Origin of the sequence: Paenibacillus xanthanilyticus (assembly GCF_042682185.1) — a bacterium.
In the GTDB taxonomy this organism is placed as follows: Bacteria; Bacillota; Bacilli; order Paenibacillales; family Paenibacillaceae; genus Paenibacillus_Z; species Paenibacillus_Z xanthanilyticus.
Map to the genome: position 1 here is coordinate 2,187,926 of NZ_JBHUHA010000001.1, position 115,343 is coordinate 2,303,268.

At 58.7% G+C, this 115,343-nt stretch carries 102 protein-coding genes, 1 other RNA gene and 1 other annotated feature (2 of these 104 running past the window's edge); of the genes, 13 read left to right on the plus strand and 90 right to left on the minus strand.

All coding sequences use genetic code 11. The features are described 5' to 3' along the window. The 7 genes from ACFSKT_RS09325 to mraZ all read right to left on the minus strand — a co-directional run. Nucleotides 1-1,391, minus strand: the 5' portion of a protein-coding gene (locus ACFSKT_RS09325) for a UDP-N-acetylmuramoyl-tripeptide--D-alanyl-D-alanine ligase (protein WP_377722468.1). It extends 10 nt beyond the left edge of the window; the window shows 1,391 of its 1,401 coding nt (coding positions 1-1,391); its start codon is at nt 1,389-1,391; the stop codon falls past the left edge of the window. Continuing rightward, a complete protein-coding gene (locus ACFSKT_RS09330) occupies nt 1,391-2,875 on the minus strand; it encodes a UDP-N-acetylmuramoyl-L-alanyl-D-glutamate--2,6-diaminopimelate ligase (RefSeq protein ID WP_377722469.1) in 1,485 nt (494 codons plus the stop codon). The genes ACFSKT_RS09325 and ACFSKT_RS09330 overlap by 1 nt, the downstream gene beginning before the upstream one ends. Before the next feature lie 132 nt (nt 2,876-3,007). Next, nucleotides 3,008-4,936 carry a stage V sporulation protein D gene (locus ACFSKT_RS09335; protein WP_377722470.1) on the minus strand — a complete coding sequence of 643 codons (1,929 nt, stop codon included), beginning with the start codon at nt 4,934-4,936 and terminating at the stop codon, nt 3,008-3,010. A gap of 109 nt (nt 4,937-5,045) precedes the next feature. After that, nucleotides 5,046-7,262: a penicillin-binding transpeptidase domain-containing protein gene (locus ACFSKT_RS09340; protein WP_377722471.1), complete on the minus strand. Its 2,217-nt coding sequence runs from the start codon at nt 7,260-7,262 to the stop codon at nt 5,046-5,048. Between the two features lie 8 nt (nt 7,263-7,270). Next, nucleotides 7,271-7,660, minus strand: coding sequence for a cell division initiation protein (locus tag ACFSKT_RS09345; RefSeq protein WP_377722472.1), 390 nt, complete (start codon nt 7,658-7,660; stop codon nt 7,271-7,273). A gap of 61 nt (nt 7,661-7,721) precedes the next feature. Then, a complete protein-coding gene (gene rsmH / locus ACFSKT_RS09350) occupies nt 7,722-8,654 on the minus strand; it encodes a 16S rRNA (cytosine(1402)-N(4))-methyltransferase RsmH (RefSeq protein ID WP_377722473.1) in 933 nt (310 codons plus the stop codon). 60 nt (nt 8,655-8,714) lie between these two features. Next, complete coding sequence (gene mraZ, locus ACFSKT_RS09355; protein WP_148928438.1) at nt 8,715-9,152, minus strand: division/cell wall cluster transcriptional repressor MraZ; 438 nt, start codon at nt 9,150-9,152, stop codon at nt 8,715-8,717. Between the two features lie 226 nt (nt 9,153-9,378). On the opposite strand from mraZ, the gene ACFSKT_RS09360 reads away from it, so the two are divergent. Beyond that, nucleotides 9,379-9,693 (plus strand): hypothetical protein, encoded by a 315-nt coding sequence (locus ACFSKT_RS09360; protein ID WP_377722474.1) that lies wholly within the window; start codon nt 9,379-9,381, stop codon nt 9,691-9,693. Between the two features lie 47 nt (nt 9,694-9,740). Here ACFSKT_RS09360 and ACFSKT_RS09365 read toward each other — a convergent pair whose 3' ends face one another. From ACFSKT_RS09365 to ACFSKT_RS09390, 6 genes are all read right to left on the minus strand, one after another. Further along, a complete protein-coding gene (locus ACFSKT_RS09365) occupies nt 9,741-10,847 on the minus strand; it encodes a DUF4349 domain-containing protein (RefSeq protein ID WP_377722475.1) in 1,107 nt (368 codons plus the stop codon). 179 nt (nt 10,848-11,026) lie between these two features. Then, the gene (locus tag ACFSKT_RS09370) at nt 11,027-12,283 is read right to left on the minus strand and encodes an adenosylhomocysteinase (RefSeq protein ID WP_377722476.1); all 1,257 of its coding nucleotides are present in this window, start codon (nt 12,281-12,283) and stop codon (nt 11,027-11,029) included. Nucleotides 12,284-12,329: 46 nt separating this feature from the next. Further along, nucleotides 12,330-13,973 (minus strand): bacillithiol biosynthesis cysteine-adding enzyme BshC, encoded by a 1,644-nt coding sequence (bshC, locus tag ACFSKT_RS09375; protein WP_377722477.1) that lies wholly within the window; start codon nt 13,971-13,973, stop codon nt 12,330-12,332. 142 nt (nt 13,974-14,115) lie between these two features. Next, a complete protein-coding gene (locus ACFSKT_RS09380; protein WP_377722478.1) occupies nt 14,116-14,511 on the minus strand; it encodes a DUF3397 domain-containing protein in 396 nt (131 codons plus the stop codon). Between the two features lie 29 nt (nt 14,512-14,540). After that, nucleotides 14,541-15,416, minus strand: a complete 876-nt coding sequence (locus ACFSKT_RS09385; RefSeq protein WP_377776331.1) for a ketopantoate reductase family protein — start codon at nt 15,414-15,416, stop codon at nt 14,541-14,543. Nucleotides 15,417-15,632: 216 nt separating this feature from the next. Next, on the minus strand, nt 15,633-16,280 hold the full coding sequence (locus ACFSKT_RS09390) for an RsfA family transcriptional regulator (RefSeq protein ID WP_377722480.1): 648 nt from the start codon (nt 16,278-16,280) through the stop codon (nt 15,633-15,635). Between the two features lie 290 nt (nt 16,281-16,570). On the opposite strand from ACFSKT_RS09390, the gene ACFSKT_RS09395 reads away from it, so the two are divergent. Continuing rightward, nucleotides 16,571-16,807, plus strand: coding sequence for a DUF2626 domain-containing protein (locus ACFSKT_RS09395; RefSeq protein WP_377491257.1), 237 nt, complete (start codon nt 16,571-16,573; stop codon nt 16,805-16,807). Between the two features lie 58 nt (nt 16,808-16,865). Here the strand turns inward: ACFSKT_RS09395 and ACFSKT_RS09400 are convergent, their stop codons facing one another. After that, nucleotides 16,866-17,987 (minus strand): class I SAM-dependent methyltransferase, encoded by a 1,122-nt coding sequence (locus ACFSKT_RS09400; RefSeq protein ID WP_377722481.1) that lies wholly within the window; start codon nt 17,985-17,987, stop codon nt 16,866-16,868. Between the two features lie 132 nt (nt 17,988-18,119). On the opposite strand from ACFSKT_RS09400, the gene ACFSKT_RS09405 reads away from it, so the two are divergent. Then, entirely contained in the window at nt 18,120-19,208 is a 1,089-nt protein-coding gene (locus ACFSKT_RS09405) for a coiled-coil domain-containing protein (RefSeq protein ID WP_377722482.1), read from the plus strand. 4 nt (nt 19,209-19,212) lie between these two features. On the opposite strand, the gene ACFSKT_RS09410 is transcribed toward ACFSKT_RS09405, so the two are convergent. Together ACFSKT_RS09410 and ACFSKT_RS09415 are read right to left on the minus strand one after the other, a co-directional pair. Further along, the gene (locus ACFSKT_RS09410; RefSeq protein WP_377722483.1) at nt 19,213-20,481 is read right to left on the minus strand and encodes an ABC transporter substrate-binding protein; all 1,269 of its coding nucleotides are present in this window, start codon (nt 20,479-20,481) and stop codon (nt 19,213-19,215) included. A gap of 265 nt (nt 20,482-20,746) precedes the next feature. Continuing rightward, nucleotides 20,747-22,078: a PhoH family protein gene (locus ACFSKT_RS09415; protein ID WP_377722484.1), complete on the minus strand. Its 1,332-nt coding sequence runs from the start codon at nt 22,076-22,078 to the stop codon at nt 20,747-20,749. A 114-nt stretch (nt 22,079-22,192) separates the two neighbouring features. Between ACFSKT_RS09415 and ACFSKT_RS09420 the strand changes: the two genes are divergently transcribed. Further along, entirely contained in the window at nt 22,193-22,738 is a 546-nt protein-coding gene (locus ACFSKT_RS09420) for a YhcN/YlaJ family sporulation lipoprotein (protein WP_377722485.1), read from the plus strand. Nucleotides 22,739-22,769: 31 nt separating this feature from the next. Here ACFSKT_RS09420 and ACFSKT_RS09425 read toward each other — a convergent pair whose 3' ends face one another. The 7 genes from ACFSKT_RS09425 to ACFSKT_RS09455 form a co-directional block, all read right to left on the minus strand. Continuing rightward, the gene (locus ACFSKT_RS09425) at nt 22,770-23,093 is read right to left on the minus strand and encodes a hypothetical protein (RefSeq protein WP_377722486.1); all 324 of its coding nucleotides are present in this window, start codon (nt 23,091-23,093) and stop codon (nt 22,770-22,772) included. Nucleotides 23,094-23,173: 80 nt separating this feature from the next. Further along, nucleotides 23,174-24,205: an LCP family protein gene (locus ACFSKT_RS09430; RefSeq protein ID WP_377722487.1), complete on the minus strand. Its 1,032-nt coding sequence runs from the start codon at nt 24,203-24,205 to the stop codon at nt 23,174-23,176. 15 nt (nt 24,206-24,220) lie between these two features. Further along, a complete protein-coding gene (locus ACFSKT_RS09435; RefSeq protein ID WP_377722488.1) occupies nt 24,221-24,493 on the minus strand; it encodes a hypothetical protein in 273 nt (90 codons plus the stop codon). 59 nt (nt 24,494-24,552) lie between these two features. Continuing rightward, a complete protein-coding gene (locus ACFSKT_RS09440; protein ID WP_377722489.1) occupies nt 24,553-24,882 on the minus strand; it encodes a YlaH-like family protein in 330 nt (109 codons plus the stop codon). A gap of 113 nt (nt 24,883-24,995) precedes the next feature. Beyond that, nucleotides 24,996-26,837 (minus strand): translational GTPase TypA, encoded by a 1,842-nt coding sequence (typA, locus tag ACFSKT_RS09445; RefSeq protein WP_377722490.1) that lies wholly within the window; start codon nt 26,835-26,837, stop codon nt 24,996-24,998. 50 nt (nt 26,838-26,887) lie between these two features. Continuing rightward, nucleotides 26,888-27,370 carry a hypothetical protein gene (locus ACFSKT_RS09450; RefSeq protein WP_377722491.1) on the minus strand — a complete coding sequence of 161 codons (483 nt, stop codon included), beginning with the start codon at nt 27,368-27,370 and terminating at the stop codon, nt 26,888-26,890. Nucleotides 27,371-27,588: 218 nt separating this feature from the next. Continuing rightward, complete coding sequence (locus ACFSKT_RS09455; RefSeq protein WP_377722492.1) at nt 27,589-28,251, minus strand: TerC family protein; 663 nt, start codon at nt 28,249-28,251, stop codon at nt 27,589-27,591. Nucleotides 28,252-28,396: 145 nt separating this feature from the next. Here ACFSKT_RS09455 and ACFSKT_RS09460 point away from each other — a divergent pair, with 145 nt between their 5' ends. Continuing rightward, the gene (locus tag ACFSKT_RS09460; RefSeq protein WP_377722493.1) at nt 28,397-29,098 is read left to right on the plus strand and encodes a TerC family protein; all 702 of its coding nucleotides are present in this window, start codon (nt 28,397-28,399) and stop codon (nt 29,096-29,098) included. 45 nt (nt 29,099-29,143) lie between these two features. Here the strand turns inward: ACFSKT_RS09460 and thiI are convergent, their stop codons facing one another. From thiI to ACFSKT_RS09490, 6 genes are all read right to left on the minus strand, one after another. Then, on the minus strand, nt 29,144-30,352 hold the full coding sequence (gene thiI / locus ACFSKT_RS09465) for a tRNA uracil 4-sulfurtransferase ThiI (RefSeq protein WP_377722494.1): 1,209 nt from the start codon (nt 30,350-30,352) through the stop codon (nt 29,144-29,146). An 11-nt stretch (nt 30,353-30,363) separates the two neighbouring features. Beyond that, a complete protein-coding gene (locus ACFSKT_RS09470; RefSeq protein ID WP_377722495.1) occupies nt 30,364-31,554 on the minus strand; it encodes a cysteine desulfurase family protein in 1,191 nt (396 codons plus the stop codon). Nucleotides 31,555-31,677: 123 nt separating this feature from the next. Then, nucleotides 31,678-32,415 carry a lytic transglycosylase domain-containing protein gene (locus tag ACFSKT_RS09475; protein WP_377722496.1) on the minus strand — a complete coding sequence of 246 codons (738 nt, stop codon included), beginning with the start codon at nt 32,413-32,415 and terminating at the stop codon, nt 31,678-31,680. A 144-nt stretch (nt 32,416-32,559) separates the two neighbouring features. Further along, nucleotides 32,560-32,958 (minus strand): hypothetical protein, encoded by a 399-nt coding sequence (locus ACFSKT_RS09480; RefSeq protein ID WP_377722497.1) that lies wholly within the window; start codon nt 32,956-32,958, stop codon nt 32,560-32,562. Between the two features lie 3 nt (nt 32,959-32,961). Further along, complete coding sequence (locus ACFSKT_RS09485; protein WP_377722498.1) at nt 32,962-33,171, minus strand: DUF1540 domain-containing protein; 210 nt, start codon at nt 33,169-33,171, stop codon at nt 32,962-32,964. A gap of 55 nt (nt 33,172-33,226) precedes the next feature. After that, nucleotides 33,227-33,727 (minus strand): YpuI family protein, encoded by a 501-nt coding sequence (locus ACFSKT_RS09490; RefSeq protein WP_377722499.1) that lies wholly within the window; start codon nt 33,725-33,727, stop codon nt 33,227-33,229. A gap of 204 nt (nt 33,728-33,931) precedes the next feature. On the opposite strand from ACFSKT_RS09490, the gene ACFSKT_RS09495 reads away from it, so the two are divergent. Further along, nucleotides 33,932-35,827 carry a S8 family peptidase gene (locus tag ACFSKT_RS09495; RefSeq protein ID WP_377722500.1) on the plus strand — a complete coding sequence of 632 codons (1,896 nt, stop codon included), beginning with the start codon at nt 33,932-33,934 and terminating at the stop codon, nt 35,825-35,827. Between the two features lie 146 nt (nt 35,828-35,973). On the opposite strand, the gene rnpB is transcribed toward ACFSKT_RS09495, so the two are convergent. The 27 genes from rnpB to ACFSKT_RS09630 form a co-directional block, all read right to left on the minus strand. Next, nucleotides 35,974-36,376: RNase P RNA component class A (gene rnpB / locus ACFSKT_RS09500), an RNA gene on the minus strand. A gap of 86 nt (nt 36,377-36,462) precedes the next feature. Then, nucleotides 36,463-37,584: a Nif3-like dinuclear metal center hexameric protein gene (locus tag ACFSKT_RS09505; protein ID WP_377722501.1), complete on the minus strand. Its 1,122-nt coding sequence runs from the start codon at nt 37,582-37,584 to the stop codon at nt 36,463-36,465. Beyond that, entirely contained in the window at nt 37,551-38,336 is a 786-nt protein-coding gene (locus tag ACFSKT_RS09510; RefSeq protein WP_377722502.1) for a tRNA (adenine(22)-N(1))-methyltransferase, read from the minus strand. The genes ACFSKT_RS09505 and ACFSKT_RS09510 overlap by 34 nt, the downstream gene beginning before the upstream one ends. Before the next feature lies 1 nt (nt 38,337). Then, on the minus strand, nt 38,338-39,165 hold the full coding sequence (locus tag ACFSKT_RS09515; protein ID WP_377722503.1) for a hypothetical protein: 828 nt from the start codon (nt 39,163-39,165) through the stop codon (nt 38,338-38,340). 79 nt (nt 39,166-39,244) lie between these two features. Beyond that, nucleotides 39,245-40,375 carry an RNA polymerase sigma factor RpoD gene (gene rpoD, locus ACFSKT_RS09520; protein ID WP_148928466.1) on the minus strand — a complete coding sequence of 377 codons (1,131 nt, stop codon included), beginning with the start codon at nt 40,373-40,375 and terminating at the stop codon, nt 39,245-39,247. A gap of 32 nt (nt 40,376-40,407) precedes the next feature. Next, nucleotides 40,408-42,258 carry a DNA primase gene (gene dnaG, locus ACFSKT_RS09525; RefSeq protein WP_377722504.1) on the minus strand — a complete coding sequence of 617 codons (1,851 nt, stop codon included), beginning with the start codon at nt 42,256-42,258 and terminating at the stop codon, nt 40,408-40,410. 41 nt (nt 42,259-42,299) lie between these two features. Further along, the gene (locus ACFSKT_RS09530) at nt 42,300-42,773 is read right to left on the minus strand and encodes a YaiI/YqxD family protein (RefSeq protein WP_377722505.1); all 474 of its coding nucleotides are present in this window, start codon (nt 42,771-42,773) and stop codon (nt 42,300-42,302) included. Nucleotides 42,774-42,880: 107 nt separating this feature from the next. After that, a complete protein-coding gene (locus ACFSKT_RS09535; RefSeq protein ID WP_377722506.1) occupies nt 42,881-43,702 on the minus strand; it encodes a pyruvate, water dikinase regulatory protein in 822 nt (273 codons plus the stop codon). 11 nt (nt 43,703-43,713) lie between these two features. Further along, nucleotides 43,714-45,795 carry a glycine--tRNA ligase subunit beta gene (gene glyS / locus ACFSKT_RS09540; RefSeq protein WP_377722507.1) on the minus strand — a complete coding sequence of 694 codons (2,082 nt, stop codon included), beginning with the start codon at nt 45,793-45,795 and terminating at the stop codon, nt 43,714-43,716. Next, nucleotides 45,788-46,675, minus strand: coding sequence for a glycine--tRNA ligase subunit alpha (gene glyQ / locus ACFSKT_RS09545; RefSeq protein ID WP_377722508.1), 888 nt, complete (start codon nt 46,673-46,675; stop codon nt 45,788-45,790). The genes glyS and glyQ overlap by 8 nt, the downstream gene beginning before the upstream one ends. Before the next feature lie 367 nt (nt 46,676-47,042). After that, on the minus strand, nt 47,043-47,792 hold the full coding sequence (recO, locus tag ACFSKT_RS09550) for a DNA repair protein RecO (protein WP_377722509.1): 750 nt from the start codon (nt 47,790-47,792) through the stop codon (nt 47,043-47,045). Between the two features lie 56 nt (nt 47,793-47,848). After that, a complete protein-coding gene (locus ACFSKT_RS09555) occupies nt 47,849-48,004 on the minus strand; it encodes a YqzL family protein (RefSeq protein ID WP_377722510.1) in 156 nt (51 codons plus the stop codon). Between the two features lie 113 nt (nt 48,005-48,117). Continuing rightward, nucleotides 48,118-49,029 carry a GTPase Era gene (gene era, locus ACFSKT_RS09560; RefSeq protein WP_377722511.1) on the minus strand — a complete coding sequence of 304 codons (912 nt, stop codon included), beginning with the start codon at nt 49,027-49,029 and terminating at the stop codon, nt 48,118-48,120. After that, nucleotides 49,026-49,481, minus strand: coding sequence for a cytidine deaminase (cdd, locus tag ACFSKT_RS09565; protein WP_377722512.1), 456 nt, complete (start codon nt 49,479-49,481; stop codon nt 49,026-49,028). Before cdd ends, era begins: the two co-directional genes overlap by 4 nt. Nucleotides 49,482-49,505: 24 nt before the next feature. After that, nucleotides 49,506-49,868 (minus strand): diacylglycerol kinase, encoded by a 363-nt coding sequence (locus ACFSKT_RS09570; RefSeq protein WP_377722513.1) that lies wholly within the window; start codon nt 49,866-49,868, stop codon nt 49,506-49,508. Continuing rightward, a complete protein-coding gene (gene ybeY, locus ACFSKT_RS09575) occupies nt 49,868-50,365 on the minus strand; it encodes an rRNA maturation RNase YbeY (protein WP_377722514.1) in 498 nt (165 codons plus the stop codon). Before ybeY ends, ACFSKT_RS09570 begins: the two co-directional genes overlap by 1 nt. Continuing rightward, a complete protein-coding gene (locus tag ACFSKT_RS09580; protein WP_377722515.1) occupies nt 50,362-52,557 on the minus strand; it encodes an HD family phosphohydrolase in 2,196 nt (731 codons plus the stop codon). Before ACFSKT_RS09580 ends, ybeY begins: the two co-directional genes overlap by 4 nt. A 179-nt stretch (nt 52,558-52,736) precedes the next feature. Then, nucleotides 52,737-53,705, minus strand: a complete 969-nt coding sequence (locus ACFSKT_RS09585; protein ID WP_377722516.1) for a PhoH family protein — start codon at nt 53,703-53,705, stop codon at nt 52,737-52,739. Between the two features lie 6 nt (nt 53,706-53,711). Beyond that, nucleotides 53,712-54,905 carry a sporulation protein YqfD gene (yqfD, locus tag ACFSKT_RS09590; protein ID WP_377722517.1) on the minus strand — a complete coding sequence of 398 codons (1,194 nt, stop codon included), beginning with the start codon at nt 54,903-54,905 and terminating at the stop codon, nt 53,712-53,714. Between the two features lie 48 nt (nt 54,906-54,953). Further along, entirely contained in the window at nt 54,954-55,232 is a 279-nt protein-coding gene (gene yqfC, locus ACFSKT_RS09595; RefSeq protein ID WP_148928759.1) for a sporulation protein YqfC, read from the minus strand. A gap of 251 nt (nt 55,233-55,483) precedes the next feature. Beyond that, nucleotides 55,484-55,975, minus strand: a complete 492-nt coding sequence (locus tag ACFSKT_RS09600) for a hypothetical protein (RefSeq protein WP_377722518.1) — start codon at nt 55,973-55,975, stop codon at nt 55,484-55,486. A gap of 33 nt (nt 55,976-56,008) precedes the next feature. Continuing rightward, nucleotides 56,009-56,998 carry a flotillin-like protein FloA gene (gene floA / locus ACFSKT_RS09605; protein ID WP_377491597.1) on the minus strand — a complete coding sequence of 330 codons (990 nt, stop codon included), beginning with the start codon at nt 56,996-56,998 and terminating at the stop codon, nt 56,009-56,011. 50 nt (nt 56,999-57,048) lie between these two features. Further along, nucleotides 57,049-58,419, minus strand: a complete 1,371-nt coding sequence (locus ACFSKT_RS09610) for an NfeD family protein (RefSeq protein WP_377722519.1) — start codon at nt 58,417-58,419, stop codon at nt 57,049-57,051. Between the two features lie 165 nt (nt 58,420-58,584). Further along, entirely contained in the window at nt 58,585-59,028 is a 444-nt protein-coding gene (locus ACFSKT_RS09615; protein ID WP_377722520.1) for a GatB/YqeY domain-containing protein, read from the minus strand. Between the two features lie 15 nt (nt 59,029-59,043). Continuing rightward, nucleotides 59,044-59,217: a 30S ribosomal protein S21 gene (rpsU, locus tag ACFSKT_RS09620; protein WP_005547957.1), complete on the minus strand. Its 174-nt coding sequence runs from the start codon at nt 59,215-59,217 to the stop codon at nt 59,044-59,046. Nucleotides 59,218-59,339: 122 nt separating this feature from the next. After that, nucleotides 59,340-59,684 carry a histidine triad nucleotide-binding protein gene (locus ACFSKT_RS09625; protein WP_377722521.1) on the minus strand — a complete coding sequence of 115 codons (345 nt, stop codon included), beginning with the start codon at nt 59,682-59,684 and terminating at the stop codon, nt 59,340-59,342. 139 nt (nt 59,685-59,823) lie between these two features. Beyond that, nucleotides 59,824-60,297: a hypothetical protein gene (locus ACFSKT_RS09630; protein ID WP_377722522.1), complete on the minus strand. Its 474-nt coding sequence runs from the start codon at nt 60,295-60,297 to the stop codon at nt 59,824-59,826. 367 nt (nt 60,298-60,664) lie between these two features. On the opposite strand from ACFSKT_RS09630, the gene ACFSKT_RS09635 reads away from it, so the two are divergent. Continuing rightward, nucleotides 60,665-61,144, plus strand: coding sequence for a C40 family peptidase (locus ACFSKT_RS09635; RefSeq protein WP_377722523.1), 480 nt, complete (start codon nt 60,665-60,667; stop codon nt 61,142-61,144). A gap of 55 nt (nt 61,145-61,199) precedes the next feature. Here the strand turns inward: ACFSKT_RS09635 and yicI are convergent, their stop codons facing one another. Further along, nucleotides 61,200-63,527 carry an alpha-xylosidase gene (gene yicI / locus ACFSKT_RS09640; RefSeq protein WP_377722524.1) on the minus strand — a complete coding sequence of 776 codons (2,328 nt, stop codon included), beginning with the start codon at nt 63,525-63,527 and terminating at the stop codon, nt 61,200-61,202. 117 nt (nt 63,528-63,644) lie between these two features. Here yicI and ACFSKT_RS09645 point away from each other — a divergent pair, with 117 nt between their 5' ends. Continuing rightward, nucleotides 63,645-64,547 (plus strand): AraC family transcriptional regulator, encoded by a 903-nt coding sequence (locus ACFSKT_RS09645; RefSeq protein WP_377722525.1) that lies wholly within the window; start codon nt 63,645-63,647, stop codon nt 64,545-64,547. Nucleotides 64,548-64,631: 84 nt separating this feature from the next. Here ACFSKT_RS09645 and ACFSKT_RS09650 read toward each other — a convergent pair whose 3' ends face one another. The 5 genes from ACFSKT_RS09650 to addB all read right to left on the minus strand — a co-directional run bounded on the left by ACFSKT_RS09650 (nt 64,632) and on the right by addB (nt 77,979). Continuing rightward, complete coding sequence (locus ACFSKT_RS09650) at nt 64,632-65,252, minus strand: hypothetical protein (RefSeq protein WP_377722526.1); 621 nt, start codon at nt 65,250-65,252, stop codon at nt 64,632-64,634. A 125-nt stretch (nt 65,253-65,377) separates the two neighbouring features. After that, nucleotides 65,378-68,830: an AAA family ATPase gene (locus tag ACFSKT_RS09655; protein ID WP_377722527.1), complete on the minus strand. Its 3,453-nt coding sequence runs from the start codon at nt 68,828-68,830 to the stop codon at nt 65,378-65,380. After that, nucleotides 68,827-70,032: an exonuclease SbcCD subunit D gene (locus ACFSKT_RS09660; protein ID WP_377722528.1), complete on the minus strand. Its 1,206-nt coding sequence runs from the start codon at nt 70,030-70,032 to the stop codon at nt 68,827-68,829. Before ACFSKT_RS09660 ends, ACFSKT_RS09655 begins: the two co-directional genes overlap by 4 nt. 55 nt (nt 70,033-70,087) lie before the next feature. After that, nucleotides 70,088-74,437, minus strand: coding sequence for a UvrD-helicase domain-containing protein (locus ACFSKT_RS09665; RefSeq protein WP_377722529.1), 4,350 nt, complete (start codon nt 74,435-74,437; stop codon nt 70,088-70,090). Beyond that, nucleotides 74,434-77,979 carry a helicase-exonuclease AddAB subunit AddB gene (gene addB, locus ACFSKT_RS09670; protein WP_377722530.1) on the minus strand — a complete coding sequence of 1,182 codons (3,546 nt, stop codon included), beginning with the start codon at nt 77,977-77,979 and terminating at the stop codon, nt 74,434-74,436. The genes ACFSKT_RS09665 and addB overlap by 4 nt, the downstream gene beginning before the upstream one ends. A 528-nt stretch (nt 77,980-78,507) precedes the next feature. Between addB and ACFSKT_RS09675 the strand changes: the two genes are divergently transcribed. Then, on the plus strand, nt 78,508-78,816 hold the full coding sequence (locus ACFSKT_RS09675; protein WP_377722531.1) for a CD3324 family protein: 309 nt from the start codon (nt 78,508-78,510) through the stop codon (nt 78,814-78,816). Between the two features lie 55 nt (nt 78,817-78,871). Here the strand turns inward: ACFSKT_RS09675 and ACFSKT_RS09680 are convergent, their stop codons facing one another. Beyond that, nucleotides 78,872-80,332: a class I SAM-dependent rRNA methyltransferase gene (locus ACFSKT_RS09680; protein WP_377722868.1), complete on the minus strand. Its 1,461-nt coding sequence runs from the start codon at nt 80,330-80,332 to the stop codon at nt 78,872-78,874. A 139-nt stretch (nt 80,333-80,471) separates the two neighbouring features. On the opposite strand from ACFSKT_RS09680, the gene ACFSKT_RS09685 reads away from it, so the two are divergent. Further along, nucleotides 80,472-81,497, plus strand: coding sequence for a Na/Pi cotransporter family protein (locus tag ACFSKT_RS09685; RefSeq protein WP_377722532.1), 1,026 nt, complete (start codon nt 80,472-80,474; stop codon nt 81,495-81,497). Here ACFSKT_RS09685 and deoC read toward each other — a convergent pair. The 13 genes from deoC to ACFSKT_RS09750 all read right to left on the minus strand — a co-directional run bounded on the left by deoC (nt 81,424) and on the right by ACFSKT_RS09750 (nt 92,982). After that, the gene (gene deoC / locus ACFSKT_RS09690) at nt 81,424-82,155 is read right to left on the minus strand and encodes a deoxyribose-phosphate aldolase (RefSeq protein WP_377722533.1); all 732 of its coding nucleotides are present in this window, start codon (nt 82,153-82,155) and stop codon (nt 81,424-81,426) included. The two genes, ACFSKT_RS09685 and deoC, sit on opposite strands and share 74 nt — an antisense overlap. 6 nt (nt 82,156-82,161) lie before the next feature. After that, nucleotides 82,162-82,587, minus strand: a complete 426-nt coding sequence (locus ACFSKT_RS09695) for an NUDIX hydrolase (RefSeq protein WP_377722534.1) — start codon at nt 82,585-82,587, stop codon at nt 82,162-82,164. A gap of 141 nt (nt 82,588-82,728) precedes the next feature. Then, the gene (mtaB, locus tag ACFSKT_RS09700) at nt 82,729-84,087 is read right to left on the minus strand and encodes a tRNA (N(6)-L-threonylcarbamoyladenosine(37)-C(2))-methylthiotransferase MtaB (RefSeq protein ID WP_377722535.1); all 1,359 of its coding nucleotides are present in this window, start codon (nt 84,085-84,087) and stop codon (nt 82,729-82,731) included. A gap of 5 nt (nt 84,088-84,092) precedes the next feature. Further along, the gene (locus ACFSKT_RS09705) at nt 84,093-84,866 is read right to left on the minus strand and encodes a 16S rRNA (uracil(1498)-N(3))-methyltransferase (protein WP_377722536.1); all 774 of its coding nucleotides are present in this window, start codon (nt 84,864-84,866) and stop codon (nt 84,093-84,095) included. A 141-nt stretch (nt 84,867-85,007) separates the two neighbouring features. Continuing rightward, on the minus strand, nt 85,008-85,730 hold the full coding sequence (locus ACFSKT_RS09710) for a site-2 protease family protein (protein WP_377722537.1): 723 nt from the start codon (nt 85,728-85,730) through the stop codon (nt 85,008-85,010). A 64-nt stretch (nt 85,731-85,794) separates the two neighbouring features. After that, complete coding sequence (gene prmA / locus ACFSKT_RS09715; protein ID WP_377722538.1) at nt 85,795-86,766, minus strand: 50S ribosomal protein L11 methyltransferase; 972 nt, start codon at nt 86,764-86,766, stop codon at nt 85,795-85,797. Between the two features lie 191 nt (nt 86,767-86,957). Beyond that, a complete protein-coding gene (locus ACFSKT_RS09720) occupies nt 86,958-87,152 on the minus strand; it encodes a hypothetical protein (protein ID WP_377722539.1) in 195 nt (64 codons plus the stop codon). A gap of 15 nt (nt 87,153-87,167) precedes the next feature. Beyond that, on the minus strand, nt 87,168-87,320 hold the full coding sequence (locus ACFSKT_RS09725; protein WP_377722540.1) for a YfhD family protein: 153 nt from the start codon (nt 87,318-87,320) through the stop codon (nt 87,168-87,170). An 83-nt stretch (nt 87,321-87,403) separates the two neighbouring features. Then, on the minus strand, nt 87,404-88,525 hold the full coding sequence (gene dnaJ / locus ACFSKT_RS09730) for a molecular chaperone DnaJ (protein WP_377722541.1): 1,122 nt from the start codon (nt 88,523-88,525) through the stop codon (nt 87,404-87,406). 214 nt (nt 88,526-88,739) lie between these two features. Next, the gene (gene dnaK, locus ACFSKT_RS09735; protein WP_377722542.1) at nt 88,740-90,578 is read right to left on the minus strand and encodes a molecular chaperone DnaK; all 1,839 of its coding nucleotides are present in this window, start codon (nt 90,576-90,578) and stop codon (nt 88,740-88,742) included. Between the two features lie 64 nt (nt 90,579-90,642). Continuing rightward, nucleotides 90,643-91,209 (minus strand): nucleotide exchange factor GrpE, encoded by a 567-nt coding sequence (gene grpE / locus ACFSKT_RS09740; protein ID WP_377722543.1) that lies wholly within the window; start codon nt 91,207-91,209, stop codon nt 90,643-90,645. A 32-nt stretch (nt 91,210-91,241) separates the two neighbouring features. Then, entirely contained in the window at nt 91,242-92,267 is a 1,026-nt protein-coding gene (hrcA, locus tag ACFSKT_RS09745) for a heat-inducible transcriptional repressor HrcA (protein WP_377722544.1), read from the minus strand. A 247-nt stretch (nt 92,268-92,514) separates the two neighbouring features. Then, nucleotides 92,515-92,982 carry an N-acetyltransferase gene (locus ACFSKT_RS09750; protein ID WP_377722545.1) on the minus strand — a complete coding sequence of 156 codons (468 nt, stop codon included), beginning with the start codon at nt 92,980-92,982 and terminating at the stop codon, nt 92,515-92,517. 204 nt (nt 92,983-93,186) lie between these two features. On the opposite strand from ACFSKT_RS09750, the gene ACFSKT_RS09755 reads away from it, so the two are divergent. Next, entirely contained in the window at nt 93,187-93,753 is a 567-nt protein-coding gene (locus tag ACFSKT_RS09755) for a DUF1572 family protein (RefSeq protein ID WP_377722546.1), read from the plus strand. A 100-nt stretch (nt 93,754-93,853) separates the two neighbouring features. Here ACFSKT_RS09755 and hemW read toward each other — a convergent pair whose 3' ends face one another. The 6 genes from hemW to gpr all read right to left on the minus strand — a co-directional run bounded on the left by hemW (nt 93,854) and on the right by gpr (nt 102,420). Continuing rightward, nucleotides 93,854-95,014, minus strand: coding sequence for a radical SAM family heme chaperone HemW (gene hemW, locus ACFSKT_RS09760; protein ID WP_377722547.1), 1,161 nt, complete (start codon nt 95,012-95,014; stop codon nt 93,854-93,856). A 91-nt stretch (nt 95,015-95,105) separates the two neighbouring features. Then, nucleotides 95,106-96,920: a translation elongation factor 4 gene (gene lepA, locus ACFSKT_RS09765; RefSeq protein WP_377722548.1), complete on the minus strand. Its 1,815-nt coding sequence runs from the start codon at nt 96,918-96,920 to the stop codon at nt 95,106-95,108. A gap of 67 nt (nt 96,921-96,987) precedes the next feature. After that, complete coding sequence (locus tag ACFSKT_RS09770; RefSeq protein ID WP_377722549.1) at nt 96,988-97,446, minus strand: hypothetical protein; 459 nt, start codon at nt 97,444-97,446, stop codon at nt 96,988-96,990. 47 nt (nt 97,447-97,493) lie between these two features. Then, the gene (locus ACFSKT_RS09775) at nt 97,494-98,804 is read right to left on the minus strand and encodes a stage II sporulation protein P (RefSeq protein ID WP_377722550.1); all 1,311 of its coding nucleotides are present in this window, start codon (nt 98,802-98,804) and stop codon (nt 97,494-97,496) included. Nucleotides 98,805-98,951: 147 nt separating this feature from the next. Next, nucleotides 98,952-101,015 (minus strand): methyl-accepting chemotaxis protein, encoded by a 2,064-nt coding sequence (locus ACFSKT_RS09780; RefSeq protein ID WP_377722551.1) that lies wholly within the window; start codon nt 101,013-101,015, stop codon nt 98,952-98,954. Nucleotides 101,016-101,418: 403 nt separating this feature from the next. After that, entirely contained in the window at nt 101,419-102,420 is a 1,002-nt protein-coding gene (gene gpr / locus ACFSKT_RS09785) for a GPR endopeptidase (RefSeq protein WP_377722552.1), read from the minus strand. A 219-nt stretch (nt 102,421-102,639) separates the two neighbouring features. Between gpr and rpsT the strand changes: the two genes are divergently transcribed. Next, a complete protein-coding gene (rpsT, locus tag ACFSKT_RS09790; protein WP_377722553.1) occupies nt 102,640-102,912 on the plus strand; it encodes a 30S ribosomal protein S20 in 273 nt (90 codons plus the stop codon). 78 nt (nt 102,913-102,990) lie between these two features. Here the strand turns inward: rpsT and holA are convergent, their stop codons facing one another. From holA to ACFSKT_RS09825, 7 genes are all read right to left on the minus strand, one after another. Continuing rightward, a complete protein-coding gene (gene holA, locus ACFSKT_RS09795; RefSeq protein ID WP_377722869.1) occupies nt 102,991-104,013 on the minus strand; it encodes a DNA polymerase III subunit delta in 1,023 nt (340 codons plus the stop codon). 289 nt (nt 104,014-104,302) lie between these two features. Further along, complete coding sequence (locus tag ACFSKT_RS09800) at nt 104,303-105,454, minus strand: anti-sigma factor (protein ID WP_377722554.1); 1,152 nt, start codon at nt 105,452-105,454, stop codon at nt 104,303-104,305. Continuing rightward, nucleotides 105,451-105,999, minus strand: coding sequence for an RNA polymerase sigma factor (locus ACFSKT_RS09805; protein ID WP_148928516.1), 549 nt, complete (start codon nt 105,997-105,999; stop codon nt 105,451-105,453). The genes ACFSKT_RS09800 and ACFSKT_RS09805 overlap by 4 nt, the downstream gene beginning before the upstream one ends. A 212-nt stretch (nt 106,000-106,211) precedes the next feature. Then, on the minus strand, nt 106,212-107,174 hold the full coding sequence (locus tag ACFSKT_RS09810) for a D-2-hydroxyacid dehydrogenase (RefSeq protein ID WP_377722555.1): 963 nt from the start codon (nt 107,172-107,174) through the stop codon (nt 106,212-106,214). A gap of 177 nt (nt 107,175-107,351) precedes the next feature. Next, nucleotides 107,352-110,075, minus strand: coding sequence for a ComEC/Rec2 family competence protein (locus ACFSKT_RS09815; RefSeq protein ID WP_377722556.1), 2,724 nt, complete (start codon nt 110,073-110,075; stop codon nt 107,352-107,354). 121 nt (nt 110,076-110,196) lie between these two features. Beyond that, a complete protein-coding gene (locus ACFSKT_RS09820) occupies nt 110,197-110,727 on the minus strand; it encodes a deoxycytidylate deaminase (RefSeq protein ID WP_377722557.1) in 531 nt (176 codons plus the stop codon). A 133-nt stretch (nt 110,728-110,860) separates the two neighbouring features. After that, entirely contained in the window at nt 110,861-111,526 is a 666-nt protein-coding gene (locus ACFSKT_RS09825) for a ComEA family DNA-binding protein (RefSeq protein ID WP_377722558.1), read from the minus strand. Nucleotides 111,527-111,757: 231 nt separating this feature from the next. Here ACFSKT_RS09825 and comER point away from each other — a divergent pair, with 231 nt between their 5' ends. Then, nucleotides 111,758-112,642 (plus strand): late competence protein ComER, encoded by an 885-nt coding sequence (comER, locus tag ACFSKT_RS09830; protein WP_377722559.1) that lies wholly within the window; start codon nt 111,758-111,760, stop codon nt 112,640-112,642. Nucleotides 112,643-112,694: 52 nt separating this feature from the next. On the opposite strand, the gene leuS is transcribed toward comER, so the two are convergent. Next, nucleotides 112,695-115,136: a leucine--tRNA ligase gene (gene leuS / locus ACFSKT_RS09835; protein WP_377722560.1), complete on the minus strand. Its 2,442-nt coding sequence runs from the start codon at nt 115,134-115,136 to the stop codon at nt 112,695-112,697. Nucleotides 115,137-115,186: 50 nt separating this feature from the next. Further along, nucleotides 115,187-115,343 (minus strand) — a binding site (T-box leader); it runs 90 nt beyond the window's last position.

Sequence of the window (115,343 nt, forward strand, 5' to 3'; positions counted from 1 at the left end):
TGCAGCGCATGTACGACTTCTTCCATGCGCATGCCGCGCGACCCTTTCACTAGTACGAGATCTTCCGGCTCCAGCCTGTCGAGCAGCCATCCGATCAGTTCGTCCTTCGCTTCGAACGCGCGCACGGCGCCGTCCTGCCCGAGGTTGCGCGAAGCGGCCGCGGCCGTGTGCTTCGACAATGGACCGAACGTCAGCACCCGATCGGCTTTGGACGCGGTGATGTAGTCGCCGATGCCGGCATGCAGCGCCTCTTCCTCCGGCCCAAGCTCGAGCATATCGCCCAGCACGAGCCATTTCCGGCGGTACCCCGATAATTGAGCTACCAGATCGATCGCCGCGCGGACCGCCGTCGGGTTCGCATTGTATGCGTCGCTTAGCACAAGCGCGTTGTTATAGGCGCGAACCGGCTCGATTCGCATGCCCGTTAGCGACAGCGCCGCTAAACTGCCCGAAATCCGCTCGGCGGGCACGCCTAGATGGAGACCAGCGGCGATAGCGGCCAGCGCGTTCGACACGTTATGCCGGCCCGGCACCGGGATGGTTATGCCCGGGATATTCACGCCGTTCTTGCCGGCAACATCGAACGCGGAGGTGACGGCTTCCACCTGCACGCCGTCCGCCCGCCATTCGTTCGCCTCGCCGAGTCCGAACGTTTCTTTCCGGATCGTCGTTGGCAAGGCGGCGGCTCCCGCATGCAGCAGCGGCTCATCTCCATTGAACAGAAGCAGTCCGCCCTCGCGCAGGCCGGCCGCGATCTCAAGCTTGGCCTTCGCGATGCCCTCGCGGGATCCCAGCTGAAGCAAGTGGGCATCCCCAATATTCGTAATGATGGCCACGTCAGGCCGGCCGATACGGGTGAGCAGCTCGATCTCGCCGAAACCGCTCATTCCCATCTCGAGCACCGCGGCCTCGACGTCCTCGTCCATCGCGAGCACTGTCAGCGGCAAGCCGATATGGTTGTTGAAGTTGCCGGCCGTCTTATGTACCCGGAACGTGCTCCCGAGCACGGCCGCGATCATATCTTTGGTCGTCGTTTTGCCGTTGCTGCCCGTCACGCCCACGACCCGCACGTTCAACTGCTCGCGGTAGGCGGACGCGAGGCGCTGCAGCGCTTCGAGCGTATCCTCGACCAGCACGAGCGGTGCGTCCGCAAGCTCGGCGGGCACCGGTCTGGATGCTTGCCAGAAGGCGGCACTCGCACCTGCGGCAAGCGCGCCGCGGACGTAATCATGACCGTCGAAATTCTCGCCGGCAAGCGGCACGAACAGCTGACCCGCGCCGACCTTTCGAGAATCCGTGGTCACGCCGGCGATCCTCTCGCCTTGACGACTCTCATGCCGCAGCGTTCCGCCGCTCATGGCCGCTATATCGGCTAACGTTCGTTTTATCACTATGCAAGACTCCTTATCGCTTCTTTGGCCACTTCCCGGTCGTCAAAGTCGTAATTGACGCTGCCGATCGTTTGGTAGGTCTCATGGCCTTTCCCCGCAATCAATACTACATCGTCGGGGCTGGCCATTTCAACCGCTTTTTGGATCGCCGCGCGGCGGTCTTCGATCAGCTCATAGCGCTCGGTTGACACGGAATCGGCTTGCAAACCCGCCTCGATGTCAGCCAAAATCCGCTGCGGATCTTCCGTTCTCGGGTTATCCGAAGTGACCAGGGAGTAGTCCGCGTAGCGAGCCGAAATTTGCCCCATGATCGGCCGCTTCGTCCGATCCCGGTCGCCCCCGCAGCCAAACACGCAAATGACTTTGCCTACGGCGAATTCCTTCACCGCCTTCAGCACGTTCTCCAAGCCGTCCGGCGTATGCGCGTAATCGACGATTACCGCGAACGGCTGGCCCGCCTGCACCGCCTCGACTCGTCCGGGAACGCCCGGCAGCGCTTCGAGACTTGCTTGGATCTGCGCAAGCCCGACGTTCTCGAGCAGCGCGGCCGCAATCGCCGCAAGCGCGTTGTATACGTTGAATTTGCCGGCCATTTTCAGCGTGATATCGATCGAACCCTGGAACGTCTCCACATGAAAGGACGTGCCGTGGGCGGTGATGCGGATGTTGGACGCCCGCACGTCGGCAGGCGCATCGACGCCGTATGTAATCACTTCCGCGGCCGTCATTCTCGCGAACGTCTCGGACGCCGCGTCGTCGGCATTGAGGACCGCGTACGTGCGCTCGCCTTCTTCCGCGCCGTACTCGTTGCCCAGCCGGCTGAACAACAGTCCCTTCGCTTGCGCGTAGCGCTCCATCGACTCATGGTAGTCAAGATGATCCTGGGTCAGGTTCGTGAACACCGCGGTGCGGAATCTGCAGCCCTTCACGCGGCCTTGCTCCAGCGCATGGGACGACACTTCCATCGCGCAGTAATCCGTGCCGGCATCCCGCATCTCGGCCAAATAGCGCTGGAGCTCCAGCGCTTCCGGCGTCGTCCGCGCCATCGGATGGGATTGTCCGGCGAACCGCCGCTCCACGGTGCCAATGACGCCCGGCGCATGACCGGCGTCCTGCAGGATGCGTTCGATCAAATACGTCGTCGTCGTCTTGCCGTTCGTGCCGGTAATGCCGATCAGCTTGACCGATTGGCTCGGCCGGCCGAAGAACGCGTCGGCCAGCACCGCCATCGCAAGGCGCGAGCTCTTCACGACCAATTGCGGCACCGCCAGCTCGAGCTGCCGCTCCACGACGAGCGCCGCCGCTCCCTTCTCCACCGCCTGCGGCGCATAGAGATGACCGTCCTGCGTATGACCGGGCAGACAGATGAAGAGATCCCCCGCTTTCACCGCGCGGGAATCCGTCTGAATGTCCGTAATATCGATATCGGCGCCGCCGGTCAGCCTTGCCGTCCGAAGCAAGCCCGCCAATTGTTCCAATTTCATGCTGCGTTTCCTCCTAAGCTTGGATGAGCCTGGCGCCCGGCGGCCTTCTGCGAAGGCGGCCAGGCGCCGCGCGGCTGCTCCTGTTCCATGCTAATGTTCGTTACCATTATACGCTAATTCGGGATCAATCCTTTAGTCCCCGTCTTGTGCCAAATATATCCGGATCGTCGAGCCTTGTTCCACGCGCGTCCCCGCCGCAGGGGCCTGCCGAATGACGGTATTGCCCGTGCCGGCCGAGGCGAGCGTGAAATTCATGTTCAAGTCCTCGTAAATCTCGCTGACCGTCTTGCCGACCAAATTCGGCACGGTCACAATTGGAGGCGTCAAGTCACCGTACTTATATGTCTTCGGTATTTGCTCCGAACGCGGCTTCACGCCCATGTATGGAAGCACGTCCTCCAAGATGTTATGCACGATCGGCGCGGCAACCACGCCGCCGAACTGAATGCCCTGCGGATTATCGACCGCGACGTACACGACGATCTCCGGGTCGTCCGCCGGCGCGAAGCCCACGAATGATACGATATGCTCGTTCGGTGAATAACGGCCGTTCACGACCTTCTGCGCGGTCCCCGTCTTGCCGCCGACGCGATAGCCGTCTAGGAACGCATTGCGTCCGGAACCAAGGGCGACGACGCTCTCGAGCGCTTCGCGCACTTGCGCGCTCGTCTGCTCGGAGATGACTTTGCGCACGACTTCCGGCTTAACGGTCTCCACCGTCTCGCCCGTCTCCGAGTTTATCCATGCCTTCGCCACATGCGGTTTGTAAAGCGTGCCGCCGTTAATGGCCGCCGATACGGCCGTAATCTGCTGGATCGGCGTGACCGAGACGCCTTGTCCGAAGGCGGTCGTCGCCAGCTCCACCGGTCCGACCTGGTTCAATTTGAACATGATGCCGTTCTCTTCGCCGCCCAAATCGATGCCGGTTTTCTTGCCGAAGCCGAATTCCCGAATGTATTGGAACAGCGTCTCTTTGCCTAGCCGATTGCCGAGCTCGACGAACCCCGGGTTGCAGGAGTTCTGCACGACCTCCATGAACGTCTGGCTGCCATGACCGCCGCGCTTCCAGCAGCGAAGCCGCGCGCCGCCGACCATGACCGCGCCCTTATCGAAGAAGGTCTCCTTCTTCAGATCGACCTTGCCCTCCTCGAGCGCCGCCGCGAGCGTAATAATCTTGAAAGTCGAACCAGGCTCGTACGTTTTCCAAATCGGCAGTATCCGGTTATAAACCGATGCGTCCACGTCCCGGAACTTGTCGGGTTCGAATGCCGGGCGGCTTGCCATGCCCAGAATCTCGCCGTTGTCGGGATCCATGGCGATCGCGATAATATTGTCGGCCTGCGTCTTGACCATCGCCTGGTCGAGCTCGCGCTCCATGATCGTCTGGATATGCTTGTCGATCGTCAGCTCCATGTTGAGCCCGTCCTTCGGCTTCTCGTACGTATCCGAAGAGCCTGGCATCGTCCGACCAGCCGCATCCGACAGGAACGCCACGTGGCCGTTCATGCCGGCCAAATATTTGTTGTACTTGGCTTCAACCCCTGTCAAACCGCCGTCATAGCCGACGATGCCCAAGATGTGGGAGGCCAAATCTTCATAGGGATAATACCGTTTGTTGTCTTCCGCCACGACGATGCCGTCCAAATTCATGTTCTTGATGAGCTGCGCCTTCTCCGTCGTGATCTGGCGGCCCCCTGGTTGAATATTGACGATCATCGCCTTCTTCTTCAGCAGCGCGTATACCTTCTCCTGCGTCATGCCGAGCACGCCCGCCAGCTTGGCCGCCGTTCCCTTCGCGTCCTTAATCTGCACGGGCAGCGCCATAATCGTCGGCGAGCTTATATTGTACGCAAGCCTGACGCCGTTTCGGTCCCAAATTTCGCCGCGCTTGGCGGTGAACGGAATTTCGCGCCGCCACGACTCTTCCGCCTTGGCCGCCAGCTCCTCGCCTTTCACCAGCTGAACGTAGCTTAACCTTGCAATGAGCGCCGAGAAAGCCAATATGGATATGATCAGCGCGACAAACAACCGCCTGCGGACCGTGACATTCGAAACTTTCACCCGTTACTCCCCTCCGATCGGCTCTACAAAATCAGGCAGCATCACATGCTTATCCTAATCCAAGCCTATTCGGAGCGTGTAATAGTTAGAACAAGCCTACCCGCCCGCGCTATTCGTTGGTCTCCGGTGAGTCTTCGGTTGCTTCCTCTCCCGCTTCCCCGGTCTGGGCGCCTTCCGCGGCTTCTTCCGTATCCGGCGGTGCCAGCGTCAATTTGAGAACCCGCTTCCCGTTCAGCTTCGCCAGCGTCTGATCGGTCACGAATCCTTCGCCCTCCGCCACGGCCTGAATGCCGAGCAGCGAACAGATCTCGAGCGCTTCGCGCAGCGAGCTGCCCCTCATATTCGGAACCGCCAACTCGGAACGTTCCTCCGTCAGCAAGTATACCGTTTGGTTCAGCGTAAGCTTCGTGCCCGAAGCCGGGATTTGCTGCTTGACGGTTTTGCCTTTGCCGACGATCTCGGCTTTGAGCGCTCTCGATTGCAGCTTCGACTTCGCCTGTTCGAGCGAGCTGCCGTTCAAGTCGGGCACGCTGACCATCGGGTCCTTCTGCTTCGCGCCGTTCCCCTCGTCCGTCTCGGGCAGCTGCGGCGCGACGCCCATATGGCGCAGGCTGTTCTGCACGATGTTCTTAAACACAGGCGCTGCGACCGCGCCGCCGCCCAACTCCTTGTCGTTCGGGCTGTCCACGACGACGTAGACGATGATCTTCGGATTGTCCGCCGGCGCGTAGCCGATGAAGGAGACGACGAATTCGTCTTCGGAATATTTGCCGTTGACGACCTTCTGCGCCGTACCGGTCTTGCCCGCCACCCGGTAACCCGGGATATAGGCATTCTTGCCCGTACCGTCGGAGACGACCTGCTCCAAATATTCGCTGACCTTCTTCGAAGCTTCCTTGGAGATGACCTGGCGGATCTCCTTCGGCTGCTTAACGACCGTCTTGTTCGTCACCGGATCTTCGATTTCCTTCACAATATGAGGCTCGAGCAAACGTCCGCCGTTGGCCGCTGCCGCGATGGCGGCTACCTGCTGAATCGGGCTGACGGCCACGTTCTGTCCGAACGTCACGGTTGCGACGTCACGCGGTATGGTCCGGTCAATGTTCATGCGTCCTTTGATTTCGCCTGGCAGTTCGATGCCCGTCTTGACGCCGAAACCGAAGTCCTGGATATACTGCAGCAGCTTATCGGTCTTCAACATCTCGTAACCAAGCTTGACGAACGCAACGTTGGAGGATTTCTTGAGTCCTTCCAAATAGGTGATTTCGCCCCAGCCTCCGCGCTTAATATCTCGGATTTGCTCCCCGGCTACGGTGATACTGCCGGACATGTACTCGGCATTCGGATTAAAGTATCCTTCCTCAACCGCGCCGGACAGCGTTACGATTTTAAATGTCGAGCCCGGTTCGTATTGCGACTGCACGATGTGATTTTTAAAACCGTCCTGGGTGGATTTCCAGTACTCGTTCGGGTTGTATGTCGGCAGATTCGCCATGCCCAAAATTTCCATCGTCTGCGGGTCGGCCGCGATCGCCGAAATACTGAGCGGCTGGTATTTGTCGTACGCTTCCTGAATCGCTTCTTCCACATAATGTTGGATGTCGGCGTCAATCGTCAGCTTGACGTTGCTCCCATCCTTCGACGGAACGAACTCGACGGTGCCATCCTCCAGAATGATGCCGTTGCCATCGCGCTCGTATTTGATTTTGCCTTCCGTGCCGCTTAATTCCTTGTTCAAATACGACTCGATGCCGCCGACCGCCTTGCCATCCTTGTTGATGTAGCCGAGCACGTGCGCGGCCGACATGTCTTTCGGATAATAGCGCTTCGTCTCCGGGAGCAAATAAATGCCCACATCGTTCGCCTTCGGTTTCATTTTCTTCAGCTCTTCGGTCAAGGCAACGACCCGGTCATGGGTAGCCTTGTCGATCTTGAACCCCTCCGGCCGCACCTCGCGCTGGGTATAATACTTGCCGTCATCCTTCTTGGCCGTAATAATCTCGCGCAGCTCCGACTCCGGCTTGCCCAGAATCAGATGCAGCTTGCTGACCACGAAATCTACGGTGCCGAGCTTGTTGATCAGCTCCGGATTGACCGCGACGATATATGCGGCCGAATCCATGGCCAATACGGTGCCGTCGCGGTCGGTGATCGTGCCGCGCACCGCCTTGAGCGTCTGCGAGCTCGACCATACTTGGCGCGCCTTGTCGGACCAGAAGTCGGCTTCGACCACCTGGACCCAGTAGATCTTCGAGAACAGGACAGCAAAAAGGAGGGTGATTACCCCTCCGACCAGTAACGTCCGTAATTTGATTCGCTTTGTCATAAGCTCACCTATTCTTTCGTTCCGGCTGCCGAGTTGCCCACGATAATATCGTTGCCGGGCGATGGAATCATGCCTTGCTCCCTGGCTTTCTGCGCGATACGCTCCGGACTGCTCTCGGTCTCGACGACTTTGCGCAGCTCGCCGATTTCCACTTCGAGCTTGCTAAGCGACCTCGTCGCTTCCTTGGCCTTGTAATTCATCGCATAGATTTGATTATACCGATAATTAATAAAAGCTAGCGTAGAGAAGACAAGCACGATCGTCATGAGGATGATCAGCTTGTCCCGCGTTGGCAACGGCTTGCGCTTCGTGACTTTCGTCTTCTTCTCCCGGTAAGACGGCAGCTGCTCCGGTTTGCGTTTGGGCTGAAGCGCCAGGTTGCCATTCGTATAAGCCAATTCGTGTCCCCTCCTAAAAAAGTTATGATGGTTGGTTCAAGGTATGGATAAAGTTGATTCGTTATAGTTTCTCGGCAACGCGCAGCTTCGCGGAACGGGAGCGCGGATTCATCGCAAGCTCCTCCTCGCTAGGCGAGATCGGCTTACGGTTGACCAGCTTCAACAGGCCGGTCCCGCCGCAGACGCACATTGGAAAATCCGGCGGACACGTGCAGCGCTCGACATACTTGGCGAACAACTGCTTGCAAATCCGGTCCTCCAGCGAGTGAAACGTAATGACCGACGCGCGTCCGCCCGCATTAAGCACGCGCACCGTCTGCTCCAGCGCCGTCTCCTCCGCGCCGAGCTCGTCGTTCACCGCGATGCGCAGCGCCTGGAACGTGCGTTTGGCCGGATGCGGCCCCGTTCTTCTCGCCGCGGCCGGAATGCCGGACTTAATGAGCTCCACCAGCTCGCCGGTCGTCTCAATCGGTTTCTCCGCCCGGGCATTCACGATTTTGCGCGCGATCTGGCGGGCGAACTTCTCTTCGCCGTAATCGGCGATGATCCGCGAGATCTCCCGTTCTTCCCATTCGTTCACGATCATCTCCGCGGTCAGCATGCCATGCTGATCCATTCGCATATCGAGCGGCGCGTCGTGGTTGTAGCTGAACCCCCGATCGGCCTCGTCCAGCTGCGGACTCGAGACGCCCAGATCGAACAGTACGCCGTCGACGCCGTCAATGCCGAGCTTCCCCAGTTCTTCTTCCAAGTGGCGGAAGTTCCTCCGCACGAGCGTAACCCGGTCCATGTAGGGCGCGAGTCTTACGCGCGCGTTGTCGTGCGCCCAATCATCTTGGTCGAACGCGATCAATCGGCCTTGCGGACCAAGACGCGACGCGATCAATTCGCTGTGACCCGCCCCTCCGAGCGTACAATCCACGTAAATGCCATCCTGCTTTATGGCGAGGCCATCGACCGCCTCTTCCTTGAGCACCGTTATATGTTGAAACAAGCTGCAGCCCTCCCGGCTCTAAGGATCGGCCTGCCGATCCGGTTGCCCGGCGGCCGCCTCCTAAAAATTAAAATCGAAATCGACCAGCTTCTCGGCGATTTCGTTGAACGTCTCTTCCGATTGCTGGAAATACCCTTCCCAAATCGGCTTGCTCCACACTTCCACCCGATTCGAAACGCCCAGCACGACGCATTCCTTGTCCAGCTTGGCGTATTCACATAGTATGTTCGGTAAATTTACCCTTCCCTGTTTGTCCAACTCGCATTCCGTCGCCCCCGAAAAGAAGAAGCGCGAGAACGCGCGGGCGTCGGATTTCATGAGCGGCAGCGACTTCAGCTTCTGCTCCAGCAATCCCCACTCGCTCATCGGATAAACGAACAAGCAGTTGTCTAAGCCCCGGGTGACGACGAAGCGTTCCCCGAGCCCCTCGCGGAATTTGGCGGGAATGATGAGACGGCCCTTATCGTCGATGCTGTGCTGATACTCCCCCATAAACATGCGGCCGCTCCACTCCTTCCCCCAAAACCTCCACTTGCCACCACTTTTCACCACTTGGTTTGTTCTATTCGCCACCCCTTTAGCAATTCCTGCTTGTAAGAAATCATTTTAAAAATATTTTATGTACTTAAACATGTAAAAACTTTGTTACGGTTTTGAAACCTTTTGGACGTCTCTTTCGTGTAAGCTAGAACCTGACGCTAGCGAAGGAGAAGAGAGAACGCGCATGAACAACGTGATGATCGGCGCCTCCGGCGGGGATTGCTCCGCGCCGAACGAAGAGGCATCCTGCAAACGAATCGAGCTGCTCCGTCCCGTCGAGCGGCTGTGCTACGAAATCGCCCATTATTTGCTCGGCAACGCGAAGGACGCGGCGGCCGCCAGCGAAGAAGCGCTGCTAGCCCTCTACCAGCAGCCCCTGTTCGTGCGGACGTCGGATGAAGAGAGAAGACGCATGGCGCGCGAGGAAGCAATCCGCTGTTCGCTGGCGCTGTCCTGCTGCCTCCAACATAAAGAGCCGGTATCGCCCACCCTCGTCTGAAGGCGCGATCCGGCTCTTATTATTTTGTATTAGAGAGCAATAACCCGTTAGTCGTCCAATCTATCGGAGTCTAGCTTGGTTGCGGCCGGCGCGGATTCCGCAGAATCAGTCGGCAATGCTGCTGACGCTGGAATCCCTTCCTCGCGCGGCTGCTGCTTAGGGCGGCGTCTCTTGCTCCGATAGAGCATATAAGCCGGTACGGCAATGACCGCCAATACGACGGCAACCGGCAGCAGCGCGGTCAAGGCGATGACGATCACCTGCGCGGCTTCCGCGAGAAACGACAAGCTTCCGCTCCATGCGCCGCTAATTTTGTCCCCGAAGCTCTTCTCTTCCGCTAGCGCTTGGATCGGTACAGCCGACTTCTGATAGATGCGCAGCTCGATCGTGGAATACGCAACATTTTGATCCAGATACCGCATCCGCCCTTTAATCCGTTCAATCTCCGTCTGCACCTCGCCGAGCTCCTTCGAGAATTGCAGCAGCGCCGTCGCGGACTCGGCCTTCTCCATGAATGCCAGCAATCTCGCTTCGACGACGCCCCGCGCTTTCAACCGCGATTCCAGATCGACGTATTCCTCCGTCACGTCCGTCCCCTGCATACTCTTCTCGAACGCGAGATGCGGCAGCTTCTCCATCCCGGCCAGAAAAGACATGAATCCGTTCGCCGGCACTTTAATCGTATAGGTGCCGCCAAGCTCGGTCGACGTCTGCTGATCGGTAAATTGCAAAATGTAGCCGCCCGACGCTGTAATCGCGGCGCTGACCGACCGTTGGGCCGCCGCGTAATCCTCCACTTCCATAGAAACGCTGCCTCGGTAGACGATTTTTCGATTGAATCCGTCCGGATCAGCGATCGCCCCAAGCGACGACGCTCCCCCCTGCCCATCAGTGCCATCAGCTTCGCCAGCGGATGAACCAGCGTTTGCCGGCGCAGCTCCCGTCGCAGCCGCCTGATCTGCCCCTCCATCCGAATTGGCTGCGCTTTCCGATGCAACGCTATCCTCGGAATACTTCAGCGAGTTTGCGGCCTTCTGATTCGTGCTGCCTCCGCTATCCGAATTTTCCGCGCTGCTGCAACCGGCCACGAACGCCAAGAGCATGACGAACAAGCCGGCATAACTCGCTACCTTGAACCACTTATTTTGCCGCATTCGAAAAGCACCCCTTTTTTTATCTAATGGCTATCATCATCATAGACGCCTGCGCCTGGAAAATGTTTCAATCGCTTCAAAAAATGACTTCAACACAAAAAAGACTGCCCGCAAGGCGGCATGCTTCCCGTAGGAAACACGCCGCCCGCAGACAGCCTCGTAGGAATCAAGCCGGTGCTTTACGTCCAGCTCTCCTGGTATTTCTTCTGTTCGTCCGTCAGCGTATCGATCGAGATGCCGAGCGATTCGAGCTTGTAGCGGGCGACCTGATCATCCAGCTCGTACGGCACGTTGATGACTTTGGCGCCGATCGATTGATAGTTGTCGTTGACGTACTTCAGCGACAGCGCTTGAAGCGCGAAGGTCGTATCCATGATTTCCGCCGGGTGTCCGTCGCCCGCGGCCAAATTGACCAGACGACCTTCCGCCAGCAGATAGATGCTGCGTCCGTCCTCCAGACGATACTCCTCGATGTTCTTGCGTACCGTGCGCTTCTCCACCGCGCGCGCCGCCAGCTCCGGCTTGTTGCACTCGACGTCGAAATGGCCGGCGTTGCACAGAATCGCGCCGCTGCGCATCACGTCGTAATGCTCGCCGCGAATGACGTCCTTCACGCCGGTGACCGTAATGAACAGCTCGCCCACTTTAGCCGCTTCGATCATCGGCAGCACGGTGAACCCGTCCATATGCGCTTCGACTGCTTTGATCGCATCCACCTCAGTGACGATGACGTTCGCCCCGAGCCCTCTGGCGCGCATCGCCACGCCTTTGCCGCACCAGCCGTAACCGACGACGACGACGTTTTTACCCGAGATGATCAGGTTGGTCGTGCGCATAATGCCGTCGAACGCGGATTGGCCCGTACCGTAGCGATTGTCGAACAAATATTTGCAATACGCGTCATTGACCGCAACCATCGGCAGCTGTAGCGTGCCTTCCTTCTCCAGCGCCTTCAGCCGCGTAATGCCGGTCGTCGTCTCCTCCGCGCCGCCGCGGATTTGCGGCAGCAGGTCTTGGCGTTCGCCGTGCAGAATCGTCGCGAAATCGCCGCCGTCGTCAATGATGAGATCCGGCTTCGACTCGAGCGCCCGCACGATGAGCGACTTGAACTCCTCGGGATCCGGATTGTATTTGGCGAAGACGGTAATGCCGTCTTCCACTAGAGCCGCGCAGACGTCGTCCTGCGTCGACAGCGGGTTGCTGCCCGTAATCGTCACTTCCGCGCCGCCGGCCTGCACGACTTTCGCCAAGTAAGCCGTTTTCGCTTCCAAGTGCAGGCAGATCGATACCTTCAGCCCTTTGAACGGCTGCTCTTTCTCGAATTGCGCGCGAATCCGGTTCAGCACCGGCATATGGGCCGACGCCCAATCGATTTTCAGATGACCTTCGTGCGCTAACGCCATATCGGCGACAATGCTGTTCTCTCTTGCACTCACGATTTACATTCCTCCTAATTATAGATGCCAATGAGAGACAACGATTCTAAAGATACACAAGGCGGTGTCTGCCGTCCGATTCGAACGGCGCCGCCAACAGTTGCTTCACCCAATCGATTCCATACTGATTGCAGAATTGCATCGCGTTCAACACGCGCTCCTGCGGTTTGCCCCCCGGCCAGAGCGAATGCGCCACGCGGTCCATCTGGCCCAGCGCGGCATCGAACCGTCTGGCATGCGCTTCCTTCGCCCGCTGTTCCAAATACGCGATCTCCCGTAAAATGCGCTCGCGATTCGTGTCGCCTAACCGGCCAAGACCCGCCTCCAGGGACGAGACCAGTTCAATTAACGGCGCATACAGCTCTTCGAACCGCGCTCTAGTCTCACCGAACCTCTCGCCGATGGCCCATTCTTCCCGCTCGTCCAGCCAAGCCTGACGCTTGACGGCGTAACGCTCGACGACTTCGCCAAAGTTAAGGCCGTATTTGTCCATTTGCTTCGGAAGGTGCGGCTCGACGATCGTGAAGGACATCCGCGGCACGATGATCGGCATCTCCATGCCAAGCAGCCGGAACGCCTCGGACGTCTGCGCCCAGTAGGCGATCTCGCCTTGACCCAGTACCGTCGCCAATACGGGCAGCACAAAATCTTGCATGAGCGGACGAGTCAACACGTTATTGCTTAACCGCTCCGGCTCATGGTCCGCGATGTCGAGAAGCTCGTCCTCGGTCATCCGCACCGTACCCCGCCGATTCACAAATTCACCCGCCCGCCGGAAGAGCAGCGTTCTTTCTTGCCCCCCGCCCGTCGGTTCCTCATGAAACAGAAATACATTCGCGCAGCCTTCCGCCGCTTCCGCCTGCTCCTTGAAGCCAAGCGACCGAATCGCCTCGCCCGCTTGGCGATATGCGCGTTCGAGTTCGCCGCCCCGCTTGATCAGCATCCGGAACATGTCCGATTCCAGCTTGCGAAGCGCCGGGTCGTCGGCATCGAGCAGGACAAGTCCGTGTTCGCGGAACAGATGCGTCAAGACGTGGGCGAACCAGTCCGTCAGCGTCGCCGACTCGTCCGCGGCGGCTTCCAGCATGGCAAGCAGCGGCTGCTTGTGCGGCGTGTCGGGCAATGCGGAGGCAAGTTCCCGAAGGGTGTCCTTCAGCTTCGCTGCCGAAAGCCGCGTCCGGCTGATGGACGTTTTCGCGCCGCCCGGATGCAATATCGCGATTTTGCGCGGCGCATGCTCTTGGATGTAAGCATGATTGGCTTCTTCCCAATCGTGATCTTCGCCGGCGATCCAGAATACCGGCACCACCGGCCGGCCAAGTCGAGACTCCGCTTGCTTGGCGGCTTGAATGATCGTGACTGCCTTATGAACGACGAGCAGCGGGCCCGTCCATAAGCCGGCCTGCTGACCGCCGACGATCACGGGCGCCCCTTGCGCGATCTCCCCGATGCGCCGCGCCACTTGCTCGCCGGCCCCGAATCGCCCATTGTAGTCCCGAAGCACGCGCGCCAGCGACTCGGCGGAGACGCGCCCCCCCCGCTTCTCTTGCAAGTACGCGTAACGAGCCTGCCAAGCTCCTTCATCCGAAGGATGCCCGCCGAACAAATGCGCGATACGGGAGTCCGATCGCAGACAATACGCCTCAGCCAGCGGCTGCCCCGAAGGCAGTGGGAATGATTCGATTTCCATATGTAATGTCAACCTTCTTTCAGATCGCCTGTAGCCATTTTTCTCATTTTACACGGCAACGCCCGGAGCGTCAAAACGCACGCAATCGGTCCTCGCCAAGAGAACCGATTGCACATGCTACGCTATATATCCTCCTGCGCGGCTAGATCGCGAACACGCTTTTGCCGATGCCGATGCACATGAGCAGGACGTAGAAGACGCCCATGACGAAAAAACCGAGTCGCCAGATCGCCCGAGCAATCCGCTTCACGTCGACGGCGCCCCGTTTGCGATATTGTACGTTTCCCAACAATCCGGCGCCAAGCAGCAGCACGAGCATAATGCCGTAGAACCCGAAGCTGCTGCTAAAAATCACGTTGAACAATACCGCGACGCAGCCTACCAAGAGAACCGTCGTAACATCCATCGCGGTCCGTAAAGCCCGATTACGGTCGCCCGTGAACGCGCCAAGCCCAAAATAAACGAGCACAAACGGGACGACAGGAATGACCGCCAATACCGCATAGACATGTTTGATGATCTCCCAAATCCACTGCACGACAGACTGCCCCTCTCGCGGATGGTCATTTAGTGAAGTGCCCTCACCATGGCGGCGACGGCATCGTTAAGCGGCGACCGGATCCCCGCAGCGCGGGCGAGCTCCGCGATTCCTCCGTTGATCCAATCGATCTCGGTCGTCCGTCCCGCTTGCACGTCCCGCAGCATGGAGGATTCGTTCGCCGCCGTCGCTTCGCATACGGCGAGCACCTTCTCCCATGAGCCGTACTCCTCGCTCAAGCCGGAACGCTCTAGTATCGCCCTGCTTTCCATGAACAACGCCGACATCAGCCGCAAGCGCGACGGATGAAGCGGCAATTCGCCGTTCTTGACGCCAAAAATCGCGGTAAGCGGATTAATGACGGCATTTATGAGAAGCTTCTCATAGATGCGATTCTCCATTTGATTCGACAGTTCCGCGGAAATTCCTGCCTCCGCAAGTACACTTACTAACATTTTTTGCGTTATTTCCTCTTCTTCCGCGCTTCTCATGCCCGGGTGCAGCGGCCCGAATATTAAGTTGCCTCGTCCCGTATAGCGAACCTTCCCCGGAGATTCCCGCAGCGCGCCTTCCGTCGAAATCGCCGGTACGACCAGCGTGCCGGCCGGAAGCGCGCCTACAATTCGAGGCAGATGGCCAATGCCGTTCTGCAGGCACAGTACCGCCGCGCCGCGCGCGCTTAATAACGCGACCGCGCTTAGCAGCTCGTCACTCAAATGCGCCTGCTTAACGGTTAACCATATCCAATCGCCGGCAGCCGGAAGCTCGTCCTCCCGTAGAGCCTCGCATTGGGTTATCGAAACGGCGTTCGCGGCCACATGAAATTGTTCGCCTTCTTCGACCAGCTCCCCGCCTTGCCCGGCGATCAAGCTCGCCTGTTCGTCGCTCCTCGTCACGAACGTAATTGCGGCGCCCCCCCCTTGCCAGGCGCAGCCCGTACATCAGGCCTAGCGCTCCCGCGCCAACGATAAAAATCCGCATCTCGACCACTCCTTTAGCCTCGCCGTGCTCGACCATTCCTTTCTATCGTAACAAATCCTCCGCCGGCAGCAAAAATAAAAATGTCCCGTTCGCCTTCAGGAAGAGGCGTCGGGACATCCTATGAGCGGGCGTTTGCCCTGTTATTCGATGCGTTCCAGATTGCCGTTCGCATCCATTTTGAAACGCGGCTTCGTCTCGTCCTCTTCGTTCAGAACGGTCAGCCGTCTAGCCCGGTCCATAATTTGAATGAGCGTTTTGTAATCGTCGTTCACGGCACGGTAATCGGTTTGCACATTGTTCACTTCATGCGAGAGCTTCTCGTTCTGCTCCCGCAGCAAATATAATTCTTCCTCGCGGTCCCTCAAATCGCGCTCGAGCGACTTGATTTGCCGGTTAAGCTCCTGATAGGTCGTTTTCCACTGACGAAGGAAGCGGATAACGGAATCCACGGATAACGATTCTTCTGTAACCGGATCATGCTTATAAGACCTCTCTTCCGTCTCGGCCGTGCCGACCGACGAAACATGCGAAGTCGCGACGAACGTCTGCTTCTTCAAATAATTACGCTTCTGGCGCTGCTGCTTCGCGATTTGGATCGCATCTTCATACCGCTTGCGGACACAGCTGTTCCACCGGAACCCGCATGCCGCGGACGTCCGGCCGATCCGTTCGCCGACCTCCTCGAACGCGGCCAGCTGAGTGCTTCCCTCGCGTATATGCCGCAATGTCACCTCGGCGAGAATGAGGTCATCATCCGGGCTCCACGCATCTTGTCTGACTGCTGTCATGCAATGAAAACCTCCTAACGTTAGGCGCTTACTTATCGCTTACTTATCACTATGCCCTTGGTAGAGTTCATAGAATCTATCGGATACTAATTTGTATATCCATTTTTTTGAGGGCTCATACATATTTTTAGGCGGCCCGGCGCAAACTTGTTCTAGGACAATGGATGCATCCAAAACAAGCCAAAAAATTTGCCATTTCTTCGCGGATGAATGTTTACACTGGTTTGACGAAACGTTATAATGGGCAATAGAAATCTGGTCGAGACTGACGAGAGGGGGATTTGTATCACATGGCACGCATGTTTCGGGTGCTCGGCTTCTGGACGCTAGTCATCGGTCTGATGGCGTTCGCTGGCGACATGATGGAGATGGCGCTCTTGTTCTTTATCCAAACAGCCGTTTTCGTCCTTTTAGGCTACTTGAACTTTTCCGAACGAACATACGTATTAATGTTCTGGGGATATATGGTGGTTACGTTCGTAGGCTTCTCCTATTGGACCATCTTCGTGATGGGTAATCCGTTCTAAGATCGGCATACATAAGAAGGCTGTTCCGGGAAGACAAGCTTCCCAGAACAGCCTTTTTTCATGCGCCTTTATGCAGCACCATCACTTTGAATGTCTCGCTCATGCCGTCGCTCAGGAGCAGCTGCCGGATCGCACGGTTCCGCCTGGCCGCCGGTCCGAACGGGTCGGCGCTATCTGAGGCCGTCAAGTCGTCCAGAATACCGTAATCCAGCAGAAACTGCTTCTGGGTAGCATAGTAATGCTCCCGGAAACCGGCCGCTTCCCCCGCCCGCCGGCAAGCCGTAAAATTAATGTGCGCGGTGATGTCCTGCTCTCCGGGCCGCGTGTACGGATCGTCATGCGCCACGTGGCCGGCATAACAGAGCAGCGTGCCGTTCATCCGGTGTCCGGCCGTCAACTCCTCCGCGTCGTGTCCGTAATCGACGAGTATGAGTACGCCTTCTTCCATGCACGCCCCGATATTTGCGATCCAGCGCTCGGCATTCAAATTCACTTCAGCCTGCTGCCCTTCGCGAAGCGAGATACCGTCGGGTTCCAGCGTCTGCCTGATCTGCGGATCGCTAAGCGGCAGCAGCGTCTCCGCAAAAAACGAATCGGGACGATCGGCCAGCGTGACGCCTATCTCCCACAATCGGCCATCCATCAGGCGTACGCGATGAACCGGCATGGCGTCCAGCAGTTCATTCGCGACGATCATGAGCGGACCGCCTCGGCGCCATGACCCTGCCAAGCCTTGGTCTGCCGTCAGGACATGCAAGCGGGCCGAGATTTCAACCGATTCCAGCAGTCGTCTAGCAGCAGCCAGATGCACGGGAGAATCGTCGATTACCGCATAGTGCATCGCTTCGCTCAGCACCGAACTACCACGCTTGGCCCAGGCCTGCAAAATATGCTTGGAGAGTACGCCCGTTCCAGCCCCCCATTCGGCAGCATCCGCCCTGCCTCCGAAATGTCTCTGCCATTCCGCCAGGCATGCCGCGATTTTCTCGCCCATTATGGTGCCGACCGACGAGCTCGTATAGAAATCGCCTTCCCGGCCCACCCGGATTCTCCCCTGCCGATAATAGCCATACTCCGGATCATACAGACAGAGCGTCATATAATCGTGAAAAGTTAGGCACTCCCGCCCCTTGACGTCCTGCCGCTTCATGCTTGCCGTGATCCGTTCCGCGATTCCCATCCCCGCATGCCTCCTCCCATTCCACCGGACAAAAATGCCAAATCAAGATATAATAGAAAGATTGAAGGCATATAGTAATCCAACATGATCTGTGAGAAAGCCGCTCTGCAAAAGAAAGGAGATCCCCCTTCAGTGTCTAGTGGAACTATCCGGCGCGGCCTGCTCGCAGCCGCGATCGGCGCCGCCGCCCTCTGGTTATCCGTCTTCCCGATCGTCGCGGCTCCCCAAGAAGAGGAGGATATTCGCCAACTGCTGGAAAAAAGCCTGTCGGTCGTCGAACTCGATAAGGAAATCGCCCGCATCGCGGAACAACAGACGACCGTCGCCGGGAAGCTGGAAGCATCGCGCGAAGCGCTCGCCAGACAGGAAGCTTCGATCGCCACACGCCGGGAGGAAGCCGGCAGCGTCCTGCGCGCTTACTATATGGGCGATCGCGATTTCTTGCTGACGGCGCTTGTCTCTTCCAAGACGCTGGACAAGCTGCTGGCGACGCTCGATTATTTCGACGTCCTCTTCGCCAGCGACCGCAAATCGCTCCATGCGTACGCCGGTCAATATCAAGAAATCAAGAAAGCGATCGGCACGCTCGAGAACGAGACGAAGCAGCTGGACGATATCGAATCGCGGCTCCGCGCCCAACGCGAACGTCTCGCGGCGCTCCAGCAGGATGTCGATGCCAACCTAAGCGGCCGATCCGACGAAGAGAAGCTGCGCCTCTTGATCGATGAAATGACGAACTTCTGGAAGAACGTCGGCTTCTATGAGGTGAAGCGTTATTTCAAAGCGTTGTCGCAAGCGATGAAAAACATCCCGTCCTGGGTGCAGGACAACAAGGATATGCTCGCCATCGACGGGTTCAATTACACGATGACGATTCCGGAAGACAAGCTAAATGAGTTTCTGCGCGAGCAGAACGAGCTGTTCCAATCGCTCGACTTCCGGTTCGGCGACGACATGGTGACCGTGGCCGGCAAGCGCGATGGGCTTGAGGTCGAGCTCAGCGGCCATTATACGGTCGAGAACGAACCGAAGAACGGCATCTACTTTCACGTCGACGAATTGATGTTCAATGGTCTCGCGCTGCCGGAAACGACGCGACAATCGCTGCAGCAGGAATTCGATCTGGGCTTCTACCCGCAAAAAATCGTCTCGTTCCTAAGAGCCGACTCCGTGCAAGTGAAAGACGGCAATCTCATCATCCAGCTATCGATCCGTCTTTAGCCGTCTATTCGGCGTTCTGATTCCAAGACTGAATCAACCGCTCCGCCTCGTTAGCCGTGAACGGGGCTGTTTGCGCATGCGACCAATGCCGCATCCAGCGCTCCAGACGCGTCCACCACGAAGGGTCTGGGGTTTGCGCCTCGCGCTCCAGCCACAATAATGCCTCCTGCGGCGGACGCACGGCGGAATCCCCGTTATCGTATACGGACCGGTACAGCGTCTTCTCCGCCGGCAGTCTGCCACCCGCCGCATAGTTGCCCAGTTGATCGCTCGGCTCGGTCATCGCTTTAATCCACGCGAGCGCCGCTTCCGGCTCCTTCGCGAGCGAAGAGACGACGAAGCTTCTGCCTCCCGTCCAAACCGGGCCGCTTCCTTGACCGGGTACTAGCTTCCGCCGCACATCGGGCGCCAGCTTCATGTATTCCGACCACGTCAACGCCGCGGCAAGCAGCTTGTTCGTGCGGAATCGCTCCTCCAGTTCGCCCGGGCCATAAGGCAGAACGTCGGCGGGAGGGAGCGCAGCCAGATAACGCACGCGATTCGCTTCCTCCGCGCTGAGCGCCTTCAGCTTCTCCGCACCGCTGGAGTCCGCCTCGAACGCGCTGAGCCACGCCAGCATCAGCCGGCCGTCCTGAATCGGCAAGCGCATCGGGGCGAGGCCCGGTTCCATGTCGATCAGCTTCTCCGCCAGCTCCGTGAACGACGGCCACTGCGATGGCGGTTCAGGCAGGCCTGCGCGCTGCAGGAGCTCCTTGTTCCAGACGAGCAGCGCGGGATCGCCGTCAAGCGGGACGCCCCATAATGAGCTATTCCATAGCAAAGGCCCTGTGAACGCTTCCAAAATTCCACCCGCGCGTTCTCCCGTATAGTAATCATCCAAAGGACGCAAATAACCCTGTACCGCGAATGCGCCCACCATGCCGTTTTCCATGACATATATATCGCCGGCTTGTCCAAGCTGCGCTTGCCGCTGCCAGGTGGCAAGCGGTTCGCGAGCCTGATTGACGAGCTCTGCCTCGATCTCCCGCTGGTTGGCGTTAAATCGCTCGTTGCGCACCTGCCACGCCTCGAATTCCGCTTCGGTCATCGACACTTCCACGCGGATGCGGACGACGGGCGTCCACGTCTTGTCCAGCTGCGCTTGCTGTTTGGCATTCGGTTCGTCTTGCGACGGCGCATCTCGAAGCCCTTGCTCGGCGAACATCGGAAATAAGAGTGCTACAGAGGCAGTAAATACGCCGAGAAGCATGATCACTACTTTTCTGCGTGACACTTTTTCCTTCCTTTCCCACTTTTGGCATACCCGTATTGTAACAACATTTGATCACCTTGTCGCGTGCGATTTGCGCCTCGTGCGGCGGGTTCTACTTCATGCGGGGCAGCCCGGCCAAAGAAGGCCGCCGGCCGAGCCGGCAGCCTTCTTCATGAAGCCAAGGCCCGGACATGCAGTCGCATTCTTGCCCGTGAAGACAAGAATTACCCCGATTCAGCCGGAATGAAGCAGGGTAATAATCGACGTTCGGCCCTTAGCCGACAGGTTACAGCAAATCCGCGGCCAGCTGCGCCAGCTTCGAACGTTCGCCTTTCTCAAGCGTCATATGGCCGCTGCTGGTCTCTTGTTTGAACCGCTCCACGATATGCGTTAGGCCGTTGCTGACGGCATCCAAGTACGGGTGATCGATTTGTTCGGGATCGCCCATCAGGACGATTTTACTGCCTTCGCCGACGCGCGAGACGATCGTCTTCACTTCGTGTCGGCTCAGGTTCTGAGCTTCGTCGATGATGATGAACTGCCCCGGAATGGAACGGCCGCGGATGTAAGTCAGCGCCTCCACCTGAATGCTGCCGAGCCCCATCAAAATTTTATCGATATCGCCGGATTTCTTCGTATCGAACAAATACTCCAAATTATCATAAATCGGCTGCATCCACGGACGCAGCTTCTCCTCCTTCTCGCCCGGCAAATAACCGATGTCTTTGCCCATCGGCACGACTGGACGCGCGATCAGCAGCTTTTTATACTTATGCTCATCCTCCACCTTGGAGAGCCCGGCCGCGAGCGCGAGCAGCGTCTTGCCCGTCCCGGCCTTCCCCGTCAGCGTGACGAGCGGAATGTCGTCGTTGAGCAGCAGCTCCAGCGCCATCCGCTGCTGGGCGTTGCGGGCGGTAATCCCCCACACGGGATCGTTGCTCAGATAGAGCGGCTCCAGTCTTGCGCCGTCCTGGCTTACTTTGAGCAGCGCCGACTTGCTCGTACCCATCTCATCCCGCAAAATAATAAATTCGTTCGGATGCAGCTTCGTCGTCAGCTGCAGCGCCTTGACCGTCAGGAATCGATACGTATAAAATTCGTCGATCACGGACGGATGCACGAACAGCGTTGCGTACCCGCCATACACTTCGGAGTGCTGCACGAGGCGGTCGGACAAATAATCCTGGGCGTCCAGGCCGAGGACGTCCGCTTTGATCCGGACGAGCACGTCCTTGCTGACCAGCACCACGTCCCGCGGCTCCGGCTTCTCCTGCTCCTCCAAGTAATAATTGAGCGCTACCGCCAAAATCCGATTATCGTTCGACATCTCGCCGAACATCTCCTGTACGCGCACAAAGCTGCGATGGTTCAGCTCCACGCGCAGCACGCCTCCGCCCCGAAGCGGAATGCCTTCGTGCAAATGTCCGTCCTCCCGCATGCCGTCGAGCAGTCTGGAGACGGAGCGCGCATTGCGGCCGATCTCGTCGGCAAGCCTTTTCTTTGAATCGATTTCTTCCAACACCACCGCGGGGATAACAACTTCATTATCGTCGAACGCATAAATGGCTTGCGGATCGTGCAGCAGCACGTTGGTATCGAGCACGAATATTTTTTTCATCGTGAGCCCTCCCGGCGTTGGAATTTCATTCAAAGGCGTACATAGCAGAACCTGCCGTGTGGCAAACTATACGGGAACTAGCTGTTACGCAAAAGGAAAGGTCAGGTGGCGATTATGGGCAAATGGCTGGTAGCGGCTATGCTCCTTTGTTTGCTGGCGACAGGATGCGGTACGGTCGCCCGCAATGAGACATCACCCTCTCCGCAAAATGATGACCGCGTCCGTGCGCAGCAGACCGCGCCGCGCAAAAAAGAGATCAGCAGTCCGAAGCAAGTGGCCGCGCACCTGGAGCTTCTCGCGAAGCAAATCCCAGGCGTGAAAGGCGCTCACTGCGTCGTTATGGGCAATACGGCCGTTGTCGGCATCGATGTGGACGGCAAGCTGGAACGTTCACGCGTCGGAACGCTCAAATATGCGGTTGCGGAGGCGTTCCGCAAAGATCCCTACGGCGTTGATGCGATCGTCACCGCGGATATGGATCTGGCTCAACGGTTGCAGGAAGTCCGCGCCGATTGGAATCGCGGCCGTCCCATTGCCGGTTTCGCCGAAGAGATGGCCGATATTATCGGCCGGATCGTGCCGCAGCTGCCGCGTGACACGATGCCGGAGCGAACGCGGGGTCATGAAGAGGCTTCCCCGAAAATCAACAAGCCGCTGTAGGCTCTTTCAGACAAGCGCTGTAAGTTTTATCCTATCGTCCATTGCGGGAAAGTATGATCGATTTCGCGAAAATTCCGCTAGATGGACGCAAAAAGCCTAGTGAATGCTCACTAGGCTTTTTCCACATGGCTGCCGGACGCTTGTCTGCAGCCTTCTTCTCTTCAGTTATCGCCCCGTCGCCGCCCGGGACAAGCATTGCTCCGCCGCAAGCAGCGCGCAGCAGGATGGCGCTTGCCGAAGCAGCCCATGCAACTGCCTCTGGAGTGCCGCATGCGGAAATGTCGGCAGCCATCAATAGAGCACGATCCGTATTGTTGCGTAGAGCTTCGATCATTGCCGCGATGGCTACTGTCATCCGCATGGCCCCCTTGCGCGAATTAGCATGGATACTACGGTGAGCTTATTATAGCATATGCGGGTTGCGGGCGAATACAGTCATTCCGCCATCTTCGCTTGAAGAATTTGTTTTGCTTTGCGCAAACTTTCTTCATCGACATAAACATACGGACTCCGCCACGTGCCTTCAAGCGCCGCGAACTGAATATCGCTCTTGCCCATCTTGAAATACGTCTCGATTAAGTTCTGCACCTCGCTGGACGGAATATCCATCCGCATGTTATTGCCTACCGCTTCGATCACGTTGCCGAGCTTCGTCACGCCGGAGAAGGATTTCATCCGATCCGCGATCGCGCCAATGACCTCGCTCTGCCGCTTGTTGCGGTCGAAATCGCTCGACATGTTGGTGCCGTCATTCGACTTCCGGTAGCGGACGAAATCGAGTGCCTGGTCGCCGTTCACCTTCTGGTGGCCCTGCTTCAGGTCGATCTTCGTCCCGTCCGCGTTATCGACGTAATGCATATCCATGTCGACATCCACCTCTACGCCGCCAAGCGCGTCGACGACGTCGACGAAGCCCTGGAAGTTGATCGTCGCCGTATACGCGATATCGATGCCGAAATATTTGCCGAGCATTTCGCGCACTTGGCGCTTCGCCTTCTTCTCCGCGTCCTTCACGCTCAAACCGTCTTCGATCGCGATAGCGCGGAATTTGGCATAATACGAATTCGCCTTGCGGCTCTTGTAGCCGTCCAGCTCGATGCGCGTATCGCGCGGGATGGTCACGACGGCCGCCGATTTGGTCGTCGGGTTCATGACCGCCACCATCATGACGTCCGTATTGAGGCTGCCCGTCTCCTTGCGGGTGTCCATGCCGAACAGCAGGATCCCGACCGGCTTGACCTTAACGGATTCCTCTGCTGGCACGACGATGCCCGGCTCCGCGTCGGCGGTGGCCATCGTCAGCGCGTCCTTCGACTTGTCGAACAAATAGTACAGGTAACCCGCGATGCCGACGAGCACCAGCAGCACGAGCACCATGAATCGTTTGAACAACGTGGCGCCGCGCCTTTTTCGTGGTTTGGCCGGCCTGCGGGAGCTTCTCGGATCCATCGGTTTTTGACTGCTCATGTACGTTTCACCTTGTTAGTTGTATTTCGGGTTCGAGTTGATGTCGGCAAGCAGCTGCTCGCCAGCCGCCCGGTCGAACATCTGCAGCTTCGATCGACCGCCTTGCTCGATGCGAATATGGATCATCGTATCGTCGACGCGCTCCACCCGTATATCCGAGACTTCATGGTCTTCCGCCAATAGCTGACGAAAAAAATCGAGTGTATCGACGGCAGCGCGATCGTCCGGCCGCGCATGCGCGACCATATGGATTTGCAGCCAGTTAAACAACGCATCTTCGAATCGCATGAGACAAATAGCCCCCTGACATGAAGAATTCCCTTGCCGCTGATCGCCTAAACCCTCACTTAGCCGAGTTTATTGTCCGCCGCCGCGCTTGCTTGCGCTTCCGGCTTCGCATCCGTCTTGCCATTGCCTTTCCACTTGTCATAAAGCTGACGTCCGCGGAGCATGAGCATCATGCCCACCGCCACCGCCATGCACTGGATGATCGGCAGCAGGTCGTATTGCAAAATCCACAGCACGAACGATCCGATCGCCATAATGACGTGGACAAGAATTTCTTTCAAAATCGGCAGCCGCTTTTGGGCCCGAAATACGCTGTTGAAGATATACACGACAAAACAGAAAATCAAAATGTAAGAGATGACGGGATGGTCATGCAGCCACTGTTGCATCGGGGACGCTCCTCTCGGGTATTCGGCCGCGGCGGATCAAGCCGCAGCGAAAATTTGATCGGCCCCGGGCTGCCATCTTTTAGACGACGGCCCGAGGCCAAAAGTTTCATTGCTTATGCGTTGGATTGCGCCATTTTGCGTTGTTTCTCGGCACGCTCGCGTTCGGACTTGTTCAACAGCTTCTTGCGAAGGCGAATCGACTTCGGCGTCACTTCGCAATATTCGTCATCGTTCAAGTATTCGAGCGCTTGCTCGAGGGAGAACAGCACCGGCGTCTTCAGGCGAACGGTATCATCCTTCGTCGCGGATCGGATGTTCGTCAGCTGCTTCTCTTTGCAGATGTTGACGATGATGTCGGAATCGCGGTTATGCTCGCCGACGATCATGCCTTCATAGACTTCTGTGCCCGGCTCCATGAAGAGAATGCCGCGGTCCTCGACCGACATCATGCCATAGAACGTCGAGGTGCCGTTCTCGCTGGACACGAGTACGCCCTGGTGACGTCCGCCGACCGATGCGCCCGCAAGCGGACCGTAGCTGTCGAACGCGTGGTTCATGATGCCGTAGCCGCGCGTCAGCGTCAGGAAGTGCGTGCGGTAGCCGATCAGGCCGCGCGCCGGAATGATGAACTCCAAGCGTACTTGACCGGTGCCGTTGTTAATCATGTTGACCATCTCGGCTTTGCGCGTCCCGAGGCTCTCCATGACGGAGCCCGTGCTCTCTTCCGGTACGTCGATGATCAAGCGCTCGTAAGGCTCCATCTTCGAGCCGTCGATTTCCTTGATGATAACTTCAGGCTTCGAGACTTGAAGCTCGTAGCCTTCGCGGCGCATGTTCTCGATGAGAATGCCGAGATGAAGCTCGCCGCGTCCGGAGACGACGAATGCGTCCGGGCTTTCGGTTTCTTCGACGCGCAGCGCAACGTCCGTCTCCAGCTCTTTGAAGAGACGCTCGCGCAGCTTGCGGGAGGTCACCCATTTGCCTTCGCGTCCCGCGAACGGGCTGTTGTTGACGAGGAACGTCATTTGGAGCGTCGGCTCGTCGATCTTGAGTACCGGCAGCGCCTCCGGGTTGGCCGGATCGGCGATCGTCTCGCCGATATTGATCTCCTTGATGCCGGCGACCGCGACGATGTCGCCCGCGCCCGCTTCTTCGATCTCGATCCGCTTCAAGCCTTGGAAGCCGAACAGCTTCTCGATCCGGGCTTGCTTGGTCGCGCCTTCGCGAGTCATGACCGCTACCGATTGGCCTTGACGGATCTTGCCGCGGTTGACGCGGCCGATGGCGATACGGCCGAGGTATTCATTATAGTCAAGCAGCGTAACGAGGTATTGCAGCGGCTCGTCCACGCTCTCCGTCGGCGACGGGATGTGGCTGACGATCGTCTCGTACAGCGCCTGCATGTTCTCGTCTTGCTTCTCCGCGTCAAGGCTCGACGTACCCATGAGCGCCGATGCGTACACGACCGGGAACTCAAGCTGCTCGTCGTTCGCGCCAAGCTCGATGAACAGATCGAGCACCTCGTCCACGACTTCGCTCGGACGCGCGTTCGGACGGTCGATCTTGTTCAGTACGACGATCGGCGTCAGCTGGTGCTCGAGCGCCTTGCGAAGCACGAATTTCGTTTGCGGCATACAGCCTTCGAACGCGTCGACCACGAGCAGCACGCCGTCGACCATTTTCATAATCCGTTCTACCTCGCCGCCGAAGTCGGCGTGTCCCGGCGTATCGACGATGTTAATCAAGTAGTCCTTGTACGTAATCGCCGTGTTCTTCGCGAGAATCGTAATACCGCGTTCGCGTTCGAGGTCATTCGAATCCATCGCTCTCTCCTGCACCGCTTCGTTGTCCCGATACGTGCCGGACTGCTGCAGCAGTTTATCGACGAGCGTCGTTTTGCCATGGTCGACGTGCGCGATGATGGCGATGTTTCGAATGTTTTCTCTTGCTTGCATGTTCTTATCCACTCCAAATGTTTAAAGTTTGCTTACTTCTAAAAATCCGACTACCAGCGCGTTCTCCGACCTGCGACAAGCCATGCGCCGACCACGATCAGCGCTGCCGCGATCAGGTAAAGCCCCCAACCCCAGAACAACATGATGACGAAGAACGAGATGGAGACCAGCGCCAAAATGATGGCCGCCGTGAGCGGCACCTTGGGATGGGACATTTCAAACAGGTGATACTCGTACAAACCGACGGCGACCCCGAACACCAGCAGCGGCCATAAGACCTGCATATGGTGCCATCCGAATGCGATGCAGAAGAAAAAGATCAAGGCGCTGACCGTTAAGATGGCCCCTGGGATAAGCGCGACTGTCGGCAAAATGCGACCGAAAAACAGCACGTGCAGCAAAATGCCGGGGATCAAAACGAACAGCGGCCAGAAATTCGTCCCGATAAACGCGAACAACCCCAGCTTCCCGAGCAAAATAACCGCTCCGGCGATCAAAAAGACGACGCCAATAGCGTAATTATTTCTCGACATGCAAGCTTCCCTTCTCTCGACGCGATATTAACAATATAAGAAACGTATAAGACAGCTGCTTATACACGGCTTATATTCCCCAAAGGCAGAAACATCCAAACCCATGCAAATACCGGTCGTAAGCCGTTTCTTCTTGTCATTCCTATAGTTTAATGGAATGGGAGGCAAAAAACCAGTACGGTTCGATCTTTTTCGCCACAAAAAAAAGACGCCTTGCTTCATCTTCGAAGACGAAGCAGGGCGACGATGATGACAAGCGGCACGCATAATACGGGTATCGCGTGCTCCAGCGTATGCAGCCGGGCGAGGCTCGGAAGCAGTATCGGATCGTGAACGAGCATTTCGCCAGCCGCGAAACCAAGCAGGCCGCCGCCTAAATAAACGAGGAGCGGAAATTTGACGAGCAGCTTGCTGAGCAGCTGGCTTCCCCAGATGATCATCGGAATGCTGAGCGCGATTCCGAGCAGAATAAGAACCGGTTCGCCTTCGGCGACGGCCGCGACCGCCAGCACGTTGTCTAAACTCATGATAAAATCCGCCGCGATGATCGTGCGCACGGCTTGTCCAAGCGTGCCGGCCTTGCGCACCTGCTTGGCATCGTCCTCGAGATGACCGCCCGCCGCGTCCGTCACCAATTTGACCGCGATGACGAACAGCATCAGCGCGCCGGCAATCTGGATAAACGGCAGCTCCAGAAGCGTGATCGCCACCAAGGTCAGCATGCAGCGAAGCGCCACCGCGGCTCCCGCTCCCCACCAGACCGCTTTTTTGCGTTGTTCCTTCGGCAGCTGCTGGGCGGCCAGCGCGATGACGACCGCGTTATCGCCGCTTAACAGCACGTTGATAAACACAATCTCAATAAACGTTACAAGGCTGTCCAAGGGAACCTCCCGCATAAATGGATTATATGTAACTTGTATGTTCGGGCGGAGAGGGATATGTCCCAAAATTTTTTTTGAATCTCTCTTGGACTTATGCCGTAATTATTGTAGTCTATGTAGATGTAGAAGAAAGGGGCAATATAAGTTGGAGCTATTTTCTTTAGAGTTTTTCTCGGCCTTGCTCACCATCGTGTTCATCGACCTGATTCTTGCCGGCGATAACGCGATCGTCATCGGTCTGGCCGCGCGGAACTTGCCTAAGCATCAGCAGAAGCAAGCGGTCATCTGGGGTACGGTGGGAGCGGTCGCCATTCGCGCCGTGGCCACGATGCTGGTCGTCTATCTGCTCGATATCCCTTGGCTGCTGCTGGCGGGCGGCATTCTGCTCTTGTGGATCGCCTACAAATTGCTGGTGGACGATAACGACCACGGCGATAACATTAAAGCCGGCAACACGCTGTGGCAATCGGTGCGCACGATCATCATCGCGGACGCGGCGATGGGGCTGGACAATGTCATTGCCGTCGCGGGCGCCGCGCATGGCGACTACCTGCTCGTCATCCTCGGTCTCATTATCAGCATTCCGATCGTCGTATGGGGCAGCACGCTCTTCATCAAATTGATCGGCCGCTTCCCTTGGATCGTGTACGTCGGCTCGGCCGTCCTCGCTTACACCGCGGCGAAAATGATTACGCATGAACAAAAGATCGCGAGCTTCTTCGACGAAAACGAGCTGTTCCGCTGGTCGTTCATGATTTTGATCGTCATCGTCATCATCGCGGCTGGCCTTTGGAAGAACAACGCAAGCGCAAAACGCGCAGCAGAAAGAAGCAGAGAAACCCATTAGGGTTCTCTGCTTCTTTTTTGCCGCAATTGAAATCCGGGAGCAAGCTTAAAACCAATCGTCTTCGCCCGCTTGATGCGCATGCGACAGATCATCTGGCTTGATGATCATGGTCTCCGTTCCTTGAACCGCCTCTTCGATCATCCCCGCCAGATTCGGCACGAACGATTCAACTTTACGAACGACGTTCAAATTCGGATTCGTGCTCGGCGATTTCGGCACGAACAGCGTGCAGCAGTCCTCGTATGGCAGAATGGACGTCTCGTACGTACCGATCTCTTCCGCGAGATTAATGATTTCCTGCTTGTCCGTCATGATCAGCGGCCGCAGCAGCGGCAGATCGATATCCCGCCCGATGACGTTCATGCTGCCGAGCGTCTGGCTTGCGACCTGTCCCAGGCTATCGCCTGTCACGATACCGAGCGCGCCTGCCTTCTCCGCCAGCATCTGCCCGATCCGCAGCATCGAACGGCGCATCAGCGTGATGATCAGATGATCCTGGTTGCATTGCGTGAAGGAGGTCTGGATGTCCGTAAACGGCACGAGATGCAATTTTAGCGTCGCACCGCTAATCTCCGACAACCTGCGGGCGAGCGTGATGACCTTTTCCTTCGCCTGTTCGCTCGTGAACGGGTAGCTGTGAAAATGGACCGCTTCGATCTCCAGCCCTTTGCGCATGGCCAAATAACCGGCTACCGGGCTGTCGATGCCCCCGGAAAGCATAAGCATCGCCTTACCGTTCGTCCCATATGGAAAGCCGCCGGCAGCGGGCACGACGTCGCTGAATACGAACGCTCCTTCCGGCTGCAGCTCGACCCGCAGATGCACCTCCGGCTTCTTCACATCGACCTTCAGCGCCGGCATGGCGCGAAGCACGTGGCCGCCGACGAGCCGGTTCATCTCCTGGGAGTCGTGCGGGAACGTCTTCACGACGCGGCGGACGGACACCTTGAACGTGCCAGGCTCCGACGGCTGCGCGCGCATGACGTCCAGCGCCGCGGCGCGAATGGCCTCAAAGTCCAGCTCCGTATGTCGCACCGGCGAGAAGGAGACGATGCCGAAGACATGCTTCAGCTTGGCCGCCACCGCTTCGTACGGCTCGCCGTTCAACTTGATATACAGTCTGCCGAACGTCTGGATCAGCTTCGCTGCAGGGAAAGGCGCCACAACGCGCCTAACCTGTTCCACCATCCGTTGCTCGAACTGTTTGCGATTGCGTCCTTTGATCGTAAACTCGCCAAATCGTATTAATATCATGTCCGGTATTATCATGTGGTCTCGATCCTTCCTTCCTTGCGTTCAAGCGGCGCGAGCGCCGCTACCGTATCCCGAAGCGCTCGGCTAAGGCTTGCGACCGCCTGCTCGTCATGCTCATCGCCGAAGCTGACCCGAATGCCGCTCGAGGCGATGGCCGGCGGCATTCCCATAGCCTCGAGCACCCGGCTAGGCTTGCTGCTCTTCGAGGAGCAAGCCGACTGGGTCGATACGAGGAACCCTCTTTCCTCCAGCATGTGAATGACGACTTCAGGCTTCATGCCGGGATAGGAGAAGTGTACGATGTGAGGCGCCATGGCGATCTCGCCCGACTCGTCCAGTACGGACTCCCGTCCATTTAACCGAAGCTGGGGAATGTCTCGCAGCATGCCGACCAACCGCTGACGCAAATCGCGCATCTTCCGGGACCGTTCCGGCTGCTCTTCCAGCGCCATGCGGAATGCTTTGGCCGTCGCCACGATCGCGGGCACGTTCTCGGTCCCCGGCCGCATGCCCGCTTCTTGTCCTCCGCCGGCAAGAACAGGAGCCAGCGCGACACCCTCTCTCGCATACAGCAAGCCGCTGCCGCGAGGGCCGCCGATTTTGTGCGCGGAGGCGGTGAACAGGTCGATGCCCCATTCCACGAGACGGATCGGGAGCTTGCCGGCGCTCTGTACGCCATCCACGTGGAATAGGGTGTGGCTGCGGCCGCGCAGCAGCTTCCCGATCGCCGCGATCGGCTGAACCGCGCCCGTCTCGTTGTTCACGTGCATGACGCTGACCAGAATGGTGTCGTCGGCAAGCGCCGCTTCCACCTGCTCGGGATCGATGCGGCCATCTTCCTTCACCGGTAAATACGTAACCCGGAACCCTTCCGCTTCCAGAGCCGCGAAAGTTTCATAGACCGATGCATGCTCGATCCGGGTCGTTACGAGATGCCGGCCTCTCCCCTTATTTTGCCGCGCCGCACCGAGGATCGCCATGTTATTGCTCTCCGTCCCGCCGGATGTGAATGTCCAGTTATTCGCCCCCGTGCCGAAGGCGTCCGCGATGACGGCCCGCGCCCTGGCCAGCAGCTTCGCCGACTCGAGCCCCGCCCGGTGCAGCGATGAAGGATTCGCGTAATGCCGCTCCATCACTTCCGCCATCGTACGGACGACTTCTTTCTTCGGCGGCGTTGAGGCGCAATGATCGAAGTAATACATGGATGGATCCCCTCCCTTTTGCAAAAAATAAAGAAAGACCACGTTCCGGCGCATGACGCGAACTTGGCGCGCTGCGCGGCTGACGTGATCCCCTGCTTACTCGAACTCTATTCCTAATCTACTCTACGCCGTATATTCGTTCAATGCGCCGAGAACTTTGCCTACGTATTTCTGCGTCTCTTTCGGCAGGTTGCCGATTAGCGCCGTAAAGTCTTCGTTCGTCTTAATGCCAGCGCGGTCGACTCGTCCAGGCCCTGCATTATAAGCCGCCAACGCCGCTTTCTCGTTGCCGTCATACTTGTCCAGCAGATAGGCCAAGAACTTCGTTCCGCCTTCGATATTCTGCTTCGGGTCGAAGGAATCCGTTACACCGAGGCCTCTGGCTGTTCCGTCCATCAGCTGCATCAACCCTTTGGCCCCCGCATGGGACTCGGCATTGGCATTGAACGACGACTCGGTGTCGATCACGGCTTTGATCAGCGACGGCGACACGCCGTACTTCGCACCGGCCTGATTGATGAGATCGTCATACGCCGCGTTCGAGCCGCCGGATACCGGCGCCGAACTCAGTTCGGTGCCGCTGACGTCCGAGACGCCTTGCAGTGCCGCAGAGCTTCCGTAGGAAGCCGCAACAAGCGGCTGTAAAAACATCGCCGATGCCGACTCGTTGTTCAGCGCTCCTGCGTTCGACAACGCAGATAGCGCGGCGCTGTTATCCGAGCTCGACATCAATTGCTGAAGCACCGCATTAAACATGGACGCATTGTCGGATGCGCCGTTCGCGCTTGCGCCTGACGCGTTTAGGTTCGACGACATTTGAAGCTGAAGCAGCGTCTTGAGCACGCGCGGATCGATATTCATAATTTCGCCCCCTCTGATCGGTATGCCAGCGATATGGATGATGACAAAGTCTGTCCTTATTCTACAATTTTTCGCGCTTGTCCGCTAGTCGTTTCGGTCGTTTTTTAAATGGAAAAGCCGGCGGGAATCCCCACCGGCCTTCATTCAGGTTAACGCATAATATAGAGGAATAAGAACGAGATAGGAAGTGGCCGCGATAAGTCCCAGCGTTATTGACCAAATGCCGAGCCCCCGGCTGCCTTGACGAAAAGCGACGAATCCAATGAATGCGGCGGAAATGCCAAGCAGCACCGGCCAAACGAACCAGGACATGATCGCGATGATCAAGCCTGTCCACCCCGCGGCCTTGCCGGCGGAGCGCGTCGCGCGGGCGCTTTCTTCCCGGCTGCGGGAGCTCCTGTTCAGACCACTGACCGGTACGGCGATCTCGGCCGCCATTTCTTCCTTGTAGGCGGTCTTGTCCGTATGCTCGCACCGCTCCATATGCGGGCACGTCTCCGTGTCGTCATATGGACTGTATTCATGCGTTCGTTCGCGATCCATCGGCTATTCCCCCTTTGGCTTGAAGGTGTGACAGCACGTCGTTGCGGACTCCTGCGCTTTATCTTGGTGCAAGAACCCTTCCTCCGCCATCTCGGCGCCAAAATCGGAATGCGCATGCCGGTCGATCTCCACGTGGATCTCCTTCGCGTTGCACTGATTGCCCTGACCCCAGAACGAACAGTTGGATACGCTGCAGCTTACGCCATTCGGCATAAATAAATCACCCCCGTCATCAAGTTGCCCTGATGCGGGGGTACGTTATGACTGTTTATTTTTGCCCTTGCATTCTGCGTGCCGTCATGTAGTCGTTCTCGTAGTAAGCGAGATCGTCGCGCAGCTCTTCGAAAATTTTGGAAACGGCAAGCACGATATCGCGCGCAGGCCGTACCGGCTTGCTGCGGAAGCGGATCGCGTCTTGTCCCGTATATGCATAGCGTCCGTCTTCGGAATAACATTCGTTCTTCGGATAGAAAAAGGCATTAACGGACTGATGATACACTTCGTACAGCGCGCGTTCGGCAAACTCGATATCAAACGTTGGACGTCTCAGCGCAACGCCGAGCTTCTCGACGGCCACTTCCGAGAATACGAGAAGATGACGAAGATCGGACAGCAACCCTTTATAGAAAAGCTCTGCTTCGTTGCTTTCATCTTCCGCGGCAAGCTGTGGAAGCGCATGAGCATTCAAGAACGTTTCCAATTGGCCGATCGCTTGCTTCAGTTTTTCCCTGGTTGATTCGCTGAGCGGTTTCACGTTTGTCGATGGCATAGGTAGATCCCCTTTCATTCTCCAAAACAAAACTTCAAGGCAACAACATAGTACCACAAAATGCTGGGGGATGGTACTCCCGTTTACGCCGGATAACCGTATAATTTGATGCCCCGGGCTGAATGTTAAGCGTGAACGGAACCGATCAGGACGGCTTCGAGTTCATTTCCATCACATCATAGGGATAAAGGAGCCTGATTACGCATGCGACGCAAATGGATAGGCTGGTTCGCCGCGGCCGCGGCCGTTGCTTTTCTCATCCCGATCACGCCTTGGTTCGGCGCGCCGACGGAGAACGACGGCAAATTGGAGGGGCTGCAGGCCGATCAAGTTAAAACGCTGAACGCGCACCGCGAGCATACGATGAAAATCCGCACGGTTCAGGAAGACATGAAGGCAACGGCGATGCTATGCTCGAGCGAATGCAGCATCAACTTCCGCAAACTCATGACCTCATCGACGAAAGGAAAAGCGAAGTCCGAGCATTTGCGCCACATGATGGACATGCATAAACAGATGGTCTACGTACAATGGCTGCAAAACGGCGACACGACGACGCGCGGCGTGGTGCCTTACGCGCAGTTCCCCGATATGCGCGAGGCGCTCGCCACCGCGCGGCTCCATCTTCAACAAGGCAAAGAATACCATTCGAACACCATTGAGCCGGGTGGACACCGTTATGTCGTCATGACCGTCCCGAGCTACCGCATGAAGGGCGACGGGGTCGTCGGCATCATACGCCAGGACTTGGTCAATAACATCGGCATGCATCAACGCCGCAACTTAAGGCTCGTTCCATACCCGGCCGAAGGCAAATACAAAATCGAATCGGTCAAGCCTAACACGATGCAGGACACGACGGTCGATACCGGCGAAGACAACGGCAACGCAAGCCATTATCACATTAACGAGGTCGTGGTCAAATTCCGTCAAACGCCGACCGAAGAAGATCTTGCCCGGATCAAGCGAGACCTCGAAGCACAGTTCATTCGCAAGCTTGGCTATACGTACGTCATACGCTCCTCGCAAAAACTGACCGAAGACATGATGGCGTACCTCAAGAAAAACTGGGATCCGCTGTATGTCGAACCGCATTATTTGTATTTAACCAATGATACGCAAGGCAACCCAGACCGTTCCATCGTGCCGAACGATGTGCTTTATTCCGATTATCAATGGAATTTGCCATCCATCGAAGCCGAGAAAGGCTGGAGCGTCGCCAAAGGTTCCGGCGTGCTCATCGGCGTGCTGGATACCGGAGTGCAGCTGGATCATCCCGACCTCGCCGGCAAACTGGCCGAAGGCAGCAATATGGTGACGCCGGACTCGCCGCCCGATGACGACGTCGGCCATGGCACGCACGTCGCCGGCATTATCGCAGCGAACGTGAACAATAACGAAGGCGTCGCCGGCCTATCTTGGTACAACAAAATCTTGCCCGTCAAAGTGCTCGACTCCAGCGGCGCCGGGTCGACGTATTCGGTGGCGGAGGGCATCATCTGGGCTACGGATCACGGGGCCCGCGTCATCAATATGAGCTTGGGCAACTATGCGGAAGCCGAGTTCCTCCACGACGCGATCAGATATGCCTACGACCACGACGTCGTCTTGATCGCCGCCAGCGGCAATGACAATACGATTCGCCCCGGCTATCCGGCCGCTTATCCGGAGGTGCTCGCCGTCGCGTCAACCGACCCGGACGGGGCCAAGTCTTCATTCTCCAACTACGGCGATTATATCGATGTCGCCGCACCGGGCGCGAGCATCGCCAGCACCTACCCTGGCAGCCAATACGCGGCGCTGTCCGGCACGTCGATGGCGAGTCCGCATGCTGCGGCGCTTGCCGGCTTGATTCGTTCTCTTAATCCGGAACTGACGAACGTGGAGGTCATGGATATTATGCGCCATACCGCCAAGGACCTGGGGGATCCCGGGAAAGACCCTTACTTCGGCTACGGTCAGATCGACATCATCCGCGCGCTGAATGCCGCCAAAGAAACGGCCGTGTCGCTGCAGCGGTTCCCGGAGATGGTGGAGCGTCGGCTCGGGCAGCTGAGCGCGGAGGAACGCGGCTCGGCGACGGGACATAAGCAAGGGTAGATCGTCAAAGCAAAAAGGCCGTCCGCTCTCCGGAGGAATTCCTTCGGAGAGCGGACGGCCTATATTTGTTTTGTTATGTGTAGCCAATTTGTTGTGACCACAATGCTGCGCTTCCTATTGGAAACGCAAACCAATGTGGGTGTAGTTCGGAAAGTTTGCCGTAAGCCGGGTTCTGTACTTCCGGTGGTGCGAACGGGAACAACCCTCCCACCATTGAAGCGACAATCATCTATCTAGGCCTGCCATTGCTGACAGGCTCCAGCGACACACCCGAACGCTCCCCGGGCAAGGGCGCGCTTAAAGCGCTGCGTTCTCTCGGTCTTGCTCCAGATGGGGTTTACCAGCCCCGTTGTCGCCAACGGCGCTCGTGGTCTCTTACACCACGGTTCCACCCTTGCCTGTGCCAGCCTTGCGGCCGGCCATCGGCGGTCCATTTCTGTGGCACTATCCTTCGGCTCGCGCCGACTGGACGTTATCCAGCATCCTGCCCTATGGAGCCCGGACTTTCCTCTCGCGGCCGAAGCCGCCAGCGATTGTCTGTCAAACTTTCCGGTGCTTAGCTAGTATACACGGAAAGGTCGCGAAGCTCAAGCGGGTAACGATTGGCGGTTTCGCCAAACGGCTGCCAGCTGCAGCTACACGAACCGAAAAACTTCGGTAGAGATCTCCGACGCCACCGCCACGGTCCCATACTTGCGCTCGGCCAGTTGTTTGCTCAACCATTCGGCCACGCGCGGCTTCATGATTTTCTCGATGTTATGGCCCGGGTCGACAATCGCAAGCCCCGCCGCCAACGCGTCGTGCGCGGTGTGGTAATCGATATCGCCGGTGACGAGCACATCCGCGCCCGCGAACAACGCATGTCTGACGTACCGGGCACCAGATCCGCCCAGCACCGCGACTTTGCGAACCGATTGACCGGACTCGCCCACGATGCGAACCGCCGGGACGTCAAACACCTGCTTGACGCGCTCCGCGAACTCGCCGAGCGTGGTCGCCTCCGCTAGTTTGCCGACCCGGCCAAGACCGAAGCTGCGGCCTTTCAAGTCCATCGGATAAAGGTCATAGGCAACCTCTTCATAAGGGTGAGCCTTCAGCATCGCCTGTACGACGCGCTTCTGGACGCTTTGCGGCACGATCGTCTCGATGCGCATCTCCGCGACGCGTTCCAGCTTGCCCTGCTCGCCGATGAACGGATCGGTCCCTTCACCAGGGACAAACGTGCCTGTGCCTTCAATGTTGAAGCTGCAGCAGCTGTAGTTGCCGATCTCGCCCGCGCCGGCTCTCCACAGCGCCTGCAGCACCTGCTCATGATGATCCTGCGGCACGAACACGACGAGCTTGCTCAGCTTGTCCGTATGTACGTCCTCCAATGCGGCGCGCTTCTCTCCGTCGATGCCGAGCATATCCGCCATCCAATCGTTGATGCCGCCTTCGGCCACATCGAGATTCGTGTGCGAGATATACACCGCGATGTCGTGTTTGATGAGCTTCTCGTACAGCTTCCCCGCCGGGGTAGACGTGTCGAGCTTGGCAAGCGGGCGATAGATAATCGCATGATGGGCGATAATCAGCTCCGCGCCGATTCGGATCGCTTCCTCTACAACGTCGTCGGTCACGTCGAGCGCGATCAGCACCTTCGTAATGTCCTTGTGCAGCGTGCCCAGTTGAAGGCCAATCCGGTCATTCTCCACCGCGTAATGTTTGGGAGCCAGCTGCTCCATTAATTGGATGACGGTTTGTCCGTTGGCGTACATGCGAGCACCTCCTGGATTTGAGCGATCTCCATCCGGAATTCGGCTTCCTTCGCGCGGGCATCCGGCGTGTCCGAGCCTGCCATTTGCGCGACGATCCGCTCCAGTTTGCCGATTTCCAGTTCCCACTTTTGATGAAGAACCGGGGAAGGGTTGCGGAGCAGATGGGGCCCCATCCGATAGAGCCAGTTCGCCCACAACGCCGATTCCGTCTCAGGCTTGTTCAAAAAAGCCGGTTCATACAAAGCCGCATTCTCGATAGACGCAGTCGGCGATAATACGGCGCGCAGCACTTCGTAGAATCGACCATCCTCCTCGAGCACCGTCTCGTCCGTGAGCGTCCAGCCATGCTTCACCAGCCAGCGGCGGACAAATTCCTCGCCCACGTTCGGCTGAAGCACGAGCTCGCGGACCCCTTCCAGCTTGCCGGCAAGCCTGCCGGCTTCCAAAATATCCGTCATCAGACTGCCGCCCATGCCCGCGATCGTCACCGTATCGGCTTCACCCGGCTGAAGCACGGACAAGCCGTCGCCTTGGCGCACCGAAATAACGGCAGACAGTCCGGCGCTTGCCGCCGCTTTGCTTGCCGCTTGATAAGGCCCTGTATTGAGTTCGCCCGCGATGGCGGACGGCGCTCTGCCGCTCTGGACGAGATAGACCGGCAGCAGCGCATGGTCGGAGCCGATATCCGCCGTGCGCGAACCAGGCGTGACCCGGTCCGCGATTGTTTGCAATCGTTTCGATAACTTCATCATGCTATGCAACCCACGCAATCCATTTTTTTCGCAAGGCAAAGAGCAATGCGCCCTCCACCACGATTTTAACGATTAATTGAATTTGAAACCAAGCTTGATCCTTCATAAATACCGCCGTATACAATTCCGGCATCAGCCACACGATCGCGGCGGTCGCAAACAAGACCGCTGCGATGCTTTTGGACCATCGATGGAAAAACCAACTGCACCAGCCGAACACGATCGACAGCGGCAGCCAGAAAATTTGCACCTCGTACCATTGAGGATCGTTCGCGTTCCTGGAAATGAGCAGGCCGTAAACAAGGAAAGACGCGATCCACCCGCCGAGATGCAGCAGCGGAATGCGTGCAAATATGCCGACCGCCACCCAGAATAACGAGCAGATGCCGAGCCAACCGACCTGCCAGCCCCATTGTTCCAGCCCGTGAAGCTGCAGCATATAGATCCCCACGCCGAGCATAAGCAGCATGCCGATGCCGATCAATCCGATGCCGGCCGCCTCGTTTTTATCTCGAAAACGTTGGCCGATCAGCAGTAAAATGAGGACCATCGAGGCCGTCACCCCTATTTGCAATAGCGGGTGAAAAGCGTTAAAATGAAGTACAACGAAACAGATCAAGGAAAAAATGCCAAAAGCAAGGAGCCAACTGAGTCCGGAAGCCGTCTTGATGGCTTTCACCGCTTTGCCCGATAAATAGACGGGTTCCTTCACTTCTCCCGTCTCGAGATACAGGTTAAGGAGAAAATCGCAATATTGCTCCGGTAGCAGCTTGCTCCGCTGCCAATGTTCGATTTCCCGAATGATCGTTTTCCGACGTTCCTGGTCCATGTCAGTCTTCCCCTCGTGTTAGCGCTGCCCTTGAAGGAAAAGGGACCTCGCTGCTTGCATGCAGAGGGGTCCCCTTCGATTATTCCAAGAAATCTTTCAGACGTTTGCTCCGGCTCGGGTGACGCAGCTTGCGCAGCGCTTTCGCTTCGATCTGGCGAATCCGTTCGCGCGTAACGCCGAACACTTTGCCGACTTCCTCCAACGTGCGGGTTCTGCCGTCATCCAGACCGAACCGCAGACGAAGCACATTCTCCTCGCGCTCCGTGAGCGTATCGAGTACATCCTCCAGTTGTTCCTTCAGCAGCTCGTATGCGGCCGCATCGGCTGGCGCGAGCGCCTCCTGGTCTTCAATGAAATCTCCCAGATGCGAATCGTCTTCTTCGCCGATCGGCGTCTCGAGCGATACCGGCTCCTGCGCGATTTTCATAATTTCGCGTACCTTCTCGGTGGACAGATCCATCTCCTGCGCAATTTCTTCCGGGCTTGGCTCGCGGCCAAGTTCCTGCAGCAGCTGTCTGGACACGCGTACGAGCTTGTTGATCGTCTCGACCATATGAACGGGAATCCGGATCGTGCGTGCTTGGTCCGCAATCGCGCGCGTGATCGCTTGGCGAATCCACCAGGTCGCGTACGTACTGAATTTATAGCCCTTCGTGTGGTCGAATTTCTCGACCGCCTTGATCAGACCCATGTTGCCTTCCTGAATGAGGTCAAGGAACAGCATGCCGCGGCCGACATAGCGCTTGGCGATGCTCACGACCAGACGGAGGTTCGCTTCGGCCAGACGGCGTTTCGCCTCTTCGTCGCCATGCTCGATCCGCTTCGCGAGTTCGACTTCGTCGTCAGCCGAAAGAAGCGGAACGCGGCCGATTTCTTTCAGATACATCCGTACCGGGTCATTGATTTTGATGCCTGGCGGGAGTGCCAAATCGTCATCGAAATTGAAGTCGTCATGCTCGCGCTCTTGGTCATCCCCCCCGATGCTCGGGCGGTGGTCTTCGTCGCTCTCATTTACCACTTCAATGCCGTGATCGTCGAGCTGTTCGAAGAACTCGTCGATTTGTTCCGGATCTTGATCAAAAGGGGATAGCTTCTCCATGATATCTTTGTACGTTAAAGTGGATCTTTTCTTCCCCTGTTCAATCAGCTGTTCCTTGACAAGATCCAGCTTCTGTTCAGCATCCAATTCAGTATGTTGATCGTTCGCCATAATACGACTCCCTCCCCCCTAGAAATATAAGCCTACCGTTGCTTCATATTGCGTTCTAGGGTATTGATCTCAATTCCAATTCTTGCAGCCAATAACATGTCGCCGGAGCGCTCTGCACGCACCATTTCTTCTCTTTTCCGTTCGATCTCCCGCTGCAGCGGCACTTTGCGGATTTCTCGGATAAAGTCCTCCAGCAGCCCCTCATCGAAAGGGAAGTTATCCTCTGTCATCAGGATCGAAGCGGCTGTCCGTTCCAGACGGTCGTCTTGGAGCGAGGCGATAAACCGGCTGACATCGGGATCATGGCCTTGCGCATAATAAGCGTATAAATAAGCAGCAAGCGCTGCGTGATCCTCTACGTTAAATGCGTCTCCGAGCTTGTCGTGCACGGCCTGCGCCACTTCGGCATCCTGCAGCATCCGGGCCAGCAGCCTGCGCTCGGCGGACTGGTAAGCCGGCAAAACCGGCGGAGCTTGCGGGATGGCGGGCGTATTGGGCACACGACGGTTTTCATTCCTACCAGTATTCCACCAATTGTCGTTATTATCCCTTTGCGGTTTCATTTTGTAGGACTTTTCCCGGTGATGAAAGACGTCCTGTTTGAGCACCTCAATAGGTATATCGAATTCCCGGGACAAATCTTTGAGATAGATTTCCCGTTCAATCGGGGAGTCCAGCGCGGCGATGATGCCGGCCGCTTCGAGCAGGTAATCTTTGCGCCCCTCTTCTTCTAGGAGTATATGGTTTTTCTTGGCATATATTAGCTTAAATTTCGTGGCCGACACCGGATGCTCGATCATCTCGCGCATGAACGCGTTCGCGCCATGCTTCTCAATATATTCGTCCGGATCCATCCCTTGCGGAAGCACTGCCACTTGTACTTTAAGCCCCGTCTTCTCGAGCAGCGGGATCGTCTTGAGCGCGGCGGCCATACCCGCATTATCGCCATCGTAACAGATGATGGCCTCGTCCGCGTTCCGCTGAAGGAGCGACGCATGTTCCTCCGTCAGCGACGTGCCCATGGAAGCGACGCCGTTGTTCACCCCGGCGCTCCATGCCTTGATGACGTCCATATACCCTTCGAATAAAACGACTCGCCGATGCTTGCGCATATCCACGCGCGCATGGTGGAAATTGTACAAGTTCCGGCTTTTGTTGAACAACCGCGTCTCCGGCGAATTCATATACTTCGGTTGTCCTTCGCCTAAGAGACGTCCGGCAAACGCGATCGTCTTGCCCTCCCGGCTCCATAACGGGAACATGATGCGTTCCCTGAACCGGTCCACATAGCCGCTTCCGTCGTGTTTGGCGCTGATCAATCCGCCCTTCTCCATAAGGGCCAGATCGAATTTGCGCTGATCGAGGAAACGAACCAGCGTATCCCATTCCCTCGGCGCGTAGCCGATGTTGAAGTGGTCGATCTGTTTGTCGGTGACGCCCCGATTGCGCAGATAGGCCATCGCCTGCTGACCGTGCGTCGTGTTCTTCAACAAATAATTGTATAATTTGGCGGTCAGCTCGTGCGCTTCGATCAGCTTCTCGCGCTCGAGATCCGCCGGCGTCGGGGCTGCATCGCTCGCCGTCCAATCGAACGGGATGCCGGCCTCCTGCGCCATGACCTTCACCGCTTCAGGGAATGAGTATTCCTCGATTTCCTGAATAAACTTGATGGCGTTGCCGCCTGTTCCGCATCCGTAACAGTGAAAAATTTGTTTTTCCGGCGTGACCGTGAACGAGGGCGTACGCTCGGAATGAAAGGGGCACAACCCTTTCATGTATTTTCCCTGCTTGGAAAGCTGAACGTATTTGCCCACCGTATCTACGATATCATGATGCCGAAGTACCGCTTCAATGACGGAATCCGGTATTTTCTCGTAAGCCAATGAACTTCACCTTCATCCAAAATGACACGTAATACTATTCGCTATGGTTCACCAATCTCCTGCCGATGGAGCAAAACTTTTGTCAGCTTTTGCTGAAACCGGTAACGATCCTCGTCCGTCATCGCCTTGGGGCCTCTCGTTTTGCCGCCGCTGCGGCGTCGCTTGGCAAGCTCATGGCGGCGTTCCATCAGAAAATCGATATTCCGCTCGTCATACTCTTGCCCGCGCGGTGAAAGCGCGGTTGCGCCTTTCGCCAGCACGACGACCGCAAGACCGAAGTCCTGCGTAATCACGATGTCTCCCTTTCCGACATGATTGGCTATGTAAAGGTCGACAGACTGATCGCTTCTGTCGACCTGAACGACGCGCACCCCCGGCTCGGCTTCCAGCCGATGATCGAACGAAGCGATCATCAGCACTTCCACCGCGAGCGTGCGCGCGACCTGCACGATTTCCCGTTTGACCGGACAAGCGTCCGCATCCACGACAATAAGGGGTTCAGACCTTGTCGCCACTGAGGTTCACCGCATTTTCTGGTAAAGTACCGTACTATTATATACGGCAAAGAACAAAAAAATCCTGCTTGTCAAGGGTACATCGCAAAGTTTCTTTACAAAAATAGTTAGGACGATTTCACAATGCTTTCCATGATCAAACTGGCCGTCTCTTCAACTGCCCGGTGTGACACGTCGATTACGACGCAACCTAGTTTGGTCATGATTTCATTCGCGTGTGCGAGCTCCCGTTCGATCCGGGTCGGCGTGGCATAAGCCGCGCTATCCGGTAGGCCGAGCGCCTTCAACCGCTCCTTGCGAATGACGTTCAAATAATGGACGCCGATCGTCAGCCCTACGATCTTCTCCTTCGGAATGCGGAACAGTTCGTCCGGCGGGGTAAGCTCCGGCATGAGCGGCACGTTCGCGACCTTGAACTTTTTGTGGGCCAAATACATCGAGAGCGGCGTCTTAGACGTGCGGGAGACGCCGACGAGCACGATATCCGCTTTCGTAATGCCCGTCGTATCCCGCATATCGTCGTATTTAACCGCGAATTCCACTGCCTCGACCTTCCGGAAGTAATCCTCGTCAAGCACGTGGTTGAGTCCGGGTTCTTGACGGGATTTGCGGCCGGTCTTCTGCTCGAGGCTGCCCACGAGCGTGCCGAGCAAATCGATGGCCGGCACGCCATGCTCCTGCGCCAGGCTGTTCAAGCACTCCTGCAGCTGCGGGAGGACAAGCGTATAGAGAATGATGGCGCCTGCTTCCTTCGCCAGCTCGACGATCCGCGCGGCGGCCGCTTCGTCCTGGACGAACGGGGCCCTGCGGATATCGGCCGAGATCGGATGGAACTGGGCGACGGCCGCCCGTACGACGAGCTCCCCGGTATCGCCGGCGGAATCCGAAACCACATAGATGATCACTTCAGCTTGCGTACTGGCAGCCATAGCATATCCCCCTACCAAACCAATTTGGACAAATCGGCGATGCGCGACGTTTGCTCCGCGATCAAGGCAAGCGTAGCCAGCCGGTTCGCGCGGACGTTATCCTCTTCAGCCATTACCATTACACGGTCGAAATAACCGTTAATCGCGTCTTTCAAAACAGCTAACTCGCGGAGCGCGACGGCCGAGTCCCCCGCTTCCAGCGCGGCGTCGACTTTCGGCTTCACCTCATTGAACGCGCGGAACAGGGCATGTTCGACCTCTTCGGCGAACAGCTCCGGCAGCACGTCCCGCGTCGTCGCCTTCGCGGCCAAGTTGCCTACGCGGGTCAACGCATCGACGACAAGCTTGAATTCGGCTTGACGTTCGCCCGCTACAGCCAACGTCAGGGCGGAAGCGCGGTCGATCGTTTGGCGCAAATCGCCGTAGCCGGAAGCCATGACCGCGTCGATAACGTCATACCGGATACCTTGCTCGGATAGCACGTTCTTTACGCGAAGGCCGAAAAATTCATGCAAGTCTTTACGGATGTCGCCGGCTTCGCGTTTCAACCCGCGCCCTTGATGGACATCCAGGGACAAATTGAACAGCGTATCGAGCGGCAGCTTCAAGCCGTGTGCGAGCACAATCTGAACGATGCCCGCGGCTTGGCGGCGCAGCGCGTAAGGGTCTTGCGAGCCCGTCGGGATAATGCCGATCGAGAAGCAGCCGACGATCGTGTCGATTTTGTCCGCGATGCTCACGATGGCGCCGACGAGCGAGCTCGGTGCGCGGTCGCCCGCGAAGCGCGGCTGGTAGTGTTCATTGATGGCCTGTGCAACCTCGGCGCGCTCGCCGGCCTTACGGGCATAGTCCTCGCCCATGACGCCCTGCAGCTCCGGAAACTCGTAGACCATTTGGGTAACGAGGTCGAATTTGCAAATCGCGGCCGCGCGATTGACGTCGTCCAGCACGCGCGAATCGACGCGAAGCGCGTCCGACAATTTGCTCGCCGTCACTTGAATCCGCCGTACTTTGTCCGCTACCGTGCCGAGTTCCTCGTGATAGACGATCGTCGTAAGCTTGGCGAGCGCATCGTTGATCGCCAGTTTCTGGTCTTCTTCATAGAAGAATTTGGCGTCCGACAGACGAGCGCGGAGCACTTTCTCATTGCCTTTGGCTACTTGCTCGATCGACGTGCGGTCGCCGTTGCGCACCGTTACGAAGAACGGCAGCAGCTTGCCTTCGCCGTCCAGCACCGGGAAGTAGCGCTGATGCTCGCGCATCGACGTAATGAGGACCTCTTGCGGGATGTTCAGGAACGCCGGATCGAAGGTACCGAAGAGCACATTCGGATATTCGACGAGGAACAAGACTTCCTCCAGCAAATCTTCCTTCACCGCGATGTTCCAACCCTTGTCGGCCGCAAGCGATGCGATCTGATCGAGGATCAGCTGCTCGCGTTCCTCAACGTCGACGATCACTTGCTGCTCTTTCAACTTGGCCTCGTATTGCCGTGGCTCGCCTACGATTGTCTCGCCGCCAAGGAAGCGGTGGCCGCGCGTCGTATTGCCGGTATGTACGCCCGTAATTTCGAAAGGCACGACATCCTGGCCGAACAATGCGATCATCCACTTGATCGGACGGACGAATTTCAAGTCGTATGCGCCCCAACGCATGTTTTTCGGGAACGACATCGACGTCACGATCGCGCTTAAGCCCTCCGGCAGCACTTCGCTCGTCACGGTGCCGACGCTGCTTTTGTTCGCATACACATACTCGACGCCGCCTAGTTCCTTAAAGAAGAAGTCGGCCGGATCGACGCCTTGGCTGCGGGCGAATCCGAGCGCCGCTTTGCTCCAAGCGCCGCTCTCATCCAGCGCGATTTTGCGCGACGGGCCTTTCACTTCTTCGCTCACGTCCGCTTGCTTCTCTTCCACGTCTTGAATCAGCACCGCCAGACGCCGCGGCGTTGCGAAGGCTTTCACTTCGCCATGCGGAATACGGGCATTCTCCAGCCATTTGACGGTCTTCTCTTTCAGTTGGTTCATCGCCCCGCGCACGAAGCGCGCCGGCACTTCCTCAAGTCCAATCTCCAGCAGCAAATCCTTAGCCATTTGCGCTCACTCCTTTCTTAAGCAGCGGGAAGCCGAGACGTTCGCGCTCTTCCAAGTACGTCGCCGCGCAGGCGCGCGCCAGGTTGCGAACCCGCATGATGTAGCCCGTGCGCTCCGTTACGCTGATCGCGCCGCGCGCGTCGAGCAGGTTGAACGTATGGGAGCACTTGAGCACGTAATCGTAAGCCGGGAAGACAAGCTTCTGCTCCATCGTCTTCTTCGCTTCTTCTTCGTACATGTTGAACAATTGGAAAAGCATCGCCGCGTCGGAAGTTTCGAACGTGTACTTGGAGTGTTCGTATTCCGGCTGCTTGAACACGTCTCCGTACGTGACCCCATTGACCCACTCCAGATCGAAGACGTTCTCTTTGTCCTGAATGTAGGAAGCCAGACGCTCCATGCCGTATGTAATTTCGACCGCGACCGGGTTCGCGTCGATGCCGCCGACCTGCTGGAAATACGTAAACTGCGTAATCTCCATGCCGTCCAGCCATACTTCCCAGCCCAGACCCCATGCGCCGAGCGTCGGCGACTCCCAGTTATCCTCGACGAACCGGATATCGTGATGGAGCGGATCAATGCCAAGGCGCTTCAGGCTCTCGAGATACAGCTCTTGAATATTATCCGGGGACGGCTTCAGGATCACTTGGAATTGATGATGCTGGTACAACCGGTTCGGATTCTCGCCATAACGGCCGTCGGCCGGACGGCGCGAAGGTTCGACGTACGCTACGTTCCACGGCTCCGGTCCGATCGTGCGAAGGAACGTCATCGGGTTCATCGTGCCGGCGCCTTTCTCGGTATCGTACGGCTGAACGAGAATACAGTTCTGCTCCGCCCAGAATTGCTGGAGCGTCAAAATCATGTTCTGAAAATTCATCTCTCGCTTAACTTCCCTTCTTCTTGGTATGGTGTCGTTCCTCGTCACCAGACTAGTGCTCAAGCATGCAAAAAGCTCCCGCCCCTATGTCCGATGATCAGACATAGGGACGAGAGCATATCTCCCGCGGTTCCACCCTACTTGGTCCCCGTGCGAGCCGCGCCGCGCGCAGCTTGTCCGAGAACCCGCTTTCGTTCCTGCTTGCCGGACTCCGGAGTGCCCTTCGCCGATTGATCTAGACCGGGCTTGCACTATCCCCGGCTCGCTGGCCACGCGACCAAATCGATTACTTTCTCCCTCATTGCCCGTATTCATAATGCCTAATCATAGCCATTTTGAGTCAAAAAGTCAACTTCAGGCAATACGCTTACTCCAGCGTGTACTTGTCCAGCTGATCCAGAAACGAACGCGACTTCAGATTCAACCCGACATGCGTATCCATTAGCTGCCGCATCGCCTGCTTGAGCAGCTTCTTCGTCTCGGGCTTGACCTGTACCTGCCCCATCCGCCTCATATCCATCCGTCGATACAGCCGCAGAAGTTTGAGCGCGCCGTCCGTGAGATGCAGCGCTTGCGGATCCCGGTAGGCGCAGCGGCTGCACAGGACGCCGCCGGCCCGGGCGCTGAGCGCCATCGGTCCGACGACGTTGCCGCAGGATGCGCACGTCTCGAAGTCCGGGGCGTAGCCCGTTAATTCCAAAACTTTGATCTCGTACAATTGGATGATAATTTCCGGATCCTTGCCTTCCGCAAGCGCGGCGAAGCAGCTCTTCAGCTGTTCGAATACGTAGGCGCCCGCCTCGTCCTCCTGCAGCGCGCGATCCGTCAACTCCGCTGCGTAAGACGCATAAGCGGTAAGCTCCAGCCCTTCACGCAAAACATGGTGAGATTCAATAATCTCACCATGCGTTAGCGTACCAAGGCCGGTATTACGGAAAAAGATAAATTCGCCGTGCGTGAAAAGCTGGGCTAGCGAGCCGTGCCTGCTTTTGGCCTTCTTCGCTCCGCGGATAATGACGCCCACTTTGCCGTGCGTATTCGTCAGCAGCGTGACGATTTTGTTGCCTTCCCCGTAATCGATGCTTCGGATAACCAAGCCTTCGACCCGATACTGCATGTGCCTCTCCCCTTAACCGGCCGCGCAAACCGAATAGGCTGAAGAGGCATTACTCCTTACGGCGCAAGTTCCTCCGCCGCTTCGGCCGCGGCATCCAGCTCCGCTTGGCTTTCCGCCAAGCCGTCAGCCGATAATTGATCCATTTCCTTATAGAGCAAAAAAGCGTCTACGTCTCCGGTCAGTGTAAAATACTTCCACGAAAAATCTCGCACCCGTATTCCCCTCCGTCATGGAAATGATCTAGGGTCTTAGAATGCGATAATTGTCCGCGGGCTATGCCAAGCATAAATTGGTTATGTGATCCGGCCTTATGACAACAGCCGCGTTAGTCGTTGCGGAAACCGAGGTCTTTCAGCATCCGGTCCTGGTTCCTCCAGTCCTTCTTCACCTTGACCCACAGCTCCAGAAACGTGCGGGAACCAAGCAGCAGCTCGATATCCTTGCGCGCCTGCTTGCCGACTTCCTTCAGCACCGCGCCTTGCTTGCCGATCACGATGCCTTTCTGCGAATCTCGCTCGACGAAAATCACGGCTCCGATATAGACAACGCCGTTCTCCTGCACCTTCATGTCTTCGATGGCGACCGCGATCGAATGCGGCACTTCCTCGCGCGTCATGTGCAGAATTTTCTCGCGGATCAGCTCGGCGACGACGAATTGCTCAGGATGATCCGTCACTTGATCGGCCGGGTAATACTGCGGCCCTTCCGGCAGATACTTCGTCAGTGTCTGCAGCAGCGTCGAGATGTTGTTGCCCTGCAGCGCGGAGATCGGCACGATCTCGGCGAAGTCGTGCAGATCTTTATATTCCGTAATCAGCGGAAGCAGCGCCTCCGGCTGGATTTTATCGATCTTGTTCATCACGAGGAAGACCGGCGTCTTCACCTTCTTCAGCTGCTCGATGATGAAACGGTCTCCGCCGCCCAAGCCTTCGGCCGCGTCGATCAGGAAGAGCGCCGCGTCGACTTCGCCCAGCGTGCCGACGGCCGACTTATTCATGAAGTCGCCGAGCTTGTGCTGCGGCTTGTGAATACCCGGCGTGTCCAGGAACACGATCTGATAATTGTCCGCCGTATATACGCCGTGGATTTTGTTTCGCGTCGTCTGCGGCTTGTCCGACATGATCGCGATTTTTTGTCCGATCATCTCGTTGATCAGCGTGGACTTGCCTACGTTCGGCCGACCGATGATCGCGACGAAGCCGGAACGGAACGGTTCTTTTTTGGTGGGTTGATTCATGATTGCGCTTGATTCCTTTCGTCTTCCAATGAAAATGCGCCCGGGAGCAGCTCCGTAATGGTGGTGATCCGCCAGTCGCCTTTCGTGTTGGTCATAATGATTGGCATGTCCGGCGCGCACAGCTCCGCAATCACCTGGCGGCAGACGCCGCATGGCGTGATCGGCTGCTGCGTGTCGCCCGTCACCGCGATCGCGCGGAACGAGCGGGGACGATGGCCGTCGGCGATGGCGCGATGAAGCGCCGTGCGTTCCGCGCAGTTCGTCGGGCTATAAGCGCCGTTCTCGACGTTACAGCCAAAATGTATGACGCCTTGCTCGTCCAGCAGGGCGGCGCCGACTTGAAAATTCGAATATGGCACGTAAGCGCGCTTGCGCGCTTCGAGCGCGGCGTCCGCGAGTGCCCGCCACTCGGGCGGGAGGTTGTCCTTATGTCCGGCTTGAGGTTGATTCATGTCCATCTCTCCATCCGAGTATGATTACCATCCGAACTTATTCGCAAGATGCGGCAAAAATAGGATTGCGCCAATAACGACGGCGGCCGCCGCGATCACGAGGACGGCGGCGGCGGCGGTATCTTTGGCGGCCTTCGCTAGCGGGTGCTGCTGCGGACTCGCCAAATCCACGACGCATTCGACAGCCGTGTTGAGCAGCTCCGCCGCCAGCACGGCGGCGATGAGCAATGCGAGCACCGCCCACTCCACGCCGGAGAGACCCAGCCATAAGCCTGCGGCCACTGCAAGCGTAGAGGCGATCCAATGGAAGCGCATATGGCGCTGCGTCCTGGTCGCATAGCGCAACCCTTCGACGGCAAAGCCGACGTTTTGCCAAAAACGGCGCATTAGCGCGTGAGACCGACCTGGGAAAGCGTCGCTTCCTGCTTCCGGGTCATGATCGCTTCGCTCTCCTCGTCCTGGTGGTCGTAGCCGATCAGGTGCAAGAAGCCGTGCACGAACAGAAAACCGAGCTCGCGCTCCAGCGAGTGCCCGTATTCTTCCGCCTGCGCAGCGGCCCGTTCGACGGAAATGATGATATCGCCCAGCATGCCCTCGAGCGGCACCTCTTCGTCCTCGTTCTCCACCTCGTAAACGATATCCAGCTCTTCGTCCGTCACTTCCTGAATGGCGAACGACAAGACGTCGGTCGGACGATCGATATTCCGATACTCGCGGTTTAGCGAATGAATTTCTTCGTCTGTGACGAAAGTCAGGGATACTTCGCCGTCTGTAATCCCTTCCGCCTCCGCCGCCAGCTTCAGCAGCTCCTCCAACTTCCCGACGAACGCCTCCGGCAGTTCGACTTTCTCCTGTTCATTGCTCCAATCCAGCTGTATGCTCATGCTAGTCGCTCCTTTGATTTGACCTCTTCCGGGTATTCGATCCGAGAATGGAAAATGCCGATGACCGTTTCCTTTAGCGTCTGCGCGATTTTGTCCAGCTCCTTCAGGGTCAGGTCGCAGTCGCTCAGCTGCCCGTCGTCCAGTCGTCCTTTGATAATCTTCGCGATCATCGTCTCCACCTGCTCGACGGATGGGCTTCGAAGGCTGCGTACCGCGGCTTCGACCGAGTCGGCGATGCCGACGATGGCCGCTTCCTTCGATTGCGCCTTCGGACCGGAATAGCGAAAATCATCCTCGGTAAAGTCGGGATCCACGCCCTCTTCCTCTGCCTGCTTGACCGCCTTGTGGTAAAAGTACGCCAGAAACGTCGTGCCGTGATGCTGCTCCGCGATATCGCGGATCGGCTTCGGTATATTATGCGCCTTCAGCATCTCAACCCCGTCGCGCGCATGGGCGATGATGATCGATTTGCTCAGCTTCGGCTCAATATGGTCATGCGGATTTTCCATATTGGACTGGTTCTCAATGAAATAGCTCGGCCGCTTCGTCTTGCCGATATCGTGGTAGAATGACCCGACACGGCACAGTAGTCCGTTCGCGCCGATTGCTTCGGCCGCCGCTTCCGACAGATTGCCGACCATGACGCTGTGATGGTACGTGCCCGGCGTCTCGGTCAGCAGCTTGCGCAAGAGCGGATGGTTCGGGTTGGACAGCTCGACCAGCTTCAAGGCCGAGAGAATGCCGAACGATACTTCGAAGAATGGCATAAGTCCGATAACGAGAATCGAAGTCAGCAGCCCGCTTGCGAATGCGAACGCAGCCGTCAGCACCAGCTCGCTCTTCTGCGGCAGCTCGCCAAGCATGACGATCGCGAGCACCGAAGCCGAACCGAACAGGCTCGCCATGATTCCCGCCTTTAGGATCGTCGAACGCTGGCCCGCGCGGTGAATCCCGAAGATGGCCGCGAACGAGACGACCGCAATGACGAAGCCGTAGTTGAAGTCGAATATCGTGTCCGTTCTCGTATTGAAGATTACGCTGCCGGCAATGGCAAACAAAAACGAGCTGACGACCGCAAGGGGCACGTCCAATAAAATGGCGATTAGCATCGCCCCCATGGCGGTCGGCGCTAAATAACCGACGTAGGGCATCGTATCCGTTTGCGTCAGCTGCACGATCTCCATCGCCAGCAGATTCAGCAGATAGATCAGCCACAGCATGACGAACTGGGCGTTGCTGTATTTGCCTACGCCGGGCGTTGCGCCTTTCTCCATGTAACTGTAGATGACGATGACGAAAAGCAGGGATAGCAGCAGCAGCCCGAACTGCGGCCAATAGGTCTTCTTGTCCTGCAGCCAGTTGAAATCCGAGAACATCTCGTAATTCTCCAGCGTCACGATGTCGCCCTTCTTGATGACGATATCCCCTTGCTTAATCATCACCGGCGGCGTCTCTTCCTTCGCCGCGACCTTCGCCTCGTTCGTCGCTTCCTTGTTCAGGAACCGGTTGGGCATGATCGCGAAACGCGCCAATTCCTGCACGATCTCGCGCGACTTGCGGTCCGTCAGCGTGCTGGCGTTCACAAGCTCGGCCACTTTCGATCGCGCGGTCTCCGCTTCTCGCAAGCCTTCGCTCATCTGCTTCTTCACGATCGCGACCGCGACGTCTCGCATCTCCGTCAGCTGCTCGACGCTTAAGGAAGGAAGCTTGTAATACGTCTCCTCCGGCAGCCGATACGCTTGGTCCTTGACCCCCTGCGCCATATCCTCAAGCAGCGTGTCGTTATAGGCATCGTTGCCTCGGTTCAACTGCACGAAGCGATCCACGTAATCAAGATAGAACTGCGGAATCTCGCTGCGATAGATATTCACCTTGTTCTGCTCCGTGACCTGGTCGTCCTGATTCAGCTGCTCGATTCGCTTGAAGATCTGATCCAGCAACGCATCGCCCTTCAGGCTGACGACCGTATAGATCGGCTCCACCTGCTCGGCGGCAAGCTCTTGGGCGGCGAGCGTCCGTTTCTTGTCTTCCTTCGCGCTCGGGGCAATGACGTCCCGATCGCTGCGCTTGCCCGGTTCGATGTCATAGGTCGTCGGAAGTACATGCGGCGCAAGGCTAAAATAGAATAATACGACAAACAGAAGCAGCAGCACCCAACGAACCGCCGGGCTGTGCTTCCAGCTGCTTAACATGGTGATCTCCTCCTGCGATGGACATCCCCCAGTTAGGAATATGAAGCCGATGTCGTGCTCCTATCCCTTTATATGATCGGTAACGCGTGCGAGCTTGAGGGATCAAACAATGCCGGCTTACGCTGGCGCATCCGAATGAAGGATTATCCCGCGCCGGCAGCCGGCGCGGGATAATCCGCCTACTTCTCTTCGGCGTCCGACTGGTACGCCATAATAATCTTCTGCACGAGTGAATGCCGGACGACATCCTGGTCGGTGAAATGAATAAATCCGATTTCGTCTATGTTCTTCAGTATGCGCGACGCCTCGATCAGTCCTGAGTTTTTGCCGCGCGGCAAATCGATCTGCGTCACGTCGCCGGTCACGACCATTTTCGATCCGAAGCCAAGACGGGTCAGGAACATCTTCATCTGCTCCGGCGTCGTGTTCTGCGCTTCGTCGAGGATGATGAAGGAGTCGTCGAGCGTCCTGCCGCGCATGTACGCGAGCGGTGCGACCTCGATCAAGCCGCGTTCGAACGCCTTGGCCGTCTGATCGGGTCCGAGGACATCGTGAAGCGCATCGTAGAGCGGTCTTAAGTAAGGATCCACCTTCTCCTGCAGATCGCCGGGCAGGAAGCCCAGATTCTCACCGGCTTCGACGGCCGGTCGGGTCAGCATGATCTTCTTGACCGATCCTTCCTTCAGCGCCGCGACCGCGAGGACGACCGCCAAATACGTCTTGCCCGTACCCGCCGGGCCTACGCCGAAGACGACATCCTTGCGCTTGATCGTCTTGACGTAATGACGCTGTCCAATCGTCTTCACCCGGATCGGCTTGCCGCGGAACGTCGTCGTGATTTCCGCTTTGAACAAATCCAGCAATTGATCCGCCTGCAGCGTCCGCGCCAGCTCGTACGCATACGCGATATCGCGCTCCGACGGGGTGTAGCCGCCCCGAACCAGCTGCTGCAGAACGGTGTAAAGCTGCTCGAGGGAATCCACCTCGGGCGCTGGCCCGGAGAGGACGATCTCCGCATCGCGCGACATGATGTCCGCGCTCGTCTGCTCCTGGATGGACCGTAAATACTTGTCCTGCGGGCCGAAAAGCGCAAGCCCTTCCGCTGCGTTCGCGAGCGGGATCTTCACTACCTTCGTCTCATTCAGCAAAAAGGCTCATTCTCCTTGCATCTGTACTAACGGTTGTTCCGCCGCAATCGATTGTTCGACTTCAAAAAGCACTTTCATATAAACTTTACCATTCTCCGTCTTTTCATGCAAAATGTTTTCCGCGCGCACAACCGCGTCCGCTCCCGCTTTCGACAGAATATCGGCGCGCGCCTGGTTCAAGCCGATCGTCTTCGCCTCAGCCGCGGGGACCGGAATTTTATCGAGGCGCACCTCGCGGATCGTCTCCTTGATCCGGCCAAGCGGCAGGCTCCAGGTCCGGTAAGCAGCCTGCTCCTCGTGGCGAATCGTCTCGAAATATTGATACGGGATCTTGCCATAGCCGCTAACCTTGAGCGCGCGCCCGAACGCGACGCCGTACCAGCGGGTCATCACCTCGCCCGTGTAGACCTGCACCTTGCGCGTAAGCGGCGAGGCAATGTCATATTCGTGCCACACGAGCCCTCTTACTTTACCGTGCGCCGGGACGAGCATGTTGTGATTCTCATCGCCGAGTATGCCCGAGATTAGAATGTCGCCCCGCTTCACCTTTTGGTTGCGGTTCACGACCGGCCTTCCCGTCTCGGCCTGAATATCGGTGATGACCGCGTCGGCGGCCGCGATGATATGCCTCGGGTCGACGGGCGGCGACGGCGCTGGCTTCGTCGTTTCCACGATCTGAATCGTGATTTTGGTGCCTCGCTTCTCGACCCCGACCCAGGCTGCCCCCGGCAGGCTGCGCGTTAGGTCCCGCTGCAAATCGCTCGTGTCCGGCAAGCGGAACGACCATTGGAACGGATACAAGCCCTGCTGCTTGGCCACTTTCAGAATATGCTCTTCCGATAATTTCTCGTTGCCCTTCACGTCGATCGACCAGATCAGCGATGACAGCAAGTACATGCCGACGAAGAACAGGACGAGCCCCGCGCCAAAAAAAAGCCTCTTCTCCACGCGGCGCAGCCAGAAGGGCATCCCTTTCCGTCCGGCGACGTGAACGCGGCATCCCGTTTCTTTGAGCAGCGGACGCAGCTTGAAAAAATCGCCGACCGCCACTTGACAAACAAGCTCCCCCCCGCTTGTCCGGCTGATGGACCATAATTGCAGTCCCTTCGCCAATGCGCGGTTGACCAGCAGCTCGAGCCCTTCGCCGCGGACGCGAATCGTCACGATCCCGCGCACCCACTGCAACCATGAGGCATTCATCGTTACTCCCCCTCTATTATTCGTTCGGGTCCTAAATCGTTCGGCGCGCTATTCGCGGACCGATATATGTTTGATCTGGCCTTCGACGAACACCTCTTCGGTCCAAATCGTACGGATGACGAGACCGTCGCCGATCACCTCGAGTTCGCCCTTGCTGAGCGCGAGTCGTAATTTATCGCTGGAGAAGTGAAGCACGCCGCGATGATTCTCGATGTAGAGCTGGCGGTCGCCGATCATGGTCACGCGTGGCAAATCAAATACGACATCCTGCGGCAGATCGAGCAGATCGGCTGCCATTTTGCGGAGTTTGCGGTTGATGCGGCCCATAGTTGGCTTCCTGCCCCCTTCCCGTACTGTACCAACCTATGCGCGAGACCGCCGATTCATGACGCTTTTAAACCTTACGCGCGGCCGTGGCCCGGCCTGCAGACATGTCTTGATTCAGACAAAAAAATGACCAGCCCGCTAGAAGCGGGCTGGTCATTGGTCATATCGAGTCCTCTCGGGCGCTCCGCAAGGCTTCACAGCCTTCCTCGGGTGCTCAAGGGCTTGCATTAACGTGTGCTATTCTCGTCAAGCTAAGGGCGCCGCAGCGGCCGCTTGGAGCGAGGCGGCCCGAGAATCTCCGCCATGACCACCGCTCGCTTCAGCTCGTCTGCCTGGGTCAGCGGAAACGCCCCGTCTCGACGCCGGGTAGAACGATTCGAGGCCGTCGCATGCGGATTCTCCCTGCCGGCCGGTTTCGTGTGACCCGGCTTATGCCGGACGGGAGGCGCCTGCAGCGTATGCCGCACTTCAGGGACAGAAGCTTCGGGTTCCGCTCGCGGTGCGCCGTACGTTCTGGTGGCGCTGTCCTCCTCCCAGTCGTCCGACATGCGCTCCGGCTCCTCCTCGCGGCTTCTGCCGCTTCCTGCCGGATTCGGTCGCATGGCGGTCGGTTCGCCGCCGAAGCTCGGCATCCGGCTTCCCCCGCCCTGCTTCCGGGCTTTGGAGAGCATCGACAGCAGAAAACCGACGACGACGATCACGATGTAGATATTCTCCAGCAGCAATTCGATCAACGTTCTCATGGACGGCCATCACCCCCGTTCGCCGCTGGGCTGCTAACGCTCATCTTCGTCCGTCGGCGCGACGTCAGTCTTCCCGATCGAATTGCGCATTTGCGTATCGGCTTCCAAGTTCTTCAAGTTCATATAATCGAGCACGCCGATCTTGCCGGTGCGGAGCGCGTCCGCCATGGCAAGCGGCACCGCCGATTCGGATTCGACGACGCGCGCACGCATCTCGACGACGCGGGCTTTCATCTCTTGCTCTTGCGCGACGGCCATGGCGCGGCGCTCTTCGGCCTTCGCCTGCGCGATCCGTTTGTCCGCTTCCGCCTGTTCGGTTTGCAGATGCGCCCCGATGTTCTTGCCGACGTCCACGTCCGCGATATCGATCGAGAGAATTTCGAACGCCGTACCGGCGTCAAGACCTTTGCCAAGCACCGTGCGGGAGATGAGATCCGGATTCTCTAGCACGTCCTTGTGCGAATTGGACGAACCGACGGTCGTGACGATCCCTTCGCCGACGCGGGCGATAATCGTCTCTTCGCCGGCGCCGCCGACGAGACGTTCGATATTGGCGCGGACCGTGACGCGCGCCTTGACCTTCACTTCGATGCCGTCCTTCGCGACGGCCGCCACGATCGGCGTCTCGATGACGCGCGGGTTAACGCTCATTTGGACGGCTTGCAGCACGTCCCGGCCGGCCAAATCGATCGCCGCCGCGCGCTCGAACACGAGCTCGATGTTGGCGCGCTGCGCCGCGATCAGCGCGTTGACGACGCGGTCGACGTTGCCGCCCGCGAGGAAGTGACTCTCCAGCTGGTTGATGGTGAGCCCCAGTCCCGCCTTGGTCGCTTTGATGAGCGGATTGACGATCCGGCTCGGTATTACCCGGCGAAGACGCATGGCCACGAGCGTGATGATCGAGATGCGCACGCCGGACGCCAGCGCCGAGATCCAAAGCATAATCGGGAAGAAACTAAGAAACACCGAGATAACGATGATCGCCAGTACGGCGATAATGATAATGGACACCGTTGGATCCAAATTCAAAACGAACTCCTCCTTTTGTTTACCTTGCTAAAATGCCAATACGTCTATGTTTCTGATCGATGAAGCTGCACGACGATGCGGGTGCCTTCGACCTTCACAACGACGATGCCCGCCCCAGCTGCGATAAAATCCCCCGACGTGACGACGTCGTACCGTTTGCCATCAATGACCGCCGTACCCGATGGACGCAGCGTCGTATAGGCTTCGCCTGTGCGGCCGATAAGTTCGGTCTGGTTCACGTTCGATACGTAGCCCTCCTCCGTCGTCAACCGATCGCGCAGGATCAGCTTGTTCCATATGCCTCGATGTTTGAACCGTTTGGCGATCACATACACGATTACTGCGGACACGATCAACGCGACGGCCAGCGACACGATCGCCGTCTCGATATCCGGAGACGCCATGACGATGCCCGCCACGATCGCGCCCGACCCGAGCAGACCGAGTATGCCGAAGCTTGGCACGAACACTTCGATCACGAGCAGCACGATTCCGATGATAAATAGCATCACATCCTCCATTCCAGCAAAACCCGCGACGTAATGCCCGAAGAAGTACAACCCGAACGCCGCCGTTCCCAGTATCCCCGGAAAGCCGAATCCGGGTAGGAAAAATTCGATGGCGATGCCCGCGATGCCGATAATAAACAACAGCGTCATTACGACCGGCATCATGAGAAACCGAGCCAGCTTCTCCGAGAAGGTCGGCGATACAGTGACAACCTCGCGCCCTTCCAACTCGCTCTGCAGTATGACATCTTCAAGCGTGTCCGCCGTATAATCCGCGTAACCGACTTTCACGGCCTCCGACGCCGTTAACGTCAAGATGTCGCCTTGCCGCTTCGTTTTGCCGATCGCCTCCAGCTTCAGCTGAACGTTGGGATCGACCATCGCCGCCGCGATTTCCGGATCCCGCCCGTTCAGCGCCGCGGCTTCGCGTATTTCCTCTCTCCACATCGAGACGACTTTCGGATTGTCGATCATTTCGCCCGAACCGTCCACCACGGCTGCAGCACCGATCGTACTGCCCGGCTGCATCGCCAACTTCTTCGCGTTCAGCGCGATATAGGTGCCGGCCGAGATGGCTTTCCCCTGGACGAACGCGGTCGTCGGCACGGGGCTCGAGCGCACGAGATGACCGATCGCCTCCGCGCTGTCCACTCGGCCGCCGAACGTATTGAGCACCAGAATTACCCGCTCGGCCTTGGCCTGCTCCGCTTCCGCGTATGCCCGTTCCAAATACGTTTGCAGTCCGCTCTCTACCGATTGCTCGGCGTGCACGACGTATACCGCGCCCGCGTTGTTGGCGCTATATGCGGTGGCCGTCAGGACGACGAGACCCGCCAACAGCAGTGTCACTGCCAATAAGCAGACGCATGCCTGTCGCCCAAGACGCAGCGCCCTATTCACTGCCATAGCTCCCTCCCCCTCGCGATTGATGTGTCCACTAATACGATAGGATGCCCGTAAGCGTTTCATACCGGCGATTTCCAAGATCTATTCTACACGATAAACGTATTCATTCTCTAAAATCGAAAAAACACTCTCCCATGCGGGAGAGTGTTTGGCGGTCAGCCTATGTTATTGCAGAAATTGCTGCACGAGCGAGTTTACTAGTTTACCGTCTGCAAGCCCTTTGACTTTCGGCATAAGGGCGGTCATGACTTTTCCCATGTCCGCTTTCGAAGAAGCACCGGTTTCCTGGATGGTCTGTTGAACGATCACTTTGATCTCTTCTTCGGTAAGCTGCTTGGGCAGGTATACACTAATAATTTCAATTTCTGCTGCGATGTCTTTCGCAAGATCGTCGCGGCCCGCTTTCTCAAATTCTTGGAGGGAATCTTTACGTTGTTTGACTTCACGACTTAGAATGTCAAGCACTTCGCTGTCTTCAAGAGGACGCTTCAGTTCAATTTCCTGATTCTTGATGGATGCGCGAAGCATCCGGATCGTCGTCAGTTTGAACTTCTCTTGACTACGCATAGCTTGTTTCATATCGTCGTTCAATCGTTCGCTAAGGTTCATTGTGGAAGGATCCTCCTAAAACTTTCTCTTGCGCGCAGCCTCGGACTTTTTCTTGCGCTTCACACTAGGCTTCTCATAATGCTTGCGTTTCTTAACCTCTGCCAATACGCCATCTTTAGCGATGGAACGTTTGAAGCGGCGGAGTGCAGCATCAATTGTCTCGTTTTTGCGAACTTTTGTTTCAGACACCAGTTTTCCCTCCCTCCGAAACAGACCGTCCAAGAAGAACATACACGGTTTATCAAACTACATTATAGGCTAAAACGAAAGGCAGTGTCAACTTGGACTGTTAATTGATTCTGCAGGAGAAGCTAAGAACCAAGCAACGGCCCTAAATTACGACCACCGACCAGGTGGAAATGCAGGTGATACACGATTTGTCCGCTGTCGGGATTGCAGTTGTTGATCAGCCTGTAGCCGGACTCATTCACGCCGAGTTCCTTGGCAATCTGCCTGGCTGCCTCGAAAATTTCCGCCATGACCGCGTCATCCTCGCCCGTCACGTCGTTCATCGTCGGAATGTGCTTCTTCGGAATGATCAGGACGTGGACCGGCGCCGCGGGCTGTATATCGTGGAACGCGAGAATGCGCTCGTTCTCGAATACTTTTTTGGAAGGAATGCTGCCTTCGACGATTTTGCAGAAAATACAATCCATTCACTTGCCCCCCTTGTTCGCTGGCTTCAGCGTTCTTGACCTATCCCTCTATAATAGCGAAAAAATGGCGGCTCGTCCAATCGAGACCAAAAAACCGGGGACCTTAAGGTCCCCGGTCTCATGCCCAGCTGATAACGGCTTAGTAATAATACGGGAGCAGCGATAAACCCAGCAGCGCCGCAAGCGGGAATACTTGACGGTAGAAGCGGCGGCGAGGGTAGTACGGGTACGGATAAAGCGGCGGATAACCGAAGCCCGGCAGGAACGCACGCGGGTCCATGCCGCCGCCGTGAATGACGGCAATACAAACGACTTCGTCGTCGATGTGCTCGACGAAGCCGTCGCAGCAGAACCCGTCTTTGGTGTGGACGAGCACGTAACGGTGCATATGGCTTTTGCAGAAATGTTTGATTTCAGGCATTTCCATCGGCTTGGTCGGCGCGACTGGCGCCGGCTCTTGCACCGCAGGCAGAGTCATCATCGGCGGCATGACCGGCGGCATAACTGGCGGCATAATAGGCGCGGTTGGAGCTTTGGCAATTGGCGCCGTCGGCATCTTGGTCATAGGGGCAGCGGGCGCTGCGGTTACAGGCGATGTAGCGTTATTCTCCATTCTTAACGGACCTCCCAGGTCGAAATCTAGGTGTGCTGCGAGTTGCTCACTGCTGTATGATATTCGCCCGTGGGCAATCGGCTACTGGGTAGGCGCAAAAATGGGCGGACTGAACCGCTCATGCGACGATCGGCTGTTTCCCGCTTGGAATGCCGCGTTTTATGTCGGGCGGGCTAGACCCTATTATTAAACTTCGTTCATCTCTATCGAAACGAAATGAGAAAATTCTCACGGAAATCTCATAAACGGCTCAGAATCGTTGGGAATCCTTGGTTTGCGCGTTCTATGTCAAATTCACCCATTTTTCGAGGTGCTATACTATTCCCAACAAGACCAAAGATTAGCAGACGGAGGGACAACAAGAACGATGCATAACTCTCGGCGGCTTCGCAAATATGCAGTAACCGGATTGTGTGCGGCAGCGGGCTTCGTGACGATGGCCTTCTGCGCTCCCGGTCAAGGGCACGCGGCAACGGAACAATCCTTGGAACTTATCGACTTCGGCAAAGATTATATCGGAACTCCATATAAAATCGGCGGCAGCAGCACGGCATCCGCATTCGACTGCTCCTCCTTCACGCAATTCGTCTTCAAATCCGACGGCATCAAACTCCCTCGGACTTCGACCGCTCAAGCCAAGGTCGGCACCAAGGTGGATAAAGGCAGCCTTAGCGTCGGCGACCTCGTCTTCTTCAAGACCAACGGCAGGAGCATCAGCCACGTCGGCATTTATGCCGGCAACAACCAGATGCTGCACAGCTCGAGCAGCAAAGGCGTCGTGCTGACCAGCATGAATACGTCCTATTGGCAAAAGTCGTACGTCACGGCTCGTCGCGTCAAGCTGTAGTCAGGCGCAGAACGCAATCAGGGTGTCCCTCACGCGAGGGACACCCTGTTTTTGTTTATTCGGCCAATGTGATCACGATGCGCTGCGAACCTGCCGCGGCGTTGACAAGCAGTCCTTGCTCGCCCGCGGCCGTCTGTCCGCCTTCCACGCCGGATGCTTCGGCAATGCCGGCCAGACGCACGTTCCAAGGCTTGTCGGCGCCTTCCGCCGTCACGACGATGCGGTTGCCGCTGCGCACGGCTTCGGCCGTATAAAGCAGCTCGCCGCCAAGCGTATAGACAGGCGCCTTCGCGCTAGCGCCGTCCGCGAGCTCGAACAGCTCGAACGTAATGCCGTCCGCGTAGTCGTAATCCGGTTTCTGGTCGTTCGCGCCGACGGCCAGCAGCGTGTTCGGGGCCACGAGCAGCGGAAGCGTCATATAGCCGTGCTCCTCCGTATGCCATTTGCCGCCCGCTACCGTCTCGCCGGTCAAATAATTCGTCCAGCGCCCTTCCGGCACGTAGTACTGCACGCGTCCATCCGGACGGAAGATCGGCGCGACGAGGAGACGATCGCCAAGCATGTACTGGAGATCGAGCGCATGCGTCGATGGATCTTCCGGGAACTCGAGCACCATGGCGCGCATCATCGGCAGCCCGGCCGTCGAGGCTTCCACCGCCGCGCCGAACAGATACGGCATCAGCGCGCTCTTCAGCTTCGTGAAGCGGCGCAGTACGTCGACCGCTTCCTCGTCGAATAGCCAAGGCACCCGATACGATTCGTTGCCGTGCAGACGGCTGTGCGAGGACAGCAGGCCGAAGGCTACCCAACGCTTGTAAATATCCGGCGGAGCCGTGCGCTCGAAGCCGCTGATGTCGTGGCTCCAGAAGCCGAATCCGGACAAGCCGAGCGACAACCCGCCGCGGATCGTCTCCGCCATGGACGCGTAGGTCGCCGAGCAGTCTCCGCCCCAATGAACAGGGAACTGCTGGCCGCCTGCCGTTGCCGAACGGGCGAACAGCATCGCTTCGTTCTTGCCGAGCTTCTCCTCGAGCACTTCAAAGACAGCTTTGTTATACAGCTGCGTGTAGTAGTTGTGCATCTTGACCGGATCGGAGCCGTCGAAGTAGACGACGTCCGTCGGGATGCGCTCGCCGAAATCCGTCTTGAAGCAGTCGACGCCCATGTCGACGAGACGGCGCAGATGATCCTTGTACCACTCGACCGCTGCGGGATTCGTGAAGTCGACCAGCCCCATGCCAGCCTGCCACAGGTCCCACTGCCAGACGTCGCCGGACGGTGTTTTGACGAGATAGCCCTTCTCCATGCCTTCGTCGAACAGCGGCGACTTCTGCGCGATGTAGGAGTTGATCCATACGCAAATTTTGAGGCCCCGATCCTTCAGACGCTTCAGCATCTGCACCGGCTCCGGGAATACCGCCGGATCCCATTCGAAGTCGCACCATTGGTACTCTTTCATCCAGAAGCAGTCGAAGTGGAAGACGTGCAGCGGCAAATCGCGGTCCGCCATCCCTTGGATGAAGCTGTTCACCGTCTCTTCGTCGTAGTCGGTCGTGAACGACGTCGTCAGCCACAGACCGAACGACCAAGCCGGAGGCAGTGCAGGCTTGCCTGTCAGCGCCGTGTAGTTGCCCAGTACGTCCTTGAGCGTCTCGCCGCCGACGACGAAATATTCGAGCGACTCGCCCGGCACGCTGAACTGTACTTTGGAGACATTCTCCGAGGCAATCTCGAACGAGACGCGCTCTGGATGGTTCACGAAGATGCCGTAGCCTTCGCTCGACAGGTAGAACGGTACGTTCTTGTACGCTTGCTCGCTGGACGTGCCGCCGTCTTCGTTCCAAATATCAACCACTTGGCCATTCTTCACGAATGGCGTGAATCGTTCGCCGAGTCCATAGATCCGCTCGCTGACGCCGAGATCCAGCTGTTCCCGGAAGAACGCTTGTTTTTCTTTCGTTTGGATATAAGCCGTGCGCTTCTGGCTCGAACCGGTCGCGTACTTGCCGTAGTTCGTGAACGCCATGTTCCACGGACCTTGCTTGTCAAGTTTCAGGCTTAGGCCGCCGCTCGTGAGCGTCAACGCCTCGGCATCGTTGGCGATACCCGGCTTGAAGCCCGCTTCCGGGAACAGCTCGAAATTCGGGCCGATCGCCTTCTTGCCTGCATGGTGCGTCCAACGGACGCGAATGACGTCCTTGCGCGGGGCGCTCAGCTCCACTTGAAGCAGCGGCGCGTTAAGCGTATCGCCTTTGATCTGCACGTTCCGGCAAGCGGCATGTACCGTGACACCGTCCGCCGTCTCGCGGATATCCCGGATTTCGATCGGGTGATGCATTGTCGTGCCCTCTTTGACCATCCAATAACCGTCGGTAAATTTCATATCGTATCCCTCCGCGTGTTTATACTATAATCATATTGACTTCAGTAAGCGTTATCTTTAAAAATTTTGCTTATTTATATCAGGATTTTGATATTATCGGAGGGAAGGGAGGCCGCAATGGACAGAGCGACACTGAAAGAATCCAGAGTTCACGGCCATGCGTTGTATCCGCTCAGCATATACCCGATCGATTGTCCGCCGGATCAGCCGCTGCTCGATCTGCACTGGCATGACGAGCTGGAACTGCTCTTGGTCACAAGCGGCAAAGCCGTGTTCCGCGTGGATGTGACCGACTACGAGGTACATGCGGGCGAGGCGATCTTCGTCGCTTCGGGCGATCTGCATTCCGGCTACGTCAAAGGCGAATCGGCATGCGCCTTCGTGGCGGTCGTGTTCCATCCCGACCTGCTCGGCGGCGGCACGATCGATCTGACGCAGGAGCAGTACATTCAACCCATCGTGCGCAAGAAATGGTCCGTCCCCGTCCATCTGACGCGCGAAGATCCGCTCGCCGCGGACGTCTTGGGCATGATGGAGCAGCTCATCGCGCTCAATACGGACCGGCCTCCGGTCTACGAGCTGACGACACGCGGGCTTCTGCTCATGATCATGGCCAAGCTGTATCGGCTCGGTACCCCCGCCACCGGGGAACGCAACCGTCCGCAATCGGACGATTATCGGACCGAACGGCTCAAGATCGTGCTCCATTACATTCACGAACATTACGCCGAACCGGTCAAGCTAGGCGATCTCGCCGCGCAGGTCGCGATGAGCGAAGCGTATTTCTGCCGGTTCTTCAAATCGATTACGGCGAAGAGCCCCCTCGAGTACGTAAACCAATACCGGGTTCGACAAGCCGCGCTTCTGCTGCGCGAGACCGACAAAAAGACGATGGAAATCGCGCTTGATGTAGGGTTCAACAACTTGAGCTATTTTATCGGCGTGTTCAAGCAGCATTACGGCATGACGCCGGTGGCGTACCGGAAGCGGCAGCAAGTACGCGAGCCATCGGCAACGTAACCAAAAACGACCCGCTGCCGGCACCGCTTGATGATCTCAAGCGGCCCGGCTGCGGGTCGTTCCCGTTCGTTCATTTATGCACCTTTACGACTGAAACTCGAGTTGTTCCGGCTCGTTCATGATGGCGGCTAGCGATGCGGCAATCTCGATCCAACGCTTGTCCGCCTGCGCGGTCAACGCCTCGTCACGCTTCGGGACTTCGCCATCGTAGATGAGATCGGAAGCCGTCTCTTGAAGCTTCGCATAGACACCGCCGAGCATCGCAAGGTAGTCGCGCTCGCCGCTCGTCAACTCGCCCTCATGATTGCCAGCCTTCTCCAGCGCCTGCTCTACGCCAGCCAGAAAGTCCTGCGGCGAACGCGCGCCGCCATGGAGCGGCTTGCCGTTCGACGCTTCCGCCTCGGCGAAGAAATATTCGACTTCCGGCCGATCGTCGAACGCATCGGCCAATCGGCTCTTGGCTTCAAGCCGGCTTGCGATGTCTTTGCTGTTCGTCAGCAGCTCGATCGTATGCAGCACATCCGCGATATGTTGCTTCGTTTGATACCCCGCGTTCATGATCGCTTCGCCCCGTTCCGCTCGCTCGTCCTGCGTATGAACGATCGTCCGCGTATACAGGATGACGTTGCCGGTCAAGCTGACGACGAGCAGGAGCAGCAGGACGGGCACGAAATAAGAACGCTTCGGGGAATTGGCTTCGGTCACGATGTATACCTCCACAGTCTCGTGGCCGCCGAATCGGGCTATCGAAGTCTGAACCGGCGGCCGTTCTCCTGTTTACGTTACCTTGTTCGCCCTCAAGATGCAACGGGATGGGTGTGAACAATCGGTTACATCGTCTCGAGCGCGACCGTGCTTCCGCGGCCGGACGGCTCCGCCGCCGTGACGATCAGCCTTCTCGGCAGCCGCGCGCGAAGCTCCGGCACATGGGAAATTACGCCCACCGACAACCGGTCGTTATGCAGCTTCTCGAGCGCCGTAATGACCGTATCCAGCAGCTCGGGATCGAGCGTGCCGAACCCTTCGTCCAGGAAGAAGAACTGGAGCGGATATTTGCCGCGCAGCTGAATCTGGCCGGACAAGGCGAGCGCGAGCGCAAGCGACGCCAGGAACGTCTCGCCGCCGGACAATGTCGATACCGGACGCCGGATGCCGCCGTTCGCGTCGTCGCGAATGACGAAGCCCCCGCCGGAATCGACCTCCAGCGCGTAGCGACGCTTCGTCAAGTAACCGAGCCGTTCGGAAGCGGCGCGGCATACTTGGACGAGCTGCTCCTCCGCGACGTATTCGACGAACGCGTTGCCGCGAAACACGGATTGAAGCGACTTCAACCGAACGCAGAGCGCCTCCATGGCCGCCCGCCTCTCCTCGAGCTTCAGCCAGCGTTCCTGCTTCTGCCGCAGCTCCTCGAGGTCGCGTTCCGCCTTCGCAAGCTCCGCCAAGGCGTTCTCTCCGGCGCTGCGCGCGGTCTGCAGCGCGCTCACGCACGTCTCCCATTCCACGTCCGTGACGGAGCGGCCGTCCAACTGGCTTCTGAGCATCGATATTACGGCCGCAAGCTCCTTCTCCGCCTCTCGGTACTCGGCGATTTGGGCAGCCATCCGCTCCTGTTGGCCAAGCAGGGGACGAAGATGCCGGGCTTCGTCGGCTGTGCCGAACGGGGAGCGCGCAAGCGCCTCCTGCCAAGCACGGCGGCACTCATCCGCGCGCAGCGCAAGGGATTTCTCCGCCTCTGATGCGGCGATGCGCGATTCGGATGCTTCTCGGAGCTGATCCTGCCCGCGTTCGTTGGCGGCCTTGGCGGCCTTAGCACGCGCGCGGATCTCGCTCAGCTCTCGCTCGGCAGATGCAACAAGCACGGCGACCGCTTCACCGGCCGTGTAGGCTTGCAGCTGCTCCATCCGCTGCGCCAGCTGGGCGCGCATACCTTCAAGCTTTGTTTCGAGCTGCGCGGCGGCCAGCCGCAATTCTTGCTCGGCCCGCAGCTGCGTTTCTTTGGCGGCCGTCTTCTCCTCAATGAATCCGACGCTCTTCTCCAGCTTCGCGCCGATCTCTTCCGCGGCGCGTTCGCGCTCGTCGAAGAGTTCGAGCGCGCGATGCGCCGCCGGGGCGTCGAGCTCTTGCCCGAACCTAGCCAGCCACTCCGCTCGCTCGCGGCCGTATGCGGCCGCAAGCTCGGCTTCCTTGGCGCTCAGTCTCGCTTCGACCGCCTGCAGCGCCGACAGCTCGCTAGCCGCCGATTCGCGCGCCCGTTCCGCGTTCGCAAGCGCGCCGCGAAGCGTCTCGCTGCCTCTCTCCGCAGCCGCGAAGGCTTGCTCCAGTGCCGTTAACCGCTCGGCGGCGACTTCCATCTCCGCCTTCCTCACGTCCGCCGACAGTTCGGCGGCGCGAGCCGACGCTGCCGCCGCTTCGTTCATCCAAGAGAAGCTGGATTCCGCTGCGGCATCGAACCGGAGTTCGCCGGCCCGATCGGCCGGCAAGGATTCCCTCAACCGTTCGAAGGCCCGCTCCGCTCTGGCCAGTTCTCCCAAAGACCGCATCACGAGCGCTTGACATTGCTTGGCCGCCGATTCCCACGCTGCGAGTTCCGATTCGGCGTCGGCGGCCTTTCCGCCAGCCGCAAGCGGTTCATGCTTCGCGGGGTGCGAACATGATCCGCAGACCGGACAAGCGTCGCCTTCGCGCAGCCCTTCCGCCAGCCGAGCGGCAAGCTCGCTGCGCTGCCGCTGCCAATACGCCGCTCGCGCAGCCTCCATGCAGCCGGGCAGCAAGCCGCTTAGCGTCTGAAGGCTGTCCGCAAGCATCTTGTACCCGCTGATGACCGGCGCCATCCGACGCAGGGTTTCCTTGATCGCTTCCGCGTTCGCCCCTGCGGCAGTCTCCGCGCGCGCCAGCGTCTCTCGTGCATGGCGGACCGCTTCCGTCCCCTTCTTCGCTTCCGCTTGCGCCGCTTCCGCTTGCGCACGACTGCTCTCGGCCTGAACGAGCAGCTTCTGCATGGCGCCTCGGCGCTCTCGCTCCTCTTTACGAAGCTCGACCGTCTTGAGCTCGGCCTTCAGTTCGTTCTGCCGGTTGACCGCGCGAATGAGCAGCTCATCCGCTTTGGCCGCCTGATTGGCGCTCTCCTGCCGCTGTCTCTGAACTTCCTCCAGCTCGCGCCGCCCCATCTCGGCATCGGCTTTGATTGCCGCCGCCTCCGCCTCCGTCTTGCGGGCGGTCGCCAGCTCGGCCAGCCGATGGGCGAGCCGCGGTTCGGCTTCCGCCGAGACAGCTTCCGCTTCTGCGGCTAGCTTGGCCGCAGCGGTTGCCGCGGAGAGCTGGGATTGGTAGCGCTCTTCGGCCGACTTCAAGCGCGCGCCTGCCGCAGCGTGGGCATGCTCGGCCGACTCCAGCGCGTCCAGTACCGGCAGCAGCCGCTCCGCCGAGGCTAGGCGCGCCAGCTCACCCTCCAGCGCCGTCACCTGAGGCGCTTGGACGAGCAGGTTCGCGTGCAGCTGCTCCTTCGCACGCAGCGCTTCCTGCCGCTCGCGAACGTGAAGCTGCTCCGCATGCCGGCGCTCAGCCTCCATCAATTCGGCTCTGGCGTTCGCCGAAACGGCCGAAGCTTGCAGATGGCGCTCTTCGGCCGCCTTGACGGCCGCTTCGGAAGCATCGCCGAGGCCAAGCTGCTCCGCGGCCGCCTCATTCAGCGCGGCTTCCGCCGTCTTCATCCGCTGGTTCAGCTTAAGCGCCAGCCCGTCGCCGAATCGTTCCAGCCGGAACAGCCGCTGCAGCATCTGGCGCCGATCCTTGCCCGTCAAGGACAGAAACTCGGCGAACTTGCCCTGAGGCAGCACGACCGCGCGGGTGAAATCCTGCATGCTCAGACCGATGCGCGATTCGACCATACGAGTCACGTCGGCCAATTTATCGGCATGGACGATCTCGCCTTCCTCGGTCACCTCGACGAACCGGCTCAGCGTGTTGCTGACCGAGACGTCGCCGCCGCGCTTGAACTGCCGTTCCACCCGATAGCGGCGAAGCTCCCCTCCGCCGGCCAGCTCGAACGTGAAGGCGACGGACAGCTGCTTCTCCGCCTGATTCATAATGCCTTGCGTGCCGTTCGCCGCGCGCTCGACCTTGCCGTACAGGGCAAGCGTCATCGCGTCGAGAATGCTCGATTTGCCGCTTCCGGTCGAGCCGAAAATACCGAACACGCCCGCTTCGCACAGCCTAGCGAAATCAACCTCCTGCATTTCGCGGTAGCTCTGCAGTCCGCTTAAACGAAGCAAAATCGGTTTCATTCCGCTTCGCCTCCTTCCGCGTCTTCACGGCCGAAGTCCGCTTCGTCTTCGGCGATCAGTTCAAGGAATAACCGTACCGTATCCGCATCCGGTTCCGCGCCGCCGGTCTGCTTCGCGAAGAAACGCCGGAACAGCTCCTCGGCCGGCAGCTGTTCGCGCGACCTGGCATCCGCCTCTGCGGCAGCCGCGGTCTCCGGATAGACGGGACGGATATGCACGAGACCTTCGTGCTGCTTGCGCAGCTGCTGAATGTGGGAGATCGTCATCGACTCCGTCATCCAGATATCGAGATCGACCCATGCCCGCGCGTCCCTGCCTTCTTCGAGCCAGCGGTGAACCTCTTCGAGGCCGCCGCGGGCCGTCCACTTCACGAGCGGTCTTCCGCAGCGCAGCAGCACTTCACGCGGCTCGATCACTGCGCCAGGCGCAGCGTCGAAGACCGTAACCGACTTCGCCTGTCCCGCTTCCGAGAAACTATAAGCCAGCGGCGACCCGCTGTAGCGCATGCGCGGGTCGCCCGCCGTCTGCTGCGGACGATGAAGATGGCCGAGCGCGACGTATTGCGCGCCGACGCGCAGCGCGGACGGATCGACCGTATACGCTCCCCCTACCTGTATCGGCCGTTCGGAATCCGTCTCCAACCCGCCCAGGACATAGATATGGCTCATGGCCAAATTGACCGTATCCGGCCGATAATGTCCGGCTAGGCGCGTCATTAAGCGTCCGACGCGCTCGGAATACGCGCTGCGCAGCGCGGCTTCGTCGGTCTCTTCGCTCAGCAGCTCGCGCAATCGCGACTCCGACGGGTACGGCAGCGCCGCGATGACCGCCCGCTCGCCCGTGCGGCTAATATCCGCGATGATCGGCTCGCCCGTCGGCAAGCCGACCAGACAGATGCCGCTCTTGGCTGCCAACGGCGACGATGCGGCCACGCGTTCGGGATGATCATGATTGCCCGCGATGACCGCTACCGTCCGCTTCCCGCCGTCGGCCAGGCGGGACAGCGCCTCGTAGAACAGCTGCTCCGCCGCCGCGGGCGGGTTCACCGAGTCATACACGTCGCCCGCGATCATCACCAGGTCGATCGCCTCGTCGCGCACGATGCCGACAAGCTCGTCCACGAATTCCTCCTGCTCCTCCATGCGGCTGCGTCCTTCGAGCGACCGCCCGAAGTGCCAATCCGCCGTATGCAATATTCGCACCGTTTCCCCTCCGTCCGGGCGGACCGCACGTCCCATTGCGCGCGGCCCGCCGACTTTAAAACAATTGAACGGCTCTCCCGCCGTTTAAGAAAAATAGATAACAAGCGTCCACCGGCCGCCCCAGGATCATGCCGATCGCTTCCGCATATAGCTTCATCTGGAAGCGATGCTTCTCCGCCGCCTCGGCGTAACTCCCTCCGGCGACACGGTCCGTCTTGTAATCCAGCAGCACCAGACCGCCCTCGTCTTCGAACAGACAATCGATGACGCCTTGAATCATAATCGGCTCGTCTCCGGCGACTTCCGCGGCATCCGGGTATACCCGGGAAGCCGCAAACGCGCAGCTGAACGGCGTCTCCCGCTTCACCCACTTCGCGCGAAGCAGCCGCTCGCCGACCGGCTCCCGGTAGAACGCGGCTACAGCCGCCGCATCGACGGCTTCCGCCTGTTTCGTCGTCAGCATTTGACGCTCGATCAGCGATCGCAGAACGCCGTTTACTTGCTCTTCATCCATGGTCCCTTCCAGCGGCATATGCTGCATGACAAGGTGATGGACCGTTCCGCGTTCGGCAGCCGTTAACGAAACGTCTTCCATGAACTTCGGCCTGCGCAAACGGAACGTAAAGTCGTGAGGATCAGCTGTTGCCGCAAGCGGCTCCTCGTTCCAATCGGCATTGTGCTCCGCCGGTCCCAGCTCATCCTCGAACGACCATTCCGCCTGCACGGCATGCGAAGCCTCGGCAATGCTGTTGCCCGCCCCTTCGTTCTCGGTCGGTATGCTCGGACCGCGTTCTCCTTCGAACGAAACGATATCCTCGCCATACCCGCCTTTCATCGTCTGCTCCGCCAAGCTGGGCAGCAGAACCGATTCATCATCGGCTGCATGATCCCCGTGCAGACGCTTCATCTCGGTGACCGAGGTCTTCGCCGCCATGAGGGTCGCGCCGCGATGCGGATAGAGCCAATTCAGCCTTCGCTCGATCTCCTCGACGTCCGCCTCCGGCCCCAGTACCGGAATCAGATTCCGGACCGCCTGGAGCCGTTCCTCGAAGGCGCGCGCTGCCGCTTCATCCGGCTCGGCTGCGGCCGCTGCCTCGAACCCGAGCACGGATGCGGGGACGACGCCGCTTCGCCAGCTGGCGAACGATTCTCCCGATCGTCGCTGCGCGACGCTTCCTGAAGGTATCCCGCTTTCTTCCGTTCCCGGATCCGCATGGCCCGCTGCTCCATGTCCGGCCGTCGCCGAACTTTCGGATTGGCTCTCCGCGTGTCTCCCGCTTCCGTCGTCAACCGCGTCTCCCAACACTTCCAGGACGGCCTCTTCTATCGAGAGCCCGGCCGGATCGACGACGCTTGTCGCTTCGCCGAGCAGGTCTGCGCCGTCGTAGAGGTCAACATGGACGCCGCTTCGCATCGCGAGCGGGCCGATCCAGTCGATGAACCGCTTGGCCTGCGACAGCGAATAATCGGACAAGCCGCCGTCATTCGCTACGGCGCTCTGCCACCGCTCCAGCGTCTTCGCCGCGTCCGCAACGGTTCCGACCAGGAACATTTTCTCCTTGGGCCGCGTAAGCGCCACGTATAAAATCCGCATCTCTTCGGCGAGCGTCTCCTTCCGGATCTGTTCCCGAATCGACAAATACGGCAGCGTCGGATACGTCACGCGAAGATCGGTGTCGACGAATTTCGGACCGAACCCAAGCTGCTTATGCATCAGGAAGGAAGCGTTCAGATCTTGTTTATTGAACGACTTGCCGAGTCCCGCGACGAAGACGACCGGAAACTCGAGCCCCTTGCTCTTATGAATCGACATGATGCGCACGACGTCCTCTTGCTCGCCGAGCGCGCGAGCCGTCCCCAGGTCGCCGCCGTTCTCCCGCATCCGGTCCACGAAACGCAGGAATCGGAACAAGCCGCGGAACGAAGTCGCCTCGTATTGCCGCGCCCGATCGTACAGCGCCCGAAGGTTGGCCTGGCGCTGCAGACCGCCCGGCATGCCGCCGACCAGATCGTAATAGCCGCTCTCGCGATAAATGCGCCAGAGGAGCTCGGCGAGCGCACCGGCTCTCGCTTCCTCCCGCCAGCGCTCCAGATGAACGAGAAATTCGCTCAGCTTGGCGCGCGTCTTCTCCGGCAGTGTGCTTCCCGCCTCGGCGATTCGCACCGCGTCGTAGAATGACCCGCCATGACCGGCCGAGATCCGGATGAGCGCCAGCTCTTCCGCCGTCAAGCCGGCGAGCGGCGACCTTAACGCGCCCGCGAGCGGGATGTCCTGATAGGGGTTATCGATGACGCGAAGCAGCGACAGCATCGTCTCCACTTCGGTCGCCTCGAAATAACCGCTGCCGAGCTCCGCGTAAGCGGGAATGCCCTGCTGCTGCAGCTCCTCGATCAGAACCGGCGCCCACTGCTTGTCCGCGCGAAGCAAGATCACGATATCCCGCCATGCGAGCGGACGCTTGCCTCCGCGCCGACCGTCGAACGGCATGAACGGGCCAGCGGCGGTGTCCCCGTCGCCGACCGCGCCTTGACCGCGCAGCCGCAAAATCTGCTCCGCGATATACCTCGCTTCCAGCTGCACGACTTGCAAATCTTCGGCTGGTTCGGCGCCGCCTTCACGCTCAGCGCCTGCTTCGCCGCGATCCTCCGGTTCATCGTCCCCCGCATCGTCGGACGCGCCGTCCCCCCGGTCTAGCAGCGCGAATTCGATCGCGTACCGCTCCGGCGGGCCTCCGTCTGACGCGGGCGGATACGAAGCGCCGCAGACGAGCTCGGCACGGGCGTCGTAATCCATCTCCGCGACATTCTCGCGCATGATGGCGCGGAACACGACGTTCACGCCGTCGACGACTTCCTGACGGCTGCGGAAGTTGCGGGCGAGATCGATGCGGAGCCCGCTCTCAGGAGATTGCGCTCCATCTGATCCACCTGCCGACGCAGCGGAGTCTACCAACCCGGCGCCTGCAATTCGCGATGCTTCGCCTTCTCCCGTCCCGTAAGCCTTGTATTTGCGCAGGAACAAATTCGGCTCCGCCAAGCGGAACCGGTAAATGCTCTGCTTCACGTCGCCGACCATGAAGCGGTTGCCCGCCCCTGGCTGTGCAATTAGCTCCACGATCGCTTCCTGCGCCATGTTCGTATCCTGATATTCGTCGAGCAGAATCTCATCGAATTGCCGTCTGTACTCCAGCGCAGCCGACGAGGGGACCGTCAGTTCCGGCGTGGAGGCCGGATCGCGCAGAATTCGCAGACAATAGTGCTCCATATCGCCGAAGTCAAGCAGCCCGCGCTCCCGCTTGGCCGCCTCGAACCGCTCGCCGAACGCGATGACAAGCTCAGCCAGCGCCCGCATGAACGGCGCAAGCTCCCGCAGCTCCGCGGCGAACGCGTCGGGCGAGCGTCCGAACAGCTTGTCCTTCAGATCGCCCACGATCGTCTTGGCGTTCTCCCGAAGCTCCTTCGCCCGCTCCTGGATCGCCTTGTCCACGTCGTCGCCGCGCTGGCTCTTAAGCTTGCCAAAAGCCGCGGAGACGAAAGCCTCCTGCCACGTCTCCCAAGGCTTGTCCGTCACCTGCGCCAACAAGCTTCGCACGACCGCCTTATCTTCTTCGAACGTAACGGCGTATGCGCTCGGACCGCCCGGCTGCCGGGTGGCGTCCATCGCCTGCGCCAGCTGGGCAATCGCGCCCTCCAGCTCCAGCGTCACGACGCCGCGCAGCCCTTCTACCCAGTGCGAAGCGCCGAGCGCGGCCGCATCCTCGACCTCGAAGGATGAAGCCGTCTCCCGCAGCCAAGCTTCCGGCCATGGATTGCTCTGCGCGAAATGGTACAGCTTCATGACAAGACCGTACACCGGCTCATCGCCCCGTTCGCCGCCGAAGCGGTCGACCAGCGAGGCGAACGCCAAGCCTTGCGGCTCGCCCGCCTCGGCTGCTTCGTAGCGTTCCTCGAACAACGCGTCGAGCACGTCGATGCGCAGCAGCTCGGCTTCCGTCTCGTTCGCGATGCGAAAGCCCGGATCGAGCCCGATAAGCGAATAATACCGGCGTATCACGTCCAGACAGAACGAGTGGAGCGTCGTAATCGACGCCCGGCCCATGAGGGCAAGCTGACGGCGCAAATGCTCGGATTCCGGATTACGGACCAGCTCCTTCTCCAGCGCGATCCGTATGCGCTCCTTCATCTCCGCGGCGGCCGCCTTCGTGAAGGTGGCGACGAGCAGACGATCCACGTCGGTATCGGCCGAAATTTTGCGAATAATCCGCTCGACCAGTACCGCGGTCTTGCCGGAACCCGCCGCCGCCGCGACTAGAATATTGCGTCCGCCGGAGACGATCGCTTTCCATTGATCGTCGGTCCATGTGCTGCCCGCCGGCTTTTGGTTCATCACCGTGCCGCCGCTCATGGCGTCCCCTCCTCTTGCGTTGTTCTGTGAGCCGCATCCGTCTCTTCGGACCCGGCTGCCAGCATCTCCCACACTTCGTCCTTCTTCGGCTTCGCAAGCTTCGAGAACGCGTTGCCCTCGATGAGCGGATCGAACTGGCATACCGGCTTGTACGCGCAAAATTGGCATGGCGTCCGCGGCCCGAGCCGGTACGGCGCGATCGAAATGTCGCCATCCACGATCCGGTCGCCGATGCGCTTCAGCGTGGAGCGAACGGATCTGCGCAGCGTTCCCCATTGTTCGTCCGTCGCGACGGACGAACTGCTGTAGAATCCGCCGTCCTTCTTGAGCGCGATCGGCAGGATGTCCGAGTACCCGGTCGTCAAGCCGCCGTCCATCTTGCGAACGGTATCCTCGTCGGCCAGAATAAGCCCCTTCAGCTTGAACCGCTTCAGAATATCCGCGCGCGCCCGCTCCGCCGACATCGTATTGCTGGAAGAGAGCATCGGGTTATGCACATGGAAATAGAGCGCCCCCGCCGCTCTCGCCGGCTGGCCGAGCCAATCTTCCGAGGCGGACACGAGCACGTCCAAATACGTAAGCATTTGGAGCGCGAGCCCATATGCGACCTCCTCCAGCCGCAGCTGCTTGGCGCTCGACTTGTAATCGATGACCCGCAGCAGCAGACCGCCTTCCGATTCCGCCGCGTCGACCCGGTCGATCCGTCCGACCATCTCGAGCGTGCGCTCGCGAACGAGCGGGATTCTAAGCGACGGCAGCGGTCCGTCGGGACCGAACCCGATCTCCAGCCCCACGGGCTTGAATGCCGCGCGGCGAGCATGTTCGCCCAGAATGACGGCCGCTTGCGCGATAATATCCCGCAGCTTCCGCGCGACGTATTGATGGCGCCGGCTGCTGAACAGAATCTGCGACTGCAGCCGATGCGCTAGTTCGTCGACGACGCCGGCGGCCGCCGCGCGGATCTCGCTGTCGTCCAATTCGCCGAACCGGTCGCCCAGCTTCTCGGTAAGCTTGCTAAGCGCCGCATGGAACAGCTGTCCGATGTCGGGCGCCGCCAGCTTGAAGACGTCGCGCTCCCGCAGCCGCAGTCCGTGGATGACGAAATGTTGGAACGGGCACGCTACGAAGCGTTCCATTCGCGACACGCTGCCGCGCAGCACTTCGCCGTACAGTCGGTCGGCCGTATCGCGCGTCAGATATTGCGCTTCGTTGGCGTAATCCAGCGACGCGACGAGGCGCTTCAGACGGCTTTCCCAATCCGGGCGAACCGCATACCAGTTGAACGCCTCCCACCACAACGGCGCGATCGTCGCGCCTTGCTTCCAAGCGCGCAGCTGGGCAGTCAAGTAAGATAACGTCCGGTGCGGATGCGCAATATAGGAAAGCTGCTCCTCCGGCGGCATGCCGTGAGCGGGCTCGATGGCGATCTGGCGCTCCGCGATGCCTGGGAACATGCTCTTCACGTGACGAATCACTTCCGAAGCGTGAAGACTCTTGCCCTCCTCGTCCGCGAGCGGATAGCTGATCCAGAGGTGGCGGCTAGGCGTCGACAACGCGTTGTAAATGAGAAACCGCTCGTCCAGCAGTCTTCGCCGGACGCCCGGCGCCATCGCGATCCCGCCGCGTTCCAGCGTCTCGCGCTCCTGCTCCGTCAGGACGCCGTCTTCCTGCATCCGCTGCGGCATGACGCCGTCGTTCGCCCCGAGCAAATAACAAACCTGGACCTTGCCCGACCGCGTCCGGTCCATGCTGCCCACGAGCACCTGGTCAAGCGAGGGCGGCACAGCCGCCAGCTTCAAGCTCTCGAGTCCTGTGTCGACCATGCCCGCAAACAGCTCGAACGGGAGCTTCTCGCCGCCGGTCATCTCGGCCAGCTGATCGAGTAGCCCAAGCACGCCATCCCATAGCTGGCGATGCTCCCGCGACCGCAGCGTATCGCCTTTGGACGCGGCCGCGAGGCTCCACTTCTCCAGCCGGTCCGGCGCGCCAATCTCGATTAACAGCTTGTATAGCGCGACGCACATGCCGCGCACGTCCGGCGCTTTCTTCAGCCGCTTCGAGAACCGCAGCAGCGGCTCGACGACAGCCTCGCGCGCGGCTAGAATCGCTTGGAAGAGGCGCTGGTCGCGCTCCCCGGCTTGCGCCGGCTCGCCTTCGAGCGTATCCCGCACGAGCGGCTTCCACTTCTCGGCGTTCAGCCAACGATTGCCGTCGATGCCCGCCGCTAGCGCGTAATTCTCCAGTAGGTCGAACGTCTCCCGGGTCAGCCGGCTATCCGACGCCTCGTCCGGCATGAGCAGCTCGGTCTTGATGCAGCGGAATACCGCCTCGTAACGCCAACCCCTAACCGCGATCTCAAGCGCCGAACGGATGAACTCGGACAGCGGATGATGGAGCGCCGCCTCCTTCTGGTCCATGAAGACCGGAATGTCGTAATCGTCGAAGACGGCCTTCAAGTACTCCGCGTAATCCGGGGCATTGCGCACCATGACCGCGAAGTCGAAGTAGCGCAGCCCTTCCGTGCGCACCCGCTCCGTGATATCCCGCGCGACCGCCTCGACCTCCGCCCGGCGATTGGCAGCGGCATGCAGAGACACGCTGCCGTCGTACTCCTCGCCCGGCGCAAGCCGCAGAGGCCGGCGGTCAGCGTAATGGCGTTCCGCATGCGCCAACATCGGACGTCCGCGGAATCGGTACGGCGGCTCGTCCGGCAGCAGCACCGGCTCGGCAACCTCCACCCCGGCATGCTCCGCGATTTCCCGCAGCTTCAAATACGTCTCCGCCGTCGGGCGGAATAGCTCGAGCTCATGCGGCGCCTCGCCGTGGCCGTAGATCCGATCGAGACACAACGTTACCGTTACCTTCGCGCCGTAACGAATGATCGCGGCCAGCGCCTCGTATTCCTTAGGCGTAAAGCCATGAAAGCCGTCGATCCAGAATTCCGCTTGCTTCATGATCGGAGACTCTGGGAAGCCCCGCACGAGCCAATCCAGATACGCTTCGGAATCGACATACAAGCCCGCCAGCTCCTGCTCCAGCTGCACGCCGACAAGCTGCAGGTCGTGAAGCTTACGGCGCAGCAGCGCGCTTTGGGGCCCTGCCAGGCCGTCGTCCGCGAATTGCCGCAGCCTCTCGTCGTCCACGCCGTACCGCTTCCATTCCGTCAACAGCTCGCCCAACCGCTCGATAAATCCGTGCTGGCTCTCGCTCCCTTGATAGAGCAGCAGATCGTTACGCAGCCGATTAACGATCTTGTATAAGAGCATGTTCTTGCCGCTCTCGCTGATCGGCACGAGCGCGGTGCCGCCCGTCTCCTGCATGACGCGGAACGACAGACGCCGGAAGCTCAGCGCCTGCGCGCGGATCGTACCCGCGACGCCTCCGCCCAGCATCGCATATTCCGTCTGGAACGTCGCCTGTTCGGGAACGAGCATGATCAGCGGCGCGCCGTCCGGCTGCTCCCGAATACGATGCCTGATCTCTTCCAGGCACAAATGAGTCTTGCCCGCGCCCGCCCGTCCGATCACAAACCGTAGCGTCATACCTTCACCTCATTCTGATAGCCGCATCTACCCGTAGAGCGGCCGATTCTATTCGATTGTTCTATTCTATCACAGCGAGTCTCCCATTTCACGCCGAAAAACAAACAAACGTTCGCATTATGGACCGGTAAATGGATGCAGTTCTGGAGGGTGCGGGCAAAGAACGGTTATAGCCGTTTTTTCGCTTGCGACCCTTTTGGAAATATGAGTTAATATAGATGTCGGGCCCGACGAATACCGCGCGAAAGGAGCTGATTGCATTGAAAAGCGCTGAGGTGATTTTCGCTTAATCGCGAAAATCGTTCCGGAGGAGGCGGCTAACCCCGTCTCCTTCCATATACCGATACCCGATAATGACAAGGACGGACGCGAGCAGCGCCGTTGCTTGGCCACGATGCGCCATACGTATCGTGATTTTTGCGTTTTAGGCTACACCATTAAACTAAAGGAGGCGGCTAAGCATGGTATGGACCGTAACAACGACCGTAGGCACTCAAGTTCGATACCCATCCGAGGAGGAGCTTAACCTTGAACTACAAAAATGGAAAAGATGTGCTGCCCCCTAGTTTACTGAAAGAGCTGCAGCATTACATACAAGGGGAACTAGTCTATATCCCGAAACAGACCGAGCAGCGGGCGGCATGGGGCGAGAAGAGCGGCTCACGCCAGCAATTGACCCTTCGCAACCAGGAGATTTACAGCTGCTTCATCGGCGGCACGACTATGACGGAGCTGGAGCGCAAATTTCATCTCTCCGGCGAGAGCATTCGCAAGATCATCGTGAAGATGCGCCGCACTTCCATACATCAGGCCAGCGCCCATGGCGCTTACTCATAAAGAAAGGCTTCCCGCCCGCGAATCGATTTCGCCGGTTGGGAAGCCTTTTTATTATCTACGAACGGCTGCGCACCTCGAAGATGCCGAATTTCAAGTAGTGGCCTTCGCCGACGCCGACGATTTGCGGATGGTCCTTGCCCGCCGCGCGCCATTCGATCAAGCGCAGAATTTTGCCCGCGTCGGCCGCTGCCGCCTGAATCGTCTCCAGGAACAAGTCCGGCTGCATGTGGTACGAACAGCTGGCCGTCACCAGATAACCGCCCTCGTTCACCAGCTTGAGCCCCTGCAAATTAATGTCTTTGTAGCCGCGCACCGCACCGGCCACCGCGCTCTTCGTCTTCGCGAAGGCAGGCGGATCGAGAATGACGACGTCCCACGTTCGGCCGCCGCCGCCGAGCGCTTTCGACGTGTCGGTCTTGGCCGTGCCTGCCGCGCCGGCGCGAGCGCGTTCCGCGCGCTCTTCCTGCCCTTTCACCTGCATCCGCAAGTAATCGAACGCGTCCGCGACGACGAACTCCACGCGGTCCTCGAAGCCGTTGCGGGCCACGTTGCGCCGGGCTGTCTCGATCGCGTGCTCGGAGACGTCCAGACAGGTCACCTTCTTGGCTCCGTACTTGCAGGCGTGAAGCGTGAAGCTGCCCGTGTGCGCAAAGCATTCCAACACCGTGGCCCCGTCCCAATGCGGGAACGTCACCACTTTGCCGTTCGCGTTGACCGGCACCAGCACTTCGGGCGCCAGCGCTGCGCCGGTGTCGTCGCCAGCCGCTCCGCCGATCTCGCGTACGACCGCTTCGCCGCCGTCCGGCAGCTCCTCGCGCATGCGGCGTTCCAGGTTGATGCCGCTGCGGGCGCCCCAGCCGCGCATAAGCGGCTCGATCGAAGCCCGATTCTCGCGTTGATCGAAGAAATACCCCGTCTTCTGTCCTTCCACGATATCCACTTCCATCCGAAGGCCGTTCTCCCGGATCTCGATGATCCGCGGACAATCCCCGTACAGTAAGCCCGTCCGTTCTTCCAGCCCTTCCAGCTTCCGAACGGAGACGTCGCTCCGCTCGTATATTCCTTTGGGCTCGAACACGCTCACGAGGGCGTTCACAAGCGCCTCGCGATGCGCCTCCATCCCGAGGGTCAGTACCTGAATGACGAGCACGCCGCCGAAACGGTCGACGATCAGGCCCGGCAGGAAGTCCGCCTCGCCGTATACGAGCCGGCAGTCCTCACCGTTGACAAAGCGGCTGCGGTGCTGCGCGCACTGCCGGAAGCGTTCGGCGAAGAACGCCTCGTCCATCGCTTCGGTCGGCTTATAGCCGATAATTCGGATCGTGATCTGGGATTGCGGATTCCAATACCCCGTCGCCAAGTAGCGTCCTTGATGGTTCACGACATCCACCAGCTGCCCCGGACGTCCTTCACCGTCCATCCGCTCGATTTCGCTGGCGAATACCCATGGGTGACCGCCTTCCGTCCGCTTCTTTCTCTCTTTCTTCAAAATGGCTTTTACCCGTTCCATCGCCATCATCCGTCCTCTCCCCTAATCCCTTTGCAAGACGCTAGTACTTGTTCGACGTCTCGCGACTTGAGCTTGTCATGCTTGTTTCTTCGTCCGCATAAATTGATCTGAATGTTGATTTTACTGTTCAAAGGAGTGCAGCCTCATGGTTCAAGACATTCTCCTGCCGATGACGCTCGGCTTCGTTATTTTCCTGATTGGCATGAAAGCTATGGAGCTCGCGCTTCATCAGTCCGTCGGCCGCCATCTTCAAACGGTGCTGGAACGCATGACGGCCACGCCGCTCCATGGGCTGCTCATCGGAACAGCAACAACGGCCGTTCTGCAGAGCAGCACGGCCGTTACGGTCATGACGATTGGCCTGGTCAACGCCAAGCTGCTCACGTTCCCGCGAACGCTCGGCATAATCCTTGGCACCAATATCGGCACCTGCCTGACGACGGAATTAATCGGTCTCAATATCACCCGTATGGCTTGGCCGCTGCTGGCGACCTCGCTCGCGCTATGGATGGCGACGGCGCTGCTGCGCGAGCTCGGGCTCGGCCGGCTGCTGATGGGCTTTCGCAGCGTTCGACTCGGGAGCGGTACCGCCTCCGGTGCGACACCTGCCGGCGAGCGCTGGCTGCAGGCCGCTCGCAGCGGCTCCGTCATCGCCGGCGGCTTCGCGCTGCTGCTCGTCGGCATGGCCCTCATGCAATCCGTTGGTCCCGCGGTCGAAGCGAGCGGCTTGTTCGACGCCTTCCTAAGCCGAGCGGAAAACAGCGTGCTCTGGGGCATCGTGGCCGGCGCGATCCTCACTGCAGCCGTGCACAGCGGGGCAGCGGTCATCGCGATTATCATGGGGCTGGCCAGCGCGCTTGCTTTGCCCGTGCCGATCGGCATCGCCATCGTGCTGGGCGCCAACATCGGCACGTGCGTCACCGCGCTGCTCGTGTCGCTTGGCGGCCCCAAATCCGGGCGCTTCGTCGCCTGGTCGCATGCGCTGCTCAACGTCGGCGGAGCGGCGCTGTTCGCCCCTTTCACCGCCGAGCTTCAAGCCGCCGCCAGTTGGTTCGGCGCCTCGCCTGCTGCGCAAATCGCCCATGCGCAGACGATTTTTAATATAGCGTGCTCGCTCCTTGCTCTTCCGCTGTGTTATCTTCCGATAATTCGGCGGATGACTGTCCGCTGACGATCGCCACGCCTGCGCTCGTGCCTAGACGGTTCGCGCCCGCTTGCAGCATGCGGATGGCGGTCTCCATGTCGCGGATGCCTCCCGATGCTTTCACCCCGATGCCGGAGGTGACGGACGCCCGCATGAGCCGAATGTCGGCTTCGCTCGCTCCGCCGGTGCCGAAGCCGGTTGACGTCTTCACATAGTGTGCGCCGGCGGCCTCAGCCACGCGGCATGCTTCGGCTTTCTGTTCCTGGTTAAGCATGCCTGTCTCGAGAATGACCTTCACGATCGCCGAGCCTTCCACGGCACGGACGACCGACGCGATATCATGGGATACGACGCCGTAACGGCCGTCGACGACGGCGCCGATCGGCAGCACCATATCGATCTCGTCCGCGCCGTCCTGAACCGCCGCTTGCGCTTCGTACACTTTGACCTTCGTCGACATCGCTCCCAGCGGAAAACCGACCACAGCCGCGATATGGACACCGGTATCGGCAAGCTTCTCTCGGCAAAGCGACACCCATGACCCGTTGACGCACACGCTGTAGAACTGATGAATGGCCGCTTCTTCGCAAAGCTTGATGATGTATTTCTCCGTCGCGCCCGGCTTCAGCAGCGTATGGTCGATAAACTTCGCGATCGGAGTACCCGGTTCCCATTTCTCTAACATTCGTCGTTAAACCTCCAGGCCGAGCAGCCTAAGCGCCCCCGACAAAATTTGGTCGTTGTTGCTGTACCCCGACTGACGCTGTCGCCGCCAAGCCTCCATCGGCTCAAACCATTCCACGCCCCGAATTTCTTCGACTTGCGCCTGAAGCTTGCCGCCGATCGCTTCCACGAGATAATAGTGAACCTCTTTGTCGACGGTACCTTTGGACTCGTGATTGTACTTGTATTTAATTTGGTCGATTGGCGCGACGATCATTCCCTGCAGGCCGGTCTCTTCGGCAATTTCCCGCAGCGCGGTTTCTTCCACGGTTTCGCCCGGCTCCATTTTGCCCTTCGGCAGCGAAATTTTGCCGTAGCGGTCCTGAATGAGCTGCACCTGCAGAACGCCGCCCTCGCGGCGGAACACCACGCCGCCCGCCGAAATTTCCTTCATGCACTTCGCCTCCTGTCATCCGATATAAGCGCGTATGTAGAGCAAGGATTCCGCCTTCCCGCAAGAGGAGACAGAATCCTTGTAGACTCGGGTGTTGCTATTCGCGTCGCGTATCCGCGCTATCGCCAGTATCGTGGACGCTTAGCTGGCCTCGGTGCCGCGCACGGCTACCGCACGCTCGTCAAGGACACGAACTAGCTGGCCTTTGCATTCGTTCACGCCCGCTTCGGTTATTTTTACCCGGCACAGCTGCCCGATAAGCGTCTCCGAGCCTTCGAAGACGACTTGCAAATAGTTGCCGGAATAACCCATGACCAAGCCGCTGCCCGGCGCGCCTTTGTAGTCGCGCTCCGGAATAACGTCGACCACTTCGCCGACGAACTGCTGCGCGTAAGCCAATTGCATCTTCTCGGACAAATCGATCAGCTTGTGCACGCGCTCGTTCTTCACTTCTTCGTCGACCTGGTCTTCCATCCGGGCGGCCGGCGTGCCGGTCCGCTTGGAATACGGGAAGACGTGCATCTCGGCAAAGCCCAGCTCTTCCATGAACTTGTAGCCGGCCTCGAACATCTCTTCCGTCTCGCCCGGGAATCCGACGATGACGTCGGTCGTGATCGCCACGCCAGGCATCGCTTCGTGCAGCAGTCGGATCTTCTCGGCGAATTCGGCCGTCGTATATTTGCGGCGCATCCGCTTGAGCACGGAATCGTCGCCCGCCTGCAGCGGAATGTGGAGGTGGCGGCACATCTTCGGCGAACGGTTCAGCACGTCGATCATGTCGGCGTCGATCTGGCTCGCTTCAATAGAGCTGATGCGGATCCGCTCCAGTCCCTCCACCTTGTCCAAATCCCACAGCAGATCGGATAATTTGTAATTCTCCATATCATCGCCGTAACCGCCGGTATGAATACCCGTCAGGACGATTTCCTTGTAGCCGGCCGCGACGAGTTGACGCGCCTGGTTCAGGACACTCTCCGCTTCGCGGCTGCGGGATAGACCGCGCGACCAAGGAATGATGCAGAAGGTGCAGAAGTTGTTGCACCCTTCTTGAATCTTCAGGAATGCGCGGGTCCGGTCGGCGAAATCCGGCACGTCCAGTTCTTCGAACTCCCGCGTCTTCATGATGTTGCGCACGGCATTGACCGGCTTGCGCTCGGCCTGCAGCTGGGCGACGTAATCCATCAGCTTGTCCCGGTCCTGCGTCCCGATGACCAGATCGACGCCTTCGATCGCCATGATCTCGGCCGGGGACGTCTGCGCGTAGCAGCCCGTTACGGCGACGATCGCGTCCGGGTTGCGGCGGATCGCGCGGCGGATGATTTGGCGGCTCTTCTTGTCGCCCGTATTGGTAACCGTGCATGTATTGATCAGGTACACGTCGGCGGTCGTCGTCTCGAAATCCACCTGCTCGTACCCTTCATTCTTGAACAGCTGCCAAATCGCTTCCGTATCATAGAAGTTTACTTTGCAGCCCAGCGTGTAAAAAGCAACTGACGGCATGTCTGTTAAACGCCTCCCATTTCTCCGGATTCATACATCAGGCAGGCGAGTCCGACCATGGCCGCCGTCTCGGTGCGCAGAATGCGCTTGCCCAAACCGACGATGACAGCGCCCGCCGCTTCGGCTTCGTCGGCCTCGCGTTCGGTAAAGCCGCCCTCGGGCCCAACGATCAGCAGCACGCGCGGCGACGCCGCGGCTCGCTCCCCGTTCCGATAAGCCTGCACCGCGTCGCGAATGCCCGCGCCGCCTGATCCGCCTTCCTTCTCGTAACAAAATAACACTAGTTCATACTCGCCGACCGATTCGATCAGCTTTCGCCAGGAACGGACCGCTTCCACCCGGGGAATCCGGCTGCGGTGCGCTTGCTCAGCCGCTTCCTTGGCGATTTTGCCCCAGCGCTCGAGCCGCTTCGCTTCCTTCTTCGCGTCGTATTGGACGATCATCCGTTCCGACTCGAAGGGGACGAACGCGGCTGCGCCGATTTCCGTGCCTTTTTGAATGACAAGTTCCATTTTATCGCCCTTCGGCAAGCTCTGCGCCACCGTCACGGACCAGTTCGGCTCGCCGCTCATCGGCAGCCATTCCACGATATCCGCCTCCACCCGGGAAGGCGAAACCGCACGTACGGACGCACGCGCGGTTCTCGTCTGTCCATCGCTGACGAACATTTCATCGCCCGGTTCCATGCGCATGACGCGCGCCGCATGATGGGCATCGTCACCGGTAAGCACGACGTCGTGATCGGTCATGCTCTCCGGCGTTACAAAGTATCGCTGCATGGTTCGAAATACCCTTCATCGTAAACTGTAAGCCGCATAAAAACTTCAACCTACATCATACACGTTTTATGCCCGCCACGCTAGTTCTTTAAACGTGAAAAGCTCCGAATCCGTTGCGGATAATAGATCGGTAATAACTGGCTACAGACTTGCCCCGCTCAATCCGAAGAAATCGCTCCAAAGCTCGCCCCAAGGGACAGGATCGAACACGTACTGGAACAAGAGGATCGTATTAAAGAATATATCGAACCAAAGCGCGAACAACGGATCCAGCGTCTGCTCGCGAAGCGGCGGGATAAATACGATGAGCAAGAAGACGAAAATTCCCCACTGCGCATGCTGATCCATTGTATAGCGCACGCGCAGCGGCACTAAGTCCTGAATGATCCGGTAACCGTCGAGCGGCGGAAGCGGAAGCAAGTTGAAGAGGAACAGCAATATGTTCATTGTGATCAAATAATACGTAAAATGGCCGATCGCCTGCCTCACGCCTACCGACGCTGATTCCAGCACGCCGAATTCATTGAGCAAAAACACGGCCAAGATGCCGATAACCGCCAGCAGCAGATTGCTAAGAGGACCGACGGCCGAGACGACGATCCCCATCAGTCTTGGGTATTTGAATCGTCCACGGTTGACCGGCACGGGTTTGGCCCAACCGAATCCGGCGATCAGAATTAAAATGGTGCCTAGCACGTCTAGATGAGCACGCGGATTTAGCGTCACACGTCCCGCATCATACGCGGTACGGTCCCCGAACTTATATGCGCTGTATGCGTGAGCGAACTCATGAATCGAAAACGCCAGCACGAGCACGATAAAAATAAAGGGCAAATCCTCCAGCGGATACCACAAAAAATTCATGCTTCGCCCCCCACAATGCGGCTTGGGAAGGTTCCCCTCCCCATTCCCGCTTCAAATTATCGACTTACTCAGGACGCACGGCCACGAACGCGATCCAGTCCTGATCCCGCTGGCGGTCCTTGATCGTGAAGCCCGCCTTCAGCAAGCCCGCTTCGACGTCCTCTTCCTTGTTCTTCCAGATACCCGACGCGATATACGTACCGCCCGGCTTCAGCGCCGCGTATACGTCATCGATGAAGAGCAGAATAATCTCTGCCAAAATGTTCGCGACGACGACGTCGACCGGCACCGACACGTTCACCGGGCCGCTCTCTTCCTTCGCTTGCAAAATGCCGAGCAAATCGCTCAGATGAACTTGAATGCTGTCTTCCAGCCCGTTCAGCCTCGTGTTCTCCGTCGCCGACGATACGGCAACCGGGTCGAGGTCCAGCGCCAGCACGCGCTTCGCGCCGAGCTTCATCGCGCCGATCGCGAGAACGCCGGAGCCGGTGCCCACGTCGATGACTTCTTCGCCGCCCTGGATAACGGACTCCAGCGTGCGCAGGCACAGCGCGGTCGTCGGATGCGTCCCGGTGCCAAACGCCATGCCCGGGTCCAACTCGATAATGCGCTCGTCGGGACCAGGCGTATAGTCCTCCCATGTCGGCTTGATCGTCAAGCGCTCCGATACTCGAATCGGCTTGAAATATTGCTTCCACGCGTTCGCCCAATCCTCGTCATCGACCATGGCCGCCGAGATTGTGAATTCGCCCGGATCGATGTCGAACTCGCGCAGCTGCTCGATGCGCGGACGGATCGCCGCCATGATCTCCTGCGGATCGGCCTCCTCATAGAAGTACGCCTTAATCACCGCCTGGCCCTCGGGAATATCGTTGAGCGGATGCTCGTACCATTGGCCGAGCGACGTGTCGCGCGGCTTGTTGAGCGTCCCGGATTCTTCAATGGATACGCCGCCGGCGTCCAGTTCATGCAAAAAATTCGAAATCATCTCGGTCGCTTCTTCCGTCGTTTCGACCGTTATCTCATGCCATTTCATCTATGTACTGCCTCCCGATAATGGTAGTGGCGTCCGATTGCCCGTAAGCTCGTCAACCCATCTTCTCTATATTACAACAGAACGCGCCTCGCGCACAAAAAGGTCATGCGCGGAAGCTCGGCCGGTTAGAACCGCTTCGCTTCGCACATGACCTTCTCCATCCCATATCTTGACCGACGTCGCGCCTTAACCTAACGAAGCTGCGGCGTGCCGCCCAGCTCGGCGATGACGTGCAGCACGCGGTCGACCTGTTCGTCGTCGACGGTCGCCATAAGCACGCCTTCTCCGCCGGCCGTCACTTCGCGGGCGCGCAGCGCCTGGAGCTTCAGCTCCGCCTCACGCGTGGAGCCTCCGGCAGGAAAGCTGGCCTCAATTTGTGTCGCCACTTTCGGCACGCTCCCTTACGCCTTCTCGGCGCGGGCGTCGGCTGCCGCAGCGCGCTTCTGAGCTTCAAGATCGTCCGCATCCGCTAATTCGGCCGAGAATTCCACGTCTTCGTTCTTGCCGATCGGCAGATGGCTAAAGCTGCCTTCTTTGAATTCCTGTTCCGTCATTGTTGCCGCCTCCTAGTTCGGAATGTTCACCAACAACTAGGATGAGCAGCGATAGCCGAAACTATGCTTGATCGCCATGCAGATTAGTCCCCGCGGAACGCGCGTTTCATCTTCTCGAAGATCGACTCGTGATGCTCGCCTGTCGACTCGCCGGCTACGCCCGCAAATTGTCGAAGCAGGTCCTTCTGATCTTCGGTGAGGTTCGTCGGCGTGACGACCGTCACCTTGACATGCTGATCGCCTTGGCCGTAGCCGCGAAGACGCGGAACGCCTTTGCCCTTCAGTCGGAAATACGTGCCCGTCTGCGTGCCTGCCGGAATCTTCAGCTTCACCTTCTCGGTCAGCGTCGGAATCTCGATCTCGTCGCCAAGCGCCGCCTGCGCGAACGTGAGCGGCACTTCGCAATAGATGTCATCGCCTTCGCGTTCGAAGAATTCGTGGGACTTCACGCGAATGACGATGTACAGATCGCCTGCCGGACCGCCGCGCAGCCCTGCTTCGCCTTCGCCGGAGAGGCGGATTTGAGCGCCCTCGTCTACGCCGGCCGGAATGCGAACGTTGATCTTGCGCTGGCGTTTCACTTTACCCGCGCCATGACACGTGCCGCATTTGTCCTTGATAATGCGCCCGGAGCCGCTGCAGTTCGAGCACGCCCGGCGGTTGACCATGCGGCCGAACGGCGTGTTCTGCACGACTTCCTGCTGGCCGGAGCCTTTACATACCGAACAGGTCTCTGGTTTCGTACCCGGCTTCGCACCCGATCCGTGGCACGTGTCGCAAGATTCGGTGCGCGGAATCGTAATTTCCGTCTCCTTGCCGAATACCGCTTCCTTGAACTCGATCGTCATCGTATACTGCAGATCGTTCCCGCGCTGCGGCGCGTTCGGATCACGCCGGCCGCCGCCGCCGCCGAAGAACATGTCGAATATATCGCCGAAGCCGCCCGAGAAGTCGCCCGCTCCGCCGCCGCCGAACCCTTGATTAGGGTCAACGTGTCCATATTGGTCATAGGTCGCCCGCTTGCCGCTGTCGCTCAGGACGTCGTACGCTTCCTTCACTTCCTTGAACTTCGCTTCCGCGTCCGCCGCCTTGTTCACGTCCGGATGATACTGACGCGCCAGCTTCCGGTACGCCTTCTTAATCTCGTCCTCCGAGGCATTCTTGCCTAGCTCGAGCACCTCGTAATAATCCCGCTTGTCTGCCAAAACCCGTTCACCCCGTCCACTTGTTTAACCCGCCGGCGTCCCTTGCGCGAATATCGCCTCGAAAGCCGCGGTTTCTTCTCTCGCCATCCTCGCCGATTCGACCGAACCCTTCTCGCCAAAAAGATCAGACGAGTGTACGCGAGAAAAAACGTCACTCTCTGATCTTGATTAAAACGGAGGAGGAGCCCGGAAGAGCTCCCCCGTCACGCTTCGATTACTTCTTATCGTCCACGACTTCGTAGTCGGCGTCAACAACATTATCTTTGCCTTTCGCTTCGCCGCCAGCATTCGCCGCGCCCTCCGCGCCTTGCTGCGCTTGCGCCGCTTGCTCATAGAGCTTCACGGACAGCTGCTGCACGATTTCGGTCAGCTCGGCCGTTGCCGCGTTGATCTCTTCGAGGTTGTCGGACTCCAGTGCTTTTTTCACTTTCTCTTTCGCTTCTTCGGCTTTAGCGATCTCGCCGGCGTCTACTTTGTCGCCGAGGTCTTTGATCGTCTTATCGACCGAATACACGAGTTGATCCGCGTTGTTCTTCGCTTCGACCAGTTCGCGGCGCTTGCGATCTTCTTCCGCGTTGAGCTCAGCGTCTTTCATCATGCGCTCGATCTCTTCGTCGGACAGGCCGCTCGAGGACGTAATCGTGATCTTCTGGCTCTTGCCCGTGCCTTTGTCCATGGCCGATACGTTCACGATACCGTTGGCGTCGATGTCGAACGTGACTTCGATTTGCGGAACGCCGCGCGGCGCGAGCGGAATATCGCCCAGGGTGAACTTGCCGAGCGTTTTGTTGCCGGCCGCCATTTGACGCTCGCCTTGAAGTACGTGGATCTCTACGCTAGGCTGATTGTCCGCGTACGTCGAGAACACCTGCGATTTGCTCGTCGGGATCGTCGTGTTGCGGTCGATCATTTTCGTGAATACGCCGCCTGCCGTCTCGATGCCGAGGGAGAGCGGGGTCACGTCGAGCAGGACTACGTCTTTGACGTCGCCGGTCAGGACGCCGGCTTGAACCGCCGCGCCGAGGGCAACGACTTCATCCGGGTTAACGCCTTTGTGCGGCTCTTTGCCCGTCAGCTTCTTGATCGCTTCCTGCACGGCAGGAATACGCGTGGAACCGCCGACCAGGACGATTTTATCGATATCCGAAGGCGTCATGCCCGCATCGCTAAGCGCTTGGCGAGTCGGGCCGAGCGTGCGCTCGACGAGCGAAGCGGACAGCTCTTCGAATTTCGCGCGCGTCAGCGTCGTCTCCAAGTGCTGCGGCACGCCGTCTACCATCGTGATGAACGGCAGGGAGATCGTGGACGTCAGGACGCCGGACAGTTCTTTTTTCGCTTTCTCGGCCGCGTCTTTCAGACGTTGGACAGCCGCTTTGTCTTTGCGCAGGTCGATGCCGTGCTCTTTGTTGAACTCCGTCGCCAGGTAGTCGATGATGACTTGGTCGAAGTCGTCGCCGCCGAGGTTGTTGTCGCCGCTCGTCGCTTTTACTTCGAAGAAGCCGTCTCCCAGCTCCAGGATGGAGACGTCGAACGTGCCGCCGCCAAGGTCATACACGAGAATCGTTTGGTCTTCGGACTTCTCCAGACCGTATGCGAGCGCGGCTGCCGTCGGCTCGTTGACGATACGCAGCACTTCGAGGCCCGCGATTTTGCCCGCGTCCTTCGTCGCTTGGCGCTGGCTGTCGTTAAAGTATGCCGGTACCGTGATAACCGCTTGGGTTACCGTTTGGCCAAGGTAGGCTTCGGCGTCGGATTTCAGCTTCTGCAGGATGATCGCGGAAATCTCTTGCGGCGAGTAGTCCTTGCCGTCGATCGTTTCCTTGTGGTTCGTGCCCATGTGGCGCTTGATCGAAATGATCGTGCGGTCCGGATTCGTGATCGCTTGGCGCTTGGCGGATTCGCCGACGATGCGCTCGCCGTCCTTCTTGAAGCCGACGACCGAAGGCGTCGTGCGGTTGCCCTCCGGGTTCGGGATGACGACGGCTTCGCCGCCTTCCATTACTGCTACGCAGGAGTTGGTCGTACCCAAGTCAATACCGATAACTTTACTCATAATAAGTGTCCTCCTTCATGATCTCAATAAGTATAGGTTGTCGTTCGCTATATGAAGCGCCGAATTAGCCGCTTACTTTCACCATCGCGGGACGCAGGACGCGGTCCTTCAGGACGTAGCCCTTCTGCACTTCTTCGACGACGATGCCTTCCTCATGCTCGTCCGACTCCACCTGCATGATCGCTTGGTGAAAATCGGGGTTGAACGGCTGACCCACCGTCTCCATCGGCTTAAGTCCTTCGGACTCGAGCGTCTGCTCCAGCTGGCGGAAGATCATGTCCACGCCCTTGGCGAACGATTCGGCATCTCCGCCGTTCTTCGACGCTTCCAGCGCGCGGCCGAAGTTGTCGACCACCGGCAGCAGCTGCTTGATCAGCTGCTCGGAAGCGTAGCGGGCCAAATCTTCCTTCTCCTTCTGCGTGCGGCGCCGGAAGTTGTCGAAGTCCGCTTGCGCGCGCAAATAGCGCTGCTGGTTCTCCTCCGCCTGCTTCATCAGCTCGGCGATGCGCGGATCTTCCGCCGTCTCGGCTCCTTGCGCTTGCTCTTCCCCGGCTTGCGCCGCCTCGGAAGCGTCCACCGTCGTTTCTTCGTTCTGCACTTCTTCTGTTACTGGCTGTTCGTTCGCGCTCACGTGTCGCTTCACCTCCTGCTAATCGTATAAGATCACTTGTACCAACGGCCGAGCAGCACCGCCATGTCCTTGGACAAGACGTCGAGCAGCCCGATGACTTTCGCATAATCCATCCGCGTCGGCCCTAATATTCCTATTGTACCCGCGGACACGCCATCTACCGAATAAGTAGCCGTTATCAAGCTGCAATTACTGATCGCCTCATGGGAATTCTCGCTGCCGATGCGGACTTGAATACCGCCCGGCTGCCCCGCGAACATGCGCATGAGCGTCGGCGTCTCCCCGAACAGGTCGAGCAGCGTCTTCACCTTGTCGACGTCCTTGAATTCCGGCTGGGTGAGCATGTTCGTCGTGCCGCTCAAGAATACGCGGTTCTCGTCCTCCGTATTAAACGCATCGTCCAATACGCCAAGCAGACGCTCGCACTGGTCGACGTAGCGGCCGAGCTCCTGGCCGACTTCGGTGTGCATTTTGGCTTTCAGCCGGATCAGCGGCACGCCGATCAGCTTCGTGTTCAAAATGTTGACAGCCCGCTCGATGTCCGACATGGACATATCCGGCGGAATCGAAATCGTCCGGTTCTCGACATGGCCCGTATTCGTGACGATGATCGCCACGGCGGCATCGTCGCTAATGGGCACAAGCTGAAAATGCTTGAGCGAATTCGCATATGATTCCGGCCCCAGCACAATCGACGTATAATTGGTCAAGCTCGATAATATCGTTGCCGCGTGCTGAATGACTTCCTCCATTTGCGTCATTTTCTCGGTAAAGAAAGAACGGATCTTCGTCAGATCGGAGTCGTTCACTTCGCCGAGCTTCACCAAATGGTCGACGTAATAACGATAGCCTTTGGTGGAAGGGACGCGACCTGCCGACGTGTGAGGCTGCTCGAGAAAACCAAGCTCCTCCAGATCGGCCATTTCGTTACGAATCGTGGCGGCACTGAATCCGACATCGCCCCGTTTGGAAATGCTGCGCGAGCCGACCGGCTCAGCGGAGCGGATGTAATCGTCAATGATGGCGTTCAAAATCATTCTTTGGCGTTCTGTTAGCATCCATACTCCCCCTCTTCCCTTGCTGACATACCGCTTCGTCACTTCGTTAGCACTCAGTGTCGTCGAGTGCTAATCACTAATACAAAAATACCAAACCCGCTCGCGGATTGTCAAGTCGGTTCGGCCGTTAAAGTTGCGAATGGGGGGCGAATGCATTACCTGTATTTTCGCCGCAGGCGAGGACCGATATGCCCCATTTAAAAAGACCGCTTCATTCAAGTGTTGCTCGGAATGAAACGGTCGCTATTTAGTTCAACACCTTCAATACCGCGATCTCGTCGCACGCGTGCTGCTTCGCGCAGTTGACGCAATCGGTCCATACTTTCTCGGGGAAAATCTCTTTGTTTACCACGTGAAAGCCGTTGCGCTCGAAAAAGTTCACCGCGTACGTCAGCGCCATCACTTTATGCAGCCCCTGCTCCTTCGCTTCTTGAAGCAAGAACTCGACCAGCTTGTTGCCGATGCCAAGACCGCGATACCCATCCGTCATCCCCAGCGAGCGAATCTCAACCAGGTCGGTTCCCAATTTAAACAACGATCCGCAGCCGACGACGACGTCGTCCACTTCGGCTACGACGAACGTGTGAATCATCCGTTCCAGGGCGGCGCGCGATCGCGGCAGCATGATCCCTTGTTTTGCATAACCTTCAATTAATGTAAACAACGCCTCTACATCCTGCGTTCCCGCTTTTCTGCATGTGACCACTGCTTGCATCGCGCTCGCCTCCACCCGGTGTCCGTCTTTTCAATATGAATAAATATACAACAGAGTGTATGAGTACACAAGCATAAATTTCCCTGTCCCCCAGTAGCTCGCCCGCCTCGCAAAATAGAAGTAATCGGAGCGATAAATGATTTTATCTGTTCACCGGAACGCCTAGACGATATTCTATTGGTAAATAGATGGGAGTGTGATTCGATGAATCCCGAAACCAAGCTCGATCTTGCCGAACATGTCTTAGTGCAATCGATTCGAGATTTCGAGAGTTTGAAAAAACTCGGCGACAAATCGCTCGCGCAATTGTCCGAAGCCGGATTCCGCTGGGTGCCCGATCCGGAGTCGAACAGTATCGCGATCATCATCAATCATTTGCACGGCAATATGCTTTCCCGCTGGACGGACTTTCTAACCACCGACGGCGAGAAGCCCGACCGCAACCGCGACGCGGAGTTCGAGGATGACGGCGCTTCCTCCGCCGAGCTGATCGCCAGGTGGGAACAGGGGTGGGCAACGCTGCTGGGGACGCTGAAGACGTTGACGCCGGACGATCTGCTGCGGACGGTCACGATTCGCGGCGAAGGGCATACCGTCGTGCAGGCGGTTCACCGCCAAATCTCGCATTACGGCTATCACGTCGGTCAGCTTGTCTATGCGGCAAAGGCGTACCGTTCTTCCGCTTGGCGGACGCTGAGCATTCCCAAAGGCGGATCGAGCGCGTTCAATGCCGCCAAAGGCGAGGAAGCAGCGGAACGCCATAAGGGCTAGTCCTTGAAATGAAAAAAGACAACCATTCTCTCCGTCGAGAAAATGGTTGTCTTTCGTTGTCAATCCATACGCTAGCCATTCTATTTGCAATCGTCCGCCGCTATTCGCCCAGGAAAGCGCCGAACACTTCGTTGCCGAGCGGCACGCCTTTGGCCGACAGCTTGTAGCCGCCTCCCTCGCCGTCAGCCACGCGATCGAGCAGTCCATCCGTCACCAGGCGACCGATCGTCTCTCCGAACGCATCCTCAATCCGGCGGCCTTCGAACTGCGCCATGAAGTCCGCGTTGCTGACGCCGCGCAGCATGCGAAGACCGACCATCATAAAGTCCTCCATCGCTTCACGCTCCTCCACCGTCTCGGTGCTTAGGCGGGGCAGACGAGACTCGGTGGCGTCGATATACGGCTGCACGCCCTTCACGTTCACGTGACGCAAGCCTCTTGCGTAGCCGTGCGCGCCCGCGCCGAGACCGTAATAAGGCTCATTGCGCCAATACGTGATGTTATGCCGGCTCTCGAACCCCGGCTTGGCGAAGTTGCTGATCTCGTAATGACCATAGCCTGCGCCGGTCAGCCGGTCGATCAGGTGCATATACATCGCCAGCTCGTCCTCTTCGGGCGGCAGCGGCAGCTCGTTGCGCTCGTAAAGCTTGTGGAACAGCGTGTTCTCTTCGACCTTCAGCCCGTACAGCGAGTAGTGCGTCAGCTCGAGCGCGAGCGCCCGGGTCACGCTGTCCGCCAGTGTCTCCACCGACTGGCCCGGAAGGCCGAACATGAGATCGATCGACAAATTGAAGAAGCCCGCATGACGCGCCTGCTCGATGCTCCGATAGACGTCGTCCACGTTATGAATGCGGCCGATTCGCTCGAGCAGCGCATTATCGAACGATTGCACACCGAAGCTGATCCGGTTCACGCCGCCTTCTCGCATCGCCGCCAGTTTGTCCGGCTCCACCGTCCCCGGATTCGCTTCCATCGAGAATTCGACGTCCGCGGATAGCGGGAAGTGCCGCTTAACCATCGCCAAGAACCGCTCCATCTGCGGCGGCGTCAGCACGGTCGGCGTCCCGCCGCCCACGAATACGGTACGGATCTCCTCCGGCGGCATCGCCTCCACGGTCGCGATCATCTCCCGCTCGAGCGCCTCCAAATATTCGTCGACGGGCTGGCCCTTCAAAATATAGGACGTGAAATCGCAATAGTGGCATTTGTTCGTGCAAAACGGAATGTGAATATATAACGCGCGCGGCGCATGAAGCAGCATTCCTCCTGCCCCCTTTCCATTGAAAAAAGGGCCACGCTGGCGGTGACCCTTTCGTAAGAGCTCTCGTTGATATGGATGGTGCGCGGCCAACCTATTCGTCGATCTTGAGGACGGCCATGAACGCCTCCTGCGGTACCTCGACGCTGCCGACCTGCTTCATCCGCTTCTTGCCTTCCTTCTGCTTCTCGAGGAGCTTCCGCTTCCGGCTGATGTCGCCGCCGTAGCACTTGGCCAAGACGTTCTTGCGCATCGCTTTGACCGTCTCGCGGGCAATAACCTTGTTGCCGATGGAAGCTTGGATTGGAACCTCGAACATTTGGCGAGGGATCAATTCTTTCATCTTCTCGCAAATGATGCGTCCTCGCTGGTATGCGCGGTCGCGGTGCACGATGACCGACAAGGCGTCCACCTGCTCGTTGTTGAGCATGATGTCCATCTTGACGAGCTTCGATTGGCGGTAGCCGGACAGCTCGTAATCGAACGAAGCGTACCCCTTCGTGCTCGACTTAAGCTGATCGAAGAAGTCGTAGACGATCTCCGACAGCGGAAGGTTATACGTCAGCGTGACGCGGTTCGTATCCAGGTACTCCATGTTCACGAATTCGCCGCGCTTGTTCTGGCAAAGCTCCATGATCGCGCCGACGAAATCGTTCGGGACGATGACGCCCGCTTTGACGAACGGTTCTTCGACGAAGTCGATTTTGCCGACCTCCGGATAATTCGAAGGGTTGTCGATCGACAGCACGTCGCCGTTGGTCAGCGTGACCTTGTAAATAACGCTCGGCGCGGTCGTGATGAGCGGAATGTTGAATTCGCGCTCGATCCGCTCCTGGATGATCTCCATGTGGAGCAAGCCCAGGAAGCCGCAGCGGAAGCCAAATCCGAGCGCGGTAGACGTCTCCGGCTCGTAGCTGAGCGAAGCGTCGTTGAGCTCCAGCTTCTCGAGCGCGTCGCGCAAATCGTTGTAGTCCTGCGTCTCGATCGGATACAAGCCGCAGTATACCATCGGGTTGATCTTCCGGTAACCCGGCAAAGGCTCCGGCGCCGGATTCTTCGCTTCGGTGACGGTATCGCCGACGCGGGTATCCTTAACATTCTTGATGCCCGCAACGATGAAGCCGACGTCGCCTACGGCCAGCTCGTCCACAATGCCCATCCGCGGCTTGAACGCACCGACCTCGATGACCTCGAATTCGGCTCCGGTTGCCATGAAGCGAATTTTCTTGCCGGCCTTGATGCTGCCGTCCATGACGCGCACGTACACGATTACACCCTTATAAGGGTCATAGTGCGAGTCGAAAATAAGCGCCTTCAGCGGCTGGTCGGGATCGCCGTTCGGCGCTGGCACCTTCGCCACGACCTGCTCGAGAATTTCCTTGATCCCGATGCCTGCCTTGGCCGATGCCAGCACGGCGTCGCTCGCGTCCAGGCCGATCACGTCCTCGACTTCCTGCTTCACACGCTCCGGCTCCGCGCTCGGCAGGTCGATTTTGTTGATGACTGGCAGCACTTCGAGATTGTTGTCGAGCGCCAAGTATACGTTCGCCAGCGTCTGGGCTTCGATGCCCTGCGCCGCGTCGACGACGAGCAGCGCGCCTTCGCAGGCCGCCATGCTTCGGGATACCTCGTACGTAAAGTCGACGTGTCCCGGCGTATCAATCAGGTTCAAAATATACGTCTCGCCGTCGTCAGCCTTATAATTAAGGCGGACAGCTTGCAGCTTTATGGTGATGCCGCGTTCTCGTTCCAAATCCATTTGATCGAGCACTTGCTCCTGCATTTCGCGGGAAGTCAGCGCCCCGGTGTATTCCAGAATCCGATCCGCAAGGGTCGATTTGCCGTGGTCGATATGGGCAATGATGGAAAAATTGCGGATTTTCTTTTGTCGGTCACGTACGTCAGCCATGCCTAACCCCCAGAAATTACGATATTGCTAGCCATTCCATACAGTATATCAGTTCGCGTGGCGGCCATCAATCCGTAACGGATTCGAAGAGGGAAACGACAAAGCGGATGCCTTGCGACGAGAGAGACTGCAGTGCGCCCGCCGTGCCGTCGGCCAGCTTGTCGACCGTCGTATCATCCCGCAAATCCGGTATGCCGGGCAGCCGCTCGTTCTCGACTTGCGTCATCTCGGTATAACGTTCAGCCGCCCGTTCGGGATGGCGCTGCGCTTCAGCGACGGTCGGCCGGTAGACAGGCGCGTCCTGCTCTTGCGCCGTCTGCCGGGGATGATATCCCGTCTCCGTCTCCGGCTGCAGCGCCGGGTACTCCGCTCTGCTGGGCCCTTGGCTCGCGATCGGCGTCGCCTCCTGCTGCTCTACCGGACCGTATATCCGCTCCACTCCGCTCGTCGCCACATCGATGCCGAACATAACCATTAAGACGATCATGCCGCCGACGATTCCCCATTTCAACGGTTGCTTGCGCATCTCATCCGCTCCTTTCCACATCATCCGGCGCGCCGACGCGCCTATAATTAGCTCGCTACCTTCGCGTTTACTTTCTCATCCTTCCAATAAAGACCCGCAATCACTTTGGCCAACGCGTCGATCGTCCGATTCGACTCCTCGAGCGTGTTGTCGATGCCGCCGACTTCGATCAGCAGGCTCTCCGGCGAGAGCGACTGATTATATTCGCCGTTGCCGTTCTTGCTCGATTTTCCCCAGATGCCGCGCGAGATGCCGGGATAGGCTTTCTCCAGCGCCTCGTGAATTTGGCTCGCGAAGGCTTCGTTCTTCTCCCAGTTCGGATTGCCGTGACCGACGATGAAGAACACCTGGGCGTAATCTTTGCCGCCGATCGTCGCCGTCGTGTATTTCCGTTTCTGCGAATCGCGGTGAATGTCGAAGAAATATTGGAGATCCTTGTGCTGCGCCATCGCTTCGGTTACCGTTTTTTTGGAATATTTATAGGATAGCACCCATTTGTACGATTTAATCGCCGTCGGATAATCGGTCGCGGACGCGATCGCGCCGATCCCCTGCTCCTCCAGCTTCTGCTCCAGCCGCTTGCCGAGCAAGGAGATGTTCTTGGCCGTCGATTGCGGGTCGGTCACGTTCTTACCCAAGACCGGATTCCACGATTCGCGGGCATGCGAGTGATAAATAAACACCGCGTTACGCTTCGGCGTTGCCGGGTTCGGCGTTCCGTCGACGTCGGTTCCGCCTTCTTCAGGCGATGTCGCCTCTGCGTCCGGCAGACCGGCTGCGCCGTCGCCTTGCTCCGTCGTCTCCTCGGCGGGCAGCTCGCCCTCCGGTCCCGGCCGGCCGGAGCCGTCGCCCGGAAGTTCTCCGTCCTGGCCATCCGGCCCCAAATCTGCCGGATCGTCGCTGCCGTCGTGGATCGGTTGGTTGTCTTCCGGCTCTACATCCGCGCCGGCGACTTCGCCCGGCCGAATCAAGACCGTGTTATCGGATGCCATGCCCGGATATTCCGTGGCAAGCAGGCTTCTCGGATCATTGGGATTAATGTCGGTCAGCACGCGCACGAGGAATGCGCCCATCTGCTTGGTCGAGAACGACGCGGGCGCGCCCGCCGTCTCCGTCCCCGGCACCTCCATCGCCAGCATACCGGAGAACGTTCCGTCCGAAACCGAAGCCGCGAACCCTTTCATGGACGAGACAGGCGAGGTCTGCGACTTCTGCTGGAGCATCAGGCCGATCCCGATCACGAGGACCATGACCATCGAACCGACCGACAACAACGCGAACATCCGGCCGGTCACGAGCAGCTGCTTCAGACGCCGGCTTCCTTTACCCAGGTTCCATGTCAGGATAGGTGGTTTCATAAACGCGCATCCTCCTTCAACTTGTTGGCCACTACTAACCTATGGGACAAACGCTAGCGATAGAACCTGTGCTGCTAGATAGAAAGGAGGGAACGTGAAAAAAGCGCGCTCTAGCGAGCGCGCTTTCCCTACGTAACATCCCTATGATTATACGTTGAATCTAGCAATCAACTGTTGCAGCTCGTGCGCCGTAGCGCGCAGATCCTCCGATGAAGCGGTAATCTCTTCCATGATGGCCAACTGCTCCTGCGAAGATGCCGATGCCGCGTGCGTATGCGCCTTCGCTTCCGAAGCCACGTGTACCATATCCGCGATCGCCTCCGATACCGATTGGGTGCTGGAAGCCATTTGGCGCGAGGCGGCGGATACTTCCTGCATTTGAACGGCCGCGCTGCGCACCGCTTCCTTAATGCGTTCGAAGGCCGCCGCCGTATCGGCCATCGACTGTCGGCCTTTGCCCGCCTCGCTTACGCCCGCTTCGATTGACTGCAGCGCCTCGGCGCCCGAAGCGTTGATCGCCCGCACGACCCCGACGATCCGGCCCGCGGACTGCTTCGTTTGCTCGGCCAAGTTCCTCACTTCCGTGGCGACGACCATAAAGCCCGCGCCATGCTCGCCCGCCCTGGCCGCTTCGATGGACGCGTTCAGCGCCAGCAGCTGCGTCTGCGAGGCGATCTCGGATATAAAGTTGACGATCGCGTCGATCTCCTTGCATTGCTCCGAAAGCAGCCTTACGATATCGGCGGATACTTCGACGCTTCGGCCGATCTCCTCCATCTGGCGCGACGCCTGCCGCACCGTCTCTACCCCGGACAGCGCGGCTGCTTCCGCCTCCGACGCCGACTGCGCGACCGTATCGGACGCGGACGCCATCTGCGCAATGCCTGCCGTCATTTCGCCGATGACGCGCGAGGTGCCGGTCGCCGTTGCCTCCTGCTCGTCCGAGCCGGACGCGATGCGCTGCAGCAGCTCTACGATCCGTTCGCTGCCGGCGGAGGATTCGCCCGAGGAGGAGGCCAAGTTATCGGAAGCCAGGGCAACCTGCGCCGACATCTCCTTGTTCGCGCCGATCATCGTCCGGAACGCTTCGCCCATGCGGTTGAAAGCGTGCGCGATATGCTTCATCTCATCCTTCGTATCCAGCTCGACGCGCGCCGTCAAATCTCCTTCGGCCAGCCGCTCCGAAGCGCCGCGCAGCTCGTTCACGTTCGCCCGCACCGTCCAATAGAACGAGAGGAACAAATAGAAGGCCGCCGCGATTACCGCGGTCATCGCGATCGTTACGACGAGCAAGTCGCGACGTCCATCATCGATCGCATCGGCGATCTTGACGCTGTACAGCTGCGTCTGATAGGCGCTCACCTTCTGCAGCGATCCGAGCGCGCCGCCGAACAGCGCGGTTAATTCTTCGCCGCTCAGCTGCGGCCTGGACGAATTGATCATGCCGGCGTTCAGCTTGTCGACCAAGCCCGTAACGGCGGTGCTATTGGCTTCCATGAGTGCGGCCAATTGCGGGTTGCGATCGGCTGCGAGCATTGTTTGCGTATTCGCGGCCAACGTCCGATTCGTCATCCGAATCGCATTCAGCAGCTCTTCGAGCGCTTTCCGATCCGTATCCTCCAACGCCTGCGCGAACGCAACCCGGTACGAGCGCGCTTGCAGCTCGCCCGTCTGCTCGAGCAGGAACGGGAGCTGACGCGTGGCGTTGTCCTTCAAATAATAGAGGTCCAAGGACGAGTCCAGCACAAGATGCTGCTCGTTCCGGATGAGATCGACGAGCCGCAGCACGTCGTCGAGCAGCGATTTATGCCAGCTCAAGCTTTCCGTAGGCGATAGATCAGCCGATTCCGCGACGATCTCCGCCCATCCTCTCTTCACCCGTTCCCATTGGTCCGCCGATCCGGCGATGGCACCGCCTTCCGCAACCTGATCCAAAGCTTGAATCGCGGCAGCCGCTTGCTGCTGCACCGCCTGGATCTGCGCCTGCTGCGCCTCCGTCCGGACATCAGTCACCAGCATGGAGCGGTGGGCAATGATAGAGGCGAATACCGGCTCCAGGCGCTGCAAATACGCCATCCCTTTGCGTTCTTCCTGCTTCACCTGCAGACTTGCGTTCACGTTCAATCCATAGAGCACGGACACCGTTACAAGCGGAACAAGAAGAATGATGCCGATGACTAGAAATTTGAACAGGTAATTGAGTCGTTTCATGACCGCCGCCCCTGGCCGGAGCAGCAAGGAACTCGTGCTCGACAAGAGTGATACGGATGGGCTGTGCTTCATAGGTTCTCTCCTCTGGTTGCTCGTCGAATCGCTACATTCGACAAAATCTGATAATACTAGTTTATAGCATACCAAAATTTACATTGTAAATAGTCGAGTAACTTTTCATTTCAAGCGTCATACGTCTCAATCTTGCAGCCGAATCTTGGGATATCAGGACGCTCACCGACCGCTATCGATAATCCCGACACATCGAGCGTAACGTGCCAATGATGAAGATTTCAAAAAGGTTGGTTATGCTCGCTCCTCCGTTCCTGCCAAAAACGCGAAAACGCCCCTGAACCTTGTCTAGGTTCGGGGCGTCGGTCTTCCTTGGCGCTACGGCTTAGGCTTAGTGCGTATAGGCGGCGACGTTCGATGAATCCACCGCGTCGTGCAGACCCGCGTTCAAGCCGCTCGCGATGATATTGGCGATATCTTCGATAAATTGGTCGATTTCCTTCGGCGTGACGAGCAAGTCATGGCCAAGCGGTCCGAGCGCTTCGCGGACAAGCTGCAGCCGTTCCTGCGCATCGACCGAATCGAGCAGGCCGAAGTTCGTGTTCGACGTGTGCTGCTTCAAATGCTCGCGAACGAGATCAATGCTGTTGTTCACGATGGTCGACGCGTAGACGACGGTCGGCACGCCGATCGCAATGACGGGCACGCCCAGAATCTCTTTCGTCAATCCACGGCGCTTGTTCCCGATCCCGGAGCCCGGATGGATGCCGGTATCCGCGATCTGGATCGTCGTGTTGACCCGTTCCAGCGCCTTCGAGGCCAGCGCGTCGATCGCGATGATGATGTCGGGCTTCGAGCGTTCGACGATGCCCTGCACGATCTCGCTCGATTCGATGCCCGTGATGCCGAGCACACCCGGCGCGACCGCGCTGACGCTGCGATATCCGGGCGCCACTTGGTCCGGCATCAGCTCGAAGTAATGACGCGTCACCATGACGTTCTCGACGACGAGCGGTCCGAGCGCATCCGGCGTCACGTTCCAGTTGCCGAGGCCGACGATCAGTACGTTGGCCTTCTTCTGGATGCCGATCCGCTGCAGGAACGAAGCGAACTCCTGCGCAAGAGCCGTCGCTACGCGGTCCTGCAGGGTCGAGTCCCCTTTGCGCAATTCCGGCACCTCGAAGGTGACGTAATGTCCAGGCATTTTGCCGATCGCTTTCGAGCCCTGCTCGTTCTGTACTTCTAACCGCGTAACTTTAATTCCGTTATCCTCCGAGAAGTCCGACACAATGCCGGGGATCGGACCCGAGCCCCCCGCCTCCGCCAGTTCCTTCGCTTCCAACGCCAAATCGATATGCGTCGAATACTCCTGCAAATCCAATCGTTCCTTCACCTGTCGAGGGCCCCTTCCATTACCGTTTACAGTTAGTGTGCGCCAATGCGGATGTTTCTTATTCGATTCGCACCGGGCCATGCCGCCGCCCTCGCCCCTATCAATCAAAAGCGCTTCGTGCCCCCTTCCCGCTTGGCTCTTGCTTTTTGGACTAGCGCATGATAGAATGTTCAGAGTTGTGTTGTAACAATGGTTTTCCTTTTACGGGAGGTGAATGCTATGCCAAACATTAAGTCCGCTGTGAAACGTGTCAAAACGATCGAGAAACGCCGCGCTTTGAACGCTTCGCAAAAATCCGCGCTCCGCACGGCCGTTAAAGCTGCTGACCAAGCTGTTGTCGCTACTGATGTAGAAGCTGCTAAAGCAGCTCTGATCGTCGCTACGAAGAAGCTGGACAAAGCAGTGACGAAAGGCCTGATCCATAAAAATGCGGCTGCCCGCAAAAAGTCTCGTCTTGCTAAGAAGCTGAACGCTCTTGCAGCTCAAGCTTAATTAAACGAAATCAAGTCCTGCCTTGCTCCCTCGGGAGCCCGGCAGGACTTTTTTGTTGCCTGCTATCCACCCGCCGCTTCATGCGGCGAGCGATAGCAGGAAAAGCTCCAGCCCCAGCGTTTTGTCCACCTGGCCGGTCTTCATTTTGTAATCCAATTCGGCTATGCGGCTCAGATGCTTGCCCAGCACCGGGACGGTGAACCGTCTTCCCTTCTCGGCCGCCAGCTTCACCGCGTACGGATGAAGCCCGATCTGGCCGGCCATCTGCTGCGGCGAATAGCCATGCTGCTCGAGCTCCTTCACCTGGAGCATGATGCGCAGCTGCCGGGCGATCAGCGCCGCGATCTTGATCGGCTCTTCCCGGCGCAGCAGCAGCTCGCCGTACAGCTTGAGCGCCCGCTCGACTTGAAGCGAAGCCATCGCGTCGATCAGTGCGAATACGTCCTCCTCGACTGTGGAAGCGATCAACGTCTCCACGGTCTGCTCGTCGATTGCGCCGCCTTCGCCGGCGTGCAGACACAGCTTGTCCACCTCATGGGCCAACTGCTGCATATTCGTGCCGGTGCGGGCGAGCAGCAGCTCCGCCGCTTCCTTGCGCATTCGGCGGCCTTGTTCTTCCGCCCGTCTCATCGTCCAGGCCAGCAGCTCGTTCTCCGACAGCTCCGCGAACGCGAGCAAGGCGTCTTTGTCCTTCAGCAGCTTGACGACTTTGCGGCGTTCATCGAGCTTCTCCGCATGCACTTGGAACACGAGCACGCTCGTCTCGTTCGGCCGGTTGATATAGTCGATCAGCGCGTTCGTCTGATGGTCGATCTTGCCGCCTTCCTTGGCGCTCGCCGCCGCCGCGAGCACCGATTGATCGCGCACGAGGACCAGCTTGCGGGAAGCGAAGAACGGCAGCGTGTCCGCTTCGGCCACGGCTTCCTCCACCGGCGTCTCCGACATGTCATATTTCACGATGCCCAGCTCACGCTCGTCCTCCGGCAGCAGCTTCTCCGTCAATTGCTGCACGAACTGCCGCATGCGATACCGGTCTTTCCCGTACAGCACGTACACCGGGCGGAAGCTGCCGGATTTCCATTCTTTGACGGCGTCTTTCATTTCCACGCGTAATTCCCCCATCTTTCCCTGACTGTTACCGTCTATCATACCATGGCATGCGCTTCGCGCACACCCGCCCGCCGAACGCAACAAAGGGATGAAGCGTGACTAGCGGCTTCATCCCTTTGTCCCTGAACATCTATATAAACATTCCGCAGCGTCCAGCCCATGGTACTGGGCTGCGAATGGTCATACGACGTTAAGGCATCGCCCTCTGACGTTGTATCGATAGTCCAGTATACGCAGGTATCACGAAAAGTGTGCATCCGATACGTCAGTTTATTGCGGGTTATGGCGTATTCTGCAATGGCGTGATCGTTTCTTTGACAAGGTCAATGCGATACGTCGCCTTGGTGCCGTCCTCGGCTGCCGCTTCGTACGTGAGCGACTTGCTGTCGCTCGCCCACTCGATAATTCGAATACCGCCCGGCGCCGCGTTCGTGCTGAGCACGAAGCGATTGTCCGCGGTTAGGAAAATCGTCAGCACGTTCTGCTCGATGCTGGCCGAGTAGACGCCGTCCGGCGATTGAAGCAAGGCTCCATCCGTCGTGGAGGTTATGCCCAATTTCTTGTCCGTGTCCGTCTCTTCCTCTCCGAGCGCCAGAACGTCGGCTTCCTCCGCGTCTTGCTGATTACCCGCATCTTTCGCGTCCAAATCACCGCGATCCAAACCTTTCGCGCCCGCGTCCGTATCGGACGGAACCTCGATGACCTGGTTCGGCGTCTGGCTTCTGACAACGGGCTCGGAACCGCCCGACGAATCCATCGTCGAGCCTTCCTGGGCCGGCGCAGCGCCGCCATCCCCCGCGTCTGCTGAACGCGAGATCTCTTCCGGCAGCTTCGCCCGCGGATCGGCGCCGCCGCTCGTTTCTTCCTCGTTGGCGGAGGAAGGAGCCGCATTGGCTTGCGGCGCATCCGATTTCTCCATCATCGGCGTGATCGCCGCGCTCTCCGATGCGGCTTCGTCTGCGCCGGAATCCGACGCGTCTGCCGCGTATTGCAACGTGTTCGCGCGATCGTCCATGGAGCTCCCAGGCGAGTATGTGACCATGAACAGACCTGCCACGACGGCTGCAGCGAATACGCCTCCGAGCGCACGCACCGCGTAGCTGTCCGTCCATTTGCGCGCACGCTTCGCCCGGCGCTCCATCACCTCGTCCATGGCAGCTGGAGCTTCCGCGATCGCGGCGTCTGCCTCCGGCGTCTCCTCCGTCTCCGCCGCGATCAGCGGCAGCCGAGGAAGGATCGCATCGACCAGGCTATAGGGCGGCGTTACTTTCGGCAAATTTTCCAATCCGCTCGACAGCAGCTGCAGACGCTCGAACATGGCCGCGCAATCCGGGCAATGCCGCAAATGAGTCATCAAGGCTTCGCTCTCGCGATCGTCGAGATCGCCGTCAAGCTGTCTTTGCATATCATCCATCACCTCTTGACAATTCATCCTCGGACACCACCTTTCTGATAATCGTGTAAGTAAGTTTGGAGCTGTTGTCTTGCCCGGAATAAATAGGATTTGACCGTGTTTAACGGCAGGTCGAGCGAGTCGGCAATCTCGTTATACGAGAAGTCCTGCAAATACCGGAGCACGACGACCGCGCGATGATGCTCGGGTAGTTTATCGATCGCGTTGCGAATGTCTTCGCTCGCGTAAGCGGAAAGCACCTCTTCCTCGACGCTGTGCGTATCCCGGAAGACCATTTCGTGCTCCTCGATCGAAACGGTCGGTTTCGTCCGTCGGAATTTATCGATGCAGATATTCGTCACGATTCGCTGCACCCACGTTTTGAACTGAGCCTTCTCTTCGTAGGATCCGATTTTGGTATAAATGCGGATGAGCGCCTCTTGGGCGGCATCCATCGCATCCTGCTCGTTATTCAGTATATAGTAGGCTGTCCGGTAAACATGGTTTTCAATCTCTCGCAATAGAGATATAAGAGCGTCGCCGTCGCCCGCTTGCGCGGCTTTGATAAGGCCGGGCTCTACCACGAAGGATCCCCCTCTCTTGCACCCTTTCAGACGGAAAGGACGGTAATAAAGTTGCAGTGCAATGATAATTGTCTTTAAAAAAATTTAAGGTTGGGACGGGCATAGTGCCTAATTCCCAACCTTTAGGATATCAGAAAAGTATGCAACCGTATACTCTTAGCTAACTCCGCCCGAACGACGCCCGACCAGGACTACCGTCACATTTACGCGACTTAATATCCGAGCGAAAGCTCAACTTCATTGATCGCAGGATCAAGTCCCTGCGCATATTGCGCCAGATTTGCGGCAAAAATGTCGATGAGCCGGTCTGTGTACCGGTACGTACTGCCCGCGTTATGAGGCGTGACGATAACGTTGTCCATTCCCCACAGCGGATGATCGGCCGGCAGCGGCTCTTCCTCGAATACGTCCAGCCCGGCGCCCGCGAGCTTCCCGGCGGTCAACGCCTCCATCAGGGCCGCGGTATCCGTCGTCTTCCCGCGGCCGATATTAATGTAATATGCGGTCGGTTTCATAACCGCGAAAGCCGCGCGATCCAGAAGATGGTCCGTCTCCGCCGTATGCGGCAGGCAATTCACGACGAAGTCGCTTTCGCGGAGTACTTCATGCAGCCCGTCCATGCCATACATGCGGTCAACGCCCGCGGCGGGCAACCCGGAACGCCGCACGCCGAGTACGTGCATCTGGAATGCCTTCGCGATGCGGGCGGTCTCTTCGCCGATCGCGCCGACCCCGAGAATGCCGATGGTCTTGCCGTGAATCTCCCCAAGCTCGCCGTACGAGCCCCAACTGCGTACTGTCTGACTGCGGATCGCCTTATGCAGATCCCTCGCGAACGCCAGCATGAGTCCGAGGATCGTCTCGGAGATCGGCGCGGCATGAACGCCCGTCGCGTTCGTCAGGCGGATGCCTCTCTCCTTCAAGAGCGCAAGCGGCAAGTGCTCAACGCCCGCTCCCCAGTGCTGAATCCAGCGAATACGGGAAGCCGGATCGGAGACTGCTTCCTCCACCGTGCGGTTCCAGCCGACGACGATCTCCGCTCCATCCAAATGCGCGCGAAGCTTCGCTTGCTCGAACCGTTCTTCGCTCGCGACGACCTCCCAGCCGGGCGCCTGCTCGCGAATTTGCCGCACATGCTTTTCTTTAATAGGATTGACGACTACGATTTTCCCCATACGTTCCATCCTCCTTAAGCCCGCGTTGACTCCCGCCTTCGCCGCATGAAAAAAGAGGCTCGAAAGATCCGTGCGTGCAGCGGATTTCTTGCCTCCAGTGGTCGGGTCGGTTCGGCTATGCGCCTGTCGATGGCTCCAATTAAGTACTGACACTTTAGCACGCCGTATGATAGCCTGTCAATCCAATGCGGCGCTTAGTCTCGTCCGGTAGGACAGCGTGCCGTCCGGCAGCGCCCGCCATTGCACTTCGCCGCCCAAATCGGTCCGCAGCACGGGAATGTCCGCCTCGCTTAACCGCTGCAGAACGCTCGGATGCGGATGACCGTACGTATTGTTGCGTCCTGCCGAAATAACAGCGGTGCCGGGTCTCCAATACGCAAGCCATTCGGGCGCGGTCGAGGTCTTGGAACCATGATGCGAGGCTTTCATGACATCGATGCCGGCTGCCGCATCCGAATCGGCCGCGCTTGAAGCATTACCCTTCTCGAGCTCGGCAATGATGCGCTCCTCCTGGTCGGCGTCGGCATCGCCGGCCAGCAGAAAGGAGCGGCCGTGCAGCCGAACGACCATCGCGACGCTATGGCCGTTCTGTTCTTCGACCATCGGAATTCCGTCCTCCGCCTTGTCGAGACGCGCCGTTCCTTCCACCGTGCCGCCGACGATTCGGATCGACGATGCCGAATCCAGCTGCAGCTCGCTATTCAAGGTCGCCCGATATAACGGTATGTCGAGACGCTCCAGTTCCTGCATGAGCGACGTCGCATCGTCCGATTCCTTCAGCGTGCCGTTCCACAGTACGCCCTTGATGGGCAAGCTGTCGGCGACGGCCTTCAGTCCGCCGATATGGTCGCTGTCCAGATGGGAGATGACCAGCAAATCCAGCTCGTGAACGCCTCGCTTATAGAGCAGCGGCACGACGGTTTTGCGCCCGACCTCATACGGATCGCGCCGCTCCCTCCAGCTTTCGCTTTCCCGACTGAAACGAACGGTTCCGCCGCCGTCGACCAGCACGTGTTTGCCCGAAGCCGTGCGGATCAGTACCGCATCGCCTTGCCCGACATCTAGGAAGCTCACCGCGGCGGATCTGTCGTTCCAATGCGGATTGTACGCCCACCACAGCAGCAAGCCGAATACGACTGCGCCGGCATAGGTTGGCCATCGAACGCTGCGGCTGCCTCTCGATGCAGACCCACCGATGTCCTGGATAGATTGGAGAGATTCCCTATCGGGCGTGAGCGGGATCGTATCGATTCCTTGCGCCGGATGGGAAATGGAGATCGGGGACATTCTGTTCGATCCCCCTTGTGAAGCACGCCAATGTCCGTAACCTTCGGCATCGAGATCATCTACCCCTGCGTGTCTAACGTCTTCGTCATGCGTCTGCAATCGGCATGCTCCTTGAAGCATCGCATACAACGCCAAATAGTAGAGTCCGACCCACCAAATCGGCGGCGTTGCCCAAATTGTCCTGCCAAACGTCCACTCGCCGAGTTGGTCGATGCCCGCGAACGTCGCCGCGTTGGCCGCCCTTGCCGCCGCCGCGAGCAGCATCCCGGCCGGCTGCCAGAGCGAAGCCAGCAGAAGCGAAGCGCCGCCGATCGGCATGACGATAAAGCTGATGAACGGCACGAGCACCAGATTCGCCGGCAGCGACAGCCAATTGAACTGATTGAAGTAATAGATGCTCAACGGGAAGGAGGCCGCCTGCGCTACGACCGTCACCGTCACGGCATCGTACAGCCACCCGAATTTGCCCCCTGACGGCAGGAGCCGCCGCGCCGGCGGCACGAAGACGATCAGCCCCGCCGTCACCAAAAATGAGAGCTGAAACCCGACGTTATAAAGCAGATAAGGATCCCAAATGAGCATGAGCAGCGCTGCGGCGGCGAGCAAATGCAGCCCGTCCTTCAGCTTGCCAAAGCGCGCGGCCGCAAGCCCCAGCATCGCCATTAAGCCTGCCCGCACGACCGAAGGCGAACATCCGGAGAGCAGCACATAGAGCGGCACCATCGCGATAAGCGTCGTCTGCATGCGCTCCCTGGTCAGACGAATGAGCCGCAAGACGATGCTCAGCAAATAGAGGTAAACCGCAACATGAAGGCCGGATATGGCCAAAATATGCGTCAGCCCGAGCTGGCTGAACTGCCGGAAACGATCCGGATCGAGCTCGTCTCCGATGCCAAGCACGAGCCCTTGCATATACCCGCCCTGCTCGCCCGGATATAGCTCGTTCATTTTGGCCGCCATCGCCGATCTCATGCCGTCGACGATCCCCAGCCAAGCTGCCGTCGTGTCTAGTTTCGCGTCGCTAACGATGACGGAGGATGCACCCTGTACGGACGTTATCCAATGAATGCGCTGACGCTTCAAGTAAGCGGCATAATCGAAGCCGCCGAAATTCGTCGCACTAGCAGGCTTGCTTACGATGCCGCTAATCCGCATGCGCTGGCCCCGCTTCCAAGCTCCCGCCGTTCGCAATTCCGATTCTTGCGCCAGCTTCACTTGGACGAGCAGTCGTTCCCCTCCCAGGCTCCGCGTCTGCTTCTCGTTTCGTAGCACGATCTCCTCGGTCCGCAAGGTGAATCGGACGCGGTCGCCATCGATCTCGACGGCCGAGACGAGCATGCCATATGCTTCGGCGGCGAATTCCGGGGTCGATTGCGTCAAATGCATGGCCGAAACATTACCGGCATCTGCCCACATCCGGTGGGCGCCGGCTGCCGCGAAAGCTAACGCGCAGAGGAGCATCACCGATAGTTCCCGGCGGTTAAAGCCGAACAAGGCGGACAGCAGAACCGTCATCCCGATTCCGGTCATGGCAAAGCCGGTCATGGATAGCTCGGCGGCCGCCGCGCTGCCCACGATCCAGCATATCGTAAACCAAACAATAGGACGGTTCATTCGCCGGCCTCCTTTCCTGACGAGACAAGGTGAAACGGCTGCGCCGTCTTCCTATGCAAAAAAGAACCCCTGAATACGCCTGATCGGCGAACATTCAGAGGTTCTTCCTCTTCAATTCCTCTTATGAAATGACGCTCACGCCGCTCTGGGAGGGCGGCTCGTAAGCAGCGAGCCTGCGGAAAGCGATGCCCTTCTGTTCCATCAGGCTCAGCACCTTCTCGCTATCTTTCGGATAAGCCCGATGATAGACGATTTCCTTCACCCCGCTGTTCGCCAGCATGTTGGCGCATGTCCAGCACGGCTGGTCCGTCACGTACACGGTCGAGCCTTCGCGGTCGATCCGGTCGGTGAACAGCAGCAGGTTCTGCTCCGCGTGAATGGTGCGGATGCAGCGCTGCTTTTTGGTTACCTTCTCGGCGCCTTCGACCACCATCAGCTCATATTCTTCCACGATCATGCAGCCTGCCTCCGAGCAATCGGCCACGCCCATGGGCGCGCCGTTGTAGGCGGTCCCGAGGAGCTTCTTCCCTTGTACGAGCAGTGCGCCGACATGCCTGCGCGGACAGCGCGAACGGGTCGATACCATGTAGGCGATGTCCATAAAGTAAGTATCCCAATCCTTGCGCGCCGGGTCTTGGACGAACGTTTCCATCTTGTCTTTCTCCTTCTCTCCGCAGACTGAGCCGCCTGACGTACCCTCGACTCGTGTACGTCGGACTCGCGATGCGGCTTCCCTATCCCGAAATCCGCATCCGCCGGTAATGTTGCCTTCTATTGTCGCATAATTACGGTAAAGCGACAACGTGCGGTTTCAGCTTGGCCAATAATTTCGGCCCGATGCCCTTCACACGAAGCAAATCGTCGGCCGACCCGAAGGGGCCTCCCGCTTCCCGCTCGGCCACGATCGCCTGCGCTTTGGCAGCTCCGATGCCCGGCAGCGCGTCCAGCTCGTTCGCCGCGGCTCGGTTGATGTCGATTTTGCCTTCCTGCGACGCCCCCGATGCGGTAGATGGGCCAGCTGCGGTTCCGGACGCATCCGCAGCGGCTGGATCCTGCGCCTGACTCGCGTGCTCTTCCGTGCGCCGCGCGCCGTCTGCGGCTCCTTGTAAGGCATGCCCAGTCGCGTCTGCGGCTGAACTCGGACCGCCAGCGGACGCTTGTTTCATGACCGCTTCACCGGCCGCATCCGTTGGCCCGCTATTCGTCCCTTTGTCTGTAGAAGCCATTCTGCCGCCGCTCTCCTTGCCGACGTCTTGACCGTTCTGCCGGTCCGCGTTCGATTCCAGCTCATCCAGCGCGGCCCCGACCTCTTCGCTTACATCCGTCCACCCAGCGGGCGGCTGTGCTTTCGTCTCGCCCCAGGCGCCGATCATCAGCCCTGCGCCGATAAGCATCAGGACGATGGTGAACAGATTCGCCTTGCCCTGTTTCGCCAATCGAGGCGTCTTCATCTCTGTCTCTCCTTTGCGATAAATGGTTCTAATTGTAAATCGGCGACATGTTGGCCGGGCCGCTCCGCATACGGTAGTAAGAGCCGCCCATGGGATTTTGGAAAAATGCTGCGTTTCACGTTCGTGAAACCCCTTAGCTTATGCTTTCGATGCTGCGTTTCGCTTACGCGAAACTGAGCTTATGCTTTCGATGCTGCGTTTCGCTTACGCGAAACTGAGCTTATGCTTTCGATGCTGCGTTTCGCTTACGCGAAACGCTTTAGGAGGTCGATTACCATGAACATCGGATTTATCGGAGTCGGGAGCATGGGCAGCCTGCTCATCGACGCTTTCGTTGCGACCGGCGCGTTGGACCCCTCCCAGATTACGGTCAGCAACCGGACGTTCGCCAAAGCTGTATCGCTAGCCGTCCGGCATCCCGGGCTGAACGCCGTGCCCTCGAACGCCGAAGCGGCTTCGGGGCGCGACATTATTTTTCTGTGCGTCAAGCCGCACGAATATAAGAAGGTCATCGACGAGCTGCGCCACGGCCTCCAGCCTCATCAGCTGCTCGTCTCGATCACCAGCCCCGTCCTGATTAAGCAGCTGGAGGATTGCCTCCCCTGCAAAATCGCCAAGGTCATCCCCAGCATCACCAACTATGTGCACCAGGGCGCGACGTTATGTATGTTCGGCACCCGGGTTGAGCCTACCGACCGCAAACGGCTGCTCGATCTGCTGACCTACATTAGCGACCCGCTCGAGATCGAGGAATGCCATACCCGCATCGTCTCCGACCTGTCCAGCTGCGGCCCGGCGTTCATCGCGTTGGTGCTGCAGAAATTTATCGACGCCGCCGTCGAAGAGACCGGCATCGACCGCGCGCAGGCGACGGCGATCGCTAGCGCCATGCTGCATGGCACGGGCAAGCTGCTGACCGAAGGCGAGATGACGCCGGAGCAGCTGCAGCAGCGCGTCGCCGTGCCGGGCGGCATTACGGCCAAGGCGCTAGCATTGCTGCACAAGGAGCTCGAAGGCGTGTTCAACGGGGTCGTCCGTACGACGCATGCCAAATACGAGGAGGATCTCGTCGTCGTGCACGACCTTTTATACGGCAAAGAGGTGAACGGCACCTAACGCATGCTTTGCGTTAAGCTGCCATTCACCTCTTTATCCTTCGACCGCCGCGTTAGTTCGCGACGATATTGACGAGCTTGCCTTTGACCGCGATCACTTTGCGGATCGTCTTGCCCGCGATCGCCTCCGCGACCTTATCGGACTGCTTGGCGAGCTGCTCCATGTCCGCTTCGTTCGTGTCGGCCGCGATCGAGATGCGGTCCATGATTTTACCGTTCACCTGGACGACGATCTCGACTTCGGCGTCGATCGTCCAAGCCTCTTCATACGTCGGCCAAGCGACGTACGTGATCGAGCCTTCTCCGCCGAGCTTCTGCCACAGCTCCTCCGCGATATGCGGTGCGAGCGGCGAGAGCAGCTGGACGAAATGCTCCATCGCTTCCCGAGGAAGGACGTCCGTCTTATACGCTTCATTGACGAAAATCATGAGCTGGCTGATCGCCGTATTGAAGCGCAGGTGCTCGTAATCGTCGGTAATTTTCTTCACGGTGCGGTGCCATACACGCTTGAACGCGTCCGTCGTCTCGCCCGCGCCGATTTTCGCGCTAACCGATCCGTCCTCGTTAATAAACAGACGCCATACGCGGGCCAGGAAGCGGTACATCCCTTCGACCCCGTTCGTGTTCCAAGGCTTCGTCGCCTCCAGCGGACCCATGAACATTTCGTACATCCGGAGCGTATCCGCGCCGAACTCGCCGACGATATCGTCCGGGTTGATGACGTTGCCGCGCGATTTGGACATTTTCTCGTTGTTCGTGCCGAGGATCATGCCTTGGTTGACGAGCTTGTGGAACGGCTCCTTCGTCGCGACCACGCCGAGATCGTACAGCACCTTATGCCAGAAACGCGCGTACAGCAGATGAAGCACGGCATGCTCGGCGCCGCCGATGTACAAGTCGACCGGCAGCCATTCCTTCTGCTTCTCCGGCGAGCAAATTTCTTTGTCGTTGTGCGGATCGATGAAGCGCAGGTAGTACCAGCAGCTGCCGGCCCACTGCGGCATCGTGTTCGTCTCGCGGCGAGCCTTCATGCCCGTCTCCGGATCGACCGTCTCGACCCACTCCGTCACGTTCGCCAGCGGCGATTCGCCTGTGCCCGAAGGTTTGATTTGATCCACGTCCGGCAGCAGCAGCGGCAGCTGGTCTTCCGGAACCGGCTTCATCGTGCCGTCTTCCAGGTGCAGGATCGGAATCGGCTCGCCCCAATAGCGCTGGCGGCTGAACAGCCAGTCGCGAAGGCGGTAAGTGACTTTGCCTTTGCCGCTGCCGGAGGCTTCCAGCTTCTCGATCATCGCCGCGATGGCTGCTTCGTTGTTCAAGCCGTCCAGGAAGTCCGAGTTGACGTGCGGACCGTCGCCTGCATAGGCTTCATTCTCGACATCTCCGCCTTGGACAACCTCCACGATCGGCAGGTCGAACTGCTTCGCGAACTCCCAGTCGCGCTGGTCGTGGCCCGGAACCGCCATGATCGCGCCCGTGCCGTAGCCGGCCAAGACGTAATCCGCGATCCAGATCGGCACCTTCGCGCCGCTAACCGGGTTAACCGCGTACGCGCCTGTGAACACGCCCGACTTCTCTTTCGCCAGATCGGTCCGCTCCAGATCGCTCTTGTGCGATGCCTTCTCCTGGTACGCCTTCACCGCATCCGACTGTTCGGCCGTCGTAATCTTCGCGACGAGCTCATGCTCCGGCGCGAGCACGCAGTACGTGGCTCCGAACAGCGTATCCGGACGCGTCGTGAACACGACGAGCGCATCCTCTTGTCCGTCGATGGCGAACGTGACTTCCGCCCCTTTGGATTTGCCGATCCAGTTGCGCTGCATATCCTTGATGCTCTCCGACCAGTCCAGCTCTTCCAGATCGTCCAGCAGGCGGTCGGCATATTCGGTAATCTTCAGCACCCACTGGCGCATCGGCTTGCGGATAACCGGATGGTTGCCGCGCTCGCTAAGGCCGTTGATGACCTCTTCGTTCGCGAGCACCGTCCCGAGCGCCGGACACCAGTTGACCGGAACTTCGGCCACGTAGGCGAGACCTTTCTTGTACAGCTGGATGAAAATCCACTGCGTCCACTTGTAATAGTCCGGGTCGGTCGTGCTGAACTCGCGGTCCCAGTCGTACGAGAAGCCGAGCGATTTGATCTGGCGGCGGAAGTTGTTGATGTTCTTTACCGTAATATCGCGCGGATGTTCGCCCGTATCAAGGGCGTGCTGCTCGGCCGGAAGACCGAACGCGTCCCAGCCCATCGGATGCAGGACGTTGTAGCCGCGCATCCGCTTATAGCGGGAGACGATATCGGTCGCCGTGTAGCCTTCCGGATGCCCGACGTGAAGGCCCGCGCCGGACGGATAAGGGAACATATCGAGGGCGTAAAATTTCGGTTTGCCCGCGTCCTCGGTCGTTGCGAATGTTTTGTTCTCATCCCAGAACTTCTGCCATTTTGGCTCGATAGACTGGGGATTGTAGCCTTGCGGCTCTTGGCGTTCTTGTGCCATGACTAGTCCCTCCTGATCAACATAAAAAACCTCCCGCCCAAGCGTATAACGCTAGGGACGAGAGGTTGAAATTCCCGTGGTACCACCCTAGTTAGCGGTTCGGCCCGAAGGCGTCCCGCTCACTCGACATCTTTAACGCAGATGATACGGCATGCTTCGTCAGTCGCCGCGAACGAACGGCTGAATGCGCATGCGGCTCCAAGGCGA

What these genes read in the sequence shown, in the direction of transcription:
- rpsT (WP_377722553.1), top strand. Translation starts at nt 102,640, where the DNA reads ATGCCAAACATTAAGTCCGCTGTGAAACGTGTCAAAACGATCGAGAAA.
- ACFSKT_RS09710 (WP_377722537.1), bottom strand. Translation starts at nt 85,730, where the DNA reads ATGAATTTTTTGTGGTATCCGCTGGAGGATTTGCCCTTTATTTTTATC.
- ACFSKT_RS09570 (WP_377722513.1), bottom strand. Translation starts at nt 49,868, where the DNA reads ATGCGCCGTTTTTGGCAAAACGTCGGCTTTGCCGTCGAAGGGTTGCGC.
- ACFSKT_RS09390 (WP_377722480.1), bottom strand. Translation starts at nt 16,280, where the DNA reads ATGACAGCAGTCAGACAAGATGCGTGGAGCCCGGATGATGACCTCATT.
- lepA (WP_377722548.1), bottom strand. Translation starts at nt 96,920, where the DNA reads ATGGCTGACGTACGTGACCGACAAAAGAAAATCCGCAATTTTTCCATC.
- mtaB (WP_377722535.1), bottom strand. Translation starts at nt 84,087, where the DNA reads ATGCCGTCAGTTGCTTTTTACACGCTGGGCTGCAAAGTAAACTTCTAT.
- bshC (WP_377722477.1), bottom strand. Translation starts at nt 13,973, where the DNA reads ATGGAAATCGAATCATTCCCACTGCCTTCGGGGCAGCCGCTGGCTGAG.
- ACFSKT_RS09775 (WP_377722550.1), bottom strand. Translation starts at nt 98,804, where the DNA reads ATGAAACCACCTATCCTGACATGGAACCTGGGTAAAGGAAGCCGGCGT.
- comER (WP_377722559.1), top strand. Translation starts at nt 111,758, where the DNA reads ATGCTGCGTTTCGCTTACGCGAAACGCTTTAGGAGGTCGATTACCATG.
- ACFSKT_RS09330 (WP_377722469.1), bottom strand. Translation starts at nt 2,875, where the DNA reads ATGAAATTGGAACAATTGGCGGGCTTGCTTCGGACGGCAAGGCTGACC.
- ACFSKT_RS09770 (WP_377722549.1), bottom strand. Translation starts at nt 97,446, where the DNA reads ATGCGCAAGCAACCGTTGAAATGGGGAATCGTCGGCGGCATGATCGTC.
- thiI (WP_377722494.1), bottom strand. Translation starts at nt 30,352, where the DNA reads ATGATATTAATACGATTTGGCGAGTTTACGATCAAAGGACGCAATCGC.
- yqfC (WP_148928759.1), bottom strand. Translation starts at nt 55,232, where the DNA reads ATGGGCCGCATCAACCGCAAACTCCGCAAAATGGCAGCCGATCTGCTC.
- glyQ (WP_377722508.1), bottom strand. Translation starts at nt 46,675, where the DNA reads ATGAATTTTCAGAACATGATTTTGACGCTCCAGCAATTCTGGGCGGAG.
- ACFSKT_RS09430 (WP_377722487.1), bottom strand. Translation starts at nt 24,205, where the DNA reads ATGAGCAGTCAAAAACCGATGGATCCGAGAAGCTCCCGCAGGCCGGCC.
- ACFSKT_RS09705 (WP_377722536.1), bottom strand. Translation starts at nt 84,866, where the DNA reads ATGCAGCGATACTTTGTAACGCCGGAGAGCATGACCGATCACGACGTC.
- recO (WP_377722509.1), bottom strand. Translation starts at nt 47,792, where the DNA reads ATGCAGTATCGGGTCGAAGGCTTGGTTATCCGAAGCATCGATTACGGG.
- ACFSKT_RS09630 (WP_377722522.1), bottom strand. Translation starts at nt 60,297, where the DNA reads ATGGAGAATAACGCTACATCGCCTGTAACCGCAGCGCCCGCTGCCCCT.
- ACFSKT_RS09515 (WP_377722503.1), bottom strand. Translation starts at nt 39,165, where the DNA reads ATGGACCAGGAACGTCGGAAAACGATCATTCGGGAAATCGAACATTGG.
- ACFSKT_RS09505 (WP_377722501.1), bottom strand. Translation starts at nt 37,584, where the DNA reads ATGTACGCCAACGGACAAACCGTCATCCAATTAATGGAGCAGCTGGCT.
- ACFSKT_RS09750 (WP_377722545.1), bottom strand. Translation starts at nt 92,982, where the DNA reads ATGCAAGCAGTGGTCACATGCAGAAAAGCGGGAACGCAGGATGTAGAG.
- ybeY (WP_377722514.1), bottom strand. Translation starts at nt 50,365, where the DNA reads ATGAGCATACAGCTGGATTGGAGCAATGAACAGGAGAAAGTCGAACTG.
- yqfD (WP_377722517.1), bottom strand. Translation starts at nt 54,905, where the DNA reads ATGAATGCCTCATGGTTGCAGTGGGTGCGCGGGATCGTGACGATTCGC.
- prmA (WP_377722538.1), bottom strand. Translation starts at nt 86,766, where the DNA reads ATGAAATGGCATGAGATAACGGTCGAAACGACGGAAGAAGCGACCGAG.
- ACFSKT_RS09725 (WP_377722540.1), bottom strand. Translation starts at nt 87,320, where the DNA reads ATGACGGAACAGGAATTCAAAGAAGGCAGCTTTAGCCATCTGCCGATC.
- typA (WP_377722490.1), bottom strand. Translation starts at nt 26,837, where the DNA reads ATGCAAGCAAGAGAAAACATTCGAAACATCGCCATCATCGCGCACGTC.
- ACFSKT_RS09475 (WP_377722496.1), bottom strand. Translation starts at nt 32,415, where the DNA reads ATGAATATCGATCCGCGCGTGCTCAAGACGCTGCTTCAGCTTCAAATG.
- ACFSKT_RS09665 (WP_377722529.1), bottom strand. Translation starts at nt 74,437, where the DNA reads ATGAGCGGCGGCACGGTGATGAACCAAAAGCCGGCGGGCAGCACATGG.
- ACFSKT_RS09440 (WP_377722489.1), bottom strand. Translation starts at nt 24,882, where the DNA reads ATGCAACAGTGGCTGCATGACCATCCCGTCATCTCTTACATTTTGATT.
- ACFSKT_RS09655 (WP_377722527.1), bottom strand. Translation starts at nt 68,830, where the DNA reads ATGAAACCGATTTTGCTTCGTTTAAGCGGACTGCAGAGCTACCGCGAA.
- ACFSKT_RS09510 (WP_377722502.1), bottom strand. Translation starts at nt 38,336, where the DNA reads ATGATGAAGTTATCGAAACGATTGCAAACAATCGCGGACCGGGTCACG.
- ACFSKT_RS09755 (WP_377722546.1), top strand. Translation starts at nt 93,187, where the DNA reads ATGAATCCCGAAACCAAGCTCGATCTTGCCGAACATGTCTTAGTGCAA.
- ACFSKT_RS09480 (WP_377722497.1), bottom strand. Translation starts at nt 32,958, where the DNA reads ATGGATCGCGAACGAACGCATGAATACAGTCCATATGACGACACGGAG.
- ACFSKT_RS09780 (WP_377722551.1), bottom strand. Translation starts at nt 101,015, where the DNA reads ATGAAACGACTCAATTACCTGTTCAAATTTCTAGTCATCGGCATCATT.
- glyS (WP_377722507.1), bottom strand. Translation starts at nt 45,795, where the DNA reads ATGGCTAAGGATTTGCTGCTGGAGATTGGACTTGAGGAAGTGCCGGCG.
- ACFSKT_RS09450 (WP_377722491.1), bottom strand. Translation starts at nt 27,370, where the DNA reads ATGTCGAGAAATAATTACGCTATTGGCGTCGTCTTTTTGATCGCCGGA.
- leuS (WP_377722560.1), bottom strand. Translation starts at nt 115,136, where the DNA reads ATGGCACAAGAACGCCAAGAGCCGCAAGGCTACAATCCCCAGTCTATC.
- ACFSKT_RS09685 (WP_377722532.1), top strand. Translation starts at nt 80,472, where the DNA reads ATGGTTCAAGACATTCTCCTGCCGATGACGCTCGGCTTCGTTATTTTC.
- yicI (WP_377722524.1), bottom strand. Translation starts at nt 63,527, where the DNA reads ATGAAATTTACCGACGGTTATTGGATGGTCAAAGAGGGCACGACAATG.
- ACFSKT_RS09415 (WP_377722484.1), bottom strand. Translation starts at nt 22,078, where the DNA reads ATGAAAAAAATATTCGTGCTCGATACCAACGTGCTGCTGCACGATCCG.
- cdd (WP_377722512.1), bottom strand. Translation starts at nt 49,481, where the DNA reads ATGAATCAACCTCAAGCCGGACATAAGGACAACCTCCCGCCCGAGTGG.
- rpoD (WP_148928466.1), bottom strand. Translation starts at nt 40,375, where the DNA reads ATGGCGAACGATCAACATACTGAATTGGATGCTGAACAGAAGCTGGAT.
- ACFSKT_RS09435 (WP_377722488.1), bottom strand. Translation starts at nt 24,493, where the DNA reads ATGCGATTCGAAGATGCGTTGTTTAACTGGCTGCAAATCCATATGGTC.
- era (WP_377722511.1), bottom strand. Translation starts at nt 49,029, where the DNA reads ATGAATCAACCCACCAAAAAAGAACCGTTCCGTTCCGGCTTCGTCGCG.
- ACFSKT_RS09425 (WP_377722486.1), bottom strand. Translation starts at nt 23,093, where the DNA reads ATGACAGTAGCCATCGCGGCAATGATCGAAGCTCTACGCAACAATACG.
- ACFSKT_RS09825 (WP_377722558.1), bottom strand. Translation starts at nt 111,526, where the DNA reads ATGAAGACGCCTCGATTGGCGAAACAGGGCAAGGCGAATCTGTTCACC.
- ACFSKT_RS09470 (WP_377722495.1), bottom strand. Translation starts at nt 31,554, where the DNA reads ATGTATTACTTCGATCATTGCGCCTCAACGCCGCCGAAGAAAGAAGTC.
- ACFSKT_RS09580 (WP_377722515.1), bottom strand. Translation starts at nt 52,557, where the DNA reads ATGTTAAGCAGCTGGAAGCACAGCCCGGCGGTTCGTTGGGTGCTGCTG.
- dnaK (WP_377722542.1), bottom strand. Translation starts at nt 90,578, where the DNA reads ATGAGTAAAGTTATCGGTATTGACTTGGGTACGACCAACTCCTGCGTA.
- ACFSKT_RS09635 (WP_377722523.1), top strand. Translation starts at nt 60,665, where the DNA reads ATGCATAACTCTCGGCGGCTTCGCAAATATGCAGTAACCGGATTGTGT.
- addB (WP_377722530.1), bottom strand. Translation starts at nt 77,979, where the DNA reads ATGACGCTACGGTTTGTGATCGGACGGGCGGGCGCGGGCAAGACTCAT.
- ACFSKT_RS09695 (WP_377722534.1), bottom strand. Translation starts at nt 82,587, where the DNA reads ATGAAGGAAATTTCGGCGGGCGGCGTGGTGTTCCGCCGCGAGGGCGGC.
- ACFSKT_RS09400 (WP_377722481.1), bottom strand. Translation starts at nt 17,987, where the DNA reads ATGGGAATCGCGGAACGGATCACGGCAAGCATGAAGCGGCAGGACGTC.
- ACFSKT_RS09815 (WP_377722556.1), bottom strand. Translation starts at nt 110,075, where the DNA reads ATGAACCGTCCTATTGTTTGGTTTACGATATGCTGGATCGTGGGCAGC.
- ACFSKT_RS09625 (WP_377722521.1), bottom strand. Translation starts at nt 59,684, where the DNA reads ATGGATTGTATTTTCTGCAAAATCGTCGAAGGCAGCATTCCTTCCAAA.
- ACFSKT_RS09615 (WP_377722520.1), bottom strand. Translation starts at nt 59,028, where the DNA reads ATGAACCTTAGCGAACGATTGAACGACGATATGAAACAAGCTATGCGT.
- ACFSKT_RS09800 (WP_377722554.1), bottom strand. Translation starts at nt 105,454, where the DNA reads ATGAATTGTCAAGAGGTGATGGATGATATGCAAAGACAGCTTGACGGC.
- ACFSKT_RS09340 (WP_377722471.1), bottom strand. Translation starts at nt 7,262, where the DNA reads ATGACAAAGCGAATCAAATTACGGACGTTACTGGTCGGAGGGGTAATC.
- deoC (WP_377722533.1), bottom strand. Translation starts at nt 82,155, where the DNA reads ATGTTAGAGAAATGGGAACCGGGTACTCCGATCGCGAAGTTTATCGAC.
- ACFSKT_RS09535 (WP_377722506.1), bottom strand. Translation starts at nt 43,702, where the DNA reads ATGGCTGCCAGTACGCAAGCTGAAGTGATCATCTATGTGGTTTCGGAT.
- ACFSKT_RS09810 (WP_377722555.1), bottom strand. Translation starts at nt 107,174, where the DNA reads ATGGGGAAAATCGTAGTCGTCAATCCTATTAAAGAAAAGCATGTGCGG.
- ACFSKT_RS09680 (WP_377722868.1), bottom strand. Translation starts at nt 80,332, where the DNA reads ATGGCGATGGAACGGGTAAAAGCCATTTTGAAGAAAGAGAGAAAGAAG.
- ACFSKT_RS09395 (WP_377491257.1), top strand. Translation starts at nt 16,571, where the DNA reads ATGGCACGCATGTTTCGGGTGCTCGGCTTCTGGACGCTAGTCATCGGT.
- ACFSKT_RS09820 (WP_377722557.1), bottom strand. Translation starts at nt 110,727, where the DNA reads ATGGAAACGTTCGTCCAAGACCCGGCGCGCAAGGATTGGGATACTTAC.
- ACFSKT_RS09365 (WP_377722475.1), bottom strand. Translation starts at nt 10,847, where the DNA reads ATGCGGCAAAATAAGTGGTTCAAGGTAGCGAGTTATGCCGGCTTGTTC.
- ACFSKT_RS09485 (WP_377722498.1), bottom strand. Translation starts at nt 33,171, where the DNA reads ATGCCGAATGGCGTAAGCTGCAGCGTATCCAACTGTTCGTTCTGGGGT.
- ACFSKT_RS09645 (WP_377722525.1), top strand. Translation starts at nt 63,645, where the DNA reads ATGGACAGAGCGACACTGAAAGAATCCAGAGTTCACGGCCATGCGTTG.
- ACFSKT_RS09495 (WP_377722500.1), top strand. Translation starts at nt 33,932, where the DNA reads ATGCGACGCAAATGGATAGGCTGGTTCGCCGCGGCCGCGGCCGTTGCT.
- ACFSKT_RS09490 (WP_377722499.1), bottom strand. Translation starts at nt 33,727, where the DNA reads ATGCCATCGACAAACGTGAAACCGCTCAGCGAATCAACCAGGGAAAAA.
- ACFSKT_RS09610 (WP_377722519.1), bottom strand. Translation starts at nt 58,419, where the DNA reads ATGGCAGTGAATAGGGCGCTGCGTCTTGGGCGACAGGCATGCGTCTGC.
- mraZ (WP_148928438.1), bottom strand. Translation starts at nt 9,152, where the DNA reads ATGTTTATGGGGGAGTATCAGCACAGCATCGACGATAAGGGCCGTCTC.
- ACFSKT_RS09600 (WP_377722518.1), bottom strand. Translation starts at nt 55,975, where the DNA reads ATGAGAACGTTGATCGAATTGCTGCTGGAGAATATCTACATCGTGATC.
- holA (WP_377722869.1), bottom strand. Translation starts at nt 104,013, where the DNA reads ATGAAAGACGCCGTCAAAGAATGGAAATCCGGCAGCTTCCGCCCGGTG.
- ACFSKT_RS09360 (WP_377722474.1), top strand. Translation starts at nt 9,379, where the DNA reads ATGAACAACGTGATGATCGGCGCCTCCGGCGGGGATTGCTCCGCGCCG.
- hrcA (WP_377722544.1), bottom strand. Translation starts at nt 92,267, where the DNA reads ATGCTAACAGAACGCCAAAGAATGATTTTGAACGCCATCATTGACGAT.
- hemW (WP_377722547.1), bottom strand. Translation starts at nt 95,014, where the DNA reads ATGCTGCTTCATGCGCCGCGCGCGTTATATATTCACATTCCGTTTTGC.
- ACFSKT_RS09420 (WP_377722485.1), top strand. Translation starts at nt 22,193, where the DNA reads ATGGGCAAATGGCTGGTAGCGGCTATGCTCCTTTGTTTGCTGGCGACA.